This window comes from Bacillus sp. CR71 (genome assembly GCF_003429245.1).
GTDB classification, from domain to species: Bacteria; Bacillota; Bacilli; order Bacillales; family Bacillaceae_G; genus Bacillus_A; species Bacillus_A thuringiensis_S.
Genome location: NZ_CP031748.1, coordinates 5295688 through 5410316, shown reverse-complemented (window position 1 = coordinate 5410316; position 114629 = coordinate 5295688). Strand labels below are relative to the sequence as shown.

The window sequence follows — 114629 nt, the reverse complement described above, 5'->3', positions numbered from 1 at the left end:
CGCAGCAAGAGCTTGGAAATAAGCTATTTGTTACGAAGGGAAATATCACGCAGCTTTTAAATAAAATGGAGCAGCTAGAGTGGATTCGTCGTGAACAAGAAGGTACTACAAAATATATTTCGTTAACAGAAAAGGGAAAAGTTTTATATGAAGAAATCGTCCCGCCTCAAGAAACATTCCAAGCGGAGCAGTTTCAAAAATTAAATGTAGAAGAACAACATCAATTATTACAATTACTAAAAAAATTACAGTGAGAAAAAATTTTAAAATAAATCTCGAATTCGATATAGTATGAGGTGAAGGATATGTTTAGAAAAGTTGATCATAAAAATATGGGCAGAGCAAATCATGGTTGGTTAAATACACATTTTCATTTTTCTTTTGCCAATTACTATAATCCAAATAACATGAACTTCGGAGCGTTACGTGTTATTAATGATGATCTAGTAGCGGCACAAACTGGTTTTGATATGCATCCGCATCGTGATATGGAAATCATTTCGTACGTTGTAGATGGTGCTTTAACACATGAGGATAGCATGGGGAACCGCGGAACAATTGAGCGAGGACATGTTCAATATATGAGTGCTGGCACAGGTGTATTTCATAGCGAGCATAATTTAGGAAATGAAACACTACGTTTATTACAAATTTGGATTTTACCAGATCGTGCGGATCATAAACCAAACTATGGTGAGTTTAAATTTGATTGGAGCGAGCGTGAAAACGAATGGTTCCATATGGTATCTCCAGTAGAAGGAGAGGCACCAATTCAAATTCACCAAGATGCAAATTTATATTCTTTATCGTTAGATGCCGGAAAAGAAATTCATTTTCCTGTGCGAGAAGGCCGTCAATTGTATCTTGTTCAAATTGAAGGAAGCAGTGTAATAAATGGTGAAACGTTTGTTATGCGTGATGCAGCAGAATCTGTAGAAGAAGATACTCACATTCAAGCGAAAGAGCAATCACACTATTTAGCAATTGAATTGAAAAAACAATAAAAGGCTTGTAGAAAAGAGGACATCTGATAGGATGTCCTCTTTTTTGATTGGAATTATCTGAAAAATGTTTCTCAAATTTTCGGTAGAGGTATCGGCTGTAAAAATCAGAATTTTATAAAAGTGTCAAAAATCTTTATGGGAATGGGGAATGTTATAGTGAAAAAGCAAGTCATTTCATCAGCATTAGCGTTAACTGTTATCGCCGGGGGATTTGGAGCGTTTGGGGCAACGACAACGAAAGCGGAAGAACAAAAAATTCAATATCATCAAGAATTTAAAACACCTGCATACATAGGTGAAGAATGGAAAGCACCGGAAGGACTAGATAAAAAAGAGACGGTCTTTCAATACTTAGAGAGTAAGAAAGATATGTTTAAATTAGCAGGAAATATTGAAAAGCATTTTAATATCGTTGGAGAAGAAAAAGACGCTGAATCTGACACGACACATGTGAAGCTAGTTGAGAAACATAATAACATTCCTGTGTACGGTTCTGATCAAACTGTTACACTTGATAAAGAGAATAATGTAAAAGCATTCTTCGGACAAGTTATTCCGAATTTAGATGATAAAAATATCCCTGCATCTGCAAGCATTAGTGCGGAACAAGCAGAAACAATTGCAAAGGCAGATATTGAGAAAGAAATTGGTAAAGTAAAGAATTATGATGGTGTGAAAAAAGATTTATTTGTATATGAAAAGGACGGTAATTACTACCTTGCATACTTAGTTAAGGCATCGATTTCAAAACCAGCTCCAGGGTATTGGCATTATTTTGTTGATGCAACAAATGGAAATGTTATTGAGAAATATAATGCTGTAGATCACGTTACAGGGTTTGGCTACGGAGTATTAGGTGCTAGACAATCATTTGAAATTGCCCAAGATGAAAAAACGGGAGTATTCAACTTATTTGACGGTAAACGAGGACAAGGTATTCACACATTTGATGCAGAAAATATGGATGAAAACTTGTTTAATTTATTCTCACAATGGCTTGGATATACAGGCGAAGAAGTTGAAAGTAAATCTAAGTTCTTCGAAGATAAAGCTGCAGTTGATGCGCATGTAAATGCAGGAAAAGTATATGATTACTACAAAAAAACATTTAATCGTAACTCTTTCGATGATAAAGGTGCGAAGCTTATTTCAACTGTTCACGTAGGAGAGAGCTGGAATAACGCAGCTTGGAACGGTGTGCAAATGATGTATGGTGATGGCGATGGAAAAACATTCATTCCATTATCTGCTGGACTTGATGTTATCGGTCACGAATTAACGCATGCTGTAACTGAACATACAGCAAACCTTGTTTATAAAAATGAGTCAGGGGCGTTAAATGAATCGTTATCCGATATTATGGGTGTTATGGTTGAGAAGAAGAGCTGGGATTTAGGTGCTGACATTTATACACCTGGTAAACCAGGCGATGCACTTCGTTCACTAAAAGATCCAGCGTCTATTCCAAACCCATTAAAACCAGGTGAAGGTTACCCAGATCACTATAGTAAACGTTATACTGGAACAGCTGATAATGGTGGCGTTCATATTAACAGTAGTATTAATAATAAAGCTGCTTATTTAGTATCTGAAGGCGGAGATCATTACGACGTGAAAGTAGCTGGAGTGGGCCGTGAAGCGACAGAAAAAATTTACTACCGCGCTCTTACGAAATATTTAACTGCAAACTCTGACTTCAAAATGATGCGTCAAGCTGCTCTTCAATCAGCCGAAGATTTATACGGTAAAGATTCTAAAGCTGTACAAGCTGTAACGAAAGCTTATGATGCAGTAGGCGTAAAATAATAGGAAAAAAACCTGACTAGAATGTCAGGTTTTTTTCTTTATCCCGCTATTTGCAGGGCAGTAAGACCCCCACCTCAAAATTCATCGGAAGCAAAGAAGTTAGGTGGGGGCCCTGCTGCCCGTAAAAGCCTGATTGGTGAGGGCTGATAATCAGTGGGGAATGAACAAAACCCCCACGGAATAAAGTTTCACTTTATTCCGCTAGTCGCGAATACCTAATGCGATTTTCGCCATACGTGACATACGTTCTTTCGACCACGGTGGATTCCAAACGACATTTACTTCTATTTCATTAACTTCAGGTACGTTTGTTGATAATACTTTTTTAACGTCTGATACGATTTGCCCAGCCATTGGACAACCGATAGAAGTCATAGTCATCGTAATGACAGCATTATTATTTTCATCTGCTGTAACATCATACACTAATCCAAGATTAACGATATCAACACCTAGTTCAGGGTCAATAACAGCTTCTAAATTATCCAATAATTTATTTTCAAATGCTTCTTGTGACATAAGCAGCCCCTCCTATATTTTAATGATATCGATTCTCATTATAACGGAAATGAGCATAATGTGCAGGAAATGAGCTCAAAAAAAATATCCCTCTTTGAAAGAGGGATATTTTTTGAAAATCTATTCTGTTTTAAAATGAGATACGAGTTGATCTAACTCTTCAACTGTTTGTTTCATTTTTCCAGCAGTTACTGTCATTTCATTCATAACGATAACTTTCTGTTCAGCAGATTGTGCCGTTGCGGCGGTTTCGCTGGATACTTCAGTCGAGATAGAAGCGATGTTATTAAGTGAAGCATTCATTTCTTCAGCACTTGCAGCCATCTCTTCAGCAGTTGCTGATATGTCTTGCATTTGAGTAGATACTTTATTTACTTGTTCTACAATTGTTGTGAAAGAAGTACCAGCTTCACGAATAACATGAATGCCTTCAAATGCTTCAAAACGGCCTTGAGACATCATAGAGCTAGCAGTTTCTGTATCATTTTGAATTTGATGTAGTAATTGATTAATGTCTGTTGCAGCTGTTTTAGATTGTTCAGCAAGCTTTCGAACTTCGTCAGCTACGACAGCAAATCCTTTTCCTTGCTCGCCAGCACGAGCTGCCTCAATAGAAGCATTTAAAGCAAGTAAGTTTGTTTGCTCAGCGATATTAGAAATAGATTGTACAGCAGTATCGATATATTTCGTATGAGTGATTAGACGTTCAACCACTTCTGACGTAGCATTTACAGCTTCGTGTATTGTTGTCATTTGTGAAACAGATTTTTGGATAACGGTACTTCCATCGCTAGCATGTTCAGATGTGGCAACAGCAAGTTCCGCTACAGATGAAGCAGATTCAGCAATACGCTGAACACTTACTGCCATATCGTCCATTGCAGTTGAACTTTCTTCCATACTAGAAGTTTGTGATTGAATACTTGCATTTAAGTTGGACATCGAGCTTTGGACTCTTACTGTCGCCTCACGTGATGTATTCGTTTTTTCTAGCATATTTTCAGAAGCAGTTTGTACTTCCACTGATGTTTTTTGAACACGATTAATGATATGTTGTAGGTTTTCTAACATTTTATTAAATGATGTTGCGATAGCACCGATTTCATCGTTGCTATTTACTTGTAGACGTGCCGTTAAGTCACCTTCTTGAGAGGCTAATTCTTTTAGTTTTGTGTCAATTTGTTGAATTGGTTTCACAAGTTTACCAGAGAACCACCATGCAAGAATAATTGCAGCGACAATACAAATAACAAGTGATAAGAAAATAACATATTCGATTAAGAGTGCAGATTGGTCAATTTTTTCAATAGATTGTTCACGTAATTTAGCTTGTTCATTACTGTAATTTGTGAAGTCACCAATTACTTTATAGACAGTTCCGTTCTCTGAAGAAGCTACTTGTAAAGCTTCTTCCCATTTTTGTTCTTTTGCAAGAGTAAATACTTTTTCTTCAACGAACTTTCTCCAAGTAGACCCTAATTCCATTGTACTTTTTACGGACGAAGAAGCATTTGGATTAGAAAGAAGTTTATCTTTTGAATCCTCAAGACGTTTACTCATCTCATTAAACTTGTCTAATTCGACTTGATCATGTTGTAGTAAATAACCTCTTAAAGCAGAGAGCTGTACTTGATAAGCGTCTCCACGTTCTTTTAATTCTGTTGCCAGTGGAGAAATTTCTTTTTGTAATGTTTCAGCTTTACGAGATTGGTCAATAGCAAAAAATAAAATAAATGCTAAGGCGATACCGAATAAAGCGCAAATCGTTCCCATCATGAACATAAGTTTTTTTCTGATACTTACAAAATTCATATAATAAAAAGCCTCCTTTGTGAAATCTTAGTATTAGAATTAATAAATGTAAAAAATTGAAAGAAAGCTTTACTCCAGTTGGAATAAAGCTTTCTTATTTCCTTTAGGAATTATAGCAGACGGAATGAGAGATAGAAAGAGATATTTTAAGGTAAAAAAAGTCCGCGACTCAATATACAATACATTTATGGACATGTCTTGCATCATTTCGTCACAATAGATGGTGGAGGTTCTGGTGAGGGAAAGTAGAGGAACTATTGGCCGGTGATAGGAACATATAAAAATAGCGTCGTAGAAAAAGAAAGAGTGGATTCCTTATGAGAGCTGGGATTCGCTTTTTGATTGCTATCGATAGTGAGACGTTAAGTAAACCTGATAGGAATGTTTATACAACATAAAAAGACGAGAATTCTCTCGTCTTTTTACACGGTTGAGCACGGATTAAGTGCAACAAAGTGTAGCTTTATTAATATCTTTTTCACGAATTTCTAAATTGCCTTTTTTATCAATTTTGTAAGGGATATCATTATTTTGTAGCTTTTTTAGTAAACTATTATTTTCTTGTACATTTTTCTCCCAAATAATATATCTTTCATTTTTGGTAGTATCATTAAAAAATATAAATCCGACTAAACATAAAAATAAAATTATTAATATTGAAATTAAAATATTAATTTTTTTCATGATGTACCTATTCCTAATCTGTTATTTATTGGTTAGTCCATAATAACCAGCCTTCGGGTTGTCTTATATATTTTAGTAAACCATTTCTTATATCCTGATTAAGATTATCTGCCAAACCTTGCGGCGTTAAAGCGTAACCATTAGCTGCCCGCCAATTATACATAATTCGGCCTCGTTCATTATTATAATAATCCATATCATGTAATTTCTTTTCTGTCATATTATATCTTTCATGATTATCTGCTACAATTTTAGCATTCGAACATCCTATACTTTTACACATAAGTGCATTCCAATATCCATGTCTAAATGCATCACCTTTTCCGTTATTTAGACTAGCTTTTGGATAATATGCTGTAGCCATATTAATTGCTGCGTTAGCATTTAGTCTAGCTTGACCACATTTATATGCACCTATTGACCTCAGACACGCTTGCATTTCTTCACTTTTTCCTAAAGCATTTGCAATGCTAGCACTACGTTGTACTCTTGTTTTAGGATTGTTTTCCTTTTCATTTACTAACTCATCAAATCTTTCATTACCTTCGTCTTCATTTTGAATCTGACCGTTCTCCATTTCTACAACCAACTGTTCAAAAGCAGCCATATACGCTTGTTCATTAACTGGAGCAGTTTCTGCTGCTGCGTTATTACCTACTGTCATCGTTAATAAGATACCAGATAGGATTCCGAATACTGTTTTCTTAAGCTTCAAATTCATTTACCCCCACGCTATTGTGTTTTTTATATATCTTGATATCACCCTACTTAGAAAATTTTAAATATTATTAATAGAAAATAAAAGACTGTTTACTAATGAATTTTTATGTTAAAATATGTAATTAAAGGTAATATAATTACATATTGTTAAATATTTACGTAGTAAAGTGAATGGTTATTTTAGAACCTGTCTAAAATCTTTTTAGTACAATCGTTACACCTGCCAATATAGTCAGCTTATTATATATTTTGCTTAGCGTGGTTTTCTCGAATGCTGGCGGTATCTCTGGTAAAGGGTTTTGAATAAACTAAGAAAGAGTAGAAAAGTATACATTTCTACTTTTCCATTGGATGTTGAGGTTCGTATTCCTGAACATTATCTTTCACGAGTGGTTCATGCAGCTGTAGAAACTATGGATCTCTCTCCTCTTATCTCGTTATCCAGGTGGTGGTAGACCACCTTACCATCCAAAAATAGATTGAAATGCGGTCTTATTTGTGTTGCTCATAATTTACGGAAGTGGGCAAGAACGGCTCAACTAAAAGGAGAAAATTCGAAATTTTAGGAGGGAATCAACAGTGTTCCTTTCCCTTAAAGTATTTTTTTACCCATATAAAGGAAAAACAAAGAGGTTGTCTACAAAAGGTAGTTTTTAGTGACCTTTTGAGACAGCCTCTTTCTAACAATTTGAAGCTCATAGAAGTATAAATGAAAGTTTCGTGTTAAATGTTTGTTTTGAAATGAGAAACGAGAATTTCAAGTTCTTGTACGATTGTTTTCATTTCAGATGATTTGTTAGCCACGATACTCATTTTGTTTACTTGATCACCAGCTGAATGTGCTGTTTGTGATGTTTCTGCAGCAACTTCGTTTGAAATAGAAGCGATATTATTTAAAGCTGCGTTCATTTCTTCAGAGCTTGCAGCCATCTCTTCAGCAGTTGCAGACATTTCTTGCATTTGCGTAGAGACTTTGTTAATGTGGTTAACAATTTCTGAGAATGAAGATCCAGCGGTACGAATAACCGTAATTCCTTCAGAAGCCTCTGCTTGACCTTGTGTCATCATGTCATTTGCTATTTTTGTATCGGCTTGAATTTGATGCAGTAAATGGTTAATGTCAGTTGCGGCTAGTTGAGATTGTTCAGCAAGTTTTCTAACTTCATCAGCAACAACAGCGAATCCTTTGCCGTGTTCACCAGCACGAGCTGCTTCAATAGAAGCATTTAAAGCGAGTAAATTTGTTTGCTCGGCGATATTAGAAATAGATTGAAGTGCAGTATCGATATGATTTGTATGTGTAATGAGTCGCTCAACTACTTGTGATGTAGCGTTAACAGCTTCGTTAATTGTATGCATTTGTGTAATAGATTTCTCAATGACTTTATTCCCATCATCTGCTTTTTCTGAGGTTGTGACAGCTAAACTAGTAACAGAAGAGGCGGCCTCAGCAATACGCTGAACACTCGTTGCCATGTCATCCATTGAGGTTGAACTTTCTTCAATGCTAGAAACTTGTGAACGAATATTGTGTTCAAGAGCATTCATAGTTTCTTGTGTCCTTGCGGTATTTTCCATAGAAGCGGTTGTTTCGATAAATACATTTTCGGAAGCTTCTTTTACACTTGTTGATGTTTGTTGAACTTGTTTTATTATATGCTGTAAGTTAGTGAGCATTTGATTAAAGGAATTTGCAATGTCACCAATTTCATCTTTACTCGTTACGTGTAATCTAGCCGTTAAATCTCCATCTTGAGAAGCTAATTCTTTCAACTTCTCATCAATTTGTCGAATTGGTTTAACGAGTTTACCAGAGAACCACCATGCTAATAAAATAGACGTTAATGTACATGTAATGAGTGAGAAGAAAATAATATATTGAATAAGTGATGAAGAAGACTCGACGTCAGCAATTAATGCGTCACGTTTCTCATTCTCTTCATTTGTATATTTATTAAAACGACCTAACAGATCATTTACATAATCTGTTTGTGCTAAAGCAATTTTAGATGCTTCGTCCCATTTTCCTTCATGCGCAAGAGGTAGTACCTCATTATCTATGACGCTACGCCATTTTCCTCCCATTAAAATGGCTTCTTTCATTCCTTCTGGGAGCTTCTTGTCACTTGTTACTTTCTCTCTAGTATCAGCTAATTTTTTCCCTTCTCGGTTGAACTTATCTAATCCTTTTTGATCATGTGATAGCAAATATTCTTGTAAACCAGCAACTTGTGCCTGGAACCAATCGCCACGTTCTTTTAAAATCGTCGCTCTTTTCGATACATCATTTTTTAACGTTTCGATTTCACTTGCTTGATTCATGGCGAATGAAAGAATAACAATAAGAGCAATGCTAAATAAAGAAGAAATGCTTAAGAGTGTGAACAGTAGTTTTTTTCGAATACTAACATATTTCATCGTTACCCCTACCCTCATTTAAATTGTTTATTATGATTTATAGATATTTGAAGCGGAATTAATAAAAACATTATTATGAAGTTATTAATCTGTTCAATGAAAATTATAGCAGATAATGGAAGGAGTCAGATTGGTATTAGAAAAAGTTCTTAAAATGTATACATTTGTATATCATAAAATCCATAAATAAATATTAGAAATGCTATTGAAATTTGAAATAACATCATGTATACTTCTAATTAGTTGATAACGATTATCAGTATCAACTAAAACATTACTCTTCGTTATGTTGGTCATACCCCTTTTTGACGACGTAAGTCAGAGACGAAATGTTGAAATATCTTGTGTCCTATTCTACAGAATTATGGTAATCTCCAACCTCAACTTATATGCGCGAGCATGCAAAAAGGATCCTATCCGTGAAGGGATCCTTTTTTGCATGCTCGCGCAATTATTGTATATAGACCGGGTATTTGTTCTTCAATTCCTTCTGGGGCAGTAGAAGGGAAGACCCACTTTTGATGAGGTCCCTGTTCTTCAATTAGTTTTTCAATCTTAAAATGTTCTTCGGCGAGTGTTGTAATAATTTCTCCTAATGTCCAGCGACGGATGGTTGTTTTCGGTAACGATTCTTTCTGCGCTTCTGTAAGAAGAATGCTATAAGCAACATCATCTTCAATCAATTCTTCATCGAAATAATTTCCACTTGCTCGAAACGATGGGTGGTCTACTCCTAATAGCTTTGTGTATATTGGATGGTAATCGCGAAGGATAAGTATTCCACCTGGCTTTAGTAGTTGAGAAATTTTTTTGAAAAGTGGTTTTAAATCTAGAAAGTAATGAAGTACACCAAGCTCCAGTAATACGATATCAAATGATTTGGAGAGATTTACATCTAGTACATCAGAAACGATGTAATGAATAGAGACGTCTGCGGCGGCAGCAAGTTCATTTGCATATTTTGCATTACTTGCTGAAATATCAACAACTGTTACGTCAGAGCCTAAAAGGGCGAGAGCAACGGCCTTATTCCCTTTTGATCCTAGTAAATTAATAATATGTTTTCCTTTCGGAGATTGTATGTAAGGTAAATAGTGATCTACCTCGCGCATAGGGTCTTCCATGATTTTTTTCGCATAATCCTCCGGTGCCCCATGGCGATTCGTCCAAGCTTCATAAGCAGCTGTATTCCAGCTTTTTTCATTAATAGTGCTTAGTTGTTTTTGGTTCAATGTTATCACTCCTTTTGTGAACGTATAGTTATTCGGCAGGGGGATGGGATTTCCTTTTCTTTCTGAATAAAAGTTTGATTTTTCTGTGATTAAGTCGTACAATACTTTTTATACGTAAAAGCGTTGAAAAGGAAAAGTAGGATGAACACATTCTTTCCAGAGAGCTTCGGTAGCTGAGAAGAAGCAAGAATATTCATTTGAACAATGGCCTTTGAGCTTCGTCCTGAACTTATCAAATGATAATAGTAGGCGGCGACGAGAGTTGGTACTCGTTATCAAAACCACAGTATAAGAGCATATAGCTCCGTACTTGTTAAGGCTAATTATGTGAGTAATTGGCGAAATAAGGTGGTACCGCGACTGTTTATACAGCCCCGCCCTTATCTTTTTTAAGATAAGGGCGGGGCTTTTTTATATTTAAAAGGAGGAATGTAAGATGAGTATTTTTATTGGAGGCGCTTGGCCGTATGCAAATGGCTCGTTACATCTTGGTCATATTGCGAGTTTGTTACCTGGAGATATTTTAGCACGTTATTACCGGGCAAAAGGTGAGAATGTGTTGTATGTTTCGGGCAGTGATTGTAATGGAACACCGATTGCAATTAGAGCAAAACAAGAAGGTGTGACAGCAAAAGAAATTGCTAATAAGTACCATGAAGAATTCCAGCGATGTTTTCGTGATCTCGGTTTTACGTATGATTGCTATACACGTACCGATAGCGAGCATCATCATGAAACTGTTCAAAAAGTTTTTTTACGTTTATTGGAAGAAGGCTATATTTATAAAAAAACAGTGGAACAAGCGTACTGTAAAACGTGTACGCAGTTTTTACCAGATCGTTATGTAGAAGGAATATGTCCACATTGCCATGAAGCAGCAAGAGGCGATCAATGCGATGCGTGTTCAGCTATTTTAGATCCACTCGATTTGTTAGAAAAGACATGCAAGTTATGTGGTAGTACACCATCTGTAGAGGAAACAGAGCATTTTTATTTTGCATTGCATACATTTCAGCAGCAAATTAAAAAAGTTGTAGAAATCGCAAAAGAAAAAGGAACATGGCGTGATAATGCAATTCAATTAACGGAAAGATATGTAAAGGAAGGCTTACAAGATAGGGCTGTATCAAGAGATTTACCAATCGGGGTACCAATTCCAGTGAAAGGGTATGAAGATAAGAAAATTTACGTATGGATAGAAGCAGTGGCAGGATATTATTCAGCGAGTAAATATTGGGCTGAAGAAACAGGAAAAGATGATCATGAGTTTTGGAATAGCGATGCGCAAACATATTATGTACACGGCAAGGATAATATTCCATTTCACTCCATCATTTGGCCAGCGGTTTTACTTGGAATAGGAGAGGAAGCAATCCCGCGTCATATCGTTTCGAATGAGTATTTAACAGTTGAAAAAAGAAAGTTATCTACGAGTAAAAACTGGGCAGTATGGGTGCCTGACATATTAGAACGTTACAATCCAGATTCTATTCGTTACTTTTTAACAGTAAATGCACCAGAAAATCGTGATACTGATTTTTCATGGCGTGAATTCATTTACAGTCATAATAGTGAACTGTTAGGTGCATACGGGAACTTCGTGAACCGGACATTAAAGTTTATTGAAAAATATTATGATGGCATTGTGCCGCAGGGAACTATCAATGTAGAACTGAAGGATAAAGTAGAAGGATTATATAAAAATGTAGGAGAGGCGATTGAGCAAACTACATTTAAGGTGGCGCTAGAAACAATATTCGATGCCGTACGTTTTGCAAATAAATACTTTGATGAGAGGCAGCCTTGGAAAGAAAGAGAAGATAATCCAGTTTCATGTGAAGAAACGATTTATAATTGTATTTATCTTATTGCTAATTTTGCAAATCTCCTTGAACCATTTTTACCATTTTCAAGTGAAAGAGTTCGAAGCACATTGTCGATTGTGAACCGAAATTGGGAACCGCAAAATACGTTGCCGAATAGAATTGATAGCGTGCAGCCATTATTTGAGCGAATCGATGTAAAACAAATTGAGCATGAGATAGAGAAGCTGTATGTAGCGGCAAAATGAGATAGAGAAAAAGACCTTTCAAGTAAATGAAAGGTCTTTTGTTATGCAGTATGATTCTCTTTCTTATCTTTCAAAAAGAAAAGTACAGCAAGGATTACAAGAATAATAGCTGCAATATCATACGTTATTTTAAATGTAGTATTAAAGTTTAAGTACTCTACGAAAGGAGTTTTCACTGCTCCTGCATATATACAAACGGGAATGAGAAGTAAATCGTAAAATTTCTTTTCTTTCATATATCTTATTAGGAAGAAGATACACATAATAGCAAAAAATACGATGCTTAAAATAGTCATTTATACCTCCCGATAAATTTACTTATTTTAATTGTAGTTATATTTTTATCCCGCATTAACGGGCAGTAAGACTCCACCTCAAAATTCAGCGAAAGCGAAGAAGTTAGGTGGGGATCAACTGCCCGTAAAAGCCCGATTGGTGAGGGCTGATAATCAGTGGGGGATGAACAAAACCCCCACTAATTAAAGTTTTACTTTATATAAATTCTGTATTTTTTTCAAGCGCTATGCACGCGATTATGTTTCCTTTCTTTCCTAGCCGTAAGCAGCTGGGGAGTGAAAATTCCAAGCAATATAAAAATAATTCCAATCCACTGCATGAAGGTTACGACTTCATGTACAAGTGTAATAGAAGCGATAATAGCAGTTGGTAATTCAGCTGCACCTAATATCGTGCTAAGTCCTGTTCCAACTTTTGGTACACCGATTGAAAAACAAATGACAGGTACAACAACGCCGAATAATCCGAGGAAGAAAGCATATTTCCATAGACCAGCTTGCAGGGCACCATCTGTTAAAAAGGTCGGCGGGAAGAATAGGCATACGATAAGAGTTGCACTTGTTGTCATAAGAAAGCTTTTCGTATAAGGGGGAACATCTGTAGCAACGCGTCCGCTTGCAAAAACATAGAATGAAAAAGAGACAGCAGCTAATAGTCCAAAGATAATCCCTTTCGTAGAAAAACTTTGTCCGAGGCCTTCAAATATACCACCTGCAAACAATGTACCAGCAAATAAAATAAGGATAGATATGATCTTATCGCGGCTTGGAAATGTTCGATTTGCAATTGCTTCGATAATGACACCAATCCAAGTGAACTGAAAGAGTAGGACGACAGCGATAGATGCGGGTAGCTCTTCTACAGAAATAGCGTAGAAAATTCCAGTCATACTCATTGTTGTTCCGACGGTTAGTAATGAAAAGAATTGTTTTTTTGTTACTTTATGACGTGAAAAGAAAAGAACGAGTAGAAATAGTCCAATCCATCCGAAGACATATTGTCCCCCTAATAGTTGATGTGCTGAAAATCCACTTAGGAATCCGAGTTTGAAAATAGTTGAAAGTATGCCGTAGCTGCAAGCACCGAATAAAACGAGCAATGAATATTTAAACTTATCCATAAAAAATCCTCCTTTTAAGTAATAAAAAACGCCCGCTATCCAAATAAGGATAACGGGCGAACGAAACAGAGTAAGACACTCTACAAAATTCCGCCACTCACACATAAAGTATGAGTTTGGGGTATGTAATTATAGTGAATGCTACATTGCTTTTGGGAATACAATGGAGCATTTTACACCTTGAGCTGTGTTTTGTATTCCGTAAGGAAATTGATGTTTATCTAATATTTGTTTCACGATATATAATCCAAGACCGCTACCTTGTACTAAACCGTGTTTATCAGGGTTTGCACGATAGAAAGGCTCAAATAAATGAGCAAGTTTATCTTCATCAATTTGTGAACCTGTATTTAATACTTCTAATGCGTAACCGTTTGTTTTTTCATAAAGCTTTATATATACGTGCTGGTGGTCAATTGTATAATGAATTGCATTTGAAATAATGTTAAAAATAGCAGTTTGAATAAATTTAGGATCAGCTAAAATTTGTACGTCGTGTTTAATATTAGATTGTACATTTAATTGTTTTACAGATACAAAGTAATCTACTTTCTTCATAACATCCTCAATAATATTAGATAAAGAAATGACTTCTAAATTCGGTTTAAATTGAGGGTTTTGTATTTTGGATAATTCCGACATTTTTTCCGTTAATATGTTAATATCTTGCATCATTTCATAGGAACGTTTTAAATATTTATCTCTATCTTTATAAGCTCCAATTCCGTGAATCATGCCATCTAGTTGTCCCATAACGGCTGCGATTGGTGTTTTTAATTCATGGGATACCATAGACATAAATTCTTTACGAGATTGCTCTAATTGTTGTTCCTTTTTGAGCTCATTTCTTAAATCTTGATTGCTTGCATGTAAATTCTTCACAATATTTGGTACTTGTGAAGCGGCTACTTGCAAATTAAAATCTGTTTGATCTGTATTTTTGTTAAGTAGTTTTTTATCTGAGAAATCAAGATTCATAATATCTTTTAAAGCATCGCTCATATATTGAAAAGGTTTGGCAATTAGTTTTGTATAAATTAAAGATCCGAGTAGTGATAATGCAAGCATTGTCGCGCCAATATGTGGAGCTAATTGCTGCAACGCATCTGCTAACTTTGGATTATCATTTATATCATTTATTTTACTTGCTGCATTTTGTGTATGTAAGGCATCATTATTAGCGGCTTTCTTTTCTGCTTCTGTAAGCGGATTAGAAGTGCTATTTTTCCCCGAAAGGTTTTGTGTATGTTCTTTTGCTTTTGCAGTTTGGCTAGGCTGCAAAAGGTGATTGATAGCTGTAGAAAGAGATTTATAATCTATAATAGAAGATTGGAAATTGGAAATACTTCCCTCTGACACAGCTTTATTTTGATTCGTTTTACTTTGATTGTTTTGCTTATCTAAATCCGCCTGTTCTGTAGTCGGCGTTCCATTTTCTTTCGCAAAATGTTCTTTATCGTAGTTTGAAGCTAGAAAGTAAATAATTTGATAAAGACAAAGTGATAAAAGAATACAAAATAATAAGGTTTTGATGAAAATATTTTTGGTGATGTTGTCTTTGCTACGATTCGATTTTGTAGCCAATGCCTTTCACCGTTTTAATATAAGTAATTCCTAATTTTTTTCTTAAGTTTTTAATATGTGTATCTATAACTCTTACATCACCATAATGTTCATAGCCCCATACCTTATTCAACAAATCACTTCTTGATAATACTTTTCCTCGATTTTGCAGTAAAGTATAAATAATTTCAAATTCTTTTGTTGTCAATTCAATTTGATTACCATGAACATAAGCTGCATATGCTGTAGAGTTTAACATCAATTCATGGAATTGTAGTATAGTTGCAGCTTCTGCTTCCTTCGTTGCTGCCCTTCTTAATACAGCCTCTACACGCTTAATAAATACAGTGTAATGGAACGGTTTCGTAATATAGTCATCAATACCTAACTCAAATCCTTTAATTTCACTTTCTTCATTATGTAAGCCTGTTAACATAATGATTGGTACATCAGATTGTCCTCGCATAATTTTACAAATACTATAGCCATCTATATCTGGTAACATTACATCGAGGAGGACAAGATCGTATGAATTTTTTTGGAAAAGAAGAATACCTTCTGTTCCAGCACCAACTACATCAACAGTAAAGTTTTGTGCCATTAGAAATTCACGAATTAGTTCTTGTATATCTGGGTTGTCTTCAATCACCAGTATATGCGTCATAGTAACACCTCCTAAATAACGCTTTTTACTGCAATATTCGAATTCATCATTTTTCGAGTGACTCAGATTGTTTATACATATAATAAGCCCCCGCTATAAAATAATCATGAAGGTAGCAAGGGGAATAGTTTAGTGTTACTGAATAGTTCAGAATTACAGTAGTTCTATTATAGTATGTATTATAAAATTTATAAAACATTATAACTGTATAATTTTAATATCTACGTTTATCAATGTTTAAATATCAGCTAATCAAATCTATTCCTATTATATATGTAAATACAGTTGTTTTGCTACTGTAAATGAATAAATAAAATAAGCCAAGACATAAAATTCTTGGCTACACATAAATCTTGTTTTTAGGCTATTTTACAGTGACAGTAGCTTGCTGCTGAACGCGCTCAAATAACCAGTGTATATCATTGTTATACATACGAATACAACCAAGTGTTGTTGCTTTGCCGATTGCTTGATTATTGTTAGTTCCGTGAATTGCATAAGTTGTTCCGTAAGTTCCTGCCATATTTAATCCGAGCCAACGGTCACCAAGTGGATTACGTGGATCGCCGCCTTTAATTTTGCCTGTATAATAAGGGCGGTTTTTAATTTTATTTACGATTTGAAAAGTTCCTTTAGGTGTAGGTGTTGCTGCTTTTCCAGTAGCGACAGTAAAACTTTTTATAAATTTTCCATCCTGATAATAATCCATTTTATTTAACTGAGTGTTTACGATTAATTGATCTTTCGTTGTAGCGGCCTCTGCGCTAGCGAATGGAAGAGTTAAAAATCCTAATGATAATAGTGCGCTTAATAATAATTTTTTCATTGTTATTCTCCTTTTACTATCGTAATAGTCTTACATACAATGAAGTTGTAATCCTCGTAAAGCTTTATTTACATTTTCATCTAATGTTTCAAAGAATGCAGTGATTTTGCTGTTGTGTTTGTTGTTTTTATCAATAAGTAATCTTTCATTTAATAAAAGCTCACCACGTAGTCCAAAACTTTGAACTTGAATATTTAGCTCATCTTCATTTTCAGAAATGATTGGTAAGAAATAATGAAAAGCTTTTGTTGGAATGATGTAGCTTTTGCCAATCATGCTTTCTTGATTTGAATTAATCCATTTTTTCGTGACAATTTTAATATTCTTTTTTGAAACGATAAAAGATAGTGTTGTAGATTTTGTTAAACTTACGTCAAATTCACTTGTTTCACACATGTGTAAATTAAAAACGGTTTCATTTTGATGAGATTCAACATTTGTATTAATAAAATCGTGCATTTTATATGCTTCCATTTCGTATTCACCCTTTTTTCAATTTCGAAAACGACTTATATTTATTCAAATTAATGCTTAGTCATATATTGGTTAAATTTTTCAACAAATTCCGATATAATCTTACAATACGTATATGAAGCTAATATGAAGTTAGGATGAGTTTGTGGTGGTTTTTTATTGAGAACAAAATTAGAGGGGTTTTTAAGTGTTAAAAAATGGATAAAACTTGCATGATATTAATGCGTCTTTTTGTTATTTCGAATTAAAAAATGATTTTTACTAATTAATAAAGAACGGAAATCATTAGTGTGACCCTTACAAAAATGTAATAAAAATGTAAGCTATTGTGATAGTTATTTCGACAATTTTTTTATACAATAATAGTAAGAAGTTGTACGTGATTGAAAGGAGAGATGACATGGAATGGATTCATGAATTATTTCAGCAATACGGGTACTATGTTGTACTTGTCGGCTTGCTGTTAGAATATATTGCACTTCCGTTTCCGGGAGAGCCCACATTAGCATATGCGGGATTTTTAGCGCAGAAGGGTGATTTAAGTTTACCGATTTTAATCATTCTATCCTTTATTGGGACAAGTGTAGGAATGACGATTCAATACTTTTTAGGAAATAAATTAGGTATGCCTTTCATTCAAAAGTATGGAAAATACGTATTTTTAACACAAAGAAAAATTGATTTAACGAGAATGTGGTTTGATAAGTATGGGTACTTCCTGATTTTTATTGGTTTCTTTATTCCTGGTGTACGTCATTTCACAGGATACTTTGCAGGAATTATTAATTTACCATTCCGTCGTTTTGCCATTACAATTTATTCAGGCGCTCTATTTTGGGTATCATTCTTCTTAATCGGTGGTTACTGGTTAGGTGGAAACTTACATGACATCTTTGGAGTGCTAGAAGATCATATCGGTAAAATCATTGTTGGAGTTATCGTTATCGTAGCAATTACGTTAGGTGTTCGTTTCCGCAAACAGTTAAAACGAGTATTACTACAAAACGCAAGCTAATATGAAATCCATTCTATGTCAGAATTTAGGAAGGCAGTGCAAAAGCACTGCCTTTTTTATTTTATTGTTAAGACTATGTTTAATGCACATTTTACATTCTTTATAGGAATTTGATACAGGATAAGAAATAAGTATCTTGTCAATTATTATAGTCGTAATGACAATTATAATTGACAAAAATAAGGATATTATTTACAATTTTAATTAAATAAATGAAAAAGAGGGAAGACATGAAGCTTCAAAATCGAGTGAGGGAATTGCGAGCAAAGCATCGTTTATCACAAGGGGATTTAGGGAAAGCGATTGGATCATCACGGCAAACGATTAGTTTAATTGAGCGCGGGGATTATGCACCATCTATTGTATTGTCGTTAAAAATCGCACAAATTTTCAATGTATCGGTGGAGGAAATATTCACGTTAGTGGAGGGGGAAGAGGATGATGAAGAGTAAACGAAAAAAACAATTTGATTCTGTGGGGAAAATAGCATTAAGTATGATGGGTGGCTTTTTAACGTCTTATATAGCTTTAAATTTACTCTCGGATGAACCGAGAAAATTATCATCCAATACATTTATAGGCATATGTACTATTTTTGGAATCTTAATGATGTACTACACTTGGAAGAATACGCGTATGTTAGCGGAGGCACGCGATGAAGAAGAGAGCGTACAAGGCAGAAAATTAGGCATTATAAGTATATATTTACGTGTAGGTGATATAGTGACGCAGGCATGGTTTGTATATGCAGTTATTACATGTAGACGTGCACTGTTGCAGGATACTAATGTTTCATTTGCGGTGTGGAATTTAGTAGCTTCTATTGTTTGTTTAACTACTGTAGTGATTATCGGGCTCATAACAAAAAATCGTTATAATAAGCTATACCCTGAACAAGGTGTAACGTATATGGAATCTATGAAAATGTGGACGAAAAACGCAGATGAAGGATTAAAGCACATTGTGCATGAGGCTGGATATAAAGCGTATGAATTTACGAATACAATATTGGCATATGTATGGTGGGCTGCCGTTATATATACAGCTGCTAGTGATATCGATTTTGTATTAATTGGCTTAATCTCATTTATTTGGATATTGCATCTCGGGAAGTTCATGTACGAAATGCAGAGAAAAATGATTTATTAAGGGGAGAAAAAGGTGGATATTTTAAGAAGGCCAGCTGGCTCAATGACAGTGGCGCTAATTCTGTCCATTTTATACGGAGTAATCCGAACTGGGAAATTAGAAGTAATTTTGAACCTATGGGCAATAGTTGGAATTTCATTGTTAGTGTTAGCCATTCATGAGCTAGGACATGTAGTATTTGGTGTAATAGGTGGTTTAACATTTAAATTTATGACAGTAGGACCCATTACTATTCAAAAAGAAAAGGGAAAATTATGCATTCGAGAAAATAAATTATGGGCGTACTTTGGAGGTGTTGCAACATTAGTACCACCTTCTATAGAGACACCGAATCTTTCGAAAAAGTGGGCGTGGCTCACTTTAGGTGGACCGATTACGAGTTTACTATTTGGTATTACTTCCGGTTACATATACATGGTGAGTTATTATCAATATCTTTTATATTTTTCCTTTTTCCATTTTGCAATCTTTGCGGTTACAATTGTGCCGATAAAAGGAATGCTTATGAGTGATGGGATGCAATTTCTTATTTTAATTAAAGATGATGAAAGAGCTAGAAATCACTTATATGAGATTCAAATATCGAGTGAGTTATTTAGTTATAAAAGACCGAAAGATTGGGATGAAAGATTAGTAGAACTTAGTGAGGAGAAAATAAAAGAGAATAAAGGGATAAGGGAGATAATGAGTAGACTTATGCTCGTCTTTTTTGCTCGTGCAGATCAAGAGGGAATGGAAAGAGCGATACCGTATATAGAACGAATTGTTCAATTACCTGTAACGAAAGAAAATAAGTTTTTCGTTAGTAGTTTTCATAGTTGGTACCTTTTATATAAAGCCCTTTATCAGATGGATAGTCTTTCTTTGCAAGAAGCAAAGGAACATGCAAAGGCTATTACAAAAATGGACCTAAGTGGATATTACCGTACACAAGGGATTATTAAATATGTAGAGGGCAATATGGAAGCGTCCCGTACTTATATGAAGAAAGCCGATCAAGAATTAAAGAGCGCCGAGAAGAGTGAGATGGGATATTTACAATTAGAAAGAGAATGGTTTAAGCAGCTGAAAGAGAGGGTATCTTACGATGGGTGAGGTATCCTCTTTTTTATATGTCATCTTATGCCGTTCCATAAACAGCCTAGGGCGAGTAAAATGAGATAAGAAGAGCAAAGCTTGGAGGAAGTAAATATGGAAATCTTATCAATTATTTTGATAGTCTTGCTCATTTATGTTGTTTTTAAAGTGGCATATGTAGCATTAAAGATACTCGCGATCCTATTAATTATCTTTTTAATCGTAGAGTTCGGCAGTAAGTTGCTTGGGGGATAGGGTATGTTGTGCGTTTTGAGTGTCGAAGGATGTCGGTAAATCGATATCCTGTGCCGAATCGTTGATATAATGAAAAAATCGTTGATATAAGTGGAGAAACAATCGATATATTTGAAAAATCGTTGATATATTTTAGTGAATACGAAGTGGGGTATATGGAAAAGAAGTTGCCGTGAGGGTAACTTCTTTTTATCGTGATGCGGGGATATGCAAACCAACATAAAAAAGCTGGAAGAGTATCTTCCAGCTTAAGAGTTACTTTCGATTTGGCGACCGCTATCTTCTTCATTGTCTTGTAATAGGTTGAATACGTCTGCTAGGCAGAATGCAATGAACCAAGTCCATAGACCGTGGAAGAAAGCTGAGCTTAATTGAAGTGGTAATGTATAGTTTGTCATTGAGTAGGAAATACATCCACCAACGATACCGATCATTGTTAATAACATTGTTTTCTGAGCATTTTCTTCTGGATTGAAGAGGAAGTAAATGTATCCGCCTAAAATTGAAGCGCTTACAAGTGTTTCGATTCCATTAAAAATGATATTCTCTCCAAGCTGTGTGTTTGTCCAGAAACAAATCGTACCGCCGATAATAGCAAACAGGACAGCTATTGTATATCGTATATATTGATTCATATGTTCATCTCCCTATGTAATAAGATGATTTGGAAGTCAAAAAGGTAGGTATAGTATATTGAAGTGAGTTTTAATTGTACGTATCTTTTTATAAAAAGATCATTGAAGAGTAACTAAGATGATCGGTTGTTTAAACCGTTACGTGTATGGTGTCTGAAATATACCCGACTGCTCGTTTCTTTTTGCTTGTAAAATAAGAGAAACTTCCAAGTCTATATACTCTTTTTTTGTGAGTCTGCTTTCATTATAACACATTTAGGGACATAATAATAGAATTATCTGATTTTGTAATAAGTGTAAAAAATAAAAAGCGTAAGGAAATACCATTAACAATGCAGTTTAGTGGAAGAAGGATTTTAATTTATTATGATGAAATATGTAATCAAGGTGAGATCTAAGAAGGAGGCTTAAATACAATAAAAAATGTTTTGTAGCATGAATGTAAGGGAGGGGAGCTAACTTGGAGATCACAACAGAAAGATTAATAATTAGACCTTTTAAGAGTACTGATTTACAGGATGTATTTGCTATTTATAATAATGATGATACATGTAAGTTCCTATTACATAATAAGTGGACTCATGAAGACATGCAGAAAAGATTTAATAAGAAGCTAGCAAACAATGCACTTACTGAAGAATCAATATTAAGTTTGGCAGTTATATACAAGACTAAAGTAGTTGGTGACTTATCCGTATGGTACACAAATATGAAGGATACTGTTGAGATTGGTTATAGTTTTTCAAATGAAGTAGTTGGAAGAGGTTTGGCAACAGAAGCAGTAAGTAGTTTGGTGTTTAAATTATTTAATGAATGTAATGTACATCGTATACAAGCTAATCTTGATGCACGTAATACAGCTTCAAAAAAATTGTGTGAACGAATAGGTATGAGAAAGGAAGCCCATTTCATACAAGATTTTTGGAATAAAAATGAATGGACAGATAGTTTTGTATATGGAATGTTATCCTCCGATTTGTAGTAATAAACTTCGTGATTTTATTATGCTAAAGGGTGCGTTAGTTGAATAACAAAGGGCATAACATAGTATATATGACTAATATGTTATGCCCTTTAATGTATTAACCTTTTTTATATACGTTTGAAACGGCCGACAATTTCAACTGTTTCAGTAATGTTCATAAATGCTTTGTTATCCACTTGACGGATAATACGTTTCATTTCGCCTAACTCATAGCGAGTCACGACAGTGTAAATCATTTTTTTCTTATGGTTTGTATAGCCGCCGACAGCGTCTACCATTGTCACCCCGCGTATGCCGTGATGTAGTAGTGCGCTTTTTATTTCCTCGCCTTTTTCTGTAATAGTCATTATCGTTAATTTAATATGTTTCGTATGCACAGCATCGATAACTTTGCTGACTACAAATCGACTAATTAACGTATAAAGTGTAATATCCCATCCGAAAATAAAACCTGCTGCGACAAGTAAGATTAAGTTGAATACAAATATGATTGCTCCAATTGAAACATCTCGATATTTTGCTACAATCAATCCAACAACATCAAAACCACCTGTTGAAGAAGCAAATCGGAATATAATTCCTGAAGCTGCTCCGCAGATAACACCACCGAATACAGAAGAAAGTAAAATATCGTCTGAAACTTGGTGTACCGGGATAATATTCATCGCTAAAGATGACACAGCTACAAAGTACGCTGTTAAAAAGGTTGTCTTCTTGCCTAAGTAAAAGTGACTTAAAATAAGAAGAGGAATGTTTAGTAAAAAGATAAGTGCACCGATATTGTAGTGCATTAAATAACCGATAATCATCCCTACACCAGCGAATCCACCGCTAATCATATTATGCGGGATAAAAAACATATTCATAGAAATTGCATACAAAATAGAAGCTATAAAAATAACAACCAACTGTATCATAAATTCTAAATGAAATGTTTTAGCTGCTGGGAAGGATAAAAAGGCGGTGTCGGGAACGTAATCGGCGTCTCCTAGTTGACCCATAGTATGTTTCATCTCCATATTCATTTTTGATTACAAGAAGAGAATAAAGGTTTTTTCAAAAACTGGCAATAGTTTTATTATAATGCAAAAATTTTATAAATTTCTAATAAATCAAGCCTATTCATTGATGTGCGTGAATATACTAAAGAAAGCGAATCCAACGTTTCTTAATTATTGTTTTCTTGAGAAAATATGCAAAATACTTTTTTTGAAAATAAAAGGAAATAGAGAATGTTTGCCTAATGTGCTAAAATGACCTTATTAAGGATGTGAAGCGATGGAATTTTTATTGCAGGATGCAATTTTATATATATCGTTTGTAACGACGGCACTTTGTTTATTAGAAGTTTTCTTCCTTGCTAATGTTTCTCGCTTTGTGCGTCAACAAGCATCAAGCGGTAGACAAAGAGCTTTTGCGTTAGTTGATACATGTGAAGATAGTGCGGGAAATGTACCGCTATTTTCTATTTTTTATAAATATGGAATGATTCGTTCTGTACGTAGACAAGAATCAAGTGAAGAGAATGATGAGGTCGGTCCGTATACACCAATGTTTCGCTAAATAATTACGAAACATTGGAGGAATGAACATGTTAAAATCATACCGAGCTGTGCTCGTTAGTTTATCATTATTACTTGTTTTTGTTTTATCTGGCTGCAGTAATGCAGCCCCAATTGATGCACATAGTACTGGGATTTGGGATCATTATTTCGTATATCCAATCTCGTTTATGATTCAATTTGTTGCTCATCATATACCTGGAGCTAGCTTTGGGATTGCAATCATTATTATGACGCTCGTTATTCGTTCAGCAATGATTCCATTAGCTGTTTCACAATATCGTAGCCAAGCGAAAATGAAGAAAATGCAACCTGAATTGCAGAAGCTAAAGAAAAAGTACGGTGATGTAGGCAAAGATCTTGAAAAACAAAAGCAGTATCAAAAAGAAATGTCAGAGCTAATGAAATCAGGCGGTTGGAATCCACTTGCTGGTTGCTGGCCAATTTTTATACAAATGCCGATTTTCTCTGCTTTGTATTATGCGATTAGCAGAACGGAAGAGATTCGCACATCTTCTTTTTTATGGGTGAACTTAGGACATGCAGATCCATATCATATATTACCGATTATTGCAGCGTTAACGACATTTATTCAGATGAAAGTTTTCCAATCTAATATTACACCTGGAGAACAAGTACAGATGCTAAAGATACAGCAAATTATGATGCCGGCAATGATTCTATTTATGGGGTTTGCGGCGCCATCAGGACTTGTATTGTACTGGATAACAGGTAACTTATTTACAATGACACAAACAATCGTATTAAGAAAAATAATGGAACGTGAAGAGTTACAATTACAAAAAGCATAGAGAAACACCGCTCATTATGAGCGGTGTTTTTTATTCGAAACGTTAAGGGAATTTTAAGAAACCAACATTACTATTGGCATTGTATACGAAAGTGTACATGCTTTAGAAATATGAAGGAGGAAATTTCCTATGAAGAAGAAAACAGTTGGGTATTTAGCGATTGCAGGTGCTTTATCATTCGGAATCATTGGAGGAGTCGGTATTCCGGCATTCGCGGCAACGAATACTCCAACAGCTGAACAGTCTACAAAAACGGCGAAAAAGGATTTGGATGACGCTACAAAACAAAAAGTAAAAACAATTATGGACGATACAAAGAAACAGTTAGAGAAACTAGGTGTAAAGCTTCCGGAGAAAGAGAAGCGTAAAGACATGTTTGCAGGATTAGATGATCAGGCGAAAGCAAAAGCGAAGTCGATTTTAGAGCAAAAGAAATCTGGAAAATTAACGCATGAGCAAGCAAAAGAGGAATTAACAAAGCTAGGCGTGAAAATGCCGGAGAAAGGTAAACATGGAGACATGTTTGCTAACTTAGATGAACAGGCGAAAGAGAAAGCGAAGTTGATTTTAGAGCAAAAGAAATCTGGAAAATTAACGCATGAGCAAGCAAAAGAAGAATTAACAAAATTAGGTGTGAAACTTCCAGAAAAAGAGAAGCGTGAAGACATCTTTGCGGGATTAGATGAAGCAACAAAAACAAAAGCAAAAGCGATTTTAGACAATGAAAAGAAACAATTAGAGGAATTAAATGTGGATCTTCCGCATCACAAGTTTTTTATGAAAAAAGAAGATAAATAATTGATTTATGTATCTTTCGTGGGGCAACCGGAAGGTACATGCGAGGACCGATTTCTACTTATAGAAATCGGTCTCTTTTAATGATTCAATAAGATTCTTTTCATTGTTAGTATGTATCCGAAGACGCAGTAGAAGATTGCAAAACCGATAAACACTTCCGTATATTGATATTTACCCAATACGTAGAAGGAAACAGCTGGTATAATAGCTACCGCTAAAATGCTATAACCAGGATACTTGTTTCGATACATGATAGCGAATAGAACAGAGAGAAACGTAGCGATGATACAAAAGACAGCAATCATTATTGGTACACCTCCTAAATGAATTATACCATTTTTAGGGAATTAGAGAAGTTTTGTATCTTCTGTTATAATATAAGAAGAGAAATATTTCCTATGTTATATAAAAAAATATATTGATTTTTTCTAACAATTCAATATAATGAACAATAACTACAAAATTCGACATCAAGAAGTGATGATGAGGACACGATTAATTTTTTACGATTCCCAGAGAGGGAAGCCTTTGGCTGTGAGCTTCCTAATACGGAAAAATAGATTACCACCTCTGAACTGCAGCAGTGAACGAACATCTAGTAATTGCTTGCCGGCAAAAACCGTTATTTAGACTTGAGAAATTGGTGAAGTGTGTTACTTTGCGAATTGAAACAAGGGTGGAACCACGAATACAACACTCGTCCCTTTTTTAGGGAGGAGTGTTTTTTTATTTCATTTTTGCATCACACTAGAATTGGAAGGAGGATACGCAGCATGCATCATGATGAGAAGAACAAAATTGGTTTAACAGTAGCACTTTCTATCGTAGTAGGAACGATTATCGGGTCTGGTGTATTTATGAAACCAGGAAGCGTATTAGATTACTCAGGGAGTTCTAATATGGCCATTCTTGCTTGGGTAATTGGTGGTCTGTTGACGTTAGCGAGTGGTTTAACAGTAGCTGAAATTGGAGCGCAAATCCCGAAAAATGGTGGGTTGTATACGTATTTAGAGGAGATTTACGGAAGTTTTTGGGGATATTTATCAGGCTGGATGCAAACAATTGTTTATGGACCAGCTATTATCGGAACATTAGGTTTATACTTTAGTTCTTTAATGATTAATTTTTTCTATTTAGATAAAGTGTGGAATTTACCAATCGCAATCGGAACAGTTGTGTTCCTTGGCTTTGTAAATAGTATGGGAACAAAATACGGAGGTATCGTTCAAACAATCACGACAATTGGGAAAATGATTCCGATTGTATTAATTGTCGTGTTAGGTTTTTGGAAAGGAAACAGTGATATTTTTAACGTAGTAGTGCCGATATCAGAAAATCAAAGTATCGGTATGGCAATTTTAGCAACGTTATTTGCTTATGACGGCTGGATTTTACTTGCTTCGATTGGTGGAGAAATGAAGAATCCAACAAAGTTATTACCGAAAGCAATGACAGTTGGGATTTTAATTGTAACAGCTGCATACGTATTAATTAACTTGGCGTTATTAAATGTATTACCAGCAGCGAAAATTGTAGACCTTGGAGAAAATGCAACAGCGACAGCTGCGGGCATGTTACTTGGAGAATATGGCGGGAAAATTATTAGTATCGGTATTATCGTTTCTATTTTCGGTTGTTTAAATGGAAAGATTTTAACATTCCCACGTATTCCAATGTCTATGGCGGAACGTGGACAACTTCCATTTTCTAAGTTTATTGCAAAGGAAAGTCCAAGATTTAAAACACCAGCAAATGCGATTACTGTTGAAATCATTTTAGGAATTATTTTAATGATTATTAGTGATCCAAATAAGCTATCTGAGATTTCCGTATTTATTATTTATATTTTCTATGTAATGACGTTTATTGGTGTCTTCATTTTAAGGAAACGTAATAAGAATAAAGAGCGTGCATATAGTGTACCGTTATTCCCAATCGTACCAATCGTTGCGATTTTAGGTTCGTTCTTTGTAATCGGTAGTGCGATTATTAATGATCCGGTAAGTTGTTTCTTATCAATTGGAATTGTCTTTACGGGACTTCCGGTGTATTGGTACTTGAATAAGAAGAAAGAAACAGAATGATGGAAGGGTAGGCGTATAATACGCCTACCTTTTTTACTGTAAAAAAATTGTACTTGCGTCCACTTTCTATTTTGGTTACTATAGTCGTAGTAACCAAAACAGAAAGCGTGGGGAAAGACTTGAATTTTCGTGTTTATATTTTAGCTATCGCGGCTTTCGTAGTCGGAACGGTTGAGCTAATTATAGGAGGAACGCTCGATTTAGTTGCCAATGATTTAGGAGTATCTATTAGCGCAGCTGGTCAGCTTATAACAATATTTTCGGTAGTATTTGCTTTGTCAGGTCCAGTTTTATTAGCTTTGACAGGGAAGTTTGAAAGAAAAACATTGTATGTTGGAGCATTATCGATTTTCTTAATCGGAAATATTATTTCGGCATTTAGTGTGAATTACGGAATGCTAATGTTCTCAAGGGTTATTTGTGCGGCGAGTGGTTCATTAATTATTGCACTATCGGTAACACTTGCTTCTAGTGTAGTAGAACCGCATTTTCGTGCGCGTGCAATTGGAATCATTTTTATGGGAATTAGTGGATCACTTGTACTTGGAGTACCGCTCGGTCTTGTACTCGGAAATGCATACGGATGGCGTGCGCCATTTGTATTGATTTCAGTATTAACAGTTATGGCAATTGCTTGTATTTCATTGTTCTTAACGAAAGTACCACCGACATCGGTATTATCAATAAAAGAACAACTTGCTACTTTAAAAGATAAAAAAATTGTAAGTGCACAGTTAACATCATTTTTGTTTTTAACGGGGCATTTAACATTGTATGCATATTTAACACCGTTTTTAAAAGATGTTATGCATGTTGAAGCAAATTGGATTAGTGTGTTTTACTTCATTTTCGGAATCGCAGCAGTAATCGGCGGTGGATTCGGTGGATGGCTTGCTGATAAATGGGGATCGAAGAAAAGTATTATCTCGATTATTATCGTATTTGCATGTGCAATCTTCATGTTGCCATTAATGACATTCTCATTCCCACTCTTCATCATTATGATGGGACTTTGGAGTATGCTGAGCTGGGCGATTTCACCAGCACAGCAAAATTATTTAATTGACATTGCACCGGAATCAGCTGGTATCCAGCAAGGTTTAAATAACTCTGCGATTCATTTAGGAATTGCACTCGGTTCAACAGTAGGCGGAGTTGTTATTGGAAAATCATCTGTTATATATAACGCTTGGGTAGGCGGTGGCTTTATTATATTAGCACTGCTTTGCGCGATTTTCTCGATTACGAGAGGACGCTCTACTCAGTTTGCGAAAGAAGAATCTATCGTTTGATAGGTTCTTTTTTTATTTGTAAAAAATTGCAGGTTTTAGTAGAGAAATGGAGAAAGGGTGTATAGCGAGGTGAGGTATATGTATACGAATTTTTCAATTATTGGTCTTCTAATTTCGATACTTCCGTTGTTTCTTATTATTCTTGCACTTAGATGGGTTCGTTTCATCTATAAAAATTCAGAGAAACAGGTAGAGCAAAATGAGAAAATCATTGAGCTGTTGATGGAGATAAAGGAACAAAACGAAAAGGAGTCTAAGTGAAAAACTAGACTCCTGTTTATTATTTAATTAGTATCTTAACTTCATCAACAAACTCTTAATTTCCTCATCTTCCATAAAGAGATCATGGTGTTTTTGAGTAATCTTTGCAAGTGCAACGTCGTGATAGAAAAATTCTGTAAAGAACTTTACGAAAGGTTGTGACATTGTTTTCATCGCTTGCCATGACTCTTGTTCTACGCCAGCAAATAAAATTTCACGATCGTCAACGATGAGTAGCAAGTAGCGCTCTAATGCATTAGGCTCTTCAGCTGGGATTAGAAAATGCATGTTTTCTAAGTCTGTTTCTACTTCTCCAACAATAAGGGATTCAATTTGAACACCTTGTTTTGCTTTTTGTTCTAGTAAAGGAAGATATTCTAAAAGAGTATCATTCCAAGCTGAAATACGGATTGATTCTTTTGCACTTTCAATGAGTTCTTTACTTTGAACTCGAATAGAAGATTGCATCTTTAAGCTCCAAACACGGTCATCTGTAAATGATTTTTTTGATATATTTGTTTCCAGTTCCTTAATATTTGATTGAAATTCTGTCGTTAATTTTTCAATTGCTAGCTTTAGTGGTAATGCTGTATACAATTTTTTCTTTTCTGAAACAGAATCCATTACCATTCCTTTATCGATTAGGCGTGCTAGTACTTCATATATTTTTGCTTTTGGAACACCTGAATGCTTCACAATTGTTGTAGCATCTAATGGTTCATTGCTTGATACGACAACTTCATAAGCTTGGCTTTCATATTGTGAGAAACCGAATTTTTGTAACATAGTTCCCTCCGAACGAATGAGATTATATTTTAAGGATAATGAACTATTTGTTTTTGCACAAGTGGTAGTCCGTTTTCTAATTGTATTAAGGTGAGAATTAATTTCAATTTTTTAATTTTATCTATTATACTTAATATAATGATTAATAATATTTCAATTTAATGCGAAGGGGATGCTGGGGGGAAGATGTTAAGAAGTTTACGTTTAAAAATTGCGGTAGTGTTTTCAGTACTTATTTCTATGATGTTCGTAATATTGGGTACAGCTGTGTATCAATTACAGAAAGAAAAGGAAGTGCGTTCCTTAGACGAGTATTCTCAAAATGCGATGGATCTTGTGACAGAGCAACTTACGACATTTGTTCAAAGAACGGATGAAGATATGGGGTATTACGCGAACAGTGAGATGATTCGTAATATGCTTCAAGGTGGGGTTACTCCAGAAGAGGAAGCGTTTTTAACGAAAGAGTTTGCGGAGTATAAAAAGAATCATCCTGGTATTTTAGATTTATATATTGGTACGAAAGATAAAAAAACATTAAGTGCCAATCTTGCTGAAGGTGGGCAAGTGCCAGAAGGATATGATCCAACGACAAGACCATGGTATAAAGATTCAGAGGCTGATGTAAAAAAGGTCCATTGGGGACAACCTTCTTATGAAATTGCAACAGGAAAGTTAAGTGTAGGTGTTTCTAAAGCAATTACAGCTCAAGATGGATCTGTATTAGGCGTTGTTGCGATGGATGTATCGCTTGGGACGATTCAGAAGTTGCTTCACAATATTCAATATAATAATGACGGAGAAATGTTTATTATAAATGATAAAAATATGGCTCTTGTTTATCCAGAAAAGATAGGGAAAGATGTTTCTAAAGAGCCACTTATAAAGAGCTTAAATAAAGAGGTAACAAAATATGCGGTCACTACAATAAAAGGTGAAGATGTAGTTGTTTATAGTCAATCATTTGATACGATGAAATGGACGATAGGAATCTTTTATCCGAAAGAAACGATCGATGGGCTATTAAATAGTACGAGAAATACAGTCATTATGATGGCGTGTATTAGTTTATTAGTTGGAATCGTAGCTTCCTACTTGTTCTCAAGAAGATTAGCAAGACCACTGCAATTATTAAAGAATCACGTTCAAAAAGTAGCAGAAGGGGATTTAACGCTGCGAATGAAGGTGACAAGTAAAGATGAAGTTGGAGAGTTGACGAAGCACTTTAATGATATGGTTGAACAAATGAATGAAATGGTAAGTAAAATTAAAAACAGCGTATCAACAGTGCAACAATCAACGAATAGTTTACATTATTTAACGAACGAAACAGTAGCGGCTAGTAGAGAAGTTTCCGGAGCAATGGATGATGTGAGCGGGGGAGCTTCTACTCTTGCGAATAGTGTGGATGAAGTTTCAGCTCAGCTCGAGAATATGGCAGAGTCAGTGGAACAAATGAATAGCTCCGTTGGTGAAATAAAAGGAGTGACTGGCAAAGCGGAAGAGGCATCTAAGCAAGGATTAAATACAATGAGGAACTTAGTCCGTACGAGGGGACAATCATCTTCGATTGTTGTTCATACAGAAGAAGCATCGGATAAGTTAGAACAAAGAGTTGGATCGATTCAAAATGTTGTTGAGCTTATAAAAGGTATTTCGGATCAAACAAATTTACTTGCTTTAAATGCCTCGATTGAAGCTGCCCGTGCAGGTGAGCAAGGTAAGGGATTTGCGGTTGTTGCTGAAGAGGTTCGGAAATTAGCGGAACAATCAAAAGAGGCAACAGGAGAAATCACAACGATGATTGGTGATGTGCAATTAGAAGTAAAAAGGGTTGTAGAAGTTGTAAGTAAATTGAAAGACATTGCAGATGTGCAAAATAAAGTGACGACAGAGGCAGAAATGGAGTTCCGCACAATTATGTCAGTTGTAAATACGATTAGTACTTCAGTTGAAAAAATTGTAGAAGAGGTACATAACATAGGTTACGAGCAAGGAGAAATTACAGCGGTAATGCATACAATTGCTGGTACGAGTCAAGAAAGTGCAGCTGTTTCTGAAGAGGTACATGCTGCAACGGAATCACAGGTTAATCATCTAGAAAAGGTAGCCCACACGATGGAAAGTTTGACAGAGCATATGAAAGATTTAGAAAGATTAGTTGAGCAGTTTAAAGTGGAAGAGTAACATATTAGTAAAATGATGAGGATTTCGGTAAAATAGACAATGGATATATAAGAAGCGATTATAGGAGGAAGACTACTATGGCAATTGTTGACGTATCGATTATTCCGGTAGGAACAGGTAATCCAAGTGTTAGTGAATATGTAGCAGAAGTACAAAAGGTGCTAGAGAAAAATGCGGATCGCGTGAAGTATCAATTAACACCGATGAATACAATTATTGAAGGAGATCTTCCTGTCATTCTAGAAGTAATTCAACAAATGCATGAAGTTCCATATACGAAAGGTGCACAGCGTGTTGCAACAACGATTCGTATTGATGATCGTCGTGATAAAGTAAGCACAATGGAGAAAAAATTAAACTCTGTCCGATCAAAATTATAAGAAAAAGCAGCGATCTTCGCTGCTTTTTTCATATAGGAGGTAAATAAAATGAGTGAAAAGTTTAACGAGCAGTTTGACGGTTTACTAGAGAAATACACTGAGCTGTTACTTGGCGAGAGTAATGAAGAGCGAAAAGAACAGGTAAAGAAGTGGGCACTTTATTCTTACATAGCGAAGACGATGCCAGCTTTAGTGAAGCATTGGAATGAAACTTATCCAGATGCGAAAGAAGAGATGGTGCAGTTAATTACGGATATTAAAAGGCTGAATGAAGAGAAGCGAAATGAGAATTAAAAAACTTAGGTGATGCTACTTTAAGTTTTTCTTATTAATATCCTTATATAATTTACATGGAATATTAAGGGTTTTATAGGCATGTCGAATATTTTCGGTATGCCTATTTTTGCCCTAGTAAACCCGTTTTTTCTAAATGTCGAAAAATATTCCCTTCATATTTGCATGCGAGAATATAGGTTTTTAAATGTTTTTATAGTATTTTATAAATTATCTAAATAATTATTTGTATCCAATAATTTTAAACAGTGATATAATTTTGAAGAGGGGTAAAAAACAGATAAATTACAGTCATAGGGGTGAATTACATGGAACAATTAATGCGAAATTCGTTTCTTTTCTTATCTAAAAATAAAGCGCTAACAAAACTGGCTAAAAAGTACGGTTTACGCTTTGGTGCAGGTCGCTTCGTCGCAGGGGAGACGATTGAATTAGCGACAGCTGCCATTCAGGCATTAAATAAGCAAGGTCTTTGTGTAACAATCGATTATTTAGGTGAATTCGTTGATAATGAAGCGGAAGCAAATGAAATGGCTAACCAATCGATTGAAGCGATCCGTGCAATTGGAAGAGAAGGTCTTGATTCGCAGCTTTCTTTAAAGATGACTTCTATGGGATTAGATATCTCTGATGAAATCGTAATGAACAATATGCGCCGTATTTTAGAAGCTGCAAAAGAAAATGGTGTGTTCGTTACCATTGATATGGAAGACTATACACGCTGTGGTAAAACAATTGATATCTTTAAACAATTAAAATCTGAATACGATAATATTGGTACTGTTATTCAAGCTTACCTATATCGTACAGAAAAAGATATTGAAGATTTAAATGCTTATAATCCTAATTTACGTCTTGTAAAAGGTGCTTATAAAGAACCTGAAGAAGTGGCGTTCCCGGATAAGAAAGATGTCGATGACAATTATAAAAAAATTATTAAAATGCACTTATTAAATGGAAATTATACTGCAATTGCTTCACATGATGAAGCGATTATTGAATATACAAAAAAACTTGCTGAAGAACACAACATTCCAAGGGATCAATTTGAATTCCAAATGTTATATGGTATTCGTAATGAGCGTCAACTTGAGCTAGTAAAAGAAGGTTACAAAATGCGTGTTTACGTACCTTATGGAAACGACTGGTATGGCTACTTCATGCGTCGTCTAGCAGAGCGTCCAGCAAACGTTGCGTTCGTATTAAAAGGTATGGTTAAAAAATAACCAAGGAGAAAATACTCCTTGGTTATTTTAATTGCTGAAATGCATAATGTGCCATTTTCTTCGTATCAGGATATAGTTGCGCGCGAGTAGAAGATAATACGACGTTAATGACGCGTTTACCGTCTTTTTCATCGACTGTTACGACTGTATATTTGCCAAGTGCTGATAGACCACTTTTACTTCCAATCGCATATGGATCGTCATATAGTTCTTCTCGTCCATAGTTTGCGATGTTTGGAGAGCGTTCTGAAGTATGTAGAGTTGTACGTGTTGAATTCATATATTCTAAAACAACTGGATACTTTAATGCTTCTTTCGTAATAATAGCAATGTCATATGGTGATACTTTATTCCCAATTGCATCAGCACCACTTGCATTCTTGAAAGTCGCATGCTTTGTACCAAGTTCCTTCGCTCTAGCATTCATCATCTTCACAAATTCATTTTTTGATCCTGCGATATGTTCTGCAATTGATTCAGCTATTGGATCTGCACTAATGATAAGCATAAGTTTTAATGCCTCATCACGCTTTAATTTTTCCCCAGCACGAAGTTTAATTTTCTTACTTTGACTTTCTGTTTTAATTGCGTTTTCTGTAACTGTAATTTCTTCATCTTCTTTTACATTCTCTAGTAAAAGAAGGGTTGTCATCATTTTGGCTATACTAGCCGGATAAGAACGTTCGTCTTCGCGTTTCCCATACAAAATTTCACCTGTGTCTGCATCGATTGTAACGCCATATTGCCCAGTAATCTTAGGTTGATCAGCTCTTACAGCTTGTTGCCTCTGTGCATAAGAGAAGAAAATCATCCCTGTAAATAGTGTAGCAATCATTACAATCATAACTATTGTTCGTTTCATCATCGTTCCCTCTTTTGTTTTCCATATGTACAAATAAATTGGGCAGAAAAAGCAGCCATTAATCATTATGCCACGTTCTCTGCCCAAAAATATAGCGTTATTTTTCGCCCATATTATGCTTCTTATATTGTTGATTATTACCTTGGCGTCCTTTTTCAACACCGTGATTATGCGGACCTGCATTTCCAGTTACACTAGCTGCACTAATTCCAGCCTTAGAGGGGTTCTTCTTAAGTTTTGCCATATATATTCCTCCAGTTTCGTCAGATTATAAAAAGGAAAAGTGCATTTAAACAAAGAAAATACACATGTATAGCATAGCCAAATGAAAGAAAAATATTTATTTCAGAAAATTTTATCAATAAATATATTGCGAAAATTTAAACAGTATCATATATTTATTAGTAGAGGCTCACTCATTGATTGCGACTTATGTCGAAAAATTGAATGAGCATTCATTCAAGAATAGGGGGAGAATTGGATGTTCCAAATTAAAAAGGCTGCTGTTCTAGGTTCAGGCGTAATGGGTTCAGGGATTGCGGCACACTTAGCTAATATTGGTATTCCGACATTATTGCTTGATATTGTACCACCTGCGCTAACAAAAGAAGAGGAAGCGAAGGGACTTACATTAGAACATAAAAGTGTGAGAAATCGTTTTAGTAATACGGCTGTGCAAAAATTATTAAAGCAAAAACCAGCTCCTCTGACAGTGAAAGGAAATTTAGCACTGATTGAAGCAGGTAACTTAGAAGATGATCTTGAGCGTCTAGCTGATGTAGATTGGATTATTGAAGTAGTAGTTGAAAACTTAGATATTAAAAAGAAATTATTTGAAAAAGTAGACGCTGTTCGTAAACCGGGTTCTATTGTAAGCTCGAATACGTCAGGCATCTCAGTTGAAAAAATGGCAGAAGGTCGTTCAGACGACTTCCAGAAACACTTCTTAGGCACACACTTTTTTAACCCACCACGATATTTAAAACTTCTAGAGGTAATACCGACGAAAGAAACAGATCCACAAGTATTAAGCTTCATGAAACTATTTGGCGAAGACGTTCTTGGAAAAGGCGTTGTTATCGCAAAAGACACACCAAACTTTATTGGAAACCGCATCGGTACGTACGGTTTATTAGTAACTCTTCAAGAGATGATAAAACGCGGCTATAGCATTGGGGAAGTTGATTCTGTAACAGGCCCACTTATTGGTCGTCCGAAGAGCGCGACGTTCCGTACATTAGATGTTGTCGGTTTAGATACATTCGTACACGTTGCAAATAACGTATATGAAAACGTACAAGAAGAAGAGCGTGATGTATTTAAAGTACCAGCTTTCATGCATGACATGCTTGAGAAAAAATGGCTTGGAAGTAAAACGGGTCAAGGCTTCTTCTTAAAACAAGGAAAAGAAATTTTAGAATTAAATCCTGAAACGATGGAATACGAAGCGCGTAAAAAATTAAAAGCTGCATCCGTAGAGTTAAGTAAACAAGAAAAAGGATTAGCGAATAAATTGAAAGCGCTTGTATACGCGAAAGACCGTGCAGGAGAGTTGTTATGGAACATCATTACACCAACTCTTTTATACTCTGCGAAACTTCATAAAGAGATTGCTGACGATATCGTTGCAATTGACCAAGCGATGAAGTGGGGCTTCGGCTGGGAGCAAGGGCCATTTGAAGTGTGGGATGCAATTGGTGTTGAAAAATCTGTTCAAAAGATGGAAGAAAACGGCGTAGTTGTTCCTACTTGGGTGAAAGAAATGTTAGAGAAAGGTTTCACTACTTTCTACAAACATGATAACGGAGATAGCTACTATTACGATAATGGCGAATATAAGCGAATCGAACGTAATAAAAAGGCAATTTCTCTTAAGCAATTAAAAGCGAAAAATGGTGTATTAAAGAAAAATAGCGGAGCGAGCTTAATTGATTTAGGTGACGGCATCCTTTGCTTAGAGTTCCATTCGAAGAGCAATGCAATCGGTATGGATATTACGCAAATGATTAACTACGCTGTTGATGAAGTAGAAAAGAATTATAAAGGTCTTGTTATCGGTAACCAATCGAAGAACTTCTGCGTTGGTGCGAACCTAGCAATGATCTTAATGGAAGCACAAGACGACAATTACTTTGAAATTGAGTTGGTTGTGAAAAACTTCCAAGATGCAATGACGAAAATTAAGTACTCTTCTAAGCCAGTTGTAGCAGCACCATACGGTATGACGCTTGGCGGAGGTACAGAAGTTTGCTTACCAGCAGCTAGCATTCAAGCTTCTAGTGAAACGTATATGGGCTTAGTAGAAGTTGGTGTTGGCTTAATCCCTGGCGGAGGCGGTAATAAAGAGCTATACATTAAACACTTAAATAAAATGCCAAACGGTGTAGAGTTTGATCTGCAAAAAGTTGCGAATAAAGTGTTCGAATCTGTAGCGATGGCGAAAGTTTCTACATCAGCACAAGAAGCTGTATCGAACAACTTCTTAGGCGATAAAGACGGTATTAGTGTGAATGGTGATCACTTACTATATGATGCGAAACAGAAAGCACTTGCTTTATATGAAGCTGGCTATAAAGCACCGATTCGTAAAAAGATACCAGTTGTTGGTGAAACAGGATATGCAACTCTTGTACTTGGTGCAGAAGCAATGCATTTATCAGGTTACATTTCTGAACATGATCTTCACATTGCGAAGAAACTTGCATATGTCATTGCGGGCGGAAAAGTGCCGTACGGAACAGAAGTTGATGAGCAGTATTTATTAGATGTAGAACGTGAAGCATTTATTAGCTTAGTAAGTGAGATGAAATCACAAGCAAGAATGCAGCACATGCTTGTAAAAGGAAAGCCATTACGTAACTAATAACGAGGGGAGATATCGTTCATGAGAGAAGCTGTCATTGTTGCGGGAGCAAGAACACCAATTGGAAAAGCAAAGAGGGGTTCATTAAAAACAGTTCGTCCTGACGATCTAGGGGCGTTAGTAGTAAAGGAAACGTTAAAGCGTGCAAATTATGAAGGACCAATCGATGATTTAATTTTCGGTTGTGCGATGCCAGAAGCAGAACAAGGTTTAAATATGGCTCGTAATATCGGCGGACTAGCAGGACTTTCTTACGATGTTCCAGCTATTACAATTAACCGTTACTGTTCTTCTGGTTTACAAAGTATCGCTTACGGAGCAGAGCGCATTATGCTTGGTCACTCTGAAGCTGTATTATCAGGCGGAGCGGAATCAATGAGTTTAGTTCCAATGATGGGACACGTTGTTCGTCCGAATAGTCGCCTTGTAGAAGCGGCTCCGGAATATTATATGGGTATGGGACATACAGCAGAGCAAGTTGCTGTGAAATATGGAATTTCTCGTGAAGAGCAAGATGCATTTGCAGTAAGAAGTCATCAACGTGCTGCCAAAGCATTAGCGGCAGGAAACTTCGCTGATGAAACAGTATCTGTAGATGTGACGTTACGCTCGGTTGGCTCAAACAATAAACTGCAAGAAGAAACAATCATTTTCGCACAAGATGAAGGTGTAAGAGCAGAAACGTCGCTAGACATTTTAGGTAAATTACGTCCAGCATTTAACGTTCGCGGTTCTGTAACAGCTGGTAACTCTTCACAAATGAGTGACGGTGCAGCATCTGTACTATTAATGGATCGTGAAAAAGCAGTGAGCGATGGCATGAAGCCGCTTGCGAAATTCCGTTCATTTGCAGTAGCTGGCGTACCACCAGAAGTAATGGGAATCGGCCCAATCGCTGCAATTCCAAAAGCATTAAAACTAGCTGGCTTAGAGCTATCTGATATTGGCTTATTCGAACTAAATGAAGCATTCGCTTCTCAATCAATTCAAGTTATTCGTGAACTTGGTTTAGATGAAGAAAAAGTAAACGTAAACGGTGGTGCAATCGCACTTGGACATCCACTTGGCTGTACAGGAGCAAAACTAACACTATCTCTTATTCACGAAATGAAACGCCGCAACGAACAATTCGGTATCGTAACAATGTGTATCGGCGGCGGAATGGGAGCAGCGGGAGTGTTTGAATTACTATAAAAAAAGTGGAAGCGGCTTGTTCAGAATGTGAGGGGGATGGAGCTTCAGACGTAGAGGCGCTCTTTGCCTCGTAGGAAGAAGCGAAGCCACCGAACATTCTAGCCGCTGGAACTGGATTATAAAAAAAGTGCAGGTGGCTCGCTCAGAACAGGAGGGCGTTGGAAGCCCTGACGAAGAGGCGCTTTTTGCCTCACAGGAAGGGGTGAAACGACCGACTGTTCTAGCCACTGGAACTGGATTATAAAAAAAGTGGAAGCGGTTCGCTCAGAACGAGACGACGCTAAAGCAAAGAATGGAAGCAACCAAGGTTTATAAAAAATAAAATTGAGAGCCAGCTTCTTTCAAAAAGAGAGAAGCGGCTCATGAAAATATGAAGGAGGAAATTTTCATGGAAAAAACAGTAGGAAATGCGGTTAAAGGCGGTAGCTTTTTAGTTGATGAGATTACGATTGATCAAGTGTTTACGCCAGAAGATTTTTCATCTGAGCATAAAATGATTGCAAAAACGACAGAGGACTTTATCGTAAATGAAGTTCTTCCAGAGCTTGAATATTTAGAACAACATGAGTTTGATCGTTCTGTTCGTCTTTTAAAAGAAGCTGGGGAGCTTGGTTTATTAGGCGCTGACGTACCAGAAGAGTACGGCGGAATTGGTCTTGATAAAGTAAGCTCAGCGTTAATCGCAGAGAAATTCTCTCGCGCTGGCGGCTTTGCAATTACTCACGGTGCTCACGTAGGTATCGGATCGTTACCAATCGTATTATTCGGTAACGAAGAGCAAAAGAAAAAGTATTTACCATTACTTGCAACTGGTGAGAAATTAGCTGCATACGCATTAACAGAGCCAGGTTCAGGATCTGACGCATTAGGTGCAAAAACAACTGCACGTTTAAATGCAGAAGGTACACATTATGTATTAAATGGTGAAAAACAATGGATTACAAACTCTGCATTCGCTGACGTATTTATCGTGTATGCAAAAATTGATGGAGAGCACTTCTCAGCATTTATCGTAGAGAAAGAATATGCTGGCGTATCTACAAGCCCAGAAGAAAAGAAAATGGGTATTAAATGTTCTTCAACTCGTACGTTAATTTTAGAAGATGCATTAGTACCGAAAGAAAACTTACTTGGTGAAATCGGTAAAGGTCATATTATCGCATTCAACATTTTAAATATCGGTCGTTATAAATTAGGTGTTGGTACAGTTGGATCTGCAAAACGTGCAGTAGAAATTTCAGCACAATATGCAAACCAACGTCAACAGTTCAAGCAACCAATCGCTCGCTTCCCATTAATTCAAGAGAAACTTGCGAATATGGCAGCAAAAACATATGCAGCTGAAAGTTCTGTATATCGTACAGTAGGTTTATTCGAAAGCCGCATGAGCACATTATCTGAAGAAGAAGTAAAAGACGGTAAAGCAGTAGCAGCTTCTATCGCTGAATATGCAATCGAGTGCTCTTTAAACAAAGTATTCGGTTCTGAAGTATTAGACTATACAGTAGATGAAGGTGTTCAAATTCACGGTGGTTACGGGTTTATGGCAGAGTACGAGATTGAAAGAATGTACCGTGATTCTCGTATTAACCGTATTTTCGAAGGAACGAACGAAATTAATCGCCTAATCGTACCAGGTACGTTCTTACGTAAAGCGATGAAAGGTGAATTACCACTTCTTCAAAAAGCACAAAAATTACAAGAAGAGTTAATGATGATGATGCCAGAAGAAGTAGGCGATGAGCCATTAGCACTTCAAAAATATTTAGTAACTAACGCGAAGAAAATCGGCTTAATGGTAGCTGGATTAGCTGCTCAAAAATACGGTAAAGCATTAGATAAAGAGCAAGAAATTCTTGTGAATATCGCTGACATTGTAAGCAATCTATACGCAATGGAATCAGCTGTTCTTCGTACAGAAAAAGCAATCAAAACAACTGGTCTTGAAAAGAATAAACAAAAAGTGTTATACACTGAAGTATTCTGCCAAGAAGCATTTAACGAAATCGAAGCAGATGCGAAAGAAACACTTATCGCAGTTGAAAACGGCGACATGCTGCGCATGATGTTATCATCATTACGTAAATTAACTCGCCACACACCATTTAACGTAATTCCGAAGAAACGTGAAATCGCTGCGAAAATTTTAGAAGATGAGCGTTACACAGTTTAAGTTTAATAGATGAGAGGGAACCGGTGGTCTTGTGCTACTGGTTTTTTATTTTTACCACGCTTTTCTTCTAGCCCTTTAATACCTTTAGCTTCAAAGTGTTTTACCCAATGCCTTACCATTGAGTGCTCAATTCCTAATTCTTTTGCGATTGTCTTATAGGTCATTCCTCCTTTAAAGTATAAATCTACTGCTTTTTTCTTAAATTCTATATCGTAAGTTACTCTAATTTTACCCATAGAAAAAACACCTTCAATTTGTCGTTTTACATCTACATACGACAGACGGGGTGTTTTATCCTTGTCTCACTTTATTGGGTCACTCCAGTTCACTTCAAAACAGATTAAGGTGCTTTCTTTTTACTATAAAGGGGATCATATCAAGGTGCCTTCCTCCGACTTGAATCATCTTAATTTTAATAATATGTATTGGACTCTCATTCGAATATTATTTTACTGTATTTATCCATATTTTTGATTGAGGAAAAATGAACAACATAGTATCTTATTACTGCTTGTTCATAGCTTTTATCTGTTCTTTATATACATAATTAGTAGTCATGAAGTCGCTGATTGCTTTCTTCATAACGTTTGGTTATTCCTGGGATTTGGGTTCGATACCATTGATTCTACAGAAAGAATAGCGTTTTTTTTATTTTAAGGGGATTTTGTTTTGCTAATTTGATATCGATTCAGCAGTCTCCCTATAGAAGGATATATTAAATTTTCTTTTTATTTATATATTTAGTTATTTTCTTAATTAGGAATCTATATTCATTGACAGGCGAACAGTATAAATTAGCAAATGCCTTTTTATTAGCAGGAGTACTTTGTTCATATGCTTTAACTATTGTGGTTTTGAAAAGAAGATATTAATTAGAGAAGAGCTGTTTTACACATGTATGTGTAAAACAGCTCTTTTTGAGGGAGCTAAAAAAGATGAATCTAATAAGCTTAGAAACAGTTCATCAAACCGTATTTTTGCCGCACATATTCCCGATTAACTTTAATTGATGCTGCGTTACCGTTTTGTGAAAAGAAGATTTTAGAATCAGCTCGGAAAATAGGAAAACCGATTACGAATAGCGTTATTACGCATGTTTATGATGACCGTATAGGAGCACTTGTTACTATAAAACAAGAACTACAAAATGTTACGTTCTATATTTCTGAAAGGGATGCTCGTTTATTTGAAGGTGATTAAGGGCCTGTTAGTGCATGTGAATGCAACAGGCGATTGAAGAAGAGGGGGAAGAATAAGGCTTATGCTGGTTGTACAGTGGTCACGGAAAACCTAGGCTTATTAAGGATTTAAAGGATATGTATTGATAGAGTATTTCCTATTGATTTGATGGCAGATACGCTAAGACAGTAGGGTTCAGTTAAACATACTGTCTTTTTTTGAGTGTCTATAAATAGTATTTCATCTATTCATCCTTAGTTTATTAGGTATATTACGTAAAACCTTAAAAATGCTTAGGTACTAAATATATAAATTTTGAGGCGCCTATCCTTGTACAATAAAGAAAATTCAAAGGACAATATATTGTATATAACTAATGTGAACTAGCCTTTATTTTTTAAAAAATTTATTATTTCTGTTCAGAAATATGCAGGAAGGATGGCATTTTCTATGAGTTTTTCTGCTTTAGATGAAATGGAGTTCTGTTCTAAAGAATTTCAAGCCTAATTATATCCCTATTTACTTCAACAAGCTTTAGCTAACCTTGTAAACTCAAAAATACGTTTGGAAAAAATACATCATCTTTACATTGCATTTTTAAAATATTCGAATTTTAGAGTATATAACGGTTTAATTTTTAGATAAATTAGTCTCACATTAGCAAGGGGCAAGATAGGAGGAGTCATACTGCAAATAGGGAACGATTTGTTAAGTTCTGAATTTTCCCCTTCTTATTTAGGTTAAGGAAGAAAAAGTGATAAACTCTTTGATTTAATTAGCTTATAAACTATTCAATAAAATAATTTGTACATAAGGAATTTAGATTATTTCAGCATGCATGTTTAAAGTAGTCTATAAAACTAGGAGATTAACAAATAAATACATATTTCCCTTTTAAAAGGTTATTAATTCTGAATATTTCACGTCTTTTAATAGCTATTGCCAAAAAAGGTAAAAATAATTTAAAATGGTAAATGAATCATACATAAACTTTTTTTTACATAATAGGAGGTAATTGGAATTATGAAAAAATGGCCAATTAATACAAAACAAATCGCTAGAACCTTAGTAGTAACATTATCTTTAATGGCGAGTAGTACTTTAATCACTGAAGCTAGTACTTTAGCAAACACAAATGAAAATACTAAAATAGAAAACACTCAAGTTTTTCATGAAGCTGAAAAAGTTTTAACGCAAAATAATTTAGAGTTAGCAAAAGAAATAACGAATCAAGCAATCACTAAAAATCCTGATGGAACAATTTCATTTGACACAAAAAAGGCAATTAAATTAGGTATGAATCCTCTATATGCTCAAGAAACGAAGAATTTCTTTGAATCTCTTACTCCAGAACAAAACGAGTTGTTTGAAAATAACGAAGTGGAAATTAATGTTCAAAATTCAAATGTACAATACATACCTATTGCTATTCCTTTTGCCATCCCAGCTATCGCTGGACTTTATGAAGTTGTAGTTGGACTAGCAATGGCTGGAGCGCTTTATATAGGTAAAAAATTCGTTGATGCTATTCTAAAATGGGGAGTAGTTGAAGCGTGTAAGAAATTTCAAAATAGTAATAAATTAATAAAAAGCTTCTGTAAGGCAAACGGATATATAAAATAAATCGAACATGCAAAATAACGTATAAAGGAGAGTTATAAATACTCTCCTTTATACGTTATTCATAAAATAAAAATTTTATATTAAGGTGATTTAAATTCATATGAAAAAATTAATTATTTTCAGTTCGCTCTTTTTAAGTGTTTTAATACTGTGTTATTCCTTCAATGTTTCTACTACAAAAACAAAAGAAATGTATTATCAGAAACAAATAACTCCTGATCAACTGCAATCTAAAATTCTAAATAAAGAACATAAAGTAGTTTATTTTTATCAAACAAACTGCCAGTACTGTAAAAATGTTACGCCAATAGTCATACCAATGGCAGAGAAAATGAATATTAATATGGAAGTTATAAATCTAGAAGAGAATCCAGAAGGATGGAAAGAATTTAACATTGAAGGCACACCAACTATTGTGAATTATAAAAATGGTAAAGAAATAAATAGAATAGAAGGTGAAGAAAGCGAAGAGATGTTTAAGGATTGGTTTAATAAATCAAAACATTAATGCATCATAAGAAAAGCTTAATTTAGCTTTTCTTATGATGCATTAAATAACTAGCTATAAAACCTGTTTATTTCTTTTCCGTAAAAGATTTCAAATAGGCGTAAATATTAGTTATAAAATAAATTATCGTTCCCCCAATTATCCCCACAATAAAAGAAAATAGCAATTTATTACCTGTACTTAAAGAGGAAGCCCAAATCATATAGAAACCAAACACTACTAAAATAAAAGTTAATACATTATCTAATTTTTCTTTTGACATAAACAAAACACCACCACAAAAATACATTTTTTACTTATTATAACATTTTATTAGAGTAAAAAAAAGAATTTTAATATAATTTATTAAATGATGGCATTTTAGGTATGAATTTATCGATTTTTGATGAACTAGAATTGATTTCTAAAGAGTTACGACGATATATGTCACCTAATGCTGTGGAGCGATTCGCTCGAAAAATTGAATTTGTCCAATCAAGAAGTAAATATGATGTACAAGAATTAATCACTCTATGCGTTTGACTAGGTTGATACATAGCTCATTCACGCAATTATGTAGTAGATTAGAATCTAATATAAATATTTTTATGTGGTCAGAAGGAAGTAATTTACGCTTTAATTCTCAGATTGCGCAATTTTCACACCGAATATTAATAGCTTTACTCCCCCTAATTTTATTTATCTAGCCAAATCTTAACATCGTGTACAAACTATTTCCTTCGGATTCGTGAGAGAGTTTGGCCAAATTGAACTTATCTTTAAAATATAGAAGGCGTTTTTGATATCCACTAATACAACTCTGCAAAATTAGAAAGATTAGAGTGCTATTGGGGAATTTAATTTATGTATACTATTGCCCCAAAAACAAATACTAATATTGAATGAAAGAAGAAAGGTAGGAGTATTCCATGCAAAACTTAACAGAGCTTGAAGTAGAAAACTTACGTCATTTAATTGGTGGACACGCAACAATTATTAACAAGTTGGAGCAGTATGCACAGACGTGTACAGATCCACAACTGAAACAAATGCTACAAAAAGATGCGCAAGATGCAAGAAATACGAAACAGCAATTAATGACTTTCCTAGGATAGGAGGAAGAGAAAGATGAATGAAAAAGATATGGTAAATGATTATTTAGCAGGATTAAATGCAAGTTTAACAAGTTATGCAAATTATATTTCTCAGTCTGATAATGAACAGTTACATCAAACGTTAATCCAAATTCGTAATCAAGATGAAATGCGTCAACGTAATATGTATGAGTACGCAAAGCAAAAGAGTTATTATAAACCAGCAGCACCTGCGAATCCGATGATTGTGCAGCAATTGAAAAGTCAGTTAAGTGCAGAATAATAGGATCAAAAAACGAGCGAAAATGAATTCGCTCGTTTTATTTTTTGTATGTCAATAAATACATAATAAATATTTTTCCAGTTGTAACAAATATGACGAAAATGGAATATAACAATTCACAAAAAGGACAAAAACTTTGTTCAATATTTCACAAAGTATCCATGGTTTCTATCGTGGGAACCTCTATAATTAAGAATGTAAAGAACAAAAGAAATAGATTATATGATCAATTAGGAGAGATTGCTATGAAAAGACATACAAGAAAAATTGCAATTATCGGTACTGGATTAGTTGGATCAAGTTGTGCGTATTCCATTGTAAATCAAGGGATTTGCGAAGAGCTATTATTAATTGATATAAATCATGAACGTGCAGTTGGGGAAGCAATGGATTTATCACATTGCATTAACTTTACAAATACAAGAACAAAAGTATATGCAGGAAGCTATGAAGACTGCAAAGATATGGACATTGTCATTATTACAGCAGGACCAGCACCAAAACCAGGGCAAAGTCGCTTAGATACTTTAGGAGCGAGTGCGAAGATTATGGAAAGTGTTGTTGGTGGCGTAATGGAAAGTGGATTTGATGGTATTTTCTTACTTGCATCGAACCCAGTTGATATTATTACATATGAAGTTTGGAAATTATCTGGATTACCTAGAAATCGCGTAATCGGTACTGGTACATCACTAGATTCTTCTCGCTTAAGAACAATTTTATCTGATATGCTACATGTAGACCCTCGTAGTATTCATGGGTATTCATTAGGAGAACATGGTGATTCTCAAATGGTTGCTTGGTCTCACGTAACTGTTGGTGGAAAGCCAATTCTGCAAATTTTAGAAGAACAAAAAGAACGATTTGGTGAAATAGATTTAGATGAAATCGTTGAGAAGACTGCAAAAGCCGGATGGGAAATTTATAAACGTAAAGGAACTACTTATTACGGAATCGGAAATTCTCTAGCATATATTGCAAGCTCAATCTTTAATGATGATCACCGTGTCATTGCTGTATCAGCCATTTTAGATGGTGAGTATGGTGAATATGATATTTGTACAGGAGTACCAGCTATTATTACTAGAGACGGTATAAGAGAAGTTGTAGAACTCAATTTAACAGAGGATGAAGAATCTCGATTCGCAAAATCAAACGATATTTTACGTGATTATATGAAAACAATTGGTTACTAACTTATAGAAGAAGGTGAAACAAATGAAGGAATATATAATGTCTCGTGTATTTAAAGCATCTGCTGGAATCGCACAAGGTATTTTCGTATCCCTCGGAATTGGTTTACTGATCGAAAATATAGGAAGAATTGTTGATATACCATTACTTATTACAATCGGAGTTGTTGCAAAATCACTTATGGCACCAGCAATTGGTGCCGGAATTGCTTTTATGCTCGGTGCAAATGGCCTTGTAATCTTCTCGGCTATGGTGGCTGGAGCAATTGGTGCCGGATCCATTTCAATTACTGAAGCAGGTCTAATTATTAAAACAGGTGAGCCAATCGGTGCTTTATTAACAGCAACTTTAGCTGTATATATTGGTAAACGTTTAAGCGGAAAAACTGCGTTAGATATGATGCTCGTTCCATTTGCGGCAATATTAGGTTCTGGTTTAGTAGGTATTTGGTTATCTCATAATATTACTCCTGTTTTAAATACAGTTGGAGCATTTATTAAAGATAGCTCAGCTGGTAGCCCGTTTATCGCTTCTATCGTCATTGCAGTAGTTTGGGGATTATTACTTATCTCTCCAGCTTCATCAGCTGCGTTAGCGATCGCACTTAGCTTAGACGGTGTTGCAGGTGGTGCTGCTCTTGCAGGCTGCGTTGCTCAGTTTATCGGATTCTCTGTTATCTCAGCGAAAGAAAACAATTTAGGTGGCATATTAGCTCAAGCACTTTGTACTCCGAAAGTACAGTTACCAAATATCACTAAAAATCCAATGATTCTCGTCCCAACTGTCGTCGCCAGTGCTATAGTTGGTCCAGTATCCGCATTAATTTTCCAACTGGAAGCAGGAAAGGAAATTGCAGGTCTTGGATTAAGTTCTCTTATCGCACCAATTAATTTAATTTCTAGCGAAGGATGGGAAGTTGTCCCAGCGATGGTAATCACTTATATCATCATTCCAGTAGCTGTTTCTTATATACTTTACATTGCTCTTAAAAAAGCAGGTCGTATTCACTCTGGTGATATGACTGTACCGCAATCTTAAATTGAAAATCTCCTTAATAATAGATAAAAGCAGACTGAGCCACAGTCTGCTTTTTTATGTTACATTTTATGATTTTGTTTTACTGGAACTTTTATTGGTTCTTTTGCTAATAAGAGCTGAACGCCGAAGTATAGTATGCTTGCAAGTGTCATTCCAGAAACGGCATCTAAAAAGGCATGCTGCTTCGTAAATAGCGTTGATAAAATAATAAGTGTACCGAAGAAAGTAAGGATGTAATATTCAAAAGCATGTTGTTCTCTACGCTTAAAGGCAGCTAACATAATTACAAATGTAGTAAGAACGTGAATGCTAGGGAAACAGTTTACCGGTTGATCGATACTATAAATATAGCGAACTAGTTCAGAAAATACATCTGTTCCAACGACAGTCGGACGCGGTACAGTTGTTTGCCAAAAATAATAAATAGAAAAACAAGCAAGCTTTCCAAAAATAACACTACTTAAAGTGACATAATATTGCTTTCGGTCAGCGAAGCAGTAATAAATAAGTGCGCCGTATAAGTATGGAAACCAAAGTAAATAAGGAATAATAAATGCTTTTACAAATGGAATCCAATCATCTACTACAGTTGTAACGTCTACTGCGTGAACAGTCGATTTATTTAATACGTCGTAAAGGGGACTTACGAGTACGAGTAGAAGTATATAACTTAACGGAAGAAAAGATGAAAGTTTAAATTTCTTCATGTTGATCTCCTATGTTTAGTAATGTAAGTAAATTCAATTGATTATAATATAGAAACGTGAATTGGGCTATCGATTTTACTTACATTTTCTTGAATTAACCTTACGTTTTTGTCACTTGACTAAAAAGAAGGGGGAGGGTGCTAAATGAAGCGTTTATCGTATTTCTTATTTTTTATATTGATATGCCTAGTCGGTGCTGGGTGTGCAAAGGATAAAGAAGGAGAGAAATTAGAATATAACGGAAGAGCACTCGTAATTGGAGTTGTTGGAGAAAAGCCGAAAGATACGTTTAGGAATGTAAAGTTTGAGGAAATGAAGTTAGAGGCACTGGAAAAGAAATCTAAGGAAGTGGATGGTTTTCTAATAATGAAAGATCACTTTCAAGAAGCCTCAACAGAGCAGTATAAAAATGTATTTTCATCGCTAAAGAAACCAGTATTTTTTATCGGTTTACAAGATAAATTATATTCAATTTTTATTACAAAAGGGATAGAGTATAACAGTGCACGAAAAGATGTAAATGCGATGTATACGCAAGGTTTTGCGAATATCGGAAGTGGTGAAGGGCAACAATGGGCAATTGGTTTATCAAATGGTGGAAACACAGAAGAAAGTATTCATAATATGTATATCGTAGTATTTCAAACAATTGCAGATTATTTGAATAGATGATGAAGGAGCCTGCAAAAGAGGCTTCTTATTTTTTTAAATAAACGTTTGTTTAAGCTGTATGTTCGGTAGGAAGAAACCGATGTAACTTAAGGGTTAAGAAAGAAAAATGGAGAATTAATCAAACGTTTGTTTAAGCTGTATGTTCGGTAGAAAGAAACTCATGTAGTTCAAAGGTTAACGAAGAAAAATGGAGAATTAATCAAACGCTTGTTTAAGATATATGTTTGGTGCAGAATCTAAAAAATTTATATATTTATTTTTTTCTTAACAAATGGCGGAAAAATAAGAAAAATTCGCAGGATTATTAAAAATTATCACGAAATAAGTAAAAGTTTAGCGAATAATGGTTTGAAATAATAAAACGTTTTCTATATGATAAAGGTAAAGGTTAGTAAAAAAGTAGGTGAATTTATGACAGTAACATTTTATTCATATCCAAAGTGTGGCACATGTCAAAAGGCAAAGAAATGGTTTGAGGCAAACGATGTAGCATATGAGATGATTCATATTGTTGAAAATCCACCATCAAAAGAAGATTTACGTAATTTACATGAAAAAAGTGAATTACCATTAAAAAAATTCTTTAATACAAGTGGAATGCGTTACCGTGAACTTGGTCTGAAAGATAAGTTGAAAGATGCAAGCGAAGACGAAATGTATGAGCTTTTAGCATCTGATGGCATGTTGATTAAACGTCCAATTGTAACAGATGGAACGAATGTAACACTTGGTTTTAACGAAGAGCAGTTTGAAAGTGTGTGGAAAAAGTACCAATAAGGTATTTTTACATAATTAATACATTCACTGGAGGTACAGTCATGAGCATTCCAAATAATTTACGTTACTCTGAAGAACACGAATGGGTAAAAACTGAAGGTAATGAAGTTGTTATCGGTATCACTCACTTTGCACAAGGTGAGCTAGGCGATATCGTATTCGTTGAACTTCCTGAAGTAGGTGCAACAATCGAAGCTGACGAGCCATTCGGAAGCGTAGAATCTGTTAAAACAGTTTCTGAGTTATACGCACCTGTAAGCGGTAAAGTTGTAGCAGTAAACGAAGAATTAAGTGACCAACCAGAACTTGTTAACGAATCTCCATACGAGGGTGCATGGATGGTTAAAGTTGAACTTTCTGATGCAAGCCAAGTTGAGAAGTTATTAACTGCAGAAAAATATGCAGAAATGACAAACCAAGACTAATTATAGTCGACTAAAGGACAGCCTTTGTGCTGTCCTTTTTTATTTTATGTAAAATAATGAATGTAGAATCATATACTAATTATCGTGTAGGAGAACGTTTTTTGAAAAAAATTTTCGTTTAATCTTTATGCAGGTTTAGCCGTTTTTGCTTTTCGTTGTCTAGCTCCAGCGACTAGATTGTTCGGTGGCTTCGCTTCTTCCTACAAGGCAAAAAGCGCCTCTACGTCAGAAGCTCCATCCCCCTCACAATCTAAACGAGCCGCTTCCGCTTTTCATTGTCCATCTCCAGCGGCTAGCCCTTCATGTCTAAGAACCTTCCGCACGAGAAGACAAAAAGCGTCTTCTGTACGGAAGAACCTTAGCCAACAGGGCTAAACAGTCGGTTTCGCTTTTCTTTTGCAAGAATAAACAGGAAACAACATGAAAATAACGAATATACTATATACTAAGTTCAAGGTTATATAGTATATGGTGATCGGGTGATGACATATGATTTATGTAGAAAAAGTCATTATTGTAGAAGGTACATCAGATAGAAGAAAGATTGAATCTATTATTCGTGAACCGGTGGAAATTGTTTGTACAAATGGTACAATTGGTTTATCGAAAATGGATGAGCTCGTTGATCAGTTTTTTGATAAGGAAGTGTATGTGCTAGTAGATGCTGATGATGCTGGAGAAAAGTTAAGGAAACAATTTCGAAAAGAATTTCCGCAAGCCGAGCATATCTATATTGATCGCTCGTACCGAGAAGTGGCAACTGCGCCATCTACACACTTAGCAAATGTATTATGGGGAGCCGACATTGACGTTTATACAGAATATTTACGGTAAGGAATGATAGAAGTGATTGATTGGACAGGAGCCGAAGCTACATCCCTAATAGAGAACGAAGAAAAAACAGTGTTATATGTATATACTCCAATGTGTGGAACATGCCAATTAGCAAAAAAGATGTTAACAGTCGTTGAGATGACAATTGAAGAGTTGAAAATTGGGATGTTAGATTTAAATTATGCTCCACATTTAGCAAAAGAGTATGGGATTGAAAGTGTACCTTGTTTACTTGTTTTTGAAAATGGGACACTGATGAAGAAGATATACGCATTTCATTCGGTTGAATATTTATATACGGAATTAAAGTAGGCGGCAAAATTTTTGCCGCCTCGACATATTTCTTGGGAAATATGTCGAGATGCAGGATGGATACAGTATTTGTCGAGCGAAAATAACAGGATTGCTCTTTAGTGAGAGGGAATGGTATGTAATAGAAAGTGATATGAAGGATGTGATTTAGGGTGAGATTATATTCTTTGCTTCAATCATTTGTAAATTACGCTAATGGTCAATATCATTTAGAGCCGCTTTTAAGACGAGAGGAAAAAACTGTTAATTTCCGTTTGGGAGATGAAAGTTGTTCGTTACAAATTTCAAGAGATTATATAGAGCTGGTACATGAGGAAAGAGGAACGGAACAAATCATTTGCTTAGACGAAAAGGATATAGAACAATTGGTTAATGGAAATGTACGATTGCAAATGTTAATGAACGATGGACGTGTACAATATTCGGGAACGTATCGAACGATGCTATTAGTCGAATCGATGTTTCATATATGTAAACCGATGTCAGTAGGTGCTTAAAATTCTGAAGGTTCATTTTTTGCGAAAATTTCTGTTGACATGGTGTTTGGATATTGATACAATTCAATTCATAAAATATAGACAATTTCATAAATTACAAATCAGACGAAAATTGAATCTGATTTCTCTTATCAAGAGAGGTGGAGGGACTGTGCCCTGTGAAGCCCGGCAACCGTCAACTTATGTTGAAATGGTGCCAATTCCTGCAAAGCAAATGCTTTGAGAGATGAGAGAGAGGGATAATGTTGTTATATACGCACATAAACCTTTCTGCTTCTCTAAAGCAGAAAGGTTTTTTTATTGTTTGAATGTGGAGGACATTCAAACAATAAAAGTAGTGATAACGGTGGACTACACGCATTAAACATAAAAAATTGCGGAGTCGACCTAAACAAAAAAAGGGGTGATACATCATGATTCTATTAGAGAATGTAAAGAAAATATATAAAGCAAAAAGCGGTGATGTCACTGCTGTAGATAACGCCAATTTAAAAATAGAAAAAGGCGAAATATTTGGTGTTATCGGATATAGCGGCGCTGGGAAAAGTTCTTTAATCAGATTGTTTAATCAGTTAGAAAAACCGACTTCTGGCCAAATTACAATTGCGAATCGTGTTATATCAACAATTACAGGAAGTGAACTTCGTAAGGCAAGGCAAGAAATCGGAATGATTTTTCAACACTTCAACTTACTTTGGTCACGAACTGTACGTGAAAATATTGAGTTTCCACTTGAAATTGCAGGTGTTGATAAAACGAAGAGAAGAAAACGTGTTGATGAATTAATTCATCTTGTCGGATTAGAAGGAAGAGGAGACGCGTACCCATCTCAGCTGAGCGGGGGACAAAAACAACGCGTTGGGATTGCAAGAGCATTAGCTAACAACCCACAAGTACTTTTATGTGATGAAGCAACGTCGGCTCTTGATCCAGAAACGACAGATCAAATTTTGGATTTACTATTAGACATCAATAAGCGCCTTGGTTTAACAATTGTACTCATTACACATGAGATGCACGTAATTCGAAAGATTTGTAATCGAGTGGCGGTAATGGAGAGAGGAAAGATTGTAGAAACGGGTCCAGTACTTGATGTATTCCGTAATCCGAAGCAAGATATTACGAAACGATTTGTACAGCAGTTAACAGATTCTGAAGATACAAATGAAACGATTGAAAGTTTAATTGAAAAATATCCAGATGGAAAAGTAATTCGTTTGCAGTTTATTGGTGAGGCTGTAGAAAGACCAGTGCTTCAACGATTGATGCAACGCAGTGATATAGAAGTTAGCATTTTGCAAGGAAATATCGCACAAACGAATAACGGTTCTTACGGTAGTTTAGTTGTTCATTTAAATGGTGAGGAAACAGCGATCCAGCAAGCAATAGAAGGAATTCATCAAGATCAAGTAGAGCTGGAGGTGATTGCACATGGATAAGTTACTCGCAAATGTTGATTGGAATCAAATGTTAGAAGCAACGGGTGAAACGTTATATATGACGGCAATCGCAGCTCTTGCGACATTTGTTTTAGGACTAATTTTAGGATTGTTACTCTTCATGACAGCGAAAGATAATTTATGGGAAAACAAATCAATTAATACGGTGATTGGAGCATTCGTAAATATATTCCGTTCTATACCGTTCATCATTTTAATTATTTTATTAATCCCATTCACAAAGATTCTTCTTGGAACAATTCTTGGAGCAAGTGCAGCGCTGCCGGCTTTAATTATTGGAGCGGCACCATTCTACGCGAGAATGGTTGAAATCGCACTTCGCGAAATTGATAAAGGTGTAATTGAAGCTTCAAAAGCAATGGGAGCAAAAACAAGCACAATTATTTTGAAAGTGTTAATTCCAGAATCGTTACCAGCATTAGTATCTGGTATTACGGTTACGACAATTGCTTTAGTAGGATATACAGCAATGGCGGGAGTTGTTGGTGCTGGTGGCCTTGGAACACTTGCTTACTTAGAAGGATTCCAAAGAGGAAATAACGATGTAACAATCGTTGCGACAATTTGTGTATTACTAGTTGTATTTTTAATTCAGTGGATTGGTGATAGTTTAACGACTCGAATAGATAAACGATAATAAAAAACGGGAGGATGTTTCAAATGAAAAAATTATTACTTACGGCACTTATTTCAACTTCAATTTTTGGCTTAGCTGCTTGTGGCGGGAAAGATAAAGATGAAAAGAAGCTTGTTGTTGGTGCTTCTAACGTACCGCACGCTGAAATTTTAGAAAAGGCAAAACCGTTACTTGAGAAAAAAGGAATTGAATTAGAAGTGAAAAAATTCCAAGATTACGTGTTGCCAAATAAATCGTTAGCGGATAAGGATTTAGATGCAAACTACTTCCAGCACATTCCGTATTTAGAAAAAGAAATTAAAGATAAAAAGTATGACTTTGAAGTAGCAGGGAAAATTCATTTAGAGCCAATTGGTGTATATTCTCAAAAATATAAGAGCTTAAAAGAACTTCCGGACGGAGCGACAATTATTATGAGTAATTCTGTTGCTGACCATGGACGTGGTTTAGCAATTTTACAAAAAGAAGGTATTTTAAAAGTTAAAGATGGGGTAGATCCAGTTAAAGCAACTCCAAAAGATATTGCAGATAATCCGAAAAATCTAAAATTCAAAACGGATATCGAGCCTGGTTTATTGCCACAAGTGTATAACAATAAAGAAGGCGACGCTGTTTTAATTAACTCTAACTATGCAATTGATGCAAAGTTAAATCCGGAAAAAGATGCAATTGCAATTGAAGGAAATGATTCACCGTACGCAAACATAGTAGCTGTTCGTAAAGGCGATAAAGATAAGAAAGAGATTAAAGCTCTTGTAGAAGTATTACATTCTAAAGAAATTGAAGACTTCATTAATAAAGAATATAAAGGGGCAGTTGTTCCTGTAAAAGAATAATTGCTGAAAAGGGCTGGTGTATGCCAGCCTTTTTTATAACTACATAACTATAGGGGAGAAGGGGACATCATATGAGAAAGATTCTATTGTCAGTTGTTACAGCGCTGTCTGTATTTACATTAGCTGCTTGCGGAGGGAAAGAAGAGAATAAGCTTGTTGTTGGAGCTTCTAACGTGCCGCACGCTGTTATTTTGGAGAAAGCACAGCCAATCTTAGAGAAAAAAGGCATTAAGTTAGAGATTAAAAAGTTCCAGGATTATGTACTGCCAAATAAAGCGTTAGCGGATAAGGAAATTGATGCGAACTACTTCCAACACATTCCTTACTTAGATAAAGAAATTCAAGAAAAGGGATATAAAATTGTAAACGCAGGAAAAATCCATTTAGAGCCAATGGGGATTTATTCTAAGAAATATAAAAGTTTAAAAGAATTGCCAGATGGCGGAACAGTTATTATGAGTAATAACGTAGCGGAGCGTGGCCGTATGCTCGCATTGTTACAAAAAGGCGGCGTTATTAAATTAAAAGACGGTGTAGATGTTGTTAAAGCGACAGTAAAAGATGTTGTAGAAAATCCGAAAAACTTAAAGTTTAAAACAGATGTAGAGCCTGGATTGTCACCAAAGCTGTATGAAAATAATGAGGGAGATGCTTTATTTATTAATTCGAACTATGCAATTGATGCAAAATTAAATCCAACGAAGGATGCAATTGCGATTGAAGGATCAGACTCTCCGTATGCAAACATCATTGCAGTTCGTAAAGGTGACGAGAAGAAAAAAGAAATTAAAGAATTAGTAGAAGTATTGCATTCAAAAGAAATTCAAGACTTTATTAATAAAGAATATAAAGGTGCTGTACTTCCGATAAGTGAATAATTATAAGGAAAGGACTGGGAATTTACCGGTCCTTTTTTCTTTATATAAATAAGAAGAAAGGTGTATCATATAAAGGTGAAAAGGAAATACTTATATACATTTGTGAAAAAACGGTTACTTTTTTTCGTCGTTTGCGATATCATTTTATTTGATATAAAATTAGAATGAGAATAAAATGAGAATATGAACGTTTTAGGAATTTTTAAAATGTATATATAGGATTAATGGAGGTATTGAGATGGCTGGTTCTACATTAACGGTTAAAGACTTACACGTATCAATTGACGGCAAAGAAATTTTAAAGGGTGTAAACCTTGAAGTAAAAGGTGGAGAAATCCACGCAATTATGGGACCTAACGGAACAGGTAAATCAACTTTATCTTCTGCAATTATGGGTCACCCAAAGTATGAAGTAACAGAAGGTAGCATCATCATCGACGGTGAAGATGTATTAGAAATGGAAGTAGACGAGCGCGCACAAGCGGGTCTATTCCTAGCAATGCAATATCCAAGTGAAATTAGCGGAGTAACAAACGCTGACTTCTTACGTTCTGCAATTAACGCACGTCGTGAAGAAGGCGATGAAATTTCTCTTATGAAATTTATCCGTACATTAGATAAAAACATGGAATTCCTAGAAATGGATCCAGAAATGGCACAACGTTACTTAAACGAAGGTTTCTCTGGTGGAGAGAAAAAACGTAACGAAATTCTTCAATTAATGATGATTGAGCCAAAAATCGCAATCTTAGACGAAATCGACTCAGGTCTTGATATCGATGCATTAAAAGTTGTATCTAAAGGTATTAACCAAATGCGCGGCGAAGAGTTCGGTTGCCTAATGATTACGCATTACCAACGTTTATTAAACTACATCACTCCAGACTTCGTTCACGTTATGATGAACGGTCGTATTGTTAAATCTGGTGGCCCTGAGCTTGCACAACGTCTAGAAGCTGAAGGTTACGACTGGATTAAAAAAGAATTAGGTATTGAAGACGAAACAGCAGAGCAAGAAGCGTAAGAGAGGAGCATAAACATGACAATCGGTACATTACCTTTCGATCAAGAAACAATCCGTCAGCGCGCAAGCGAAGTAAACGAAGCTGCTTGGTTGACTGAGTTCCGCTTACAAGCTCTTGCACAAGCAACAGAACTTCCAATGCCAACGCCTGATAAAACGAAAATTGAAAAATGGGACTTTATCGGAAAAGGCGACGCTGCTAAGCAAGAGCCTGTAAGTTCTTTAACAGAGCTTCCAGAAGCAGTGAAAAACTTAATCGATGAAAATAACAGTGTATTAGTACAACGTACTGGTACAACTGCGTTCGTTTCTTTAGCAGACGAAGCAAAAGAAAAAGGTGTTATTTTTACAGACATCGTAACAGCTGCAACAGAGCATGCTGAACTATTACAAAAGTATTTAATGAAAGATGGCGTGAAGGTAGACGAGCATCGTTTAACTGCACTTCATGCTGCATTAATCAACGGCGGTGCATTCGTATATGTTCCGAAAAACGTTGTTCTTGAAACTCCACTTCAAGCTGTATTCTTAGTAGACGGCGAAGAAGCTAACGTATATAACCATGTATTATTCGTAGCTGATGCGAACAGTACTGCAACTTATGTAGAAAACTATGTTGCAAATGAAAATGCTAAAGGTATTGCAAATATCGTAGCAGAAGTAATCGTGGAACAAGGCGCACAAGTTAAATTTGGTGCGGTTGATCTATTAGCAAAAGACGTAACAACTTACGTTAACCGCCGCGGTGTTGTTGGACGCGACGGCCGCATTGATTGGGCTCTAGGCCTTATGAATGACGGAAATACAATTTCCGAGAACGTTACAAACTTAATGGGCGACGGTTCATATGCTGATACGAAAACAGTAACAATTGGCCGTGGTAACCAAACACAAAACTTTACAACTAAAGTTGTTCACTTCGGTAAACACTCTGAAGGTTGGATTTTAAAACACGGTGTACAAAAAGATAGTGCAACATCTATCTTTAACGGAATTGGTAAGATTGAACACGGTGCATCTAAATCAAACGCACAACAATCTTCTCGCGTTCTTATGTTAGATGAGAAAGCTCGTGGGGATGCAAACCCAATTCTTTTAATCGACGAAGATGATGTAATGGCAGGTCACGCAGCTTCAGTAGGCCGCGTAGATCCGTACCAATTATACTACTTGATGAGCCGTGGTATTCCAAAACGCGAAGCAGAACGTTTAGTCATCCATGGATTCTTAGCACCTGTAGTAAATGAGCTTCCAATTGAAGGAGTAAAAGCACAGCTTGTTGAGGTAATTGAAAGGAAAGTTCGCTAATGAATATTCATGAAATACGCAAACAGTTTCCAATTCTTGATCAAAAAGTGAACGGCAAACAACTTGTATATTTCGATAGTGCAGCAACTTCTCAAAAACCAATTCAAGTCATTGAAACGTTAGAACGTTACTATAAAGAATATAATTCTAACGTGCATCGCGGTGTTCATACGCTCGGTACGAAAGCTACCGACGCGTATGAAGGTGCACGCGAGAAAGTTCGCAAGTTTATTAACGCGAAATCAATGGAAGAGATTATTTTCACGCGCGGAACGACAACTGCATTAAATACAGTAGCGGCTAGCTATGGTCTTGAAAATGTAAAAGAAGGCGATGAAATCGTTATTTCTTACATGGAGCACCATAGTAACATCATTCCGTGGCAACAAGTTGCGAAGAAAACTGGTGCAACTTTAAAATACCTTCCGCTTCAACCAGACGGTACAATTTCTTTAGAAGATGTTCGTCAAACAGTTACACCGAATACAAAAATCGTTTCTATTATGCAAGTTTCAAACGTGCTTGGAACGATTAACCCTGTAAAAGAAATCGGAGCGATCGCACACGAAAATGGCGCAATTATGGTCGTTGACGGTGCACAAAGTACACCTCACATGAAAGTAGATGTACAAGATTTAAACTGTGATTTCTACGCATTATCTGCTCATAAGATGTGCGGACCTACAGGCATCGGCGTATTATATGGTAAAAAAGAATTGCTGAACAATATGGAGCCAATTGAATTTGGCGGTGAAATGATTGATTTCGTAGATTTACAAGAATCTACTTGGAAAGAGCTTCCGTGGAAGTTTGAAGCAGGTACACCGATTATCGGTAATGCAATCGGACTTGGTGCGGCAATTGATTTCCTAGAAGAAATCGGTCTTGATAATATTGAAAAGCATGAACATGAATTAGCGCAATACGCTTTAGAAAGACTATCAGAAGTAGATGGCGTTACAATTTATGGTCCAAAGCATCGCGCTGGTCTTGTTACATTTAATATTGAAGACGTACATCCTCACGATGTAGCGACTGTATTAGATGTAGAAGGCATTGCAGTTCGCGCAGGACATCACTGTGCACAACCGCTTATGAAGTGGCTAAAAGCTTCTTCAACAGCACGTGCGAGCTTCTATTTATATAATACAAAAGAAGAAATTGATACATTTGTTGAATCGCTAATCAAGACAAAGGAGTATTTCACAAATGTCATTTAATAATTTAGATACGTTATATCGTCAAGTTATTATGGATCATTATAAGAATCCTCGTAACAATGGCGTGTTAGAAGATAGTGTTACTGTTAACTTGAACAATCCAACTTGCGGCGATCGTATTCAACTTACGATGAAAGTAGAAGAAGGTATTGTGCAAGAGGCGAAGTTTGAAGGCGAAGGATGTTCAATCTCAATGTCTTCAGCTTCAATGATGACACAAGCGGTAAAAGGTAAGAAAATTGAAGAAGCACTTCAGCTTTCGAAAATTTTCTCTGACATGATGCTAGGAAAAGAGTACGATGACAGCATCGATTTAGGAGATATTGAAGCATTACAAGGCGTATGCAAGTTCCCTGCACGTATTAAATGTGCAACATTAGCGTGGAAAGCGTTAGAAAAGGGCTTAAACGAAGATAAGTAATGTTAAAGGTTCCTAAAAATGAGGTTATCTAAGGAGGGACACACCAACATGGCGAAGCAACTGCCAGATATCGGCGATTACAAATATGGTTTCAAAGACAAAGACGTTTCGATTTTCCGTGCTGGACGCGGTTTAACAAAAGAGATCGTTGAAGAGATTTCACGTATGAAAGAAGAACCACAGTGGATGTTAGACTTCCGTTTAAAATCACTGGATAAGTTCTATGAAATGCCAATGCCACAATGGGGCGGCGACTTAAATGACTTAGATTTCGATGAAATTACGTACTACGTAAAACCATCTGAGAAATCTGAGAAGTCTTGGGATGAAGTACCTGATGAAATTAAAGCAACATTTGATAAATTAGGTATTCCAGAAGCTGAGCAAAAATATTTAGCTGGTGTATCTGCACAGTACGAATCTGAAGTTGTATACCACAACATGAAAGAAGACCTAGAAGCTCTAGGAATCGTCTTCAAAGATACAGATAGCGCATTAAAAGAGAACGAAGATATTTTCCGTGAGCATTTCGGAAAAGTAATCCCACCAACAGACAACAAATTCTCTGCATTAAACTCTGCAGTTTGGTCTGGTGGATCATTCATCTACGTTCCAAAAGGTATTAAAGTTGATACACCACTTCAAGCGTATTTCCGTATTAACTCTGAAAATATGGGACAATTCGAGCGTACGCTTATCATCGTAGACGAAGGTGCACACGTACACTACGTAGAAGGTTGTACAGCACCTGTTTACACTACTAACTCACTTCACAGTGCGGTAGTAGAAATCATCATTAAAAAAGATGCGTATTGCCGTTATACAACAATCCAAAACTGGGCGAACAACGTATACAACCTAGTTACAAAACGTGCGGTTTGTGAAGAAAACGCGACGATGGAATGGATTGATGGTAACATCGGATCTAAATTAACGATGAAATACCCAGCAGTTATCTTAAAAGGCGAAGGCGCTCGTGGTTTAACATTATCAATCGCGATTGCTGGTAAAGGCCAACACCAAGATGCTGGTGCGAAAATGATTCACTTAGCACCAAACACGTCTTCAACAATCGTTTCTAAATCGATTGCGAAGCATGGTGGTAAAGTAACTTACCGTGGTATCGTACACTTCGGACCAAAAGCGAAAAACTCTCGCTCTAACATCGAGTGTGACACGTTAATCATGGATAACCAATCTACATCTGATACAATTCCTTACAACGAAATCAAAAACGATTACGTTTCACTTGAGCACGAAGCGAAAGTATCGAAAGTATCAGAAGAACAATTATTCTACCTAATGAGCCGCGGTATTTCTGAGCAAGAAGCTACAGAAATGATCGTAATGGGCTTCATCGAGCCATTCACTCGCGAACTTCCAATGGAATACGCAGTTGAAATGAACCGCCTAATCAAGTTTGAGATGGAAGGTTCTATTGGTTAAATAGAAATGCGGAGCCGACTGTTCAGACCCGTTGGCTAAGGTTCTTTCGCACAGAAGATGCTTTTTATCTTCTCGTGCGGAAGGTTCTTAGACATGAGGGTTTAGGAGGCAAAGCTGGACAATATTTAAAGTGGAAGCGGCTTGTTCAGTATGTGAGGGGGATGGAGCTTCTGACGTAGAGGCGCTTTTTGCCTCATAGGAAGAAGTGAAGCCACCGAACATTCTAGCCGCTAGAACTGGATAATATATGTATGAAGAAAGCGCCCTGCTGTGCAGGGCGCTTTTTTGTTTTGCGGATTTGTCTTGGCTTGGGAGAGGATACCCGGGTGGGTGTTCAGCTAAATATATCAACGATTTTTCAAATATATCGATCATAAACGGGAAAATATCAACGATTATTTCAATATATCAACGTTTCGACAAGGAATATCGATTTGTCGACAAGATAAGACAAAAGAAAATTCTCACATACCCCAAACATTTTATAGGAACAGAGAACGACTAGGTTTAAGACAAAGAGACTGACAAATCCACTTGAACAATCAACCACTGAATTTTATATTAAACTTTTTGACAAATCCAACCCTCCCTCCACTATCTGGAATTCTTTCCTGCATTAGCAAAAATTTCTCATATAAAAAAGGGCAATCTTTTGCTTTTTCTCACAATGCGAGTACAATGTAAAATAGCAAGAAAAGACGAAAAGTATTTACAGGATTATTGTATGCGCATAGCGTAAATGGCAGTAAGGAACTGAGAGGAGGTTTTTTCTCTGAATATAAATAAGGAAACAATCATCCACCTTTATCATACAAACGATATACATAGTCATTTTGAAAATTGGCCGCAAATTTCTCGGTTTGTACAGGGAGAGAAAAAGCGAAGACAGGAAGCGGGAGAGACCGTTTTGACGGTTGATATCGGCGATCATGTGGATCGTTTTCATAGTATTTCGGAAGCGACGAATGGACTTGGTAATACGAAGCTTTTAAATGAGGCGTTATATGATTATGTAACGATCGGAAATAATGAAGGAATTACGTTAGCGAAGGAGCATTTGAATCGTCTATATGATGAGGCTGGATTTGAAGTGCTTGTCGCGAATTTATTTGAAAAAGAAGGTGTACGTCCGGAGTGGGCAAAGCCTTATAAATTACATACAACGACAGATGGGATTACGATTGCCTTTATCGGGTTAACGGTAGCTTATCCAGAGTTCTATCATATGCTCGATTGGCATATTGAAGATCCGCTTATCCATTTAGAGTCTATTTTAGAAGAAGTGCGAGATGAGGCTCATATTACAGTTGTCCTTTCTCACCTTGGAAAAAGCATGGATGAGTATATGGCAGAGCATTATGATATAGATGTGATTTTAGGTGCGCATACGCATCATTTATTTGAGCGTGGTGTTCTTATGAATAATACGTTACTTTGTTGTTGTGAAAAGTGGGGGCGTTACGTTGGTCACGTACAGCTTACTGTGGATATAGAGACGAAGAAACTACTGAAAAAAGACGGTAGAGCAATTAAGACGGAACGGTTAGGGGCTTATAGCGAGCCGTTATCCACAATTGAAATACTGCAGGAAGAAAGTAAGCATATAATGGCAGAGCCTGTCGTTCATTTAAAAGAGTCATTACCGGTTGATTGGTTTCATGAGGCGCCGTTTTCTCATATGTTAGCAAGTGCGCTGAAAACATGGTGCAGTGCAGAAGTTGGAATGGTGAATGCTGGTGTACTTCTTGAAGGATTAGAAGAGGGTGTTGTAACGCGCGGAGATATTCACAGAATTTGTCCACATCCAATTAATCCGTGTGCTTTGAAAGTTCCAGGAAAGATATTAAGAGAAGTTATTTTGAAAGCACGTAAACCGAATATGGAAAACCTTGAGGTAAAAGGATTCGGATTTCGTGGAAAAGTGATGGGGAAAATGATTTACGCTGGTGTAGAAGTAATTCCAGATACGATTCCTGGGAATAAAATTTTATTAGAAGATGTATTGATTAACGGCGAATCGCTGGAGTTAGACCGTATATATACAGTAGGAACAATTGATATGTTTACGTTTGGATACTTATACCCAGAGCTATCCACACTTTCTAGCAAACAATATTATATGCCAGAACTACTTAGAGATGTGTTAACAGATATGTTAATAACTTATACATCTTCCGTTAAACTATAGGCTAGTTAACTTGTAACACTCATTTTTCTCTTGTCATACAGATAAGAAAGAGAGGAGTGTGAACTATGGTTAATGTGGAGCCAATTATAATTGATAATTATACGTTTATTGCGGTTAGCGTCAAACTTCCAAAGACGAATTTGCTAGCTGTAATGAGCGATAAAGGATATATTATGTGTGGTGCATTAGATGTAGGTCTTTTAAATGAGAAGTTAGGTGATCGAGGAATTATTGCTGGCCGTGCGGTTGGTGTAAGAACGATTGAACAACTTCTTGAAGCGCCACTAGAATCGGTAACGACTGGAGCTGAAGCATTAGGCATTCCAGCAGGAACGATTGGAAAAGAAGCATTATTAAAAATGAGATAAGCATATATCGTCCCTCCTTCTTGCATAGAAATGATATAAGAAGGAGGTTTTTTTATGAGTATATTTCGCTCGAAAAACTCGCGGTTTCGAAAGGGACCTATCGCCTTTCGGTATATACTGCTTATGTCGTTTATTCTTTTTGTTATATTACTTACGCAAGGGCTGTGGATTGTGAATAATAGTATTCAGCCGACCTTAATTAAATATGGAGAAGTAGAGACAAAGAAAATGGCGACGGCAATTATGACGAAGGCGGTAAAGGATCGAATTAATGAAGGATTCGATGTCGATTCGTTAATGAAAGTACAAAATGATAAAAACGGGAAAGTATCCACAATTAATTTAAATACGAAGCAAGTAAATGAAATCGTAACGTCAACGACTACGTACATAGAAAAATATTTGCAGCAAGTAGAACAAGGGAAGTTGAAGGAGCTAGGTATTTCTGAAAAAAACGGGGCGACTATGGCAGTTCCTTTTGGGCGTGTAACTGATAATGCGCTTCTTGGTAATATAGGACCAGATATTCCGATTCAGTTCACGCCAATTGGGCATGTGAATACAGATATTAAACAAAAAATTGAGCCGCACGGGATCAACACTACAGCGATTCAAATTGTTATGGAAATGGAAGTAACGTTGCAAGTAATCATTCCATTTCATACGAAAGAGATAACGGTGAAACAAAATGTTCCGATTGCGACGCGTATCGTTCAAGGGGAAGTGCCTACGTATTATGGAAGCGGAAGTGTTGCTGTACCTGATAAAAAGAAAACAGATAGTTAATTGCATATAAAGTGAAACTTGAATCAATCGGGCTTTTACTGGATAAAAAATAACCGTAGCAATGCGCTACGGTTATCGTTTTGTATTTGCTCGTTCTTTGCGTTCCCAAAGGCTTAAATGCATATATGGATCGAAGGCCCATTCTGTATAGCCATTGTCTTTATATATGCCAAAATGTAAGTGGGGTGGGAATTTTCCGGCTGTACCAGGGGGGCCATAGCCAGTGCTACCAACAAACCCGATTACTTTTCCGGGCTCAACAATTTGTCCAAGCTGTATTTCTTTTGAGAACCCGCCTAAATGAGCGTAATAATGGTAATTGTTATGAAGGTCGCGAATACCAATGCGCCATCCACCAAGGCGGTTCCAACCTTTCGTTTCAATAATGCCATAGCAAGTCGATCTTACTGGCACGCCATATCCGGCAAAAATATCGGTTCCTTCATGAACTCGTCTGCCCCCAAAACTTCTTCCAGCACCGAAAGTACTACGGTAGCTATGGTCACTACGAATCGGAAGAGGAAAAGCATTTCCTTCTAAATTAATACGTCCATAATGTTTATAAATTTGGGCGTATTCGCTAATTAAATCAACTGTTTTTGCACGTCTATAATATTCCCAAAGCATAATTTTAATACGGTCTTCTGACGTTCCTTGTTTCCTTAAAATAGTCGCTGCGGTATGCAGAAGATCACGGTCGCTATTTGCATTTGCAAATCCATCTTTGTCACCATCTAAACCTATTCCGCCAAATAGAGAAATTGTATGGGGGAGAGTGTCGTTACTATTAACAGGTCCAGCCCATATTTCTGGTTTGAAATAAAGGGAAATGATGGCATCTGGTTTTTTTGGAATATCTTTTCTTACGCTCCGTATATTTCTTTCATATTGATCCATTGCAGCTAAGTAATACCATGGAATGCCTGAAGACTGCTCGGTTTCTTTATATAGTACCATGCGCTTTTCGTATATGCTTTGCTGATTATCTTCACCGTAGGCGATGTTTTGGTGGAGAAGAAAACAAATAGAAAGCAAAAGAGAAATTTTTCGAAGCATGAAATAGACTCCTTTCACAACATCACTCTTTTTAGTGTGGGATATACGGAGTATTTCATTATAGGGAACGATTGGAAAAAATCTTAGAATCTTCATTTGAGCAAATCGCTTTCATACGTTAGAATAGATATGTTACATTGAAAGAAGCGAACACGGTAAACTATTTCATATTGTGCGGAGTTGATAACCATGACAAAACAAACAGAATATAAGCGCAAGCCCGAATGGTTGAAAATTAAGTTAAACACGAATGAAAACTATACAGGCTTAAAGAAAATGATGCGTTCTAAGAATCTTCATACCGTTTGTGAAGAGGCAAAATGTCCGAATATTCATGAATGCTGGGCTGTAAGAAAAACAGCAACATTTATGATTTTAGGTGCGGTTTGTACACGCGCTTGTCGTTTTTGTGCGGTTAAAACAGGCTTACCAACTGAGCTTGATTTACAAGAACCAGAACGCGTAGCAGATTCAGTAGTACAAATGGGCTTAAAGCACGTTGTTATAACAGCGGTTGCACGTGATGATTTAAAGGACGGCGGAGCAGCTGTTTTTGCTGAAACAGTACGAGCAGTACGTCGTAAAAACCCATTCACGTCTATCGAAGTATTACCATCTGATATGGCTGGGGTAGAAGAAAACTTAAAAATGTTAATGGATGCAAAACCAGATATTTTAAACCATAACATTGAAACAGTACGTCGATTATCTAACCGAGTTCGCGCTAGAGCAAAATATGACCGTTCATTAGAGTTTTTACGTCGAGCAAAAGAAATGCAGCCTGATATTCCAACTAAATCGAGCATTATGGTCGGCTTAGGTGAAACAAGAGAAGATTTAATTGAAGCAATGGATGACTTACGTGCAAACAATGTGGATATTTTAACTCTTGGACAATATCTACAACCATCTAAGAAGCATTTACCAGTTATTAAATATTATCCACCAGCAGAATTTGCAGAGCTTAAAGAAATTGCACTTAGCAAAGGATTTAGCCACTGTGAAGCTGGCCCACTTGTGCGTTCTTCTTACCATGCGGACGAGCAAGTACGTTCTGCAAAAGAAAAAACAGCAGAAGCTAAATAATGAAAAAAGAGAGCTAACGATTAGCTCTCTTTTTGTTTGTACTCTAAAACGGTATTTGGACATGTTAATAAAATCTTTTTTAATTCTTCTGTGGATAATTCAATTGTAAATTCAGGAACACCAGGTGTAATTAAAATTTTATCGTACGTATAAACGGAACTGTCCACAATAATTGTTACATCTTGTGAATAACCAAAAGGAGCTACACATCCTGGAGTACAGCCAGTTTCCATTCTTAGTTCATCAGGAGAACAGAGCGATAAGCGTTCTCCAGTTATTTCTTTCATCTCTCCTCGGTTAAGCCGAGTTCCTTCTAACGTAAAAAACACGTAAAAATTTCCAGATGTTGATTTTAAAAATAAGCTTTTACTTGGAGTACCTTGTAAGCCAAGTCTCTCACGTACAATCCGATCTGTCTCATAATCGAGTACCGGTTCGTGTTCGAACTTTTCATAAGAAACATTTGTTTTATGTAGTAGAGCAAGTACGTCTTCGTACATATGAAATAATACCCCTTTCTATTGTTAGAACAGTCTCTTCTCGTGGCGTCAACTGAATATTTTTGAAAGGGATATTACTTGGACGATGCTTTCCATAAGCGTGTTATGATACATTGTTCGTCGATTGTAATTTCGTAAATATCAGGATTCGTTAAAGCTCTCCATTCATTAAAGCCAATCGTATGATCAAAATGCTTTAAAATGAGTGTAAGTAAATTGCCGTGTGTAACAAGTAGTGTTGTCGTATGGTTTAATTGTAAAACATCTTGAATAAGCGATATGGCACGGTCTGTTGCTTGTTTTGTTGACTCTCCGCCTGAAAAGGCAATATCTATGTTCGTAAAAGTGGATTCTAGTTTTTGCATCCAATCATCCATTGGAACGTTGCTCAATATGCGTTCAGTTAATCGTTCATCTTCTTGGATAGATAAGCTAGCTTGGAGCGCATAGGGCCGAATGGAATCGATAGCTCGGACAAATGGGCTTGAAATAATATGATCGATTTGTAGATGATTTTCTAAGAGGAATGTAGCAAGGTTATTTGCTTGATCTTTCCCATCGGTCGTTAATTCAGCATCACGTTTTTGCCCAGTTGCTGAACAATGTCGTATTACAATAATTTTCTTCATAATTCATCCCCATCTTTCAAGTTGACGCTATATACTTCGACAAATGTGGAAATAATTCCTTTTTATTGGAAACGGCATATGGATTTAAATATGTGGAAAAGTAATGTGGATAATAAAAAATTGAGGTGCAATGATGAAAAAAATGATATGTATCATATTCATTATTTGTTTTCTTACGCAATTGTCCACAACATATGCAGAATGCAACCAAAAACTAAATTATCCAAGCAATCGAAATAAGTCATTTGTGAGTGAGGATGTTTTTTATAAACAGTTAGATAAGAAAATCTATAAAGAATATAAAAATGCAGCATATAGTGTTCGGAAAAAAATCTTATTTAAAGAAGTGCCTGATGAAGAATTTTCTTTCCTAAAAAAAACAGCTGTCGGTTGTCGAAGTAGAGTGGTGCTTCAAGATTTTTTTGTTCACCCTGATCGCCAAGTTTATTTTTTCGCTTCTTTTACTCAAAATGAAGTAGAAGAGTTTCATAAGTACATCGTTATAGATGCAGAAACAAAGAGGGAGCTAAAGGAGGGTAAAAGTTATCATCATTGTGATAGTCCTTATAAAAAATAACCCACCAACCGGTGGGTTATTTTTTTACTCTGGTACACTCATTAATTTCTCTTTCATTTTGCGAATAAGAACGACAGCACCAATTGTACACAGAAGTGTAATTCCTTCGGCAACAAAGATATTGATTGTCTTTGTTTGGTAAAGTGCCGCAAAGAAGTCTACAAATGCGTGGAATAGTATAGCGTATACTAGGAAGATATATTTCTTCTGTTTTACTGCGTATAAAACAAGCATTGTAAAGGCGATTTGAAGCACGAGTGCCATAATTCTTTCTACGCTACCAAGGAAGTATAAGTAGGCAGGTTGCTGAATTAACATGTCTTGTAAAATGCTGAGTTCGGGTTTTTGTTCAATCAGTTGAGCGAAGCTACCATCGTTAATAGAATTAGCAAAGATTAATGCTTGTAATGCAGAAAAACCGCCAATTAAAATAGATTCAATTCCGCCGTGACCAATTCCATAAGCGAAGCCATCTTTATATTCTAGATATTTTTTTAGTAAGAAGAAGAAGGCAACGAAGCGTCCTAATTCTTCAAAAATACCAGCAGTCAATCCGCCATAAATTGCGAAGGCAAACGGATTTTCTAAAAATGGAGCGATTGTTGGATTACCGCGCATAAATAGGTGGAATGGTGTTTCAAGAATTTGGGTAAATCCGATAAAGATAAGAACACCAATGCCGACCACTTTCCAATTAATATTATATTTTTTACGGAAATAAACGAGTACGATAATTGGGACCAGAATCGAGACAATGAGTTGAAAGATGATGCTGGCAATTACAGTATTTGAAACCATACTTTCACCGCTTTCTAATATATGTACATATCTATTATGCATGAAATACGGGAGAGATGAAACTTTTAGAAAGAAAATGAATTTACTTATTGACTCTAACGTTGCGTCATACTTTATCGTATGTACTAAGGGGGAGATACACATGACAATGAAGGTAAAAGAAGTAGCTGATTTAGTTGGAATTAGTGTGCGCACACTGCATCATTACGATGAAATTGGGTTGTTAACCCCAGACGAGACGACAGAGTCTGGATATCGTCTGTATTCCAATGAAAATCTAGAGACATTGCAGCAAATTTTGTTTTTTAAAGAGCTTGGCTTCCCTTTGAAGAAAATTAAAGAAATTATCATGAGTCCATCATTTGATCGCGAAGAGGCACTACAGCTTCATAAGAAAATGCTTATTGAAAAGCGTGCCAGATTAGATAAGGTGATTGCGACGATTGATAAAACAATTCAGCATACAAAAGGAGAGATTGAAATGACGAACAAAGAGAAATTTGAAGGATTCGATTTCAGCCATAACCCATATGAAGAAGAAGCACGTGAAAAATGGGGAGACGCAGCTGTAGATAAAGCGAACGAATATGCAAAAGGTATGTCAAAAGAGAACCAAGAAGAGTTTAATACTATTTATAGAAATTTAGCGGTACTGAGACACGGTGCACCAGATTCTAAAGAGGCGCAGGGAGCAATCAAAGTATGGTACGATTACTTGCAAAACTTTAGTCACTATTCATTAGACGCTTTTAAGGGACTCGGTCAAATGTATGTCGCTGATGAGCGCTTCACGAAAAATATCGATAAGTTTGGCGAGGGGTTAGCGCAGTTTATGTGTGATGCGATGGAAGTTTATGCGGATCGTAATAAAAAGTAAAACAGGTGGAGATTTTCTCCACCTGTTTTACTTTTTAATCATATCATTCAAGGTCTGATCCCCCGTATTGTTCAAATGAGGATTTTTACTCATTTCACGTTTTAACATATCGAGGCTTTGCGTATATTCTGTATCATTTAATGCGCCAGATTGAAGGCCTTGAATTTGGGAAATCAACTTTTGGTCTGTTGATACATATGCTTTATAATAGCGAGGGACGATGGACAAGGCAGCTCTATATACTTGATCCGCTACAAGTTTCGGATCCGTTGTGTTTGCACGGTATACAACGAACACTTCATCATCAGTAACGAGTGTAGCAGCGTTTGTAACGTCAGGAAGTTTGACTGTCATGCTTGTAATCATTTCAGCGACTTTCTCGCGATTAATGGCCCCTACTTGTTTGTTAGATACTTCATGCTTTTGTTTAGAAGAATAACCGACTCTTGTGAGTCTTGTATTTGTATTTTCCGTATGATACATGTCGTTTTTATTGGAAACAAGAACACGGCTTCCTTCTTCACGTTCCATTTCAGCTTTGTTCGCTGATTGGCACCCTGCAAATAAGGAAATAGTGAGAAGGGAAAGTAAAATTTGTTTTTTCACGATGTATCACCTCCTTCTCCATAGCATGCACTAATTTTCAATTTTTTGTATTTGAAATTGTTGGTTGGTATGCTTTGTGATACGATAAAAAGAAGAATGCTTAGAGAGGAAGTTAATGATGGAGCAAAAGCAAGAGCAAGAGATTCATGCTACGGTGAGCATTAATAATGTTCAGTACGAAGTAATTAAAAACTTTCGTGACGGTTTTAGTGAAGAAGCATTTAAAGAGCGCTATGCAGAAATTTTAAATAAATATGATTATATCGTTGGAGACTGGGGATATGAGCAACTTAGACTGCGAGGATTCTTTGATGATAGTAACCAACGTGCGACATATGATACGAAAATTAGTACGTTAACGGAGTATTTATACGAGTACTGTAACTTCGGTTGTGCACACTTCGTATTACGAAAAGTGAAGAAATAAAAAAATCCTCTTACGATTGTAAGAGGATTTTTTGCATATTCTCATTTATAAACAAATCGAGATACGATCGCCTTCAGAAAGTATTGTATTTGGTTTCATTTGTTGCCGGGAAACATGATCATACTACAGATGCATTACGTTCCTTTTTGAGACTCCCAGGATTAAAGTCGCAAGCCTGAATCTTTGCGGAATGAAGGATGGGATTCTTGAATGACTAAACGTTCGCAGTCCATTTCTGTTTTGAACAGTCTTCAAGATGAGGGCATCTCATTGCCCCTCCTAAACCAGACCATATAGGTGCTTAGGCTGATTGACTGTTACCATCAATCACAGTTGCGTAGCGAATGTTCATCGCCCCAACGATATCACGATGTGTCTTAAATCCACATCGACACTTGTATTTTCTATCTCGCGCCTTGTTCTTTTCGGCACATTGCGGACAACTTTGACTTGTATAAGATGGATTCACATATTCAACTTGAATACCAGCTAGCATTGCTTTATACGCAATAAATCGTGATAAACGATAGAATGACCAAGTGTGTAGGTTTTTTTCGTTTTTACGGCTTGTTCTTGCCGTCTGTCTTATATTCGTTAGTTTTTCTAATCGAATGACAGAAATATGATTATCAACCGCAAAATTAATAATTTTACGACTTATTTTATGATCTTTGTCCTGCATCCATCTTTGCTCTTTATTATCTAATTGCTGAATGGCATTCAATTTTTTGTCTTTTCCTAACTTCTTACGAACACTACGAAACTGACGCTTCTTATATTTGTTTTGTCTACCATTCCCAAAGAAACGAACCTTATCATCATCTGTGATTGCTACCGCAGGGACCTTGAGGCCTAGGTCTATCCCTAAAATTTTCGTTCCTACTCCTTCATTCGTAGGAAGTGTGACAGATATTTGGGCCATCCACTTATTCGATTTCTTTGTGATACGAAGTGTGCCTAACTTATGTTTTAACAAATTTAAATTGCGATTGTTTTTATCGACTAATAAAGCGCGTACCTTTAAACGAGTTGACTTTCCATTTATCATTAACGGGATAGAAATATGATTGTAATCGAAGGAATAATTTTGATTGTTCCATACGCAAATAGGCTTCTTTAGAATCGGAATAGTTTTATAATTGCTCTTCTTTACTTTTGTAGCAAACAAACTTTTCGCATCTTTAATCGCTTGATTCTTCACCGCGCTTGGGATATTCGCTTTAATATCTTTTGTGCTTTTCTTTGTACTTTTCTTTGCTTCAACCATTTCTGATACAAGTGTATTTATAACTTTGATATATTCATGGCTACTTTGTTCCAATAAACGAATTTGTACTTTTGTTGGAATCAATTTCACTTTCACTGTCAGGGTCTGTGACATATGTTTCATCCCCTTATTTTTGGATTTCCGGCATCGGTTATTCGATAAGTTTTTAGCAACATGTTGAAATGTTCTTCTATCAATTACTTATTTCCGGAAAACTACAACAGGAAAAAGACAGAAGAAACTACTTATACTTTGGCGTTCCTTCTATCTATTTTTAATTATAATACATCAAATTGAATATTAAAAATATTTATAATAGAAAAACACCAGCTAAAAACTGGTGTTTGAGATAAATTATATAAGTTCAAATAAAAATGAGCGTAATTCTTCTGCAATTTCTTCAGTCATAGAAAATGCGTGCTCTAAGTAGCCTGGTTCGTTTAAATCGTCAGCACCGATAATTGCAAATTTATTACTTTGCATATCAAGTACAATTGTTTTACCGTAATGACGATCGGAATATAAAAGCGCTAAATCATGACGCTCATTTTCTCCCATAAAGCTAACGAAACGAGTTTTTGTAGCGACAGTGTCGTCGTACAGAAAGAAACGTTCTTCCATACACATGGCTCCTTTTATTAAATATCTAAGTTTAAGTGTGGCTTATGATCTAAATGGTGATGCGTTTTAATGAATCGTACTGTTCTTGTTTTGTAACGCATTACGATAGAGTATGTTTCAGCTAAATCTCCGCCTAGGAATTTCACGCCGTCTAATAACTCACCAGCAGATACACCAGTTGCTGAGAAGATTGCATCATCACCAGATACTAAATCGTCTAACATAAGAAGTTGACGAGGATCTTCTAATCCCATTTCACGACAACGAGCTTCTTCTTCTTCGTTCATTGGAACTAAGCGAGCTTGCATTTCACCTTCAAGGCACTTTAATGCTGCTGCAGAAATAACACCTTCTGGAGCTCCGCCAATACCTACGAATAAGTCGATGCCCGTTCCAGGTAGTGCTGTTGCGATTGACGCACCAACATCACCGTCACCAAATAATTTTACGCGTGCACCTTTTGCACGAACACGGTCAATAATATCTTGATGACGCTCACGTTCTTGAACGATAACTGTTAGATCACGAATCTTTTTATTGTTAGCTTCTGCTACAATTTCAATTGTTTTTTCAATTGGATCATCTAAGCTAATTTTACCAGCTGCTTTTGGACCAACCGCGATTTTTTCCATGTACATATCAGGAGCATGAAGAAGGTTCCCTTTGTCTGCGATTGCAATAACTGCCATTGCATTTGCAAGACCTTTTGCAACGATGTTTGTACCTTCTAATGGGTCAACGGCGATGTCTACTTCTGGACCGTTACCTGTTCCTAGTTCTTCACCAATATACAACATCGGTGCTTCATCAAGTTCTCCTTCACCGATTACAACTGTACCTGCCATGTTTACTGAATCAAACATATCACGCATTGCTGTAGTTGCTGCATCATCTGCTTCGTTCTTCTTTCCGCGGCCCATCCACTGTGCGGATGCTAATGCTGCTGCTTCTGTTACACGGACAATTTCTAGTGCGAGTTCACGTTCCAAGATTTCATTCCTCCAATTTCAAAAATCATACAAATATAACTATAACAAATAACGGAGAAAAGGTGAATTCGAAAAATTGTCGATTTTTTCAGAAGAAAGCGTTACAATTAAAATGTAAATGCTTTAATTTCCAGGTAGGTGACATTCATGTATTTTGTAGACAGAAAGAAAATAGAACAAATGCTAGTATGTTTAGAACGAGCAACAAGTACATTTCAAGAGAAAAAGATATATGAAACCGAGTTTGAATTTTACGCATTAGAGCGCATAGCCCATCTTATTATTGATACTGTATTAGATGTAGGAAATGCGATGATTGATGGATTTATTATGCGCGATCCAGGAAGCTATGAAGATATTATTGATATTTTAATGGATGAGCGAGTGATAAGTGAAGAAGATGGACAAGGGATGAAAGAAATTATCCTTCTTCGAAAAATGCTTACGCAAGATTATATTCAAATGAATCATGATGAATTATATAAGACGATTCAAAAACATATTGCAGCGGTAGAAAAATACCCAGCAAATATTCGCAGTTATTTAGAAAAGGAATTAGGACCTGTATCTGCATTTGTACCAGAATAATTATGCTTATAAGATCCCCAGAGAATGCCTTTTGGGGATCTTATATTGTATGTGAGAAAGAAAAGGGAGAAGGGTGAAGTATGGGGGAAGCACGTACTACGAAAGACGAGATTGTACAATTGTTGAAAGTAAAGGGAGAGCACACAGTAGCGGAACTAGCTGACGTTTTAGAGATTACAGAAATGGCAATCAGAAGACATTTAAGTAATCTTGAGAAAGATGGACTCATTTATTCTAAGATGGTAAGGCAACATGTCGGAAGACCAACTTATTTGTATGGATTAAGTGAAAAGGGAGAAGATACATTCCCGAAAGAGTATAAGCAATTTGCGATTGATATGCTAGAAGATTTAGCTCGGATGGGCGATGAAAAAATACTTCAATATGTTTTAAAAGAAAGAACGAAGCGTATGGAAGAACAGTTGCAAAAGCGAGTGAGTAATCAAAAGAATTTAGCATATAAAGTGCAAGAGATAGCAGCTATGCAAGAGAAAAATGGTTATATGGTTCAAATAAAGAGAGATGGAGAGAAATCTTTCGTAATTGAAAAACAAAACTGTCCGTTAAAAGAAATTGCAGAGAGATTCCCACAAGTATGTAAAGATGAAAAAGAGATGTATAAGCGTTTATTTACGAACGCAGATGTGAAAACGCTAGCAAACATGTGCGAGGGCGATTGTAGTTGTTCTTACCAAATAAAAGAGAAAAAATGAACGTTATGGGGCGCTTTAAGGTAAAGCGTTTTTTTCTTTGTAAAAAGCGGGTAATATAAGAGTGGTATGATAAGGTGAGAACGTTAGCATAAAAGGAGAGACATAATCGATGTATAAAGGTTACTTAATTGACTTAGACGGTACGATGTATCGCGGGGAAGAACAAATTGAAGAAGCAAGCGACTTCGTCAAAGCATTAGGAGAGCGCGGCATTCCATATTTATTCGTTACGAATAACTCAACTCGCAAACCAGAACAAGTGGCAGAAAAGCTTGTTCGTTTCGATATTCCAGCGAAAGCGGAGCAAGTATTCACAACGAGTATGGCGACTGCGAACTTCATTTATGAACGTAAACAAGATGCAACTGTATATATGATTGGTGAAGAAGGCTTACACGATGCACTTGTGGAAAAAGGATTTGAACTTGTGGATGAAAATCCTGATTTCGTTGTTGTTGGTTTAGATCGTGACATCACATATGAAAAATTAGCAAAAGCGTGTCTTGCTGTGCGTAACGGCGCAACATTTATTTCCACGAACGGAGACATTGCAATCCCAACTGAGCGAGGATTATTACCAGGTAACGGTTCATTAACATCAGTTGTAGCAGTATCAACAGGTGTGGATCCAATCTTTATCGGAAAACCAGAATCAATCATCATGGAACAAGCGTTAAAAGTTCTTGGTATAGGAAAAGATGAAGCATTAATGGTTGGGGATAACTATGATACAGACATTTTAGCGGGAGTAAATGCTGGCATGCATACGCTTCTTGTCCACACTGGAGTCACAACTGTGGAGAAGTTAACAGAATATGAAGTACAACCAACGCAAGTTGTGCATAACTTGACGGAGTGGATTGAGAAGATGTAATGAAAAACAGGTAACCGAAGAGGTTACCTGTTTTTTTTTATTAAAACGCACGATTCACAACATCTTTAACTTCTTCAAGATATTGTTTACGCACACCATCATCCACAGAAGGAACACTAGTATAGAATGTGTGCTCAATTGTTTCAATGCCTGTAAATTCAAAAATACCAACATCTGCTGTTTTCTTCATTGCGTCAAACATCCCGCCTGCTGTGTATGCTTCTTTCGTATTGCCCATTGTAGATAATAACAATCCTTTTTTACCGCTTAATAACTTTTCAATGCCGTTTTCACCGTAAGCATAAGCGAATCCATGGCTAAATACACGGTCAACGTATCCTTTTAAAATAGCAGGAAGTCCCGCCCACCAAACTGGATAAATGAATGTAATGCTATCAGCCCAAGAGATATGCTCTTGCTCTTCTTTAATATCTTCTGGTGTGTTTCCTTGAGAAAATGAGATGAAATCGGAAGCGCTTAATACTGGATTGAAGTTTAATTCGTATAGATCGCGAACGCGTACTTCATGACCTTTTTCTTCTAATTCACTTTTTACCGTTTCTAAAATTGCATGGTTGAAGCTTTCTGTATTTGGGTGTGCATAAACGATTACATGTTTCATTGTTCTTCCTCCTATTTTGTGGATATGTGAATAGTTATTTGTATATATGTAACCGTTATGGTTACTCCTTTTATGGAAGTCAAGTAATACATATGTATAAAAAGACGCTCAAAAATCGCCTTTTTATACCCCGCTCATACAAAGTACAAAGAAGACAAATAAAATAATGACAAGACCAATGCCGAAGTTAAATACGAGAGTGCTATCCATATATGTAGCCTCCTTGTTTGAAAGTAAAAAGCACTCTAGTTAAGAGTGCTTTTTTATTTTGAATCTACTTTATAACTTTTAGAAAGTGATTCATGCGTGTAATGATTTACATTATTTTATGTATTTATACTTTGAAATGAGTAAGTCCTTGTGGGATATAGAAAAAAAGACACTCTTTCGAGTGTCTTTTAAGATGACAAAATGTGCCAATTGCTTGAGGTTGATAAGACGCTAATTTCCGTGTTAGCGCCTTTTCTTTAATCAAGAAGTGTAGCAACAGCGATTCAAATAAATTGTACCATTTGTTTAATTGTGGTGCGTATGCAATTGTGCATATTTTAATCATGAGGTAGGTAATGAACTGTGAATAATTTGAAGTGATTTATTTACGATTTCTTCTGCGGCATATATGCCGATTGCGTCTGTTTTTAAAATATGGGATTGTAAGTTATCATGCATTGCTCCTAACTCACCATGAAGTGGTGCGAAGGCATGGTTCGCCTTTTCAAGCATGCATAAATCAAGTAAAGAATCCCCAGCTGTAATAATCGTATCTATTTGCAAAATTTCTTTTATATATTGCACGGCATCCCATTTGTTAATTGGTTTTGGTACAAAGTATAGCTTCCTACCTTGAAGTGAATGATTCCAGCCTTGTTTGTCTAACCAGGAAGTGAAGGATGATAATTCATCATAAGGAATGTTCTCCCGTTTAATGATGCAATAATGGAATAGATCATCGGCTGTTTTTTGTGATATAACCCAATCTTTATGAGCAATTTGTCCAAACTCCTTTAGTATGTCGTTTCTCTCTATACATTCAACCGATAGTCTTTCTTTTACTGTCCTGTTCCAAGTACCATCTTGTTTACCGTTATGAAGGATATTACCGCCGTTACTTGTAATGGCATATTCGGGAATGATTTCGTTTTGGAATAAAGTAATACGCTGAAACTGCTCAATAGTTCTTGTTGTAACTGGGATGAAATGTGAGTGCAGTTGTAATTTTTTTAGTAGTGAAATGGTTTTATGTGATATGAAAGAAATTTCTTTCCCATCTAAAGTTTCAATGAGTTGAATTGATTCATCTTCTATAGGGGCACGAAACGATTTCCGGGAATAAATAAGCGTTTGATCAAGATCACTGGCAAAAATCATAACGTTTCCCTCCTAAGAGGCTTAATGAGCCCGCAACATGAATAAGTCATATTCTCATAGATTTCAATAGGGACATTCTTTTCTTTAGCGAGAAGTAAAATATGCTTTAAATCGGGATTGTTTTGCTTACATATTAAAATTTTCCACGGTATTCTCCGGAGTAATACGCGAGTTGTTTCGCCGACTCCTGGTTTAATTAAGTTAATATCGTCAATTTCAAAGTGACTTTGGATAGACTGTATATCTTTTAATCCTTGCCAAGAGGGATCAGTGTAAGTTGAAGTAATATAACGTAATTGATTATCTATATGAGAATGAACAGAAGGGAATAAATCTGTCACCTCATCAACGAAGAAATTTGATAAGTCTTCTTGTTCTAGCTCTTTATAATATTTAACACCATGAAAATCATTTGGACCAATATAGGTATTATTTAGTACAGTGCGGCTAATGAGTCCAGAGACGGTTGCATTTAAGCAAGCGCTAGGAATAAGAAAATCTTCACGTGTACCGTAAATTGAAGTACAGTAACCGGGATCAGCAAGCACAGCCATACAATGAGAAATGTGTGTATTATTTCGTTCGTTAAATGTGTGTACTGCATATTCTAATTCTTTTTTTATTGCACCTTTCCCAGTCCATCCATCAATGAATTGAATTGTTTCTTTAGGGTGATGTTCCAAAATATAATGGAGTGCATTTTCATCAATACCGCGTCCGCGAACAATAGAAATACAATAGTGAGGTACATCAAGGTTGTATTGATAGCGTATGTAGCGTTTTATAAGAATGCCAATAGGTGTACCAGCACGAGCTAATGAAACGAGGACAAGGTTAGTTCCTTTAGTCTGTATAATTTGTTCGGCGACAACTCCAACAGCGATGGCTAGTTTGTGTTTGTATTGTTGCAGAGAAGAAAAGAATAAATCCATATACGCTTTAGATGGTTTATATTCCATTGGTAACATTTCAGAATAATGTGTGCCAGCTTGAATTGCTTGTTCTCTAGTTTCTGTGGAACTTTCTTTCATTAAATCACTAATATCTTTTAATAGAAAAATAGCATCATTTGGATCATAACTACTAATGTGAGAATTTACTTTTACCATAATTATCAACCTTCCTTTTCTATGCTATTTGAAAATGAGACGATATGAATAAAAGGAATAACTGTTTGTAACTGCTGTAGAAGAGGAGATAGGGCTTCTTCTCCTAAATCACGTTCAATAAAAACAAATACTTCATCGTAATCATGAGGTGAAATATTATAAAAGTAATTTGTAATAGTAGAATCTTCAGGACTTGGATATGAGAAATGATTATGAATGGCGTAGTTCACATCATTTGAAACAGGATGGATAGGGCTTCTTGTTGTAGATTGATATAAAATATTATCACCCATTTCAGCAGCAATTTTCATTGGGATATACATAAATTCACCCGTTCCGAGGCAGAGTGTTCGTTTTCCAATTCTTTCTCTTTTTAAAGTTTTTCCTGCTTCTTGAGCGAAAGAATGAATGTGCTGTTGTTCATATGCTGAAATGCCAAATCGCCCAGTATATTTTATATAATTTGATGTATAGGGTAATTTTGGGCAGGTAAGGGTATGTTTTTTGAAATCAGGTTTTGTTTCTTCAATTTGAATATCTGTTTTGGCAATATTCAATGGTTGGCCAGTTGTATGAATACTGCCTTCTAATAAAGAAATAACATGAATCTTAATTTGAAGTTCGTCTTCTAATTGTTTAAATTGTCTTCTATTAGTATGAGAACGCCAGTCTAATAAAGAAGCAATAATATATTCTTCTCGTGGGAATTTATTTTGAATCGATCTAATAATATTTAATGCTGTTTTTCCTGTTGTCATCTCATCATCTACGAGAACAATAGGATTGCTGTTTTGAAAAAAGCTTTCATCCACATAACAACGGTGCGATGTTGCATGAGAATGTTCTTCCTCAAATGTAATGACAGATTCTAGGTGGGGTATCGATTCCCTAGTTGTATGTACATACTTTGCATTTTGAAAGCATTGAAACATAGAATGACCAAGTGCTGTCGCTGTCTCAGCGAATCCGATGAACAAAACTTCTTCTTGCAGAGGATATTGATAACGAAATACTTCCTCTGGGATTTCATGAATTTCTAATGAAATGAGATTTAAAATTTCTTTTTGAAATGGATGAGAAGTATTATGTAGCATTTCCATATATCTTGCAGCGAGAGCAAATCCACTTGATAGAGAGACTGCAGGTTTAATAGGAAGATGCTTTCCAAGGATTGTACTCACAAATAAAAAACTACGTTTCTTATTTATTCTAGCAGCCATTTGAAAAAGATTGTCTAGCGCTAAGTTATATGGATTATCACGTACTTCTACATGAACTTGTATATTATTTAAAACGTTATACGTGTTGCTTTGCGTTTGTAATAAGGAGATCGGTGAATTGTTTGTTTTCATGTAGCACCCCATAAATATTAGATTTTAAAATGGTTTTGCGAGCCCAGCCATAATGCGGCTTTACTTCATTCATTTTGTTAGAAAAACTGCTTTTTAGCACTCCATTATACGTATCTGCATTTTGTAAAATTGACCTCGCATCTAAATAATCTTCCATTGTGACAATGTGCATTGCCTGTACAACTTTAATATGAGATGGGTGAATAACTGTCTTTCCGATTAAGCCATTTGCATGGTCAAGTGATACCTCTTGAATGAGCCCTTCTTCATGATCATTAGAAAAATATTCCCATACACATCCTGAAATAATATATTCATTTGTTGCCCTTGAGAAAACGTTAATAATGTCTGAAATACAATCACGGACAACAGTAATATGATAGATAGGTGTGTATTTATTGCGCCGAATACTAAATATACTTGAAAAATCAGTAGCACCAATACGTACATTTAAGATGTAATCGTGATAAGAATCTAGTAAATCTTTTATTTGTAATAATGATTCTGCCCGTGTTTCCTTATACATAATTTCTGGTGATTCTAAAATCGGCATGCCATATAGCGATAATGAGTATAACTCGTTTATACATGCAAGCTGATCGATATAAGTCTTTCCGTTAATCGGTGTGAATTTTGGAAAGACAAAACCACATAAACAATGAACAGCACTACCTAATTCAGTAACAATTGTCTTCATTTGACTTGGCTGTCGAACTCTAATAAAAAGAAGTGGGATGTCTGCTTGATTTAGTATGTTGGCACTGACTAAGTTGGCTATTTGCTGTATTTGAACGACGATGTTTTGCTCTGCAAGTTTTACTTCTTCATCGCTGATAGCGTCCTCTAGACAAAGAATAATTGAGGTAGCATCCACATGTTTCTTTCTAATTATATCTTCCGCAATCGTTTCTTTCGTGCCAGGAGTATATAGTGTAGCGCCTAGTGCGTAAGCTAGTTGTTCTTTTCCTATATTTTTTGAAAAACTAAGAGGTTCTTTATAGAAAAAATTTTGCCGTTCTTCTGAGGAGAGATAAGAAAAGTAATTCAAATTGTCACCACCTTATTTGTAATGATTCTGTTTAATCGTAACATAATAAGAAAAATCTTCCATAAAATGAAGCGAGAAATTAAAAAAATATATTGAGAAAGATGAATTATAAGATGAATATCGAATATTGTTAATAGAAATATAATAGGGGGAAAGAGAAAGTGGATATACATAAGTTAACAGAGGAAGAAGCAAATGAGATAAATACGTGGGCGTACGAGGAACCATATAATTTATATAGTTTTTCAGGCCAGAAAGAAGTAATAAGAGAATTATTAGATGGAACTTATTATGGCTGTTGTAACGATCAAGAAGAGTTCATCGGCTATTTTTGTTTTGGAGAAAATGCACAAGTACCAGGTGGAAGAGATGCTAATTTATATGGTGGAGAAGATGTGATTGATATCGGACTTGGCATGAAGCCAGATTTAACAGGGAAGGGAATGGGAGAAATGTTTTTTCAAGCTGGAATAGCGTTTGCTGCTAAGGAATTTAATTCGAAGATGTTTCGATTAAGTGTAGCAACATTTAATACAAGAGCGATTACGTTATATAAAAATATCGGATTTAAGCAAGGGTCTATTTTTTTGAGTCGTGGAAGAGAATTTATGCTTATGGAATACGAAAGACCGTCAGCATGAAACTGACGGTCTAGAAAACATTATTATTCCGAGTGATCAGCTCGGTGCGCTAAACGGCTTGAGGCAGCGGCAGCAATTCCGCCAACGATATCGTCAAGGAACGTGTGCACTTTTCCAGTTGATTTATCATTTAAGTATTCTAAAATACCAGGTTTTAATTTATCGATATATCCAAAGTTCGTGAAACCGATAGATCCGTATACATTCACGATAGAAAGTGCGATAACTTCATCAATTCCGTATAAGCCTTCATCACGTTTTACGATATCTTGTAACGGCTCACTTAGCATTCCTTTTTCAGCAAGAACATCGAGTTCGATACCTGTAATCAGTGCGTTTTGTACTTCACGTTTTGATAGTACACGTTCTACATTATAACGGCATTCTGACATCTCTAAATTTGGATGATATTTTTTTTGAAGAAAATGAACAAGTTCAGCAATATCGTCAATTGTTACACCGCGTTCTTGTAATAGTTGTAATGCTCTTTCTTGTAGTTGATTTGATTCTTTCATGTTTATCACCTTTTTTTCTTTTTAGTATTTGTATACGTTTCGTTGCTTTATCATGTGCATAGGAATGAAAGGCGAGCACAAGCTCATATATATAAAGAAAAACCATAGGTGGCGACTGCGATGATTCAGCATATTTATGAGCATTATCACATGCATGTTAAAGAATTAATCCCCCTTGGCCCCTATAAAAGCTTTTGGATTCGCAACAAAATTTATGTACTTGTTCCAATTGGAGAAATGGAGGAAGAAGTACTTGTAGAGATGAAAAAGCTCAGTGATTATATGAACCAGCAAGGGGATATAACTGTAGCGACTTTCGTTCCGACTATACACGGCTACTATGTAAGTGAGATAGAAGAACAAAATTACTGCTTATTAAAAGGTATGCGCACGTTAGAACGACATGCTATGTCATTAGGAAGTGAGCTTTCTATATTCCATAAACGAGGTGCATTCTTTCCAGAAGAAATTGAGCAATTAAGCCGTATTGGTGAATGGAAAGCGTTATGGGAAAAAAGGCTCGATCAATTAGAAAAGTTTTGGCAATCACAAGTGATGAACCACCCTTCAGATGTATTCGATCAATTGTTTATTGAATCCTTCCCGTATTACTTAGGAGTTGCAGAAAATGCAATTCAATATGTTGTCGATACAGAAATGGATGATACGCCGCAACTAACGGATGCAGCAACAATTTGCCAAGAACGATTCACACCTTTATTATGGCATCAAACGAAGCGGCTCAAACTTCCTTTTGATTGGGTGTATGATCACCCAACTCGAGATATGGCAGAATTAATTCGCTATATGATGATAGAAAAAAAGAAAGACTGGGAGCAAACAATAATTCAATTTGTTACAGATTATGAACGTAATTATTCGCTATCCTCATTTGGCTGGCGCTTATTATTTGCAAGGCTCTTGTTCCCGCTGCACTATTTTGAAACGGTCGAACGATATTACCAAACTGGAAACGAAGAACAAAAAAGCATATATAGAGATCGCTTAGAAGCCATTTTACACGATGTGAACCGCTCAGAGCAATTTATGAAGCATTTTTATGGCTCACTTCGTTTACCAGTAGATAAGCTTGGGATTAGAAAATTAGATTGGCTATCTTAAACGTATAAAAAAGAGACCGCTGGAGGTCTCTTTTTTATACCACAATTTTATGTAATACATTATGCCCCTACCTGTTGATCTGTACATATATTTAAAACGAATTGATGTTTTTCGAGTTTTTCATTTACTTTACCCAATAATTCTTGCTGGATTTCTTTAAATAAAAATTGATAGCTTGTATTCCATGTTGGTATAACGGATGAAAGGCCTAATAAATACTCTTTTTTCTTTTCTAGTTCTTGAATTGTTAAAAAAGTGTTCCCCATTTTTGGCATGTGTCATCCCCCTATGTTTTCTTACTGTATATGTGTGAACGATTCACTATATAGTATTAATTATCGCATTTTTTGAGAAGGATTTCCAATTTTGTTTTATGATGTTAACGGATAAATGTGATTTGAATAAAAAAAGGAGACCAAATTTGGTCTCCTTTTAGAAGGCGATTCTGAACGAGCCGCTTCCGCTTTTAGATTAAAATACTTGTTCTACTTCGATAACGCCTGGTACTTCTTCAAGTAACGCGCGCTCGATACCAGCTTTTAGTGTGATTGTAGAACTTGGGCAGCTTCCGCATGCACCCATAAGGCGTAGTTTTACGATACCTTCTTCAATGTCTACTAATTCAACGTCTCCGCCATCGCGAAGTAAGAATGGACGTAATTTATCTAATACTTCTAGTACTTGTTCTTGCATATGTGGGTTTTCCATTTTTATCGACTCCTTTCATCAGTTTTATTATAATCAAGATAGAGGGGAAAATCTATTTTTTCTCTTCTTGTTTTATTGTCGAAATATTGTATCGTGTTTTTTCAGTATAGGGGTATGGAATAAGTTTGTAAAATGATGTGCTTATGTAATAAGACATCTGAATATACTGTTGGAACAAGAAGTGGGGGAGAAGAAATGGTTAATGTGCAAGTGTATGGGACGAAAGTAATTTGTGCGAGCTGCGTCGGAATGCCATCTTCAACAGAAACGTTTGAATGGTTACAAGCGGCAATTGGTCGTAAATATGAAGGACAAGAAAATAAATTTAATTTCGAGTATATTGATTTTCAAGAAGAACAAGAAGATGAAGATAAGAAAGCATTCGCTGAGCGCGTAGTGGAAGAAGATTTATTTTATCCGGTCGTTCTTATAAATGGAGAAATTGTTGGAGAAGGAAATCCTCGCTTGAAGGATGTTTACGAAGAAATCGAGAAATATTTATAAAACAAGAAGTCTTTGCGAATTTGCAAAGGCTTTTTTTATTGGAGGGATAGATGTGAAAAAAGGAGTGAAGCATGCGTTACCAACGGAAGTACAACAGTTAATGGAGCGGTACACAGTAGAATTAAAAGAAATTTTTTTAGATGAAAAAATAGTCGGGGTATATATTTACGGATCCATCGCACTAGGTGCATTTCATAAGGAAACGAGCGATGTTGATTTTGTTACAGTGATAAGTGATTCCGTGAATGAAGCTGAAAAACAGCAGCTTGTGGAACTACATAAGAAACTTAGTGATAATACGCTAGGTAAAAGAATGGACGGTATGTATATTCCGCTTGTTGATTTAGGGAAATACAATGATGAAATAAACGAGTATGTGTATTGTGCAGATGGTAAAGCTAATGTTGGTCATTGGGACATTAATGCGGTCACATGGTGGACGTTGAAAAATCAAGGCATTACAGTTACCGGAAAAGAAGCAGAAGATCTTCCGTTGCAAATACAATGGAATGATGTAGTAAATACGATGAAATATAACGTAGAACAGTACTGGAGTGAAAAGGCGAAACAACCATATTTATTCTTTGTAGAAGAGTGGGTAGAATCAGCTGTCGTTACGATGGGACGTATTTTATATACACTAGATTATAAAACAATCGTTTCAAAAGATAGAGGATTGCAATACTTGTTAGAAAGTTCAGCGGAAGAATGGGAGCTTTTATTAAAAGAAGTAGAGCGAATACGGCACAATCCAAAAGAAAAGCGAATGCTCTCAAGGTGGAGAAGGACAGATATGACGAAGAGGTACTTACTGCATTTAATTGAGACGTGTAGAGAGAAATAGTAGGGACGAAAATGGACAATACAGTGGGGTGTATTGTCTTTTTTTATGTTGGATTTGGTATATAATGGTTCAAATGGTTTAATTATACTGGAGGGGATAGGATGAATATAGAATTAGCTACATATGAAGAAAAGAATGAACAAATGAGTATGCGCCAAGTAATTAGCATTCTATTAATTATTTTTGGGGTCATGCATGGAATTGGTTTTTTGAACCTTTTATATGATTCTTCCTTATACCCATGGTATGTAGATTATCTTATTCCACCTTTCACGTTTTGTATGATTATCGTAATGTATGCACCGGCAAGAAATTGCTGCTTACATTTAATAAAATCATTACAATTCAATAATATTAAATACTATGTAACGATAGTAATGACAGCGATTGTAATGCTTATATATCTTGCAATATTAAATTTAGTTCTACCACATGGGCTTGGGGTGGACGAATCTAATATAGTAATAGAGCCTACTAAAAGTGAAATCATTTTATACGTAGTTGTACTCACCGTTTTTGCACCGATTTGGGAAGAGCTTTTATTTCGAGGGATACTTTTTAAGAAATTATCTCAGCGTTTTTCTACACTTACTAGTATCGTTATAAGTGCTTGTATATTTACTTTAGGCCATCCCCTTACAGTGGGTAGTCTTTTATATATTTTTGGTATGGGTATATGTTTAGCATACACATATAAGAAAACGAAGAATTTACTCGTTCCAATTGGGATTCATTTATTAAATAATTCGTTTTATTTATTATTGAATTTTCAACTATAAAAAGACGCCTTTTTTATTTTGTAGTAGATAGAAAAGTATTTACAAGTATTGTGTAGAGGAAAGATAATAGAAAAAAATATGTGCATGGGGGAAGATAATGAGTAAATATAAATTACATATAGATAAAGAACAACTATGGAAAGGCTGCGTTTTAAATTCGATTGCCCATGCAATTAATGTAGCGCATTGTCCAGATTTCTCACATGAAAGTTCATGGGATGGATTTAACTATAGTATGCAAAATACTCAAGGCGGACAAGGGACAATTACGTTTCATCCGAATTACACGATCGTATGTCTTCAAGATGTGAATAGCGAGAGAATTGATGAGTGGATTGATGCGGAAAATTATTTTGAAGGGGCACCTTCGGAAGTAATGGATATTGCGAAAGAAGAAGCACTTCAATACGTATTAGAAGAAGTAGAAGGCGAAACAGTTCCTTTTATTACAACTGCATTTTGGATTGAGGATAGTGGTGCGTATTCAATTGATTCATTTGAAGAGATGGAAGAGCACGGCGGATTCTTATTAGAAATTCCATTACTTGATACAGAATCAGCAATGGAAAGACTGGAAGAAGAGTATGAACTGACAGAGGAACAAATAGAGCTTTTACAACTTGTGTATGAGAGAAAAATCAAAAATCCAAACGAGAAAATTATGTTGTCTAAAGAAGAAGTAGCGATGATTGGAACGGAAGATAGCGAAGGATTGGAAGTTAGTAAGGAGTCATTTGAAGAAATGAATATTACTTGGGAGTTGTAGGATAGGATATAAAATTGTGATAAAGCAAAATGTGAAATCATATTGCACTTTCTACTAGTTTTTTATATACATATCAACTTCATGAAAGAATACGAACTTTTTTTCCTCGGTATTCAGATGCACAGCGCAATGTAAATATTGCTGTAAATAACGATTAGCTTGTTCGTACTGTTTTAATTTGTAGAAAGAAAAACAAGTAAGAAGCAGAAACGCTTTTTCTCGTAATATTGAAACGACAGCTAGTACCGGAGTAATGGAATGTATATTCATTTCCACTAGATTTTCATAAGACGCTCACGTTTGAAACCAGTCGAAAATAGTAGAAAGGTAATTCGGAATAGCGATAGTTTCATGTGAAACATTATGCAATAACTGGTTCTGTTTGATATGCATAGGCTCTATTCTCGTTTGTAGAATGCAATCGAATATTGAAATGTTTTCTTTTAATTGTAATTGGTCCGTAATAAGCTGCGGGAGACCGATAGGGTGGACTCCTATATTTATATAGAATTCATCTCCAAACTGGCTTTTTTGTATGTTAATGAGCTTATAAAATCCGTTTTCAGCTTTGAAAAATGTATGTCTTTTTTTCTTAAAGCCGAGTGGTTTTAAAGTGGCGTGTAAATTTGTAATGAAATCTTGATCCTTTTTAGAGCGAGACTTATTCCTCGTCATATTCATACGTAGTTAAGTTTTGTAAGAAACTTTCAAAGTTAGGTGCTAATTCAATAATTTCCTCAAACTCATTATCGATAAATATAACTGGAGGATTTTCAGCTACATTTCGATAGTCTAATGCAATCCATGTATGTCCATCACCAGATAAAAGTACGATATTATCAGGCATTTCCCATTCTCGAATTAAATAGCGACTCTCTAAAATACTAGATTCATTTTCATCAAAAGAAATACCATATAAACCAGATACATTAACGTGATCGTCTGCCCAAGAATTTGGCTTTGAAGTAGGGTGAGTATCAAGACGAAGAGTTCCCCCATTTTGTTCTTTTAGAAGGTTTATGTATGATTCTGGAAGCTTTACGTTCAGTACCTCTTCTGCTTTTTTGATTAGTTCGTCGTTAATGGGTGCTAGTTTTAAATAGTCATCTTCTGCCCAAATTGTACTCTTCATATTCGGTCACCTCAAATAATAGTTTTAAGAATCTTATGTCATATATTATAGTTAGTTTAGATAACGCGCAATAGAGGGAGAAAATAATGAAAAAGTTTCAAATCGAACTAAATAAACTGCCAACAGAAAATGTCGGAGAAATAGTACTTAGTATAGATGAGAGTATTGTATTTCAAGAAAAGACGGACATAATAGACCCGATTTGTCAGTTGTTTGATGCTTGTATCGAGGTTTTTAAATATGATGACGCTACAATTTTCTTAAATGAATATGAAAAAAAGATGGAATTTAAGAAGAAAGATGGGGAGTTTCTCATTATTAATCAGAGAGGCAAGAAGTTAGCTAGTGTTGATAGCGAGCAATTTTTACGAGTACTCTTTTCGTTTCTTAAAAAGGAGATAGGGCAGATTTACATGAGTGGAGTTGATTCTTTTCGAATCAAAGATGCTTACCATAGAATGTTAGGAATTGATCCATTTGTTCCTAAACTTGTAAATGGAAATGATGAAATTATGTATCGAACTTATCATTCTACAAGTGACAAGTATGAATTAAAATGGAAGTATTTAAAAGGGAGAGAGGTTGACCCGATATTTACTCCGGTACTATCTCATGATAAGAAGAGTATCTTTTATGTAGAGGGAAATAACCACAGAATTCGTAAACTCGATAGTGAAACGAAAGAAGAAATTTGGCAGTGCCATATTCCAATAGTAGAAGATTGTAATTGCATAACTGTGAATGGTGTCACAATTATTTGGCATGCGAATCGATTTGGAGAAAGTATGGCGAAATTGTACGCTATTTCATCAAGTTGTGGGGAGCTTCTATGGGATTTAGAAATAGAAGGGCATATTATACAAGATGTAAAAACTACGGGAGAAGAGTTACCACGTTTACTAGTTATTACACAAGAAGGCTACAATGTTTTATTAGAGCTTGAAAGTGGAGTGAAATTATGGGAAAAGAATGTCCGAGTCGGGGGAGAAATGGCGCAGTGTCATCTTGGCTCAGATTACTATGTGTTAGCAGGAAATTCTTTTGATGAAGATGGGGAAGCTGATGTATATAGTAACGTTGCAATTGCCATTCAATTATTAGACGCTTCTACACTATGGAAACAAATGATGGAAGATTGTAATCCAAATGAACCAGTTACTTTAACTAATGAACATTTTATATGTGTAGCAATAGATTCATTACAAAAGTGGGAATATGGAAAAGAAGGTTGTAACTTAATTTTTGAAAAAGCCTTTGATGAGGTACAGTACTCTTACATTGCATCAATGGAATCAAAAATACTATTAACAAGAACTGAGTATGAATATGAAGATGTAAGTAGACAAATACAATGTTATGACCATAAGAGCGGTCAAAAATTATATGAAGTAAATATGCCTTTTGAAATTGAATTACCTCCATTTCTTACTGGAGAGATGATGGTATTGTCCTTAGGAGAAGGCAGAATTTGCGGTATTAATATTCAAACAGGTAAAGTGATTTGGAACAATACGACTCTACATGATGTTACAAAGGTTCTGTTATATAAAGATGGAGAAATTTACATTGCTACTTCAAATTTAGAATTAATCATACTTGATGCTGAATGTGGCGAAGTGAAAGATATAATTAAACTCCCTAAAAATGTTGTTGTAATAGATTTTATTGTATCAATTGAGGAAGTTAATAATGGACTATTCATTAGTTGTGTAAGTGGAAATATGTTTGAAATAGTAGAAGGCTAATTTGTGAGTTTTCTTAAGTCGAGATGTTTGTTTTAAAATAGTAGTATATATTCACTAAAAAAGATGTATAAAAATGATTTTGATGCATCCTTTTTAGTGAATATATAAAATAATTAACTTGGTGTATTAAAGGTATGATACATGATTATTTTAATATATTTAAAAGTAAAATGAAATAAGAAACAGATAATTGTCGGAATATATTCGATTTCCGTTCATTTTTATGAAATATGTGTACTTTTTGTTAGATTCCTTTATTTTGTACATATACAATAAATGTATATAGAAATAAGAAAAGGATGATGTACGTGAAGGACACTGTTTTACAAGAAACAATTTCTCAGCAAGAATTACATAAAGTTGTTCAAAAAAATACAGCTTATTATGATTTTAAGTGGGGTAAAGTAGAAAATCCTGCGCAAGGGAATACATGGAATTGGGTAGCCTTTTTCTTCCCAACCTTTTGGTTAGCTTATCGTAAAATGTATAAGTTATTTATTATATTTGCGTTATTGGCTATACCTAGTATAGTTATACCCCCTTTTATAGATATTCCAGATGGGATTTATGTAACATTTAGTTTAGCTCTTCAATTAGGAATGATGATATTTACTGGATGGCAAGGAAACCGTTTATATTATAAGCATGCTGTTCGTGTTTTTCGTAAGGGAGAAGATGCGTCTGATCATGAGAAGGCGTATTTCTTACAATCAAAGGGCGGCGTTAGTGTAGCTGGTATGATTGGTTTACAGATTATAGTCGGGATTGTGTTTGGTTTAGCTGCGTTAGGGCTGTCCTTTTTACCAACTGAGCCGAATATTAAAAACGTTGTTCGTTCAAGTGATGAAGGGGTTACTTTAGAGATTATGACTGATAATCCAACTTGGAAGTTTGTGAAGAAAGAAAAAGAGTATGACGTAGTAGAGTTTACTGGTTATGATTATACAGAGAAGAAAAATGTGAAAATTAAATTTGCTGTTTATTTCGATGAAGATTATTTCGAGTGGCAAGAGGTATATGAAAATAATAAGAAGTTAAGTGAAGAAGAAGTAGAAGAATATCAAATTTATATTGAAGAAAATAATTGGGGTTTCTAGAGGGAACTCGTTCATTTTGAAAAGAAGAATCTTGTGAAGATTCTTCTTTTGTTTATTAGGGGAGAGAGAAATGATTTCAGCATTAATAGAAGCTCTAATAGGATCTATTAGTTTAAGTACGGGTTTACACACGAAAAAGATTGATGCTAACATACTTTACTTGCAGCAGTATGAGTGGTTTTGAATGATGTATGAAGACGAGAAGTATCGAAAGTTATTTATTACGAACTACAAAGTTCGCTCATATTTACAAAGTAAGCTGAGAGTTCGATTGCTGGTAAAAAATAAAAATGCACAACGAAGATTTTTAAAATTAGTAGAAGAGCAAATGGAAAAAAGGCATACGAATTGAAATTTTGTAAAATACAATAAAAAATGAGAATTTGAGGTAGGGTTGTCAATAACGTGAGACTATGGCACTATAAAGAAATGCTATACAAATTTTATTTATCGAGATGTAAACATCAATTTTGATTTTTACGTATAAATAATGAACGGAGGAAATGAATTTATGGCTACTTTACCAAATTGTCCAAAATGTAATTCAGAATATACGTATGAGGATGGCGTTCTTTTCGTATGTCCAGAATGTGCTCATGAGTGGGGCCAAGACGCAGAAGCTGAAAATAATGATGGTGCAAAAGTTGTAAAAGATGCGAACGGAAACGTTCTTCAAGATGGCGACGCTGTTACTGTTATTAAAGATTTAAAAGTAAAAGGAACTTCTTCAGTTGTGAAGATCGGTACGAAAGTAAAGAGTATCCGTCTAGTTGATGGCGATCACGATATCGATTGTAAAATCGACGGTTTCGGAGCTATGAAGTTAAAATCACAGTTCGTTAAGAAGGCGTAAGACAATAAAAAGAGGGGGCGAATAGCCTCCTCTTTTTATTATGTCACTTTTTGTCGGTAAATCGATATTTCGTGCAAAATCGTTGATATATTCTAAGTTATGATAGATATATTTGAAAAATCGTTGATATATTGCAAGTTATGATAGATATATTGAAAAAATCGTTGATATAATTTCACTCACCGAGAACAGGGCATCATTTACTGAGCGAAAGTTACGATTCACTTCGCATCATAGTCAACCTCTTTCAACTGACATCGCTTATTAAAGAACGTTTTATATCCAAGCTGTAAAAAGATAATGACAGCGAAAGCGGTACTTCCTGAAATACCGAGTATGATAGCGATTTGATATTGAATGGCTGTGAATGGTGATACACCGGATAATATTTGACCAGTCATCATGCCTGGTAAGCTTATAATTCCCATTCCGACCATAGAATTAATTGTTGGTAAAATAGCAGAATCAAAAGCGTCTCGAATGAGCGGAGCAGCTGCTTCTTTCGGTGTTGCGCCGAGCATAAGTGCACCTTCAATTTGACCTCTTTGCGATTTCATATTGTTTAAGAACGTATTTGCGCCGAGAGAAACACCAGTCATGGCATTACCGACTAACATTCCCGTAATAGGGACGATATATTGCGGAGCATACCAAGGGTCATGACCGATAATAACAAAGATAAATAGTAGAAGTGGCCCAATTGATCCAGCGACCATGGAAAGGGCGGCTACTCGTTTTAATTCTTTAGACATTGGGATATTAACTCGTTTATAAATATTAAAAATTGCAAAGGTAGTAATAGAAGTAATGAGAGCAATTGTATAAAATGGATTACTGTTTTCAAATACGTATGTAAGGACATATGCAACAAGTACGAGCTGAATCGTCATACGGAATGTTGCGAGCGCGATTTGTTTTTCACGAGGTATTCCTTTTAATTTTACAAGTCCAATTAAGATAAGGATAAAAATATAGGCAGCCGCCAGTTGCCAAATTTGGAGTTCAATAACGCCCTTCAATAGAGAGCACTTCCTTTCTAGTTGCACCGTTTGTTTTACTAATTTCAATAATGTCGTCTGCAATTTCTTTTGGAAGTTGTTGCGAGTGTGTGATGAAGATAACTGTTTTTTTCTTTTTTCGTGCTAGTTCAGTAAATTGTTTCATAACGCGGCGTTCTGTATCATTGTCTAGTGCTGAAGTGGGTTCATCTAATAAATAGACAGGCGGATCCATAAGTACAATACGAGCAAAGGCAAGTCTTTGTTTTTCACCGCCGGATAATGAGGAGGCGCTATCTTCTAATTGCTTGTCTAAGCTAACGGTTTGTAATGCACTCCGCAGGGCATCATCATTTGGAAATGGTTTTTCAGAAAGACGAAGTCCCGTTAATAGGTTTTCTTTAACGGTTCCATCAAAAATAGGTGGAGTTTGCCCAAGCATAACTACGTCACGACGTAATTGAATAGGCGGATAATCAGAAATTAATTTTCCGTTATATTCAATTGTACCGGATGTTGGAGATTGTAAATCGTTTAACATGCGAAGCAATGTGCTTTTTCCACTTCCACTTTCACCGATAATGCAAGTGATTTTTTCATTTTGAATCTGTAAATAAGGAATGTGTAGGATATCTTTATATATAACGTCTTTTAATATAAACATAAATCGCTCCTTTCTAATTCTATTTATATCGTATCAAAAAAGGGAGGATAAGGGTTATAAAGAGCAACGTTTTTTCTTCATCTTGAGTTTTATTAATAAGTTAAGTAAACGATCTAATTCTTGGCTGAAAGAAATCACTTTATTATGAGTTAATCCGTATCGTTCAACGAGATAGATTAACTCTTTCTTTTTCGCTTCTATTCGATTGTTTAGTTTCGATAAGTTCATAAGTTGAATGTAATGCCTCCTACAAAAGTATTTATCACATAAAAAATAAGACCGAATGAATTCGGTCTTAAAGGAAATAATAAGACAACTTACAAATAGCATACACTGTTTATCAATAGTTTTTAATATAAAAATGAAAAATAAATCATTATACATATTGAGAAAGATGTGTCTGATAATTTTTAAAAACTGATGCAAAGAGGCTGTCTACATAGTAGACAGCCTGTAAGATATTAACCCTTATGATATTTGTACATCCAAAGTAGACCGGATTTTAATAATCTTGGTACACGTCCCATTAATGGTTGGTTTGCAAGTAAACCGAAGCCATGCTTCTTACCAAGAGAGCCGAGAACACCTTTTAATTTGATTACAGGTAGTTCGTCAGGAAGTGGTTCATTGTTCCAACGTTTTAATAATATTTGGACAATTTGCTCTCCTTGACCTTCAGCAAGTTGGGCAGATGGAGCGTGTGGAAGTGCTGCGCAATCTCCTACAACATACACGTGCTCGTTATTTGGAATATTATGATATTTAGTTAAGATAACCCGTCCGCTACCATCTTGTTCAACTGGAAGGTTTCGAACAACTTCATTTGCTTGAATACCAGCTGTCCAGACGATTGCATCACATTCAAGTGGTTCATCGTGGTTATACACAATATTTGGTTCCACTTTTGTAATGTTAGAGTTTCTTATAATAGTAACTTTATGTTTTACGAACCATTCTTCTACGTATCTACTTAATTTCTCTGGATACGGGAATAAAATTCTATCTTTTCGATCAAATAAATAGATTTTTAAATCAGAACGGCTTTCGCGAAGTTCACTGGCAACTTCCACACCACTTAAGCCAGCGCCAACGACAGCTACTGTTGCATTTGGTTCTAGACTATTTAATTGTTCATATGTCTTACGTGTTTGTTCAATCGATTGTAGGCTATGTGTATATTCTTTCGCCCCAGGAACGTTATGATATTTATCCTCACAGCCAAGACCGATAATTAAATCATCATATTGGATCGCTTCGCCGCCATCGAGATGAACAGCTTTTTCTTCGAGATCAATATTTGTTATTGTGCCGTATTGAATATTGAGTCGTGGGTGCTCGGGAAACGGTATACGAATATGTGTTTCTGAAATAGTACCCGCAACTAATGCATAATATTCAGTTTTGAAGCAATGATATGGTACTTTGTCGATTAATGTCACTTGTACATCATCTGGAAGTTGGTTGCTTGGAAGTAGCCTTTGTAGAATTCTCATTCCACCGTAGCCGCCACCTAGTATTACGAGGTGTTTCATGATGGATTACCCCTTTTCTGTTGAAATATCCCCTAATCATAAAATTTTATATTAATAAAATATTTTGACTTTACTCAATCAAATTATATCGAATTTGTGAACAAATAACAATGCATGAATGAATACTCTGTTGTACAATAAGAAGAAAAGTAAAGTAAACTGTTTTGCCTTTTTAGTTACTATTTTATTGCAAGTAGCATGTTATATAAAATAAAACCATCTACTTTGAAGTGAAATAGTGAAGTAACTAAATAGTTTAGGATGTATAACGAAAACAACAAGAGACAGCTTAGTTTTCTTCTTATAGATGGAGTCAGAAGGTAATTTGTTTTGTAGTACAGGGGGGAGAATTTTGATTAAACCATTAATTGAATTTTGTGTAGGTAACCTTGCAAGTGGTTCACAAGCAGCTTTAGAGAAATTAGAAAAAGATCCGAATTTAGATGTAATGGAGTATGGTTGTTTAGGATATTGTGGCATTTGTTTTGAAGGACCGTTTGCACTTGTAAATGGTGAAGTTGTACAAGGTGCTACAGTAGAAGAACTGGTCAATAATGTATATGATTATTTGGATGAAAATCCAATGTTTTAAGGTGTTGCAATCAGCAGCACCTTTTTCATTAGATAAAATGTTATTTCGTAGGGGAGTTTAATACTATAGATAAATAAAAAAAGGCCCTTTTTAGAAGGGCTTTTTTCTTACACAATGTGTGTAAGAGTGGCTCATCGCCAAACGTTGTCAAATATGAGAAACGGGGGACATTCATATTGTGTTCTAAAAGCATGCATTCTATACTTAAAATAACAAATTATTTTTGGAGTGAATATAAATGAGCCAATTTTCTTTTACAAAAATGCATGGTCTTGGCAATAGTTATATATATGTAAATATGTTTGAAGAACAAATTCCTGAAGAAGATTTAGTTCTTGTGGCGGAAAAGGTTTCAAATATTAATACTGGTATTGGAGCAGATGGGATGATTCTAATTTGTCCATCTGACGTAGCTCCGGTGAAAATGCGCATGTTTAATAATGATGGTTCAGAAGGAAAGAGTTGTGGTAACGGTTTACGATGCGTAGCGAAATATGCGTATGAGCATAAACTAGTAGAAGAAACAGTTTTCACAATTGAAACGTTAGCTGGTATTGTAACAGCGGAAGTAACGGTAGAAGAAGGGAAAGTTACATTAGCGAAAATCGATATGGGAGCACCGCGTTTAACACGTGCAGAAATACCGATGCTTGGTGAAGGTGAAACACCATTTATTCGTGAAAACTTCTTATACAATAATCATCGCTATGCATTTACAGCTGTTTCAATGGGTAATCCGCATGCGGTTATTTTTGTTGATGATGTAGAGCAAGCACCTCTTACAACACTTGGTCCAGTCCTGGAGACACATGAAATGTTCCCAGAGCGAGTAAATGTTGAATTCATCGAGATTTTGAATGATGCAGAGATGAATTTCCGCGTTTGGGAACGTGGATCTGGTGTAACGCAAGCTTGCGGAACAGGAGCGTGCGCTGCAGTTGTCGCTGCTATTTTAAATGGAAAGATGGAACGTGGTAAGGAAATTACAGTCCATTTAGCTGGCGGCGATTTAATGATTGCGTGGACTGAAGAAGGAAACGTGTTGATGAAAGGGCCTGCGGAAGTAATTTGCCGCGGAGTGTATGAGTACAAGATAGAAGCGTAAAGATGTATAATAGAATGAGAACAGAAAGGATGGTGTATTTCATGATTGAAGTAACAGAACAAGCAGCTTTTCAAATTAAAGATATGTTAAAAGATGCTGAAGATGGAGAGAAGTACGTGCGCCTTGCTGTACACGGCGGCGGATGTACTGGCCTTTCTTACGGCTTAGGATTTGAAGTAGAACCAAAAGAAGACGACACAGTTCTTGAGTTTTTCGGTGTTGAATTTGTTATCGATACAGAAAGTGCTCCAATTGTTAAAGGAGTAAAAATTGATTATAAACAATCGATGCTTGGCGGCGGATTCACAATCGACAATCCAAACGCAATCGCATCATGCGGATGCGGATCATCTTTCCGTACAGCGACGAATGCTGGTAAGCCAGAAGAGTGCTAAGTTTTTAGCCGAAATAGAAAAAGACCTTTTTAGCGATGGAATAAAATCGTTAAGGAGGTCTTTTCTTTTGCCGTAAAAGCCCGATTACCAAGGCTAATCAATATTTCACTTTATTTTTGCATAGATGCAAGTATCAGTTAGTTGTTTGCCGTCAGCTGAAAAATCTTCATTACGTAATATCCCTTCAAGTTCAAAGCCTAGTTTTTCAGGGAGTGCACGACTTTTCGTGTTATTACATTCACATCGTATTTCAATCCTTCTAAATTTGAATAACTGAAATCCAAGGTTTGTTAACGCACTTACTGTTTCTGTCATATATCCACTGCCACTAAATTGCGTGTTAATCCAGTATCCAATTTCACATTTAGAAACCTTCCAATCAATTCGATGAAGGCTAGCTGTTCCAACAAAATCATTCGTCTCTTTATGATAGATAAGATAGCGAAAGCTTTCTCTTTTCAAAAAATCTATATGCGCATTTCTCAGGAGAATTTCCGTTTCTTCAACAGTAGGAATGGACTGGAATAAAGACAACCATGGTTTTAATTCACGAATTGAATCTTTAATAGCTTCATGTACTACATTCCCTTCACCTGATTGAAGTGGTGCTCGAAGAATGAGTCTGTCTGTTTCTATTTGTAACGGAACATCTAATAAAATAGGGTTCATATCATTTCTCCTCTCGAAACCTTTAAATTATGACAGAATGAAACTTATATCATAAAAAAACTTTCACCCAAAAGAAATAATTCTGGAGGACGAGAGTTGCAATTTATAATAAATGAATTGAAAAATACTTTATCTCACTAATAGAAAATCACGTCACAGCATCACTATTAGTTATTATAGAACTGTGTGAAGTACAGGAATATAGTAAAGCTTATCTCCCATAAAGGAACCTCTCAAAAACGAGTAAACAATAAATATATATTCAATTCATCATTTAGAAATCCCTTTTCACATATTGAAAACTAAACTATCAGTTGGTACAGCAGCATTAGGTTGTTAAACTAATGCATATGTTAATTGAATAAGGAATTATTATTTTTTAAACTGCTTTAAATTGAACGCATAATTCAAGATTGATTATCTATACACAATCGCATCATGCAGATTTGGATCATCTTTCCGTACAGCGACGAATGCTGGTAAGCCAGAAGAGTGCTAAGTTTTTAGCCAAAATAGGAAAGACCTTTTTAGCGATAGAATAAAATCGTTAGGAAGGTCTTTTATTTTGGCGTTAAAACAGAAAATGCATGTAAAGTTACTTTAGAATTTAATTTAAATGTTATTATATATGGGATATATGATTAATCGAGTTTCATATTGTTCGTTTTAAGATAAGATTATGCAACAGAAATGTAAATGAATAGGAGAAATATACTATTTATTAGTTATATTTAATGTTAATATTTGTAACGAAGATGATTGGTGACCATGTTTGGATTAGCTGTAGCTGCATCGGTTATGACTAATAGGTAGATTTATTCCATAAAAGCCCGATTGGTGAGGGCTGATTAAAGTTTCACTTTATATAAAAAAGGTGCATGAGGGAGAAGGCTATAGCAAATTGTATAGAACTGAATAGTTCCGTATTAATTAAAATACGTTGATTACTAAATATTAAAAAATACCGGGGGGATTAGAGTGAAGTCATTTAAGAGAGTACTTATAGTAGGGATGGCGTTGACTACAGTATCGATTTTGGGAGCTTGTTCTAGCGATACAGACGTATTAACAAAAGTAGGAGTAAAGCAACCAGCGAAGGCGGAAGGTGACGTACTAAAAGAACAGAAGAAAACACCTATGACTACGAGTAAACGTGAAAGTATTAAAAATGAGGACGCTCCATCATCACAGAAGCGTTACATTTCTCATGATGAATCTAAAAAGATTGAGGAAGGTATGATGTATACGGATATTCTTAATACGATTGACTACGGTGGTGAGAACATAAAACATTATAATAACAATGAAAAACGCGTATTTTATACTGAAAAAGATACGGATGGTACATATGAAATTATGGTTGAATTAAATACATATGGTTACGTTGTGAATATTGAACGTACTGCTATAAAGGATACAGAGAAAGATACAGAGAAGGATACAGAGAAAGATACAGAGAAAGGTAAAGAGAATCGGGTATCTACGAAACGTATTGAAGAGCCTGTAAAGGAATATGAAGAAAAAAACGATCGTGTACCGTGGTATAAAGATGTAAATAACAATTCGGCAGCAGTAAGTTACAATCACTATTTGAAAATCAAAAAAGGTATGCCTGCGAATCAGGTAAAAGCTGCAATTGGACAGCCACATGTGATTGAGAAATATAAATCTTATTCAGTATATGACTATACTGGTTATGGTGGAGAAGGATCATTACGTGTAATCTTTGAACCGAATGGAACTGTTACGGATGTAGTGGAAGACGGTTTACCACGATAATAAATTAGTTACGGAAGAGTTGTAGTAAAGTTTTCGTTGATTTTATAAAGTTTTTGGGAGCATACCCGAATATAGATGGAAAGTGTTTTTATTAGCCATGTTAACTATAGTATCAGTATTTACCGAAGTTTCTTCCAAATTCAATAGCGTTATTGTGGATGTTGTTGTCGTATTATTCTTGTTGGTATATATCGCAGTAGGACAGCGGTTGTAACTGAACGTAAGAGGACGCGTAGTAGCAGCTTCCTTTTGAAAGAAGGAGGAAAATATGATGGAGGATATTCTTGAATTCATAGGGAGATACGTAATTAAACCTATTATTAGTTTAGTGAGATATCTTGTAATAGAGATTATAATTGAGGGCATAATAGAAGGCGTAATAAACGGTATAAGGAAATTACGTGATAAGTGGCGAAATTGGCGTGAAAGACGTTATTGGCGGTAGTGTAGGTGATGAGTGTGCGAAACAAAAACGTTATACAGAAGTTATGAAGAAGTTTAATGAAATAATAGAAAACGACTTGCATTTAGAATCTGTACTCGTTCCAATTGGTGATGGAATGACGATTTCTAAAGTGAAGAAATAATTATTATCTTACAAAAGTGTAATGTTCATGTCATGTTTTTGAATTTCTTCTTTAAGCTCTGCGCTTTAAGATAAGAATATAAGAAAAACATATGAGGTGAAGGAAATGAAAAGATACATTGCACTATTTAGTATTTTAGTTGTATTTGCAAGTCTGTTAGTTGGTTGTGATTTAAACCGTATGGGTAAAGATGAGTATTATGTTCAAATTACAGTAGATGGAAAAGAATTTGATAGTAAAGCTAGTGATGGGCAGAAATTTAAAGATTATGAATATAAGCTGACTGGCTTTGATAAAGACGGTAAAGAGAAAGAATTAGAATTCATAGCTCAAAAAAATCTTCGTAAAGAAGCATTCCTACGCGTATATCACTCAGATAAAAAAGGTGTAACAGCTTGGGAAGAAGTGAAGAAAGACGAGCTTCCAGCGAAAGTGAAAGAAAAATTAGGCGTGAAATAAGACAGATAGAAAAGGAATTGACGAACAGGGTCAATTCCTTTTTTTGCTTTCAAATTCTTCTTCTGAAATGACTTTAAATCCGTATCTTTTAAATAAAGCAGTAGTTACCCCGTAACCAGTTTGCTTATTACCGTTAAATTCTCCAGTATAAATCGTAGAACTACCACAAGATGGACTACGTTCCTTTAAAATAATATATTCTGGTTGTAAATTTTTAATTTGTTCTAATGCTTTATAAGCGCCATTTACGAAAGCTTCTGTGACATCTTCACCATCTTTTGTCATCACTTTCGCTTTTCCGTCCAAAACGTCGTCGCCATTCCCGCCAATAATTTCAGCGGAAGGACGAGGCGTTGGTAGTCCCCCTAATACTTCAGGACAAATGAGGACGGTATCTTCTTTTTGCAGAAGCTCCTCTATTTTTGAAACGAGATTGTCATTTCCGTCATATCGACAAGCGATACCACCTAAACAAGCGCTAATTACGATCATATTTTCATCTCCATTAAAAAAATATTAAATTCCACGCCAAATTCTCTTCCTGCCTCTTACTTATAAATGAGGTGATATAAATGGGAAGCTTATATAATTTAATGAAACCATATAGTGAATTTCGAAGTAAAGAAGAGTTTAATACATATCAAAAACAAGTTTTGAAGTGCTACCGATTTCAATTGAATAAAACTGATTCTATCATTATTCATTTTTTAGGAAAGTATGCGGTGAATGAGAAACAAAAAACAGTAGGAGTCGCCTGTCCGTTAATGGAGACGATTGCGAAGAATGTTGGAAAGAGTATTCGTACAGTACGCCGTTCAATTGCAAAGTTAGAGGGACTAGGAATTATAAAGCGTGTTGCAACAAAAGAAAGACATAAGCGCGGCGGGTATAGTGCGAATTTATATATTTTTCTTATATCTGCAATTGACCGCATGGATGACCGTATGAAAATGTCCGCTTGTAAAAGTGAGGATTATGCAGCTGGCTGTAGCGGAAAGGAACAAAAAAACGAGAGGGAAACAATTCTTTCTAAAAACATTCCACAAATAAAAGAGAAAAGAAAAATAACGTACGAGCTTGATGAGACGTATTGCCGTCATGATATACCGAAGCCTTTTATATACGCACTTCTGCCGATGACGAGTAATCCGAAGAAGATTAATATATTTTGGAGTAAGGTAGAACTTGCATATAAAAAGAGCGGATTGCTAGAGCAAGGTGTTTTACTAGAGCAAATATTAGCTGATGAAGAAGTGTATGGAAATTTCATTTGGCGAGTGAAGAGTGTCGTGAGGGCTTATAAATACGGGGAAATCCGTAAAAATGTGAAGGCACTTTTATATAGTACAGTGCGAGATTTATTTTTAGAGGTTGGATTAGAATGGGGAGCAGCACTGAGAAGAAGTAAGGGGATAGCGTTATTTGATCCATTTAAAAAGGAGCCATGCGTATAATACATGACTCCAAGTAGCTAGTCGAACTTTCTTACAACTGGAACACGAATCGCTACAAATAGTACGAAGACGATAACAGCAATTGCACCGCTTTTCATAACGGTTACGATTGGAATTCCCAGTGCAAGTGCGATTGATGTGAATGCATAAGAGAGCGGGATAAAGCCCATTGATGATAGCATAAGTAAGCTCATTACGCGTCCCATCATTTCCTCTTTTACTGTCGATTGAATCATCGCCATAAGCGGAACGATAGCCATTGCAATTGTAATACCATAAAACATGCCGGCTAATAGTGCTTGCCAAAGTACGGTGCTAAAGTTGATGGCTAAGAAGAATACACCAGACAATAGCATCATGATAATACAAAAAAGACCGCGCCTACGATTAATATTTCTTAAACCGACAATGACAGCACCGATTGCCATTCCGCCGCCTACAGATGCTTCTAAGTAACTAAACTGGAGTGAATCACCATGCAGCACGTTTTTAACAAAAAGCGGGAAACCAACTTGCATCGGGCCGATCAAAAATAAGTTTAAAAAGGCGCTACAAATAAGGAAAGTTGAAAGGAATGGTGATTCCTTTACATATAAGATTCCTTCTTTAATGGAAGTGAACATACCTTTATCCGTATCTTTTAGTTCTGGCATCGTAAATTGTATTTTTTGAACGAGTATGGCCGCGACAATCAGTAATAAAATTGTAATAGAAAATATTGTCTCGTAGTTTGTGAATTTGATAAGAATTCCGCCAAGTACAGGGCCTAAGATGACCGATGCTTGGTTCGTCATTTGTGTAAGTGAATTCGCTTGTGTTAACCGGCTTTTTTCTACCAATTCCGGTAAGATAGATCCATCTGCTGACCAGAAGAAAGCATCGGCAAGTCCAAAGAATAAAGCGAATAAAGCAAATGTATATAGTGTTACATCACCAACGATAAACCATGTGAGAATGGTTGCAACAAGAATCGCTCGAATAATATTGGAGTAAAACATAATGTTTTTTTTCGGGAATTTATCAGCTACAGCGCCGCCGATAATCATAAAAATAAGCCTTGGAACACTAAGAGCTACGAAAACAACACCGAGTGAAGCTTCAAGGTTTAATGTTTTTGCTATGTACCACGTTTGTGAAAAAGTAAAAAAGGCTAAAGCAAAGCTTGAAAAAAGAGTAGCTGCCCAAAGAAAAAGGAAATTCGTATTTTTTAATAACGGTTTTCCGCTTCCTTCTAAAGCAGTTTTATTTTGTTGTAGTTCCTCCATATTGCTTCCTTTCTATGTGACAAATTTAAACTAAAAAAACAGTAAACGCCCGATTGGTGAGGGCTAATACTCAATGAGAGATGTCCCTCGCTGATTATAGTTTCACTTTATACACTTTCTAATATTTCTATACTGCACTTTCTCATTGTAGACAATAATAATGAATTTGCACAGTGGCTATTTAACGACAAAAAAGAAGATACCAAATGGTATCTTCTTTTTTGTCGTTCAGGCTAATGCAATATAAATATCCAATTGTACGTTGGTTGGATCTGTTGCTTTTTCATCATAAAGCTCAAAGTCTGTTGTAAAAGCACGTTTATTTTCTTTCGACCATTTCCAAATATATTCCCAAGCTTCGCAAACGACTTCAGCAACTGGTCCCTTTCTCGTTGTAAATACCGCATACGTAGCGGCGGGTATTGTTAAAGTTGTCATATTTTCAGGAACTTCTTTTAGTGAAGAAACGGGCATACCGATTGTAAATGTATATGTACCAGTTTCATCTGATTCGTAGTTGGAGTAGAAAGCGAGTGTTTCTTTCGTTTGTTGATTTGGGATGTGATGCATCATTTGTTCTTGAAAGTATCGGTTCCAGAGCTCGGGAATTTTTCCTTCAGTAGATGCTTCTTTTTCATTAGTCGTCGTAACCGAAACGCCGATTGCTTGGAAAGCTTCTTTTTTTACGATAATAGGTTCTTTCATCTTTAAAATATCCCCCTTATTAAATAGAACGTTTGTTCTGTTTTATTGTAACATATTTTGGAAGGATACGGTAGCACAATAATAAAAAACTCCTTCGCGTAAAAGGAGTTCTTTTCATTGCTATATTAAAACATACTTGAGCTATGCATCGGTTGAAGTTTTGCATTTGGATCGAAGTAAGCTTTTGCATTGTTTACTGCTGTCGGTGCTTCGCCAAATCCACAAGCGATAAGTTTTACTTTTCCTTCATATGTACAAATGTCACCAGCAGCGTAAATGCCAGGAATATTCGTTTCCATTTTTGAATTCACAAGGATGCTATTTTTTTGTATATCTAAGCCCCAGTTTTTAATTGGACCAAGAGAAGAAACGAAGCCGTAGTTTACAATTACGTCATCAACATCGATGATAACTTTTTCTTCAGTTTTTACGTGCTGAAGAACGACTTGTTCAATTTTGTCATCACCAATGAGTTCAACTGGAACATACGGTGTACTTACTTCTGCACGAGAATTCATTAAGTTTTCGACGCTATGTTCATGTGCACGGAATTTATCACGGCGATGAACGATTGTAACTTTTTCAGCAATCGGTTCTAACATCATCGTCCAGTCTACTGCGGAGTCGCCACCGCCAAATACTACGACGCGCTTGCCAGCAAATTTATTCATATCATCAACGAAATAATGTAAGTTTTTCTTTTCGTATTTTGCTGTACCTTCTAATTCTAAGCGGCGTGGTTGGAAAGCACCATTGCCGGCAGTAATGATGACTGATTTAGAATAGTGAGTTTGTTTATTCGTAACAAGTTTAAATATACCATCAGCTTGTTTTTCAAGCGTATCAACCGCTTCTTCTAAGCAAACGGTTGGATCAAATTTCTTCATTTGCTCTTTTAAGTTATCGACTAATTCTTGTGCACGCACTTTTGGAAATCCAGCCACATCATAAATGTATTTTTCAGGGTAGAGTGCGGATAATTGTCCTCCAAGTTGAGGTAAGCTTTCAATGATTTTTACACTTGCTTGTCTCATACCGCCATAAAATGCTGTGAACAGTCCCGTTGGACCACCACCAATAATTGTTATGTCGTAAACTTTTTGATTTTCTGCCACTTTCATTCCCCCTATAGATGGAATTTTGATATTGATTTCATATATTGTTCATATGTACACGAAAATCCTGCAAATGATGACACTTTCAAATAAATGATAGCATATTTGAGTTCATAATACTTCTGAAAACGACTGAATTGTGTGTAAGTTTTCGCATAGGTTCTTTTTTATTGTATAAAATATACAGAAAGGAAAATACATGAAAAAAAGGCTGAAAAACCCTTGAAAACGCTATGTTATTTTAAAATATTGATAATTCGCCAGATGCTTGAATTCTGGAATAAAACCGACTAATATAGGGAAGTATTATGTTAAATTTCTATGACAAAATTCGTACGATTTTTTGACTGCGTTTTGTTATGATATAGAATGTGATAAATTCCACATTCTTGACAAATAGAGTTTTTAGTACTTGGTATTATTTCTCATTACTATTATATAAAGAAAAGGGTTGTGATTTGGTGAAGACTCCAAAAATCGTAGTTTTAGGTGCAGGTTATGGCGGGATGATTACGACTGTTCGTCTGCAAAAAGCATTATCTGTAAATGAAGCTGAAATTACGTTAGTAAACAACAACAGCTATCACTACCAAGCGACTTGGTTACACGAGAGCGCAGCTGGTACATTACAAGATGAAAAAATCTGTCTAGATATTCAAGACGTTATTGATACAAATAAAGTGAACTTTGTACAAGACACAGTAGTAGAAATTAAAGCTGCTGAAAAACGTATTATCTTAAAAGACGGCGAGTTAGAGTATGACTACTTAGTAATCGGTCTTGGTTTCGAATCAGAAACATTCGGAATTACAGGATTAAAAGAGCATGCATTCTCAATCGCTAACATTAATGCAACTCGTGAAATTCGTGAGCATATGGAAGCTAGTTTCGCTAAATATGCAGATGAGAAGCGCGATGAGTTAGTAACAATCGTTGTTGGTGGTGCTGGATTTACTGGTATCGAGTACGTAGGTGAGCTTGCAAACCGTGTTCCTGAACTTTGCAAACAGTACAATGTACCACGTGAAAAAGCACGTATCATTTGTGTAGAAGCGGCTCCAACAGCACTTCCAGGTTTCGATCCAGCATTAGTAGAATACGCTGTAAAACAACTTGAGAAAAAAGGCGTAGAATTCCGCATCGGTACAGCAATTAAAGAAGCAACTGAAGAAGGAATTATCGTTGCAAATGGCGATGATACGGAATTAATTAAGTCTGAAACAGTAGTTTGGGCTGCAGGTGTTCGTGGTAATGGTATTGTAGAAGAGTCTGGCTTTGAAGCAATGCGCGGACGTGTAAAAGTTGATGAGTACATGCACGCTCCAGGATACGAAGAGGTATTCATGGTTGGTGATGCCGCGTTAATTATTAACGAAGAAATTAACCGTCCATACCCACCAACAGCACAAATTGCAATTCAACAAGGTTACAACATTGCACACAACTTAACTGTATTAGTTCGTGGCAAGGGCGAAATGAAAAAATTCGCATTCGATAATAAAGGATCTGTATGTTCTTTAGGTCATGACGATGCAATGGGTGTTGTTATGGGTAAAAAGTTAACAGGTTGGAAAGCTTCCTTCATGAAGAAAGTAATCGATAACCGCTACCTGTTCTTATTAGGTGGACCTTTATTAGTTCTTAAAAAAGGTAAATTAAAGTTCTTTTAATATATAGTAGAAAAAGCAGAAACGGCTAAGCGCTGTTTCTGCTTTTTTCATATTAAAAATATAGTATAATATATAAAAAAGAAAGAATATTCTGTCCGTTATGATGGAGGAGGTTATTACATCATGGAGAAACGAGGGAAGGTATGGCTAGCTGTTAGCGGTCTAGTAGCTACAAAAGATGGCAGGTGGCTATTCGTTAAGAAGAAATACAGTGGATTAAAAGGGAAATGGTCTTTACCGGCTGGTTTTGTAAATGAAGGTGAGACAGTTGATGAAGCTGTGAAACGCGAAGTGTTAGAAGAGACAGGCATTGTCGCTCATGTGAAGGGGATCATTGGTGTTCGATCGGGTGTTATTCGTGATGAAATTAGTGATAATATGATTATTTTCCTTTTGGAGCCTGAAGGAGAAAATATTATTGTACAGGAGAAAGAATTGTCTGAAGTGGCGTTCTTACATCCAGATAAGATTGCGGACGATCCGAATACGTCTGTACTTATTAAATATTTGTTAGAAGGAAGATCAGAACTACATCTTGAAGTGGACAAAACATTAAATCCAGGAGAATCATTTGGTTATACAGCTTATCACGTATTTACGGCACGTGCGAAGGAGAGGGAAAAAGAGTGAGTATACCGGTACTACTTATTTCAATGATGTTATTCTTTATTTTGTTCTTTGGAATTGGATTTTTACTCAACATGATTTTGCGGGCTACATGGGTAATGGTTATTGTGTATCCGATTGTTTGTATGCTTATTATTAATAAAGCGAGTATGTGGGATTATTTTTCAAAGCCGAAAGAAACATTTTCTTCATTTGGGACAAGTGTATCGCACTTAGGACAAGCAGACTTATTTATTCTATCTACTGGATTAGTAGGGGCTGCTTTAGCAGGAGTCGTGATCAAGAAACTTCGGAAAAGCGGATATCAAATGTTTTAATCTCCAATTCATTTGGAGATTATTTTTTTTGCATATTCCTTCATCGTATAGGGAATGATTAACGATGAAGGAGTGTGGAATATAAAAATGTTAAAACGATATTGTATTCGCATTATGATGACTTGTTTACTTGCAATTGCATTATGCGTAACATGGAATGCTTTCACAGGAGTTTCTCTATTAGAGATTGTAAAGAAATATGAGGGAACGAGTGCAAAAGAAGTACATGCAGCAGAAGTTAAGAGAAATGTTGCTCCGAGTAAAGAAGTGATAAATGCTTTAGAGCAGGCAAACGACTGGTCTAAATATCGTTCAATTGAAATGACTGCAACAGGTTATACATCGGGGATTGAGTCAACTGGTAAGAGGCCAGGGCATCCAGAGTATGGTATTACATATTCAGGTGTTAAAGTGAAAAGGGATTTATATTCCACAATTGCTGCGGACTTACGCGTATTCCCGATTGGAACGATCCTCTTCGTGCCAGGTTACGGGTATGGTGTAGTAGCTGATAAGGGCGGTGCAATAAAAGGAAACCGTCTTGATCTATATTATGATACGGTGAAAGATGTTTATAGCCAATGGGGTAAGAAAAAAGTAAATGTGTATGTAGTAAAAGTAGGAAATGGTAAGTTTACAGAAGAAGAGTTAACGATGTTAAATCAAGACGAAACGATGCAAGTGTTTCGTGGTCAATATTTAAAACAAAGATAGTCTAGTTGTAATTACGCTAGACTTTTTTTCTTGGCTTATTTCATAATAGAGGAGATTTTACACGTCATATAACTGTAGTTGGAATTGTCGCATTTTATAGAAAATAAAGTTATAATGGTGGTAGAGAAATTTAGGGGGTCTGAACATGTTTCAAGTACAAAAAGAATTAGCAGGTCATGAAGTAGTGATTGTTGCTCTATTTGAAGAAGAGAAAATGAGTAGTTTTGTACAAGAACTGGACAAAGCGTTTGAAGGACAATTACAAGTTTTACTAGAAGAGAAAGAATTATCTACGAAGAAAAAGGCCATTTCGAAAGTACATAGCTTAGGAAAAACAAATGTGAAACGTTATTACTTTGTTGGTTTAGGCAAGAAAGAGTCTTACACGACAGAAACGTTACGTGCGGCTCTTGGAAAAGCGTTTAAAACATTACAAGTAGCAAAAGTACAAGATGCAGCAATCTTACTTGATTCTTTCGTAACAGAGAAATTAGATGCGATTGATGTAGCTCATATTGCAGCAGAAGTACAAAGCCTTGGTACATATGAGTTACAAACGTATAAATCAGATAAAAAGGATCGTGAAGAGTTAGAGAAGTTCACGGCTATTACAGCGGAAGATGCACAAGAAATTGAAGCCGCATTAACAGTTGGCTACGTACATGGACGTGCAACAAACTCGGCTCGTACACTTGTAAATATGCCGCCAAACGTATTAACAGCGACAAAGCTTGCTGAGTATGCTGTTGAGTTAGCGGAGAAGTATGATATGGACTATAAAGTTCTTGAGAAAGAAGAGATGGAAGATCTTGGTATGGGTGCATTACTTGCAGTAAACCAAGGTAGTGTAGAGCCACCAAAAATGATCGCTCTTATTTATAAAGGAAAAGAAGAGTGGACGGATGTCATTGGATTCGTTGGAAAAGGTATTACATACGATACAGGTGGTTATTCTTTAAAACCACGTGAAGGCATGGTTGGTATGAAAGGTGATATGGGCGGTGCAGCTGCTGTATTAGGTGCGATGGAAATTATCGGAGAACTGCGCCCAGAACAAAATGTGATCGCTGTTATTCCTTCAACTGATAACGTTGTAAGTGGTACGGCATTTAAGCCAGACGATGTAATCACATCTATGAGCGGAAAGACAATTGAAGTATTAAATACGGATGCAGAAGGTCGTCTAGCTTTAGCTGATGGTATTACGTATGCGAAAAAACTTGGTGCAAACTACCTTGTTGATGTTGCAACATTAACAGGCGGTGTAATTGTTGCACTTGGAAACTATACGACAGGCGCAATGACAAATAATGAAGAGTTATTTGAGCAAGTGCTAGAGGCTTCTATGGAAACAGATGAGCCAATTTGGCAACTACCGATTTTTGATCGTGATAAAGAACGTGTGAGAAACAGTAAGTTTGCTGATTTAAATAACTCACCAGGCCGTGAAGGACATGCGGTTATGGCAGGTACATTCCTAGGCGAATTCGCTGAAGATACACCGTGGGTACACTTAGATATCGCTGGAACATCAGAAACAAAAGGCGCGCACGACTTAGGTCCAGCTGGAGCAACTGGTGCAATGGTACGTACACTTGCAACACTTGTGGAGCGTTTCGGAGAAGAATAAGAGTATAAGTGAAGACTGTTCCAATATTTTGGAACAGTCTTCTTTTTTATAGGTTTGTTTATCTAGCTATTTGCCGGGCAGTAAGACCCTCACCTCAAAAATTCAGCGGAAGCAAAGAAGTTAAGTGTGGATCGAGCTGCTCGTAAACTCTTGATTGGTGAGGGGTGATTAAAGTTTCACTTTATAAAGAAATCGTATACAAAATCCCATTTAAGGCAAAAGAAGTACGGCCCGTTTCTTCAGAGACAACTAATATAAGTGCATCACTCTTTTCTGATAAGCCAATTGCAGCTCTGTGCCGTGTTCCCAGCTCAGGATCAACTTCTGTACTTTTCGTTAAAGGAAGAATATTAGCAGCTGAGACAATATGATTATTTTTTACGAGAACGGCACCGTCATGAAGAGGGTTACCTGGATAAAATATTGATTCGAGTAATGGTGCAGTTAAATGAGCGTTTAATGTCGTTCCAGTTTGAATGAAAGCTTCAAGCGTCTCGTTTCGTTCCACAACGATAAGAGCACCATGTTTTCTGGCGCTTAAATGTTGGATAGCTGTTGTAATAAAAGATGAACTTTCCGTATAAGGTGATAAATATGCCTGAATATAGTATGTAGCTGCCAATGTTTGTACATTTGCCAACATATGATGAATATCTTCCATTTTGCATAAAATGCATTCATCTTCTTTATCGATTGCATTCCTCATAATCGATAGTTCTCTTTCAGCAATTTCAATCATTTGCTTTGTTTGTATTTTGAGCTCTTCTGACAAGCCCCATTCGTGCATAATCCTCATTCCCTTTAGTGGAGTATTTAACAATAGTGTATACAAATATTCCTAGTAAAATCCTGCTAGATTTTATAAAATATTGAGATACGGCATGTTTTTTTCATATAATAAAGGTATGACGAGCGAGAGGAGAGAGAAGAATGAATTGGAAACAAGAATTTAGTCGCTGGCTTTCTTACGCACAATTAGATGCAGAATTAAAAGAACAGCTAGAAAACATGAAGCAAGATGAGAAGAAAATCGAGGATAGCTTTTATAAAAACCTAGAGTTCGGCACAGGTGGTATGCGTGGTGAACTTGGTGCTGGTACGAACCGTTTAAACGTATATACAGTTCGTAAAGCAACAAAAGGATTAGCAAGCTTTATTGAAAAGTTAGGTGAGGAAGCGAAAAAACGAGGTGTTGTTGTAGCCTATGATTCTCGTCATAAATCACCTGAGTTTGCAATGGAAGTCGCTGCTACACTTGGTGCACGTGGTATCACAACATATGTGTTTGAAAGCTTACGTCCAACGCCAGTACTTTCTTTCGCAGTTCGTCATTTACATACAGTAAGTGGAATCGTTCTTACGGCAAGCCATAATCCGCCTGAATATAACGGATACAAAGTATACGGTGAAGATGGTGGACAGTTGCCGCCAAAAGAAGCGGATGAGTTAATTAGCTACGTAGATGCAATAGAAGATGAATTAACAGTTGAAGTCGCTGATGTAGAGCAATTAAAAGCTGACGGTTTATTACATATTATTGGACAAGAAGTAGATGATGCATATGCTGCAGAATTGAACAATGTCATCATTAATAAAGAAATGGTGGAAAAGGCCGGCAAAGACTTAAAAATCGTCTTTACACCATTACACGGAACATCAAATATTTCTGTACGCCGTGGTTTAGAAGAAGTTGGATTTACAGATGTAACAGTTGTAAAAGAGCAAGAGTTACCAGATCCAAACTTCTCTACAGTAAAATCACCGAACCCAGAAGAGCACGCCGCGTTTGAGTATGCAATTCGTGACGGTGAAAAGGTAGGCGCAGATGTATTAATCGCAACTGATCCTGACGCAGATCGCCTTGGTGTAGCTGTTCGTAATCATAATGGTGAGTTCCAAGTATTAACAGGAAACCAAACAGGTGCATTAATGCTTGATTACTTACTATCTCAAAAGAAAGAAAACGGAATACTTCCAGAGAACGGTGTCGTATTAAAAACAATCGTAACGTCTGAAATTGGCCGTACAATTGCAAAAGCATACGGTTTAGATACAGTTGATACGTTAACTGGATTTAAATTTATCGGTGAGAGAATTAGACAGTATGAAGAAAGCGGACAATACGAATTCCAATTCGGTTATGAGGAAAGCTATGGTTATTTAATCCGTCCATTCTGCCGTGATAAAGATGCAGTACAATCTGTCCTATTTGCATGTGAAGTAGCTGCATACTACAAATCACAAGGGAAAACGTTATATGATGGTCTATTAGAAGTATTTGAGAAGTATGGTTTCTTCCGTGAAGACCTTGTATCGTTAACGTTAAAAGGAAAAGATGGAGCGGAACAAATCCAAGAGATGATGGCGACGTTCCGTGAGAATCCTCCGAAAGAAGTAGCAGGCTTAACAGTCGTAGCAGTTGAAGATTATAAAGCAAGCATCATTACATCTTTACAAGATGGACATAAAGAAGAGATTCACTTACCGAAATCAAATGTGTTAAAATATCAATTAGAGGATGGTTCATGGTTCTGCCTACGTCCATCTGGAACTGAACCGAAGATTAAGTTCTACTTCGGTGTACAAGATAGTTCTTTACAAAATAGTGAACAAAAGTTACTTACTATTAAAGAAGACATTATGAATCGTTTATAATACAAAGTAATTTTAAGTAGTAAGGAACAAAAGGGAGCGAAATCTCCCTTTTGTTTTATGTAGGAAATGATTGCTATTAATTCCGACAGGAGAGAGGGTATTTTGTGATGAAAAAAGTAAGAAAAGCGATAATCCCAGCAGCTGGATTAGGAACACGTTTTTTACCAGCAACGAAAGCAATGCCGAAAGAAATGTTACCGATAGTAGATAAACCAACGATTCAATACATTGTAGAAGAAGCAGTGAAATCGGGAATCGAAGATATTATTATCGTTACTGGTAAAACAAAGCGCTCTATCGAAGATCATTTTGATAACGCATTTGAACTAGAACAAAACTTATTAGAGAAGAAAAAATATGAGTTGCTTGAAAAAGTACAAGCTTCTTCAAAAATGGTAGATATTCATTACATCCGTCAAAAAGAGCCGAAGGGACTAGGACATGCTGTTTGGTGTGCACGTAAATTCATTGGTGATGAGCCATTTGCAGTGTTACTAGGTGATGATATTGTCCAAGCTGAGAAACCATGTTTACGTCAATTAATGGATGAGTATGAAAAAACACTTTCTTCTGTTATTGGTGTACAAACTGTTCCAGAAACAGAAACACACCGTTACGGAATTATCGATCCATTAGAACAAGAAGGTCGTCGTTACCAAGTTCGCAATTTCGTTGAGAAACCAGCACAAGGTACAGCACCTTCAAACTTAGCGATTATGGGCCGTTACATTTTAACGCCTGAAATCTTTATGTTCTTAGAACAGCAACATGTCGGTGCTGGCGGTGAAATTCAGTTAACAGATGCAATCCAAAGCTTAAATGAAATCCAACGTGTATTTGCTTACGATTTCGAAGGAAAGCGCTACGATGTAGGTGAAAAGCTAGGATTCGTTCAAACGACAATTGAAATGGCCCTGCAACACCCAGAATTACGTGATGACATGGTTGCGATGATGAAGAAAATTTTAGAAGAACAAGCGAATCAAGAGTCTTAATATAAAAAAGAGTTATTTTGAACTGCACCCCAATTGTTAGACACAGTCTAACAATTGGAGGTGCAGTTTTTCTATGGCTAAATTTACAGCTGATG

General features: G+C 35.9%; 125 protein-coding genes, 6 pseudogenes, 1 riboswitch and 2 other annotated features (1 of these 134 running past the window's edge). Of the genes and pseudogenes, 82 read left to right on the top strand and 49 right to left on the bottom strand.

The window, feature by feature from the left end:
- From DOS87_RS27475 to nprB, 3 genes are all read left to right on the top strand, one after another.
- Positions 1–254, top strand: the 3' portion of a protein-coding gene (locus DOS87_RS27475; protein ID WP_000845462.1) for a MarR family winged helix-turn-helix transcriptional regulator. It extends 157 nt beyond the left edge of the window; 254 of the gene's 411 nt are visible here — the last part of the coding sequence; its start codon lies beyond the left edge, outside the window; its stop codon occupies positions 252–254.
- Positions 255–305: 51 nt separating this feature from the next.
- The gene (locus DOS87_RS27470) at positions 306–1004 is read left to right on the top strand and encodes a pirin family protein (protein WP_000488932.1); all 699 of its coding nucleotides are present in this window, start codon (positions 306–308) and stop codon (positions 1002–1004) included.
- 156 nt (positions 1005–1160) lie between these two features.
- The gene (nprB, locus tag DOS87_RS27465) at positions 1161–2810 is read left to right on the top strand and encodes a neutral protease NprB (protein WP_000745125.1); all 1650 of its coding nucleotides are present in this window, start codon (positions 1161–1163) and stop codon (positions 2808–2810) included.
- Positions 2811–3011: 201 nt separating this feature from the next.
- Here the strand turns inward: nprB and DOS87_RS27460 are convergent, their stop codons facing one another.
- The 6 genes from DOS87_RS27460 to DOS87_RS27435 all read right to left on the bottom strand — a co-directional run bounded on the left by DOS87_RS27460 (position 3012) and on the right by DOS87_RS27435 (position 10195).
- Positions 3012–3329, bottom strand: coding sequence for a metal-sulfur cluster assembly factor (locus DOS87_RS27460; RefSeq protein WP_000076424.1), 318 nt, complete (start codon positions 3327–3329; stop codon positions 3012–3014).
- A gap of 120 nt (positions 3330–3449) precedes the next feature.
- Entirely contained in the window at positions 3450–5141 is a 1692-nt protein-coding gene (locus DOS87_RS27455; protein WP_208730153.1) for a methyl-accepting chemotaxis protein, read from the bottom strand.
- Positions 5142–5582: 441 nt separating this feature from the next.
- Positions 5583–5825, bottom strand: coding sequence for a hypothetical protein (locus tag DOS87_RS27450; RefSeq protein WP_000723536.1), 243 nt, complete (start codon positions 5823–5825; stop codon positions 5583–5585).
- Positions 5826–5850: 25 nt separating this feature from the next.
- Positions 5851–6546, bottom strand: a complete 696-nt coding sequence (locus DOS87_RS27445; RefSeq protein WP_261795554.1) for a DUF6973 domain-containing protein — start codon at positions 6544–6546, stop codon at positions 5851–5853.
- A 722-nt stretch (positions 6547–7268) separates the two neighbouring features.
- On the bottom strand, positions 7269–8963 hold the full coding sequence (locus DOS87_RS27440; RefSeq protein ID WP_098425135.1) for a methyl-accepting chemotaxis protein: 1695 nt from the start codon (positions 8961–8963) through the stop codon (positions 7269–7271).
- A 413-nt stretch (positions 8964–9376) separates the two neighbouring features.
- Positions 9377–10195 (bottom strand): class I SAM-dependent methyltransferase, encoded by an 819-nt coding sequence (locus DOS87_RS27435; protein ID WP_001072254.1) that lies wholly within the window; start codon positions 10193–10195, stop codon positions 9377–9379.
- A gap of 114 nt (positions 10196–10309) precedes the next feature.
- Positions 10310–10580 (top strand) — a binding site (T-box leader).
- 51 nt (positions 10581–10631) lie between these two features.
- Between DOS87_RS27435 and metG the strand changes: the two genes are divergently transcribed.
- On the top strand, positions 10632–12266 hold the full coding sequence (gene metG, locus DOS87_RS27430; protein WP_000021589.1) for a methionine--tRNA ligase: 1635 nt from the start codon (positions 10632–10634) through the stop codon (positions 12264–12266).
- A 41-nt stretch (positions 12267–12307) separates the two neighbouring features.
- Here metG and DOS87_RS27425 read toward each other — a convergent pair whose 3' ends face one another.
- The 6 genes from DOS87_RS27425 to DOS87_RS27400 form a co-directional block, all read right to left on the bottom strand.
- Positions 12308–12562: a hypothetical protein gene (locus tag DOS87_RS27425; RefSeq protein WP_000154129.1), complete on the bottom strand. Its 255-nt coding sequence runs from the start codon at positions 12560–12562 to the stop codon at positions 12308–12310.
- Between the two features lie 218 nt (positions 12563–12780).
- Positions 12781–13683, bottom strand: a complete 903-nt coding sequence (locus DOS87_RS27420; RefSeq protein WP_000357151.1) for an EamA family transporter — start codon at positions 13681–13683, stop codon at positions 12781–12783.
- Between the two features lie 141 nt (positions 13684–13824).
- Entirely contained in the window at positions 13825–15267 is a 1443-nt protein-coding gene (locus DOS87_RS27415) for a sensor histidine kinase (protein ID WP_208730151.1), read from the bottom strand.
- Entirely contained in the window at positions 15245–15910 is a 666-nt protein-coding gene (locus DOS87_RS27410) for a response regulator transcription factor (RefSeq protein WP_000148834.1), read from the bottom strand. Before DOS87_RS27410 ends, DOS87_RS27415 begins: the two co-directional genes overlap by 23 nt.
- 364 nt (positions 15911–16274) lie before the next feature.
- Entirely contained in the window at positions 16275–16736 is a 462-nt protein-coding gene (locus DOS87_RS27405; protein WP_000735061.1) for a L,D-transpeptidase, read from the bottom strand.
- Between the two features lie 30 nt (positions 16737–16766).
- On the bottom strand, positions 16767–17210 hold the full coding sequence (locus DOS87_RS27400; protein ID WP_000388763.1) for a DUF3978 domain-containing protein: 444 nt from the start codon (positions 17208–17210) through the stop codon (positions 16767–16769).
- 400 nt (positions 17211–17610) lie between these two features.
- Here DOS87_RS27400 and DOS87_RS27395 point away from each other — a divergent pair, with 400 nt between their 5' ends.
- The 5 genes from DOS87_RS27395 to DOS87_RS27375 all read left to right on the top strand — a co-directional run bounded on the left by DOS87_RS27395 (position 17611) and on the right by DOS87_RS27375 (position 20706).
- Positions 17611–18225: a DedA family protein gene (locus DOS87_RS27395; protein ID WP_000454764.1), complete on the top strand. Its 615-nt coding sequence runs from the start codon at positions 17611–17613 to the stop codon at positions 18223–18225.
- 230 nt (positions 18226–18455) lie between these two features.
- Positions 18456–18677 carry a helix-turn-helix transcriptional regulator gene (locus DOS87_RS27390; RefSeq protein ID WP_000776170.1) on the top strand — a complete coding sequence of 74 codons (222 nt, stop codon included), beginning with the start codon at positions 18456–18458 and terminating at the stop codon, positions 18675–18677.
- Positions 18667–19374: a DUF3169 family protein gene (locus DOS87_RS27385; protein WP_000837717.1), complete on the top strand. Its 708-nt coding sequence runs from the start codon at positions 18667–18669 to the stop codon at positions 19372–19374. The genes DOS87_RS27390 and DOS87_RS27385 overlap by 11 nt, the downstream gene beginning before the upstream one ends.
- 42 nt (positions 19375–19416) lie before the next feature.
- Entirely contained in the window at positions 19417–20469 is a 1053-nt protein-coding gene (locus DOS87_RS27380) for a zinc metalloprotease (RefSeq protein ID WP_208730391.1), read from the top strand.
- A 96-nt stretch (positions 20470–20565) separates the two neighbouring features.
- Complete coding sequence (locus tag DOS87_RS27375) at positions 20566–20706, top strand: DUF3985 family protein (protein WP_000404758.1); 141 nt, start codon at positions 20566–20568, stop codon at positions 20704–20706.
- A gap of 248 nt (positions 20707–20954) precedes the next feature.
- Here DOS87_RS27375 and DOS87_RS27370 read toward each other — a convergent pair whose 3' ends face one another.
- Complete coding sequence (locus tag DOS87_RS27370; RefSeq protein WP_001077773.1) at positions 20955–21341, bottom strand: DUF3938 domain-containing protein; 387 nt, start codon at positions 21339–21341, stop codon at positions 20955–20957.
- Positions 21342–21801: 460 nt separating this feature from the next.
- Here DOS87_RS27370 and DOS87_RS27365 point away from each other — a divergent pair, with 460 nt between their 5' ends.
- On the top strand, positions 21802–22323 hold the full coding sequence (locus DOS87_RS27365; protein ID WP_000406909.1) for a GNAT family N-acetyltransferase: 522 nt from the start codon (positions 21802–21804) through the stop codon (positions 22321–22323).
- A gap of 110 nt (positions 22324–22433) precedes the next feature.
- Here the strand turns inward: DOS87_RS27365 and DOS87_RS27360 are convergent, their stop codons facing one another.
- Positions 22434–23327 (bottom strand): YitT family protein, encoded by an 894-nt coding sequence (locus DOS87_RS27360; RefSeq protein WP_000530044.1) that lies wholly within the window; start codon positions 23325–23327, stop codon positions 22434–22436.
- Between the two features lie 277 nt (positions 23328–23604).
- Between DOS87_RS27360 and DOS87_RS27355 the strand changes: the two genes are divergently transcribed.
- The 3 genes from DOS87_RS27355 (at position 23605) to DOS87_RS27345 (ending at position 25498) form a co-directional block, all read left to right on the top strand.
- Entirely contained in the window at positions 23605–23889 is a 285-nt protein-coding gene (locus DOS87_RS27355; RefSeq protein WP_000394930.1) for a hypothetical protein, read from the top strand.
- A gap of 28 nt (positions 23890–23917) precedes the next feature.
- The gene (gene yidC / locus DOS87_RS27350) at positions 23918–24700 is read left to right on the top strand and encodes a membrane protein insertase YidC (protein ID WP_000920528.1); all 783 of its coding nucleotides are present in this window, start codon (positions 23918–23920) and stop codon (positions 24698–24700) included.
- A gap of 129 nt (positions 24701–24829) precedes the next feature.
- Positions 24830–25498 (top strand): hypothetical protein, encoded by a 669-nt coding sequence (locus DOS87_RS27345; protein ID WP_208730150.1) that lies wholly within the window; start codon positions 24830–24832, stop codon positions 25496–25498.
- 77 nt (positions 25499–25575) lie between these two features.
- Here DOS87_RS27345 and DOS87_RS27340 read toward each other — a convergent pair whose 3' ends face one another.
- Positions 25576–25803, bottom strand: coding sequence for a hypothetical protein (locus tag DOS87_RS27340; RefSeq protein WP_000562245.1), 228 nt, complete (start codon positions 25801–25803; stop codon positions 25576–25578).
- 166 nt (positions 25804–25969) lie between these two features.
- Positions 25970–26206 (top strand) — a binding site (T-box leader).
- A gap of 65 nt (positions 26207–26271) precedes the next feature.
- Between DOS87_RS27340 and DOS87_RS27335 the strand changes: the two genes are divergently transcribed.
- The 3 genes from DOS87_RS27335 to DOS87_RS27325 all read left to right on the top strand — a co-directional run bounded on the left by DOS87_RS27335 (position 26272) and on the right by DOS87_RS27325 (position 29135).
- The gene (locus tag DOS87_RS27335) at positions 26272–27582 is read left to right on the top strand and encodes an APC family permease (RefSeq protein ID WP_000546308.1); all 1311 of its coding nucleotides are present in this window, start codon (positions 26272–26274) and stop codon (positions 27580–27582) included.
- Between the two features lie 107 nt (positions 27583–27689).
- Positions 27690–28874 (top strand): MFS transporter, encoded by a 1185-nt coding sequence (locus DOS87_RS27330; protein ID WP_142287130.1) that lies wholly within the window; start codon positions 27690–27692, stop codon positions 28872–28874.
- Between the two features lie 78 nt (positions 28875–28952).
- Complete coding sequence (locus DOS87_RS27325; protein ID WP_000288469.1) at positions 28953–29135, top strand: hypothetical protein; 183 nt, start codon at positions 28953–28955, stop codon at positions 29133–29135.
- Between the two features lie 27 nt (positions 29136–29162).
- Here DOS87_RS27325 and DOS87_RS27320 read toward each other — a convergent pair whose 3' ends face one another.
- Positions 29163–29921: a TrmB family transcriptional regulator gene (locus tag DOS87_RS27320; RefSeq protein ID WP_000939479.1), complete on the bottom strand. Its 759-nt coding sequence runs from the start codon at positions 29919–29921 to the stop codon at positions 29163–29165.
- A 186-nt stretch (positions 29922–30107) separates the two neighbouring features.
- Here DOS87_RS27320 and DOS87_RS27315 point away from each other — a divergent pair, with 186 nt between their 5' ends.
- The 4 genes from DOS87_RS27315 (at position 30108) to DOS87_RS27300 (ending at position 34008) form a co-directional block, all read left to right on the top strand.
- Positions 30108–32108: a methyl-accepting chemotaxis protein gene (locus tag DOS87_RS27315; protein WP_000946369.1), complete on the top strand. Its 2001-nt coding sequence runs from the start codon at positions 30108–30110 to the stop codon at positions 32106–32108.
- Between the two features lie 77 nt (positions 32109–32185).
- On the top strand, positions 32186–32488 hold the full coding sequence (locus tag DOS87_RS27310; RefSeq protein WP_001018860.1) for an MTH1187 family thiamine-binding protein: 303 nt from the start codon (positions 32186–32188) through the stop codon (positions 32486–32488).
- A gap of 48 nt (positions 32489–32536) precedes the next feature.
- Positions 32537–32782: a YusU family protein gene (locus tag DOS87_RS27305; RefSeq protein WP_001290589.1), complete on the top strand. Its 246-nt coding sequence runs from the start codon at positions 32537–32539 to the stop codon at positions 32780–32782.
- A gap of 308 nt (positions 32783–33090) precedes the next feature.
- Positions 33091–34008, top strand: a complete 918-nt coding sequence (locus tag DOS87_RS27300) for a proline dehydrogenase family protein (protein ID WP_000436780.1) — start codon at positions 33091–33093, stop codon at positions 34006–34008.
- Positions 34009–34030: 22 nt separating this feature from the next.
- Here DOS87_RS27300 and DOS87_RS27295 read toward each other — a convergent pair whose 3' ends face one another.
- The gene (locus DOS87_RS27295; protein ID WP_000831456.1) at positions 34031–34870 is read right to left on the bottom strand and encodes a D-alanyl-D-alanine carboxypeptidase family protein; all 840 of its coding nucleotides are present in this window, start codon (positions 34868–34870) and stop codon (positions 34031–34033) included.
- Positions 34871–34967: 97 nt separating this feature from the next.
- Complete coding sequence (locus tag DOS87_RS27290; RefSeq protein WP_001096344.1) at positions 34968–35114, bottom strand: YuzL family protein; 147 nt, start codon at positions 35112–35114, stop codon at positions 34968–34970.
- 237 nt (positions 35115–35351) lie between these two features.
- Between DOS87_RS27290 and DOS87_RS27285 the strand changes: the two genes are divergently transcribed.
- From DOS87_RS27285 to DOS87_RS27275, 3 genes are all read left to right on the top strand, one after another.
- Positions 35352–37733 (top strand): 3-hydroxyacyl-CoA dehydrogenase/enoyl-CoA hydratase family protein, encoded by a 2382-nt coding sequence (locus DOS87_RS27285; protein ID WP_000486371.1) that lies wholly within the window; start codon positions 35352–35354, stop codon positions 37731–37733.
- A gap of 21 nt (positions 37734–37754) precedes the next feature.
- Positions 37755–38927 (top strand): acetyl-CoA C-acetyltransferase, encoded by a 1173-nt coding sequence (locus tag DOS87_RS27280; protein WP_001206329.1) that lies wholly within the window; start codon positions 37755–37757, stop codon positions 38925–38927.
- Between the two features lie 370 nt (positions 38928–39297).
- Positions 39298–41100, top strand: a complete 1803-nt coding sequence (locus DOS87_RS27275) for an acyl-CoA dehydrogenase family protein (RefSeq protein ID WP_142326439.1) — start codon at positions 39298–39300, stop codon at positions 41098–41100.
- A gap of 38 nt (positions 41101–41138) precedes the next feature.
- Here DOS87_RS27275 and DOS87_RS27270 read toward each other — a convergent pair.
- Positions 41139–41336 (bottom strand): annotated as a pseudogene (locus DOS87_RS27270) (transposase); the annotation flags it as partial.
- 489 nt (positions 41337–41825) lie between these two features.
- Between DOS87_RS27270 and DOS87_RS30410 the strand changes: the two are divergent.
- The 4 genes and pseudogenes from DOS87_RS30410 to DOS87_RS27255 form a co-directional block, all read left to right on the top strand.
- Positions 41826–41972 (top strand): annotated as a pseudogene (locus DOS87_RS30410) (DUF2178 domain-containing protein); the annotation flags it as partial.
- A gap of 63 nt (positions 41973–42035) precedes the next feature.
- Positions 42036–42297: pseudogene (locus DOS87_RS27265) on the top strand (MBL fold metallo-hydrolase); the annotation flags it as partial.
- 1005 nt (positions 42298–43302) lie between these two features.
- Positions 43303–43902, top strand: a complete 600-nt coding sequence (locus DOS87_RS27260) for a hypothetical protein (RefSeq protein ID WP_098578433.1) — start codon at positions 43303–43305, stop codon at positions 43900–43902.
- A 100-nt stretch (positions 43903–44002) separates the two neighbouring features.
- Positions 44003–44410: a thioredoxin family protein gene (locus DOS87_RS27255; protein WP_098578434.1), complete on the top strand. Its 408-nt coding sequence runs from the start codon at positions 44003–44005 to the stop codon at positions 44408–44410.
- A gap of 67 nt (positions 44411–44477) precedes the next feature.
- On the opposite strand, the gene DOS87_RS27250 is transcribed toward DOS87_RS27255, so the two are convergent.
- Positions 44478–44672: a hypothetical protein gene (locus DOS87_RS27250; RefSeq protein WP_098578435.1), complete on the bottom strand. Its 195-nt coding sequence runs from the start codon at positions 44670–44672 to the stop codon at positions 44478–44480.
- A 104-nt stretch (positions 44673–44776) separates the two neighbouring features.
- Between DOS87_RS27250 and DOS87_RS27245 the strand changes: the two genes are divergently transcribed.
- From DOS87_RS27245 to DOS87_RS27225, 5 genes are all read left to right on the top strand, one after another.
- Positions 44777–44932 carry a hypothetical protein gene (locus DOS87_RS27245; protein ID WP_180227738.1) on the top strand — a complete coding sequence of 52 codons (156 nt, stop codon included), beginning with the start codon at positions 44777–44779 and terminating at the stop codon, positions 44930–44932.
- 386 nt (positions 44933–45318) lie between these two features.
- The gene (locus tag DOS87_RS27240; protein WP_001180555.1) at positions 45319–45504 is read left to right on the top strand and encodes a hypothetical protein; all 186 of its coding nucleotides are present in this window, start codon (positions 45319–45321) and stop codon (positions 45502–45504) included.
- 13 nt (positions 45505–45517) lie between these two features.
- Positions 45518–45766, top strand: a complete 249-nt coding sequence (locus DOS87_RS27235; RefSeq protein WP_001002992.1) for a spore coat protein — start codon at positions 45518–45520, stop codon at positions 45764–45766.
- A 92-nt stretch (positions 45767–45858) separates the two neighbouring features.
- Entirely contained in the window at positions 45859–46962 is a 1104-nt protein-coding gene (locus DOS87_RS27230; RefSeq protein WP_240672227.1) for an L-lactate dehydrogenase, read from the top strand.
- Between the two features lie 22 nt (positions 46963–46984).
- Positions 46985–47998, top strand: a complete 1014-nt coding sequence (locus tag DOS87_RS27225; protein ID WP_000666176.1) for a PTS sugar transporter subunit IIC — start codon at positions 46985–46987, stop codon at positions 47996–47998.
- Positions 47999–48057: 59 nt separating this feature from the next.
- Here DOS87_RS27225 and DOS87_RS27220 read toward each other — a convergent pair whose 3' ends face one another.
- Positions 48058–48705: a phosphatase PAP2 family protein gene (locus DOS87_RS27220; protein ID WP_000713769.1), complete on the bottom strand. Its 648-nt coding sequence runs from the start codon at positions 48703–48705 to the stop codon at positions 48058–48060.
- 144 nt (positions 48706–48849) lie between these two features.
- Between DOS87_RS27220 and DOS87_RS27215 the strand changes: the two genes are divergently transcribed.
- The 18 genes from DOS87_RS27215 to yunB all read left to right on the top strand — a co-directional run bounded on the left by DOS87_RS27215 (position 48850) and on the right by yunB (position 64794).
- On the top strand, positions 48850–49377 hold the full coding sequence (locus DOS87_RS27215; protein WP_000826875.1) for a hypothetical protein: 528 nt from the start codon (positions 48850–48852) through the stop codon (positions 49375–49377).
- Positions 49378–49788: 411 nt separating this feature from the next.
- Complete coding sequence (locus tag DOS87_RS27210; RefSeq protein WP_000218968.1) at positions 49789–50154, top strand: arsenate reductase family protein; 366 nt, start codon at positions 49789–49791, stop codon at positions 50152–50154.
- 41 nt (positions 50155–50195) lie between these two features.
- Entirely contained in the window at positions 50196–50579 is a 384-nt protein-coding gene (gene gcvH, locus DOS87_RS27205) for a glycine cleavage system protein GcvH (protein ID WP_000026896.1), read from the top strand.
- A 489-nt stretch (positions 50580–51068) separates the two neighbouring features.
- On the top strand, positions 51069–51413 hold the full coding sequence (locus DOS87_RS27200; RefSeq protein ID WP_000640870.1) for a toprim domain-containing protein: 345 nt from the start codon (positions 51069–51071) through the stop codon (positions 51411–51413).
- A 3-nt stretch (positions 51414–51416) separates the two neighbouring features.
- Positions 51417–51725, top strand: a complete 309-nt coding sequence (locus DOS87_RS27195; protein WP_003280640.1) for a thioredoxin family protein — start codon at positions 51417–51419, stop codon at positions 51723–51725.
- Between the two features lie 152 nt (positions 51726–51877).
- Entirely contained in the window at positions 51878–52222 is a 345-nt protein-coding gene (locus DOS87_RS27190; protein ID WP_001242143.1) for a hypothetical protein, read from the top strand.
- 125 nt (positions 52223–52347) lie between these two features.
- Positions 52348–52455, top strand: a riboswitch (SAM riboswitch).
- A 180-nt stretch (positions 52456–52635) separates the two neighbouring features.
- Positions 52636–53661 carry a methionine ABC transporter ATP-binding protein gene (locus tag DOS87_RS27185; protein WP_000601782.1) on the top strand — a complete coding sequence of 342 codons (1026 nt, stop codon included), beginning with the start codon at positions 52636–52638 and terminating at the stop codon, positions 53659–53661.
- On the top strand, positions 53654–54319 hold the full coding sequence (locus DOS87_RS27180) for a methionine ABC transporter permease (protein WP_000359401.1): 666 nt from the start codon (positions 53654–53656) through the stop codon (positions 54317–54319). Before DOS87_RS27185 ends, DOS87_RS27180 begins: the two co-directional genes overlap by 8 nt.
- Positions 54320–54342: 23 nt before the next feature.
- Positions 54343–55155 carry a methionine ABC transporter substrate-binding lipoprotein MetQ gene (metQ, locus tag DOS87_RS27175; protein ID WP_000735090.1) on the top strand — a complete coding sequence of 271 codons (813 nt, stop codon included), beginning with the start codon at positions 54343–54345 and terminating at the stop codon, positions 55153–55155.
- A gap of 71 nt (positions 55156–55226) precedes the next feature.
- Positions 55227–56033, top strand: coding sequence for a methionine ABC transporter substrate-binding lipoprotein MetQ (gene metQ / locus DOS87_RS27170; protein WP_001226751.1), 807 nt, complete (start codon positions 55227–55229; stop codon positions 56031–56033).
- 238 nt (positions 56034–56271) lie between these two features.
- Entirely contained in the window at positions 56272–57057 is a 786-nt protein-coding gene (sufC, locus tag DOS87_RS27165; protein WP_000929162.1) for a Fe-S cluster assembly ATPase SufC, read from the top strand.
- A 15-nt stretch (positions 57058–57072) separates the two neighbouring features.
- The gene (gene sufD / locus DOS87_RS27160; protein ID WP_000152177.1) at positions 57073–58365 is read left to right on the top strand and encodes a Fe-S cluster assembly protein SufD; all 1293 of its coding nucleotides are present in this window, start codon (positions 57073–57075) and stop codon (positions 58363–58365) included.
- On the top strand, positions 58365–59585 hold the full coding sequence (gene sufS / locus DOS87_RS27155) for a cysteine desulfurase SufS (RefSeq protein WP_001020767.1): 1221 nt from the start codon (positions 58365–58367) through the stop codon (positions 59583–59585). Before sufD ends, sufS begins: the two co-directional genes overlap by 1 nt.
- Positions 59575–60006, top strand: coding sequence for a Fe-S cluster assembly sulfur transfer protein SufU (gene sufU / locus DOS87_RS27150; RefSeq protein ID WP_000009525.1), 432 nt, complete (start codon positions 59575–59577; stop codon positions 60004–60006). The genes sufS and sufU overlap by 11 nt, the downstream gene beginning before the upstream one ends.
- Before the next feature lie 48 nt (positions 60007–60054).
- A complete protein-coding gene (gene sufB / locus DOS87_RS27145; RefSeq protein WP_001118824.1) occupies positions 60055–61452 on the top strand; it encodes a Fe-S cluster assembly protein SufB in 1398 nt (465 codons plus the stop codon).
- 772 nt (positions 61453–62224) lie between these two features.
- Complete coding sequence (locus tag DOS87_RS27140; RefSeq protein ID WP_153587256.1) at positions 62225–63640, top strand: bifunctional metallophosphatase/5'-nucleotidase; 1416 nt, start codon at positions 62225–62227, stop codon at positions 63638–63640.
- Between the two features lie 65 nt (positions 63641–63705).
- Positions 63706–64008, top strand: a complete 303-nt coding sequence (locus DOS87_RS27135) for a YunC family protein (RefSeq protein ID WP_000248466.1) — start codon at positions 63706–63708, stop codon at positions 64006–64008.
- A 54-nt stretch (positions 64009–64062) separates the two neighbouring features.
- A complete protein-coding gene (gene yunB, locus DOS87_RS27130; RefSeq protein ID WP_000021796.1) occupies positions 64063–64794 on the top strand; it encodes a sporulation protein YunB in 732 nt (243 codons plus the stop codon).
- Positions 64795–64866: 72 nt separating this feature from the next.
- Here yunB and DOS87_RS27125 read toward each other — a convergent pair whose 3' ends face one another.
- Entirely contained in the window at positions 64867–65850 is a 984-nt protein-coding gene (locus tag DOS87_RS27125; protein ID WP_000944693.1) for a M23 family metallopeptidase, read from the bottom strand.
- A 189-nt stretch (positions 65851–66039) separates the two neighbouring features.
- Between DOS87_RS27125 and lipA the strand changes: the two genes are divergently transcribed.
- Positions 66040–66936: a lipoyl synthase gene (gene lipA, locus DOS87_RS27120; protein WP_000166367.1), complete on the top strand. Its 897-nt coding sequence runs from the start codon at positions 66040–66042 to the stop codon at positions 66934–66936.
- A 20-nt stretch (positions 66937–66956) separates the two neighbouring features.
- On the opposite strand, the gene DOS87_RS27115 is transcribed toward lipA, so the two are convergent.
- Positions 66957–67436 carry a YbaK/EbsC family protein gene (locus DOS87_RS27115; protein WP_000272753.1) on the bottom strand — a complete coding sequence of 160 codons (480 nt, stop codon included), beginning with the start codon at positions 67434–67436 and terminating at the stop codon, positions 66957–66959.
- A 74-nt stretch (positions 67437–67510) separates the two neighbouring features.
- Positions 67511–68065 carry a histidine phosphatase family protein gene (locus DOS87_RS27110; protein WP_000721045.1) on the bottom strand — a complete coding sequence of 185 codons (555 nt, stop codon included), beginning with the start codon at positions 68063–68065 and terminating at the stop codon, positions 67511–67513.
- Between the two features lie 142 nt (positions 68066–68207).
- Here DOS87_RS27110 and DOS87_RS27105 point away from each other — a divergent pair, with 142 nt between their 5' ends.
- Entirely contained in the window at positions 68208–68642 is a 435-nt protein-coding gene (locus DOS87_RS27105) for a hypothetical protein (RefSeq protein ID WP_179883980.1), read from the top strand.
- Between the two features lie 24 nt (positions 68643–68666).
- Here DOS87_RS27105 and DOS87_RS27100 read toward each other — a convergent pair whose 3' ends face one another.
- Positions 68667–69482 (bottom strand): YhfC family intramembrane metalloprotease, encoded by an 816-nt coding sequence (locus DOS87_RS27100; RefSeq protein WP_002083707.1) that lies wholly within the window; start codon positions 69480–69482, stop codon positions 68667–68669.
- A 100-nt stretch (positions 69483–69582) separates the two neighbouring features.
- On the opposite strand from DOS87_RS27100, the gene DOS87_RS27095 reads away from it, so the two are divergent.
- A complete protein-coding gene (locus DOS87_RS27095) occupies positions 69583–70317 on the top strand; it encodes a MerR family transcriptional regulator (protein ID WP_000178111.1) in 735 nt (244 codons plus the stop codon).
- A gap of 27 nt (positions 70318–70344) precedes the next feature.
- Here DOS87_RS27095 and DOS87_RS27090 read toward each other — a convergent pair whose 3' ends face one another.
- Entirely contained in the window at positions 70345–70923 is a 579-nt protein-coding gene (locus DOS87_RS27090; RefSeq protein ID WP_000744128.1) for a YhcN/YlaJ family sporulation lipoprotein, read from the bottom strand.
- A 115-nt stretch (positions 70924–71038) separates the two neighbouring features.
- On the opposite strand from DOS87_RS27090, the gene DOS87_RS27085 reads away from it, so the two are divergent.
- Complete coding sequence (locus DOS87_RS27085) at positions 71039–71350, top strand: YutD family protein (protein ID WP_000970508.1); 312 nt, start codon at positions 71039–71041, stop codon at positions 71348–71350.
- A 301-nt stretch (positions 71351–71651) separates the two neighbouring features.
- Here the strand turns inward: DOS87_RS27085 and DOS87_RS27080 are convergent, their stop codons facing one another.
- The 3 genes from DOS87_RS27080 to glpX all read right to left on the bottom strand — a co-directional run bounded on the left by DOS87_RS27080 (position 71652) and on the right by glpX (position 74227).
- On the bottom strand, positions 71652–72731 hold the full coding sequence (locus tag DOS87_RS27080) for an RNA-guided endonuclease InsQ/TnpB family protein (RefSeq protein WP_000084193.1): 1080 nt from the start codon (positions 72729–72731) through the stop codon (positions 71652–71654).
- A 240-nt stretch (positions 72732–72971) separates the two neighbouring features.
- Positions 72972–73238 (bottom strand): DUF3055 domain-containing protein, encoded by a 267-nt coding sequence (locus DOS87_RS27075; RefSeq protein WP_000392611.1) that lies wholly within the window; start codon positions 73236–73238, stop codon positions 72972–72974.
- 17 nt (positions 73239–73255) lie between these two features.
- Positions 73256–74227 (bottom strand): class II fructose-bisphosphatase, encoded by a 972-nt coding sequence (gene glpX, locus DOS87_RS27070; protein WP_000439090.1) that lies wholly within the window; start codon positions 74225–74227, stop codon positions 73256–73258.
- Between the two features lie 147 nt (positions 74228–74374).
- On the opposite strand from glpX, the gene DOS87_RS27065 reads away from it, so the two are divergent.
- From DOS87_RS27065 to DOS87_RS27055, 3 genes are all read left to right on the top strand, one after another.
- Entirely contained in the window at positions 74375–74815 is a 441-nt protein-coding gene (locus DOS87_RS27065) for a DUF86 domain-containing protein (protein WP_098425272.1), read from the top strand.
- 80 nt (positions 74816–74895) lie between these two features.
- Positions 74896–75528, top strand: coding sequence for a helix-turn-helix transcriptional regulator (locus DOS87_RS27060; protein WP_000503340.1), 633 nt, complete (start codon positions 74896–74898; stop codon positions 75526–75528).
- A gap of 109 nt (positions 75529–75637) precedes the next feature.
- Positions 75638–76402 carry a TIGR01457 family HAD-type hydrolase gene (locus tag DOS87_RS27055; RefSeq protein ID WP_000276470.1) on the top strand — a complete coding sequence of 255 codons (765 nt, stop codon included), beginning with the start codon at positions 75638–75640 and terminating at the stop codon, positions 76400–76402.
- Positions 76403–76442: 40 nt separating this feature from the next.
- On the opposite strand, the gene DOS87_RS27050 is transcribed toward DOS87_RS27055, so the two are convergent.
- The 5 genes from DOS87_RS27050 to DOS87_RS27030 form a co-directional block, all read right to left on the bottom strand.
- On the bottom strand, positions 76443–77024 hold the full coding sequence (locus tag DOS87_RS27050; RefSeq protein ID WP_000683434.1) for an NAD(P)H-dependent oxidoreductase: 582 nt from the start codon (positions 77022–77024) through the stop codon (positions 76443–76445).
- 552 nt (positions 77025–77576) lie between these two features.
- A complete protein-coding gene (locus tag DOS87_RS27045) occupies positions 77577–78392 on the bottom strand; it encodes an HAD family hydrolase (protein ID WP_136983618.1) in 816 nt (271 codons plus the stop codon).
- The gene (locus DOS87_RS27040; protein ID WP_000241496.1) at positions 78389–79501 is read right to left on the bottom strand and encodes a cysteine protease StiP family protein; all 1113 of its coding nucleotides are present in this window, start codon (positions 79499–79501) and stop codon (positions 78389–78391) included. Before DOS87_RS27040 ends, DOS87_RS27045 begins: the two co-directional genes overlap by 4 nt.
- A gap of 5 nt (positions 79502–79506) precedes the next feature.
- Positions 79507–80853: a phosphoribosyltransferase family protein gene (locus DOS87_RS27035; RefSeq protein WP_017763722.1), complete on the bottom strand. Its 1347-nt coding sequence runs from the start codon at positions 80851–80853 to the stop codon at positions 79507–79509.
- Positions 80798–81901 (bottom strand): HpcH/HpaI aldolase/citrate lyase family protein, encoded by a 1104-nt coding sequence (locus tag DOS87_RS27030; protein ID WP_001106085.1) that lies wholly within the window; start codon positions 81899–81901, stop codon positions 80798–80800. The genes DOS87_RS27035 and DOS87_RS27030 overlap by 56 nt, the downstream gene beginning before the upstream one ends.
- A gap of 161 nt (positions 81902–82062) precedes the next feature.
- Here DOS87_RS27030 and DOS87_RS27025 point away from each other — a divergent pair, with 161 nt between their 5' ends.
- Entirely contained in the window at positions 82063–82542 is a 480-nt protein-coding gene (locus DOS87_RS27025) for a GNAT family N-acetyltransferase (RefSeq protein WP_208730149.1), read from the top strand.
- A 23-nt stretch (positions 82543–82565) separates the two neighbouring features.
- Here the strand turns inward: DOS87_RS27025 and DOS87_RS27020 are convergent, their stop codons facing one another.
- A complete protein-coding gene (locus tag DOS87_RS27020) occupies positions 82566–83057 on the bottom strand; it encodes a phosphatidylglycerophosphatase A family protein (RefSeq protein ID WP_000665102.1) in 492 nt (163 codons plus the stop codon).
- A 120-nt stretch (positions 83058–83177) separates the two neighbouring features.
- On the opposite strand from DOS87_RS27020, the gene yutH reads away from it, so the two are divergent.
- Positions 83178–84179: a spore coat putative kinase YutH gene (gene yutH / locus DOS87_RS27015; protein WP_000614219.1), complete on the top strand. Its 1002-nt coding sequence runs from the start codon at positions 83178–83180 to the stop codon at positions 84177–84179.
- Between the two features lie 59 nt (positions 84180–84238).
- Here yutH and DOS87_RS27010 read toward each other — a convergent pair whose 3' ends face one another.
- Both DOS87_RS27010 and DOS87_RS27005 read right to left on the bottom strand, forming a co-directional pair.
- Positions 84239–84454, bottom strand: a complete 216-nt coding sequence (locus DOS87_RS27010; RefSeq protein ID WP_001125497.1) for a hypothetical protein — start codon at positions 84452–84454, stop codon at positions 84239–84241.
- Between the two features lie 196 nt (positions 84455–84650).
- Positions 84651–84887, bottom strand: coding sequence for a NifU family protein (locus DOS87_RS27005; protein WP_000431159.1), 237 nt, complete (start codon positions 84885–84887; stop codon positions 84651–84653).
- A gap of 195 nt (positions 84888–85082) precedes the next feature.
- On the opposite strand from DOS87_RS27005, the gene DOS87_RS27000 reads away from it, so the two are divergent.
- The 4 genes from DOS87_RS27000 (at position 85083) to DOS87_RS26985 (ending at position 87780) form a co-directional block, all read left to right on the top strand.
- Positions 85083–85391: a YuzD family protein gene (locus tag DOS87_RS27000; RefSeq protein ID WP_000248589.1), complete on the top strand. Its 309-nt coding sequence runs from the start codon at positions 85083–85085 to the stop codon at positions 85389–85391.
- Between the two features lie 52 nt (positions 85392–85443).
- Positions 85444–86235, top strand: coding sequence for a nucleotidyltransferase domain-containing protein (locus tag DOS87_RS26995; RefSeq protein ID WP_208730148.1), 792 nt, complete (start codon positions 85444–85446; stop codon positions 86233–86235).
- Positions 86236–86336: 101 nt separating this feature from the next.
- The gene (locus tag DOS87_RS26990) at positions 86337–87014 is read left to right on the top strand and encodes a CPBP family intramembrane glutamic endopeptidase (RefSeq protein WP_098577900.1); all 678 of its coding nucleotides are present in this window, start codon (positions 86337–86339) and stop codon (positions 87012–87014) included.
- 97 nt (positions 87015–87111) lie between these two features.
- The gene (locus tag DOS87_RS26985; protein WP_000049691.1) at positions 87112–87780 is read left to right on the top strand and encodes a hypothetical protein; all 669 of its coding nucleotides are present in this window, start codon (positions 87112–87114) and stop codon (positions 87778–87780) included.
- Between the two features lie 37 nt (positions 87781–87817).
- Here DOS87_RS26985 and DOS87_RS26980 read toward each other — a convergent pair.
- Together DOS87_RS26980 and DOS87_RS26975 are read right to left on the bottom strand one after the other, a co-directional pair.
- Positions 87818–88455, bottom strand: a pseudogene (locus tag DOS87_RS26980) (DUF4304 domain-containing protein).
- Positions 88442–88912, bottom strand: coding sequence for an SMI1/KNR4 family protein (locus DOS87_RS26975; protein WP_000843111.1), 471 nt, complete (start codon positions 88910–88912; stop codon positions 88442–88444). Before DOS87_RS26975 ends, DOS87_RS26980 begins: the two are co-directional and overlap by 14 nt.
- A gap of 86 nt (positions 88913–88998) precedes the next feature.
- On the opposite strand from DOS87_RS26975, the gene DOS87_RS26970 reads away from it, so the two are divergent.
- From DOS87_RS26970 to phnA, 4 genes and pseudogenes are all read left to right on the top strand, one after another.
- On the top strand, positions 88999–90657 hold the full coding sequence (locus tag DOS87_RS26970) for an outer membrane protein assembly factor BamB family protein (RefSeq protein WP_044783126.1): 1659 nt from the start codon (positions 88999–89001) through the stop codon (positions 90655–90657).
- A 299-nt stretch (positions 90658–90956) separates the two neighbouring features.
- Positions 90957–91754: a DUF2628 domain-containing protein gene (locus tag DOS87_RS26965; protein WP_003280627.1), complete on the top strand. Its 798-nt coding sequence runs from the start codon at positions 90957–90959 to the stop codon at positions 91752–91754.
- Between the two features lie 70 nt (positions 91755–91824).
- Positions 91825–92106 (top strand): annotated as a pseudogene (locus tag DOS87_RS30565) (hypothetical protein).
- 159 nt (positions 92107–92265) lie between these two features.
- Positions 92266–92607 carry an alkylphosphonate utilization operon protein PhnA gene (gene phnA / locus DOS87_RS26960; RefSeq protein WP_000212735.1) on the top strand — a complete coding sequence of 114 codons (342 nt, stop codon included), beginning with the start codon at positions 92266–92268 and terminating at the stop codon, positions 92605–92607.
- A 221-nt stretch (positions 92608–92828) separates the two neighbouring features.
- Here the strand turns inward: phnA and DOS87_RS26955 are convergent, their stop codons facing one another.
- From DOS87_RS26955 to DOS87_RS26940, 4 genes are all read right to left on the bottom strand, one after another.
- Complete coding sequence (locus DOS87_RS26955) at positions 92829–93626, bottom strand: ABC transporter permease (RefSeq protein WP_000679259.1); 798 nt, start codon at positions 93624–93626, stop codon at positions 92829–92831.
- A complete protein-coding gene (locus tag DOS87_RS26950; RefSeq protein WP_000470267.1) occupies positions 93610–94269 on the bottom strand; it encodes an ABC transporter ATP-binding protein in 660 nt (219 codons plus the stop codon). Before DOS87_RS26950 ends, DOS87_RS26955 begins: the two co-directional genes overlap by 17 nt.
- 54 nt (positions 94270–94323) lie before the next feature.
- A complete protein-coding gene (locus DOS87_RS26945; RefSeq protein WP_001054092.1) occupies positions 94324–94497 on the bottom strand; it encodes an aspartyl-phosphate phosphatase Spo0E family protein in 174 nt (57 codons plus the stop codon).
- A gap of 233 nt (positions 94498–94730) precedes the next feature.
- The gene (locus DOS87_RS26940) at positions 94731–95801 is read right to left on the bottom strand and encodes an NAD(P)/FAD-dependent oxidoreductase (protein ID WP_098578509.1); all 1071 of its coding nucleotides are present in this window, start codon (positions 95799–95801) and stop codon (positions 94731–94733) included.
- A gap of 352 nt (positions 95802–96153) precedes the next feature.
- On the opposite strand from DOS87_RS26940, the gene DOS87_RS26935 reads away from it, so the two are divergent.
- The 3 genes from DOS87_RS26935 (at position 96154) to DOS87_RS26925 (ending at position 97893) form a co-directional block, all read left to right on the top strand.
- The gene (locus DOS87_RS26935; RefSeq protein WP_000595025.1) at positions 96154–96393 is read left to right on the top strand and encodes a YuzB family protein; all 240 of its coding nucleotides are present in this window, start codon (positions 96154–96156) and stop codon (positions 96391–96393) included.
- 238 nt (positions 96394–96631) lie between these two features.
- Positions 96632–97498, top strand: a complete 867-nt coding sequence (gene dapF / locus DOS87_RS26930; RefSeq protein ID WP_000077409.1) for a diaminopimelate epimerase — start codon at positions 96632–96634, stop codon at positions 97496–97498.
- Positions 97499–97539: 41 nt separating this feature from the next.
- Positions 97540–97893: a HesB/IscA family protein gene (locus DOS87_RS26925; protein ID WP_000573830.1), complete on the top strand. Its 354-nt coding sequence runs from the start codon at positions 97540–97542 to the stop codon at positions 97891–97893.
- A gap of 105 nt (positions 97894–97998) precedes the next feature.
- Here DOS87_RS26925 and DOS87_RS26920 read toward each other — a convergent pair whose 3' ends face one another.
- Complete coding sequence (locus DOS87_RS26920; RefSeq protein ID WP_098578508.1) at positions 97999–98562, bottom strand: GNAT family N-acetyltransferase; 564 nt, start codon at positions 98560–98562, stop codon at positions 97999–98001.
- A gap of 421 nt (positions 98563–98983) precedes the next feature.
- On the opposite strand from DOS87_RS26920, the pseudogene DOS87_RS26915 reads away from it, so the two are divergent.
- The 4 genes and pseudogenes from DOS87_RS26915 to DOS87_RS26900 all read left to right on the top strand — a co-directional run.
- A pseudogene (locus DOS87_RS26915) lies at positions 98984–99061 on the top strand (hypothetical protein); the annotation flags it as partial.
- Positions 99062–99540: 479 nt separating this feature from the next.
- Entirely contained in the window at positions 99541–100341 is an 801-nt protein-coding gene (locus DOS87_RS26910; protein WP_086396217.1) for a hypothetical protein, read from the top strand.
- 401 nt (positions 100342–100742) lie between these two features.
- Complete coding sequence (locus DOS87_RS26905; protein WP_002083726.1) at positions 100743–100928, top strand: O-methyltransferase; 186 nt, start codon at positions 100743–100745, stop codon at positions 100926–100928.
- Between the two features lie 105 nt (positions 100929–101033).
- Positions 101034–101387, top strand: coding sequence for a YxeA family protein (locus tag DOS87_RS26900; protein ID WP_000833143.1), 354 nt, complete (start codon positions 101034–101036; stop codon positions 101385–101387).
- 30 nt (positions 101388–101417) lie between these two features.
- Here the strand turns inward: DOS87_RS26900 and DOS87_RS26895 are convergent, their stop codons facing one another.
- Entirely contained in the window at positions 101418–101879 is a 462-nt protein-coding gene (locus DOS87_RS26895) for a 2-thiouracil desulfurase family protein (RefSeq protein WP_000635493.1), read from the bottom strand.
- 80 nt (positions 101880–101959) lie between these two features.
- Between DOS87_RS26895 and DOS87_RS26890 the strand changes: the two genes are divergently transcribed.
- The gene (locus DOS87_RS26890) at positions 101960–102841 is read left to right on the top strand and encodes a helix-turn-helix domain-containing protein (protein ID WP_000535257.1); all 882 of its coding nucleotides are present in this window, start codon (positions 101960–101962) and stop codon (positions 102839–102841) included.
- Between the two features lie 17 nt (positions 102842–102858).
- On the opposite strand, the gene DOS87_RS26885 is transcribed toward DOS87_RS26890, so the two are convergent.
- The 3 genes from DOS87_RS26885 to DOS87_RS26875 all read right to left on the bottom strand — a co-directional run bounded on the left by DOS87_RS26885 (position 102859) and on the right by DOS87_RS26875 (position 105926).
- Positions 102859–104106, bottom strand: a complete 1248-nt coding sequence (locus DOS87_RS26885; RefSeq protein ID WP_000391930.1) for an MFS transporter — start codon at positions 104104–104106, stop codon at positions 102859–102861.
- Between the two features lie 228 nt (positions 104107–104334).
- Positions 104335–104811: a GyrI-like domain-containing protein gene (locus tag DOS87_RS26880; RefSeq protein ID WP_000662574.1), complete on the bottom strand. Its 477-nt coding sequence runs from the start codon at positions 104809–104811 to the stop codon at positions 104335–104337.
- 125 nt (positions 104812–104936) lie between these two features.
- Entirely contained in the window at positions 104937–105926 is a 990-nt protein-coding gene (locus DOS87_RS26875; protein ID WP_000829785.1) for an NAD(P)/FAD-dependent oxidoreductase, read from the bottom strand.
- A gap of 461 nt (positions 105927–106387) precedes the next feature.
- Here DOS87_RS26875 and DOS87_RS26870 point away from each other — a divergent pair, with 461 nt between their 5' ends.
- From DOS87_RS26870 to pepA, 5 genes are all read left to right on the top strand, one after another.
- On the top strand, positions 106388–107596 hold the full coding sequence (locus DOS87_RS26870) for an NAD(P)/FAD-dependent oxidoreductase (RefSeq protein WP_000856602.1): 1209 nt from the start codon (positions 106388–106390) through the stop codon (positions 107594–107596).
- 123 nt (positions 107597–107719) lie between these two features.
- Positions 107720–108226 carry an NUDIX hydrolase gene (locus DOS87_RS26865; RefSeq protein WP_000415307.1) on the top strand — a complete coding sequence of 169 codons (507 nt, stop codon included), beginning with the start codon at positions 107720–107722 and terminating at the stop codon, positions 108224–108226.
- Positions 108223–108540, top strand: a complete 318-nt coding sequence (locus DOS87_RS26860; protein WP_000027012.1) for a YuiB family protein — start codon at positions 108223–108225, stop codon at positions 108538–108540. Before DOS87_RS26865 ends, DOS87_RS26860 begins: the two co-directional genes overlap by 4 nt.
- Before the next feature lie 87 nt (positions 108541–108627).
- Positions 108628–109254, top strand: coding sequence for a 3D domain-containing protein (locus DOS87_RS26855; protein ID WP_000920103.1), 627 nt, complete (start codon positions 108628–108630; stop codon positions 109252–109254).
- 145 nt (positions 109255–109399) lie between these two features.
- Entirely contained in the window at positions 109400–110884 is a 1485-nt protein-coding gene (pepA, locus tag DOS87_RS26850; protein ID WP_208730147.1) for a leucyl aminopeptidase, read from the top strand.
- A gap of 181 nt (positions 110885–111065) precedes the next feature.
- On the opposite strand, the gene cdaS is transcribed toward pepA, so the two are convergent.
- Positions 111066–111671: a sporulation-specific diadenylate cyclase CdaS gene (cdaS, locus tag DOS87_RS26845; RefSeq protein WP_000545255.1), complete on the bottom strand. Its 606-nt coding sequence runs from the start codon at positions 111669–111671 to the stop codon at positions 111066–111068.
- Between the two features lie 143 nt (positions 111672–111814).
- On the opposite strand from cdaS, the gene DOS87_RS26840 reads away from it, so the two are divergent.
- Both DOS87_RS26840 and galU read left to right on the top strand, forming a co-directional pair.
- Positions 111815–113539: a phospho-sugar mutase gene (locus tag DOS87_RS26840; protein ID WP_098578304.1), complete on the top strand. Its 1725-nt coding sequence runs from the start codon at positions 111815–111817 to the stop codon at positions 113537–113539.
- 107 nt (positions 113540–113646) lie between these two features.
- On the top strand, positions 113647–114534 hold the full coding sequence (gene galU, locus DOS87_RS26835; RefSeq protein WP_000757823.1) for a UTP--glucose-1-phosphate uridylyltransferase GalU: 888 nt from the start codon (positions 113647–113649) through the stop codon (positions 114532–114534).
- Positions 114535–114629: the final 95 nt, after the last annotated feature.

Excerpts from the sequence above, each read along its gene's own strand:
- DOS87_RS27200 (WP_000640870.1), top strand. The coding sequence starts at position 51,069 with ATGATTTATGTAGAAAAAGTCATTATTGTAGAAGGTACATCAGATAGA.
- DOS87_RS27125 (WP_000944693.1), bottom strand. The coding sequence starts at position 65,850 with ATGCTTCGAAAAATTTCTCTTTTGCTTTCTATTTGTTTTCTTCTCCAC.
- lipA (WP_000166367.1), top strand. The coding sequence starts at position 66,040 with ATGACAAAACAAACAGAATATAAGCGCAAGCCCGAATGGTTGAAAATT.
- sufC (WP_000929162.1), top strand. The coding sequence starts at position 56,272 with ATGGCTGGTTCTACATTAACGGTTAAAGACTTACACGTATCAATTGAC.
- DOS87_RS27285 (WP_000486371.1), top strand. The coding sequence starts at position 35,352 with ATGTTCCAAATTAAAAAGGCTGCTGTTCTAGGTTCAGGCGTAATGGGT.
- DOS87_RS26950 (WP_000470267.1), bottom strand. The coding sequence starts at position 94,269 with ATGTTTATATTAAAAGACGTTATATATAAAGATATCCTACACATTCCT.
- DOS87_RS27135 (WP_000248466.1), top strand. The coding sequence starts at position 63,706 with ATGGTTAATGTGGAGCCAATTATAATTGATAATTATACGTTTATTGCG.
- DOS87_RS27180 (WP_000359401.1), top strand. The coding sequence starts at position 53,654 with ATGGATAAGTTACTCGCAAATGTTGATTGGAATCAAATGTTAGAAGCA.
- yunB (WP_000021796.1), top strand. The coding sequence starts at position 64,063 with ATGAGTATATTTCGCTCGAAAAACTCGCGGTTTCGAAAGGGACCTATC.
- sufS (WP_001020767.1), top strand. The coding sequence starts at position 58,365 with ATGAATATTCATGAAATACGCAAACAGTTTCCAATTCTTGATCAAAAA.
- DOS87_RS27260 (WP_098578433.1), top strand. The coding sequence starts at position 43,303 with ATGAAAAAATGGCCAATTAATACAAAACAAATCGCTAGAACCTTAGTA.
- DOS87_RS27335 (WP_000546308.1), top strand. The coding sequence starts at position 26,272 with ATGCATCATGATGAGAAGAACAAAATTGGTTTAACAGTAGCACTTTCT.
- DOS87_RS27425 (WP_000154129.1), bottom strand. The coding sequence starts at position 12,562 with ATGACTATTTTAAGCATCGTATTTTTTGCTATTATGTGTATCTTCTTC.
- DOS87_RS27400 (WP_000388763.1), bottom strand. The coding sequence starts at position 17,210 with ATGGAAGCATATAAAATGCACGATTTTATTAATACAAATGTTGAATCT.
- pepA (WP_208730147.1), top strand. The coding sequence starts at position 109,400 with ATGTTTCAAGTACAAAAAGAATTAGCAGGTCATGAAGTAGTGATTGTT.
- DOS87_RS27320 (WP_000939479.1), bottom strand. The coding sequence starts at position 29,921 with ATGTTACAAAAATTCGGTTTCTCACAATATGAAAGCCAAGCTTATGAA.
- DOS87_RS27300 (WP_000436780.1), top strand. The coding sequence starts at position 33,091 with ATGGAACAATTAATGCGAAATTCGTTTCTTTTCTTATCTAAAAATAAA.
- DOS87_RS26900 (WP_000833143.1), top strand. The coding sequence starts at position 101,034 with ATGAAAAGATACATTGCACTATTTAGTATTTTAGTTGTATTTGCAAGT.
- DOS87_RS27045 (WP_136983618.1), bottom strand. The coding sequence starts at position 78,392 with ATGATTTTTGCCAGTGATCTTGATCAAACGCTTATTTATTCCCGGAAA.
- DOS87_RS27405 (WP_000735061.1), bottom strand. The coding sequence starts at position 16,736 with ATGAAAAAATTATTATTAAGCGCACTATTATCATTAGGATTTTTAACT.
- yidC (WP_000920528.1), top strand. The coding sequence starts at position 23,918 with ATGTTAAAATCATACCGAGCTGTGCTCGTTAGTTTATCATTATTACTT.
- DOS87_RS27050 (WP_000683434.1), bottom strand. The coding sequence starts at position 77,024 with ATGAAACATGTAATCGTTTATGCACACCCAAATACAGAAAGCTTCAAC.
- metQ (WP_000735090.1), top strand. The coding sequence starts at position 54,343 with ATGAAAAAATTATTACTTACGGCACTTATTTCAACTTCAATTTTTGGC.
- DOS87_RS27020 (WP_000665102.1), bottom strand. The coding sequence starts at position 83,057 with ATGAAAGAATCAAATCAACTACAAGAAAGAGCATTACAACTATTACAA.
- DOS87_RS27100 (WP_002083707.1), bottom strand. The coding sequence starts at position 69,482 with ATGCATAATAGATATGTACATATATTAGAAAGCGGTGAAAGTATGGTT.
- phnA (WP_000212735.1), top strand. The coding sequence starts at position 92,266 with ATGGCTACTTTACCAAATTGTCCAAAATGTAATTCAGAATATACGTAT.
- DOS87_RS27345 (WP_208730150.1), top strand. The coding sequence starts at position 24,830 with ATGAAGAAGAAAACAGTTGGGTATTTAGCGATTGCAGGTGCTTTATCA.
- DOS87_RS27385 (WP_000837717.1), top strand. The coding sequence starts at position 18,667 with ATGAAGAGTAAACGAAAAAAACAATTTGATTCTGTGGGGAAAATAGCA.
- DOS87_RS27360 (WP_000530044.1), bottom strand. The coding sequence starts at position 23,327 with ATGGGTCAACTAGGAGACGCCGATTACGTTCCCGACACCGCCTTTTTA.
- DOS87_RS26990 (WP_098577900.1), top strand. The coding sequence starts at position 86,337 with ATGAATATAGAATTAGCTACATATGAAGAAAAGAATGAACAAATGAGT.
- DOS87_RS26855 (WP_000920103.1), top strand. The coding sequence starts at position 108,628 with ATGTTAAAACGATATTGTATTCGCATTATGATGACTTGTTTACTTGCA.
- galU (WP_000757823.1), top strand. The coding sequence starts at position 113,647 with ATGAAAAAAGTAAGAAAAGCGATAATCCCAGCAGCTGGATTAGGAACA.
- DOS87_RS27355 (WP_000394930.1), top strand. The coding sequence starts at position 23,605 with ATGGAATTTTTATTGCAGGATGCAATTTTATATATATCGTTTGTAACG.
- DOS87_RS27390 (WP_000776170.1), top strand. The coding sequence starts at position 18,456 with ATGAAGCTTCAAAATCGAGTGAGGGAATTGCGAGCAAAGCATCGTTTA.
- DOS87_RS27255 (WP_098578434.1), top strand. The coding sequence starts at position 44,003 with ATGAAAAAATTAATTATTTTCAGTTCGCTCTTTTTAAGTGTTTTAATA.
- DOS87_RS26885 (WP_000391930.1), bottom strand. The coding sequence starts at position 104,106 with ATGGAGGAACTACAACAAAATAAAACTGCTTTAGAAGGAAGCGGAAAA.
- DOS87_RS27240 (WP_001180555.1), top strand. The coding sequence starts at position 45,319 with ATGCAAAACTTAACAGAGCTTGAAGTAGAAAACTTACGTCATTTAATT.
- gcvH (WP_000026896.1), top strand. The coding sequence starts at position 50,196 with ATGAGCATTCCAAATAATTTACGTTACTCTGAAGAACACGAATGGGTA.
- DOS87_RS26975 (WP_000843111.1), bottom strand. The coding sequence starts at position 88,912 with ATGAAGAGTACAATTTGGGCAGAAGATGACTATTTAAAACTAGCACCC.
- DOS87_RS27210 (WP_000218968.1), top strand. The coding sequence starts at position 49,789 with ATGACAGTAACATTTTATTCATATCCAAAGTGTGGCACATGTCAAAAG.
- DOS87_RS27215 (WP_000826875.1), top strand. The coding sequence starts at position 48,850 with ATGAAGCGTTTATCGTATTTCTTATTTTTTATATTGATATGCCTAGTC.
- metG (WP_000021589.1), top strand. The coding sequence starts at position 10,632 with ATGAGTATTTTTATTGGAGGCGCTTGGCCGTATGCAAATGGCTCGTTA.
- DOS87_RS27245 (WP_180227738.1), top strand. The coding sequence starts at position 44,777 with ATGAATTTATCGATTTTTGATGAACTAGAATTGATTTCTAAAGAGTTA.
- DOS87_RS27105 (WP_179883980.1), top strand. The coding sequence starts at position 68,208 with ATGATATGTATCATATTCATTATTTGTTTTCTTACGCAATTGTCCACA.
- DOS87_RS27250 (WP_098578435.1), bottom strand. The coding sequence starts at position 44,672 with ATGTCAAAAGAAAAATTAGATAATGTATTAACTTTTATTTTAGTAGTG.
- DOS87_RS27460 (WP_000076424.1), bottom strand. The coding sequence starts at position 3,329 with ATGTCACAAGAAGCATTTGAAAATAAATTATTGGATAATTTAGAAGCT.
- DOS87_RS26940 (WP_098578509.1), bottom strand. The coding sequence starts at position 95,801 with ATGAAACACCTCGTAATACTAGGTGGCGGCTACGGTGGAATGAGAATT.
- DOS87_RS26865 (WP_000415307.1), top strand. The coding sequence starts at position 107,720 with ATGGAGAAACGAGGGAAGGTATGGCTAGCTGTTAGCGGTCTAGTAGCT.
- DOS87_RS27060 (WP_000503340.1), top strand. The coding sequence starts at position 74,896 with ATGGGGGAAGCACGTACTACGAAAGACGAGATTGTACAATTGTTGAAA.
- sufD (WP_000152177.1), top strand. The coding sequence starts at position 57,073 with ATGACAATCGGTACATTACCTTTCGATCAAGAAACAATCCGTCAGCGC.
- DOS87_RS27295 (WP_000831456.1), bottom strand. The coding sequence starts at position 34,870 with ATGAAACGAACAATAGTTATGATTGTAATGATTGCTACACTATTTACA.
- DOS87_RS27375 (WP_000404758.1), top strand. The coding sequence starts at position 20,566 with ATGGAAATCTTATCAATTATTTTGATAGTCTTGCTCATTTATGTTGTT.
- DOS87_RS27290 (WP_001096344.1), bottom strand. The coding sequence starts at position 35,114 with ATGGCAAAACTTAAGAAGAACCCCTCTAAGGCTGGAATTAGTGCAGCT.
- DOS87_RS27005 (WP_000431159.1), bottom strand. The coding sequence starts at position 84,887 with ATGGAAAACCCACATATGCAAGAACAAGTACTAGAAGTATTAGATAAA.
- DOS87_RS27080 (WP_000084193.1), bottom strand. The coding sequence starts at position 72,731 with ATGTCACAGACCCTGACAGTGAAAGTGAAATTGATTCCAACAAAAGTA.
- DOS87_RS26880 (WP_000662574.1), bottom strand. The coding sequence starts at position 104,811 with ATGAAAGAACCTATTATCGTAAAAAAAGAAGCTTTCCAAGCAATCGGC.
- DOS87_RS26890 (WP_000535257.1), top strand. The coding sequence starts at position 101,960 with ATGGGAAGCTTATATAATTTAATGAAACCATATAGTGAATTTCGAAGT.
- DOS87_RS27340 (WP_000562245.1), bottom strand. The coding sequence starts at position 25,803 with ATGATTGCTGTCTTTTGTATCATCGCTACGTTTCTCTCTGTTCTATTC.
- DOS87_RS27110 (WP_000721045.1), bottom strand. The coding sequence starts at position 68,065 with ATGAAGAAAATTATTGTAATACGACATTGTTCAGCAACTGGGCAAAAA.
- DOS87_RS27440 (WP_098425135.1), bottom strand. The coding sequence starts at position 8,963 with ATGAAATATGTTAGTATTCGAAAAAAACTACTGTTCACACTCTTAAGC.
- DOS87_RS27380 (WP_208730391.1), top strand. The coding sequence starts at position 19,417 with ATGACAGTGGCGCTAATTCTGTCCATTTTATACGGAGTAATCCGAACT.
- DOS87_RS26895 (WP_000635493.1), bottom strand. The coding sequence starts at position 101,879 with ATGATCGTAATTAGCGCTTGTTTAGGTGGTATCGCTTGTCGATATGAC.
- DOS87_RS27420 (WP_000357151.1), bottom strand. The coding sequence starts at position 13,683 with ATGGATAAGTTTAAATATTCATTGCTCGTTTTATTCGGTGCTTGCAGC.
- DOS87_RS27370 (WP_001077773.1), bottom strand. The coding sequence starts at position 21,341 with ATGAATCAATATATACGATATACAATAGCTGTCCTGTTTGCTATTATC.
- DOS87_RS27195 (WP_003280640.1), top strand. The coding sequence starts at position 51,417 with ATGATAGAAGTGATTGATTGGACAGGAGCCGAAGCTACATCCCTAATA.
- DOS87_RS27230 (WP_240672227.1), top strand. The coding sequence starts at position 45,859 with ATGACGAAAATGGAATATAACAATTCACAAAAAGGACAAAAACTTTGT.
- DOS87_RS26985 (WP_000049691.1), top strand. The coding sequence starts at position 87,112 with ATGAGTAAATATAAATTACATATAGATAAAGAACAACTATGGAAAGGC.
- DOS87_RS27075 (WP_000392611.1), bottom strand. The coding sequence starts at position 73,238 with ATGGAAGAACGTTTCTTTCTGTACGACGACACTGTCGCTACAAAAACT.
- DOS87_RS27040 (WP_000241496.1), bottom strand. The coding sequence starts at position 79,501 with ATGGTAAAAGTAAATTCTCACATTAGTAGTTATGATCCAAATGATGCT.
- DOS87_RS26965 (WP_003280627.1), top strand. The coding sequence starts at position 90,957 with ATGATGTACGTGAAGGACACTGTTTTACAAGAAACAATTTCTCAGCAA.
- DOS87_RS27280 (WP_001206329.1), top strand. The coding sequence starts at position 37,755 with ATGAGAGAAGCTGTCATTGTTGCGGGAGCAAGAACACCAATTGGAAAA.
- DOS87_RS27410 (WP_000148834.1), bottom strand. The coding sequence starts at position 15,910 with ATGACGCATATACTGGTGATTGAAGACAACCCAGATATACAAGAACTA.
- DOS87_RS27035 (WP_017763722.1), bottom strand. The coding sequence starts at position 80,853 with ATGAAAACAAACAATTCACCGATCTCCTTATTACAAACGCAAAGCAAC.
- DOS87_RS27095 (WP_000178111.1), top strand. The coding sequence starts at position 69,583 with ATGACAATGAAGGTAAAAGAAGTAGCTGATTTAGTTGGAATTAGTGTG.
- DOS87_RS27450 (WP_000723536.1), bottom strand. The coding sequence starts at position 5,825 with ATGAAAAAAATTAATATTTTAATTTCAATATTAATAATTTTATTTTTA.
- sufB (WP_001118824.1), top strand. The coding sequence starts at position 60,055 with ATGGCGAAGCAACTGCCAGATATCGGCGATTACAAATATGGTTTCAAA.
- DOS87_RS26945 (WP_001054092.1), bottom strand. The coding sequence starts at position 94,497 with ATGAACTTATCGAAACTAAACAATCGAATAGAAGCGAAAAAGAAAGAG.
- sufU (WP_000009525.1), top strand. The coding sequence starts at position 59,575 with ATGTCATTTAATAATTTAGATACGTTATATCGTCAAGTTATTATGGAT.
- DOS87_RS27235 (WP_001002992.1), top strand. The coding sequence starts at position 45,518 with ATGAATGAAAAAGATATGGTAAATGATTATTTAGCAGGATTAAATGCA.
- DOS87_RS26970 (WP_044783126.1), top strand. The coding sequence starts at position 88,999 with ATGAAAAAGTTTCAAATCGAACTAAATAAACTGCCAACAGAAAATGTC.
- DOS87_RS26920 (WP_098578508.1), bottom strand. The coding sequence starts at position 98,562 with ATGAACCCTATTTTATTAGATGTTCCGTTACAAATAGAAACAGACAGA.
- DOS87_RS27310 (WP_001018860.1), top strand. The coding sequence starts at position 32,186 with ATGGCAATTGTTGACGTATCGATTATTCCGGTAGGAACAGGTAATCCA.
- cdaS (WP_000545255.1), bottom strand. The coding sequence starts at position 111,671 with ATGCACGAATGGGGCTTGTCAGAAGAGCTCAAAATACAAACAAAGCAA.
- DOS87_RS27445 (WP_261795554.1), bottom strand. The coding sequence starts at position 6,546 with ATGAATTTGAAGCTTAAGAAAACAGTATTCGGAATCCTATCTGGTATC.
- DOS87_RS27055 (WP_000276470.1), top strand. The coding sequence starts at position 75,638 with ATGTATAAAGGTTACTTAATTGACTTAGACGGTACGATGTATCGCGGG.
- DOS87_RS27315 (WP_000946369.1), top strand. The coding sequence starts at position 30,108 with ATGTTAAGAAGTTTACGTTTAAAAATTGCGGTAGTGTTTTCAGTACTT.
- DOS87_RS27325 (WP_000288469.1), top strand. The coding sequence starts at position 28,953 with ATGTATACGAATTTTTCAATTATTGGTCTTCTAATTTCGATACTTCCG.
- DOS87_RS27225 (WP_000666176.1), top strand. The coding sequence starts at position 46,985 with ATGAAGGAATATATAATGTCTCGTGTATTTAAAGCATCTGCTGGAATC.
- metQ (WP_001226751.1), top strand. The coding sequence starts at position 55,227 with ATGAGAAAGATTCTATTGTCAGTTGTTACAGCGCTGTCTGTATTTACA.
- DOS87_RS27185 (WP_000601782.1), top strand. The coding sequence starts at position 52,636 with ATGATTCTATTAGAGAATGTAAAGAAAATATATAAAGCAAAAAGCGGT.
- DOS87_RS27000 (WP_000248589.1), top strand. The coding sequence starts at position 85,083 with ATGGTTAATGTGCAAGTGTATGGGACGAAAGTAATTTGTGCGAGCTGC.
- DOS87_RS27085 (WP_000970508.1), top strand. The coding sequence starts at position 71,039 with ATGATGGAGCAAAAGCAAGAGCAAGAGATTCATGCTACGGTGAGCATT.
- DOS87_RS26840 (WP_098578304.1), top strand. The coding sequence starts at position 111,815 with ATGAATTGGAAACAAGAATTTAGTCGCTGGCTTTCTTACGCACAATTA.
- dapF (WP_000077409.1), top strand. The coding sequence starts at position 96,632 with ATGAGCCAATTTTCTTTTACAAAAATGCATGGTCTTGGCAATAGTTAT.
- DOS87_RS27470 (WP_000488932.1), top strand. The coding sequence starts at position 306 with ATGTTTAGAAAAGTTGATCATAAAAATATGGGCAGAGCAAATCATGGT.
- DOS87_RS27010 (WP_001125497.1), bottom strand. The coding sequence starts at position 84,454 with ATGCCAAAAATGGGGAACACTTTTTTAACAATTCAAGAACTAGAAAAG.
- yutH (WP_000614219.1), top strand. The coding sequence starts at position 83,178 with ATGATTCAGCATATTTATGAGCATTATCACATGCATGTTAAAGAATTA.
- DOS87_RS27305 (WP_001290589.1), top strand. The coding sequence starts at position 32,537 with ATGAGTGAAAAGTTTAACGAGCAGTTTGACGGTTTACTAGAGAAATAC.
- DOS87_RS27115 (WP_000272753.1), bottom strand. The coding sequence starts at position 67,436 with ATGTACGAAGACGTACTTGCTCTACTACATAAAACAAATGTTTCTTAT.
- DOS87_RS26925 (WP_000573830.1), top strand. The coding sequence starts at position 97,540 with ATGATTGAAGTAACAGAACAAGCAGCTTTTCAAATTAAAGATATGTTA.
- DOS87_RS27455 (WP_208730153.1), bottom strand. The coding sequence starts at position 5,141 with ATGAATTTTGTAAGTATCAGAAAAAAACTTATGTTCATGATGGGAACG.
- DOS87_RS27065 (WP_098425272.1), top strand. The coding sequence starts at position 74,375 with ATGTATTTTGTAGACAGAAAGAAAATAGAACAAATGCTAGTATGTTTA.
- DOS87_RS27220 (WP_000713769.1), bottom strand. The coding sequence starts at position 48,705 with ATGAAGAAATTTAAACTTTCATCTTTTCTTCCGTTAAGTTATATACTT.
- DOS87_RS27395 (WP_000454764.1), top strand. The coding sequence starts at position 17,611 with ATGGAATGGATTCATGAATTATTTCAGCAATACGGGTACTATGTTGTA.
- DOS87_RS27275 (WP_142326439.1), top strand. The coding sequence starts at position 39,298 with ATGAAGGAGGAAATTTTCATGGAAAAAACAGTAGGAAATGCGGTTAAA.